A 112,708-nucleotide genomic window follows, 5' to 3' on the forward strand; every position below is an offset into this window, starting at 1 on the left:
CAAGAGTACTTCCCGAACGCCAAGAAAGAAGACTGGCGCCTGTGGCAGGCCGGTCAGCGTGTGCAGATCATCAAGCGTGACGAAGAGCAGGGCGGCGTCCTGAAACTCGGTACCGAAGTGGTCAGCTCCGCCGACAACACCATCGCCGGCCTGTTGGGTGCATCGCCAGGCGCGTCCACCGCGGCTCCGATCATGCTGACCGTGCTGCAGAAAGTGTTCAAGGAACAGGTTGCTTCCCCGGCCTGGCAGGAAAAGCTGCACCAGATCGTGCCTAGCTACGGCACCAAGCTGAACGACAGCCCTGAAGCTGTGGCTAAAGAATGGGCCTACACCGCCAACATTCTGCAGCTGACGCCTCCACCTGCGATTCCGCAGCTGACTGCTCCGAAAGCCACCGAGGCTGCAAAGCCTGCGGCTGAGCCGAGCAAGCCAGCTTCTGACCTCGCGCTGTAAGACGTCGGTGAGGTCCTGATTCAGGGCCTGCGCAACGTAAAAAGCCCGCTGAACCGGTGACGGTCAGCGGGCTTTTTTGCAGGTGTCACCAATGAGCGGGTACTTCGACCTGCCGCTCTGCAGCTGCCAACGCTGCCTTCAGTCCCTCTTTATCCAGAGGTATGCAGTACGCCGGCTTGGCGCGTTCAAACCGCCAGCTCTCATCCAGCCCACCGGCATCCACTGCGTCGAAGCCGATCTCGTCCAGCAGGGCGATGACTTGCGCCTTGGCTGCCGGGTCATCCGCCGCGACCGGGAGCGCGCGCCGGTCGGGTGCGCCGCGGCTGCGAGCATCCTGGGTCAGGTCCGGCGCCAGGATAGCGTTGAACACTTTCACCACAGTTGATTGCGATAGGTGCTCGGCCACCAACCGGCTGGTGGTGGTTTCAAAGCGGTCGAGCACGGGAATATGGCCGTCGCGGTTCGGGTAGTAGTTGTTGGCATCCATCACGGTTTTGCCTTCCAGCCACTGCGCCGGCACGCTGCGGTAATGTTCGAACGGAATCGCCAGCAGGACCAGTTCGCCAAATTGCGCGGCGTCTTGCGCAGTACCCACTTGAACCCCACGAATGCCACTCAGCACGCTGCTCATCGACTGCGGGCCGCGGGAGTTGCTCAACATCACTTCATGGCCGGCCGCCAACGCCAACTGCGCAACGGCGCGTCCGATAAAGCCTGCTCCGATAATGCCAATTTTCATGTCGGTGCTCCTGAGTTGAGAGAGACGTTATGATGATTGGCTACTGGATGAGGATAAATGGCCGTTCTGGTCTTGGTGTTGTTACTCGGAGTTGTGAATGATGGACCGCCTTTCAAGCATGAGTGCCTTTGTGATGGCTGCCGAACTGGGGTCCTACGCCCGTGCTGCCGAACGCCTGGGAATGTCGCCGCAGATGGTAGCCAAGCATGTGGCGGCGCTGGAGCGGCGGCTGGGCGCACGCCTGCTCAACCGCACCACACGCCGGCAAAGCCTGACGGAGTTGGGAAGCGCGTACTACGAGCGCTGCAAACATATCCTGACAGAGGCAGAGGCCGCAGACTCCCTCGCCCAGATCATGAATGACACACCACGGGGCAAGCTCAAGATCAGCGCCCCAGTGACTTTTGGCTCCTACAGCCTGATGCCACTGGTGACCGAATTTTTACGCGACAACCCCGAGGTGGAAATCGACCTGCACCTGACCGACCGGTTTGTCGACCTGGTGGAGGAGGGCTACGAAGTGGCGTTCCGTATCGGCCCGCTGGCGAACAGCAGCCTCACCGCCCGGCCGCTGCAGCCCTACCGTCTGGTGGTCTGTGCGGCACCCAAATACCTGGCCGAGCGCGGCACGCCGCTGACGCCCGCTGACCTTGAACACCACGAGTGCCTGGGATACGCCTACTGGTCACGCCCGGCGGATCGCGAATGGTCGTTCTACCAAGGCGCCGTCCTGCACAAGGCGCAGGTTGCCAGCCGCCTGCACGTGAATGAAAGCCGGGCCTTGATGTCGGCCGCGCGGGATGGTTTCGGGATTGTGCTGGGGCCTGAGGATTTCTTACGCTCGGCCCTCAAGAGCGGTGAGTTGGTGCGAGTGCTGCCGGACTATGAGGCGCCAAGTCGGCAGATGCATTTGCTCTACACCGCGAATCGCCAGCGCACCGCCAAGCTGCGGCGATTTGTCGATGCGGTGCTGTTGCGTTTCGGACCACCCTAGACGCTGAAGCCGGCCTTGACCTGCTCATACAGATGCAGTGCCAACAGGTTGCTGCTGTCGCCAAGCAGGTACAGGTGATGCAGCGGCAGCGGCGGCAGTTCAGCTCCAGCAATCTGGCGCGTCAATCCCTTACCCATGCGGCTTTCTTCCACCAACCCCACCGCCATGCCACTGCGGATACACGCTTCAACAGCGGGCGAACTCGCGCTTTCCAGCAGCACCCGATAGTAAGTGCCGTGCTCCTTCAGCGCTCGAATCGCTGCAGCGCGATAAGGGCAACCTGTCAGTTGCACGGCAATCGGCAGTGGCGCCTGCGGTGGGCAGCTGAAGTGTTCGGCGGCCACCCACAGCGGCTGGATTTCTCCCAGGCGCTCGCCTTGTTCCAACGGCTGGGCGCTGACAATCAGGGCCAGGTCCAACTGCCTGCTGGCGAACAGCGTGAGCAGTTCGCCACTGGAGCGCGCCTCTACCTCCAGTTCCAGCAGTGGGTTGTCGGCGACCAGGCGGGGCAGGAACTCCTGCATGAAGTCTGGCGCGTAAGAATCAGGCAATCCCAGGCGAATCTTGCCCTGCATGCGTTGCGGCGTGAGGGAGGCCAGCAAGCGGTCGTGGCTCTTGAGGAATTCGGTGGTTTCGCCCAGGAGTTTCTTGCCGTACATCGTCAGTTCAACCCCCTGGTTGCTGCGGCTGAACAGGCGTTGGCCGACCTGGTCTTCGAGCTTCTGGATCTGCGTGGTCACCGTCGAGGCACTGCGGTGCACATGATTGGCCGCTTCGTTGAATCGCTGGAAGCGCGCCACCGCGTGGAAAGTGCGCAACAGGTCAATATTCAGTTGTTTGCTCATGATTCCACTTTTAAGGATTAGTGGTACAGATTATTCAAATATACAGAATCATGCGCGGCACTTAGCCTTTTGGTCAATCAAGCGAACCGGAGGCTCAATGAAGCGATCAACCGTGGGGCGGTTGCTGTTACAGGCGGTGTTCGTGCTGTCGTGGAGTTCGGGGTTTATCGGCGCGAAACTGGCGACCCGGAGTGATGGCGTGTTCAACGTGCTGTTCTGGCGTTTCTTGCTGGTGTCGTTGTGCCTGGCGCTGTTTTTGAACGTGCGGCTGCTGAAGGTTTCCTGGGCACAGATCCGCCATCACGCGGTGGTGGGTTTCCTCTCGCAGTTTCTCTATTTGACCTGTGTCTACGTGGCGATCCAGAACGGTTTGCCGCCGGGGATTGCGGCGATCATCGCGGCCCTGCAGCCATTGATGACGGCGGCGCTGTCATCGGGTAGCCACGCCGAACGCAGCGGCGGCTGGCAGTGGCTGGGGTTGATGATCGGTTTTGCTGGCGTGTCGATCGTCATCTTCGGGCAATACCACAACAGCGGGGCCGAAGTCGGGTGGGTCATGTATGCATTGCCCCTGGTGTCGGCACTCGGTCTGACCGTGGCCACGCTGTACGAACGGCGGGCGGCCCGCACTGACTCCGGCGGCCTGAGCCTGGCGTTGTTTATCCAGTCGTTGCTGACCTTGATCGGCTTTGCTGCAGCGGTGCTGTACACCGATACGCTGAGCATTCCGCGGACCCCCGACGTATTGATCTCCATCGTTTGGCTGACGGTGTTCTCTACCTTCGTGGCTTACCTGAGCCTGTGGATGTTGTTGCGCGTAATGACGGCTACCCATGTGGCGACATTGGTGTACCTGGAGCCTCCCGTGACACTGGTGTGGGCGGCACTGATGTTTGGCGATGAGATTCATGCGTCGACATATGCAGGGATCGCCGTGGTGGTGGCCGGGCTGATTCTGGTGCGACTGAAACAGCCGGTCGCAGTCTGTGCCTCTTGAAAAGGTCAGTTTTTCTTTACCTGCTGTCTGCCCGTGGGTTCAGCAAGCTGACAGTTGGCACCTGTTAAAAAGTCTTATGGCCAAGCAGGAGCGCGGCTGGAACAAGGGGGCACTTTTTTTACCGGTATAAACGCTGGGCGGTCACGCCCGAGGATTCTGTATGTTGTTACGTTATGCGGCATTGGCGGCTTTGGTCGTCGCGGCTTCCGGGTGTGTAGAGGAGCGGGTCGTGCATGATCGACGACCGGTGCAGCGTGAATATGTAGAAGTCGTCGCGCCGCAACCGCCGCCGGTGCAGGTCATCGAGGTCGAGCCCGAAGGGCGGCCAGGTTACCTGTGGTCGCGTGGCTACTGGCGTTGGGAAGGTGGGCGCTATGTGGCGGTTCACGGCCACTGGGAGCCGGTACGGCCAGGTTACCGTTATGTTCACCCGCATTGGGAGCAGCGTAACGACGGCTATCACTGGCAGGGCGGCGGTTGGGTTCGCTGACCGTTTTCCGATGGCTTAAATCGGCTTCTTCGTACCCAGAAGCCGAACTTCCCTGAGCAGCGCCGCGCCCAACTGGCCGGTGCCAAGCTCCTTGTAACCTACAGCTTTAACATCGCCATTCTCTTCCGCCTGGATGAGGATCACCGGTGTTTCCTTGCCGGTGCCTTCGTCGACATGCATGGCGTACTGCGGGATATCCAGCTTGATCGGCGTGCCTGCCGCCTTGCCCTTCACATTGATCAGAAACGCCGCACAACCGGTGTCCACATCCTGACTGGTAGCGGAGCGACCGCTGACGAAGCAGGTGTCGGGCAGGTCGGGCCAGGCGATGGCTTCGGCGAGGGTCAATGGGGACGTTAATGCCAGGCCGGCGAGAAAAAGCGTGCGCACGTTGGTCTTGTCTCTGGATAAAGTCAGTAAGGGCATTTTCTACCAAAGCCTTGACGCTTCTGCAACGCGACGCCTCAGGTCAGCCGCCGCATACCTGTAGCCTTGGCCGCGCTGACATCAAATGTCGCCGTATATTCACAGCCTGCTGCGTGGGCGCAGCGTTCAATCAGGCAGTCGGCGAAATCGGCCCTGGTGCTTGTAAATCGCCGGAGTGCCTGCCAGATAACGTCGGCGTGCTCTACGGTCAGTTCGCGGGTACGCAGCAGCGTCTCCAGGACCGCAACCACTTCACTCTTGGCTGACTGGTAACTGGACTGCAGGACCCACACCAGTTCCACCACTGAAACCAGGCTGACAAAACCCGGCGAGGCAGTGGTGAGCGACTCGATCAGTCTGGATGCCTTTGGCGATTGGACGGGATCATCCTGGGTGACGTAACGCACCAGCACATTGGTATCCAGTCCAATCATCGTGCTTTGGCTCCCTGTGCAGCGATGGCCAGGTTCATTTCTTCGATGCTGACGGGATTGGCGGGTTTGCGGATCAGCCCTTTGAGGTCCGACACAGTCTTGCTGGCCGCGATGATCGCAAACTTGCCCTCTTCCATTTCGACGAATTCGACCCGGTCGCCAGTGTTCAGCCCAAGTGCGGCCCTGACTTGAACGGGAATGGTTATTTGGCCTTTTGAAGTGAGTGTGGCGGTAGCCATGTTGAAAGCCTCTCTCGTGATACTCCTTACCTTAGGGTAAGGAATAGTGGAGGGCAAGATCCATTGGTCCATAGGTTACTCATCTGGCGTGGGTGGGTCGGAACAGGTAAAACGATAGTCCGAACGTTTCCCGTCGACACGCCTGAAACCAGCCTTAAGAGATACAACATATGACCGACCGCCACCTCATCATCCCCACCTCCATGCACCCCATCGTCGAGCGCGCCGGCTACGTCCCGGCCGTAAAAGTCGGCAAGACCCTGTACTGCGCAGGGCAGGTCGGCCGCACGGAACACCTGGAAGTCATCACCGATCCCGAGGCACAGTTCGTCGCCGCCTGGGAGAGCCTGCGCCTGGTATTGGAGGAGGGGGGCTGTACGTTTGAAGACGTGGTCGACATGACCACCTACCACGTGAACATGAGCGAGCACATGGCGGTTTTCCGTGAAGTGAAAAACCGCCTGTTCCCTCGCGGGTTGTGCGCCTGGACGGTCATTGGCGTATCAGAACTGGCCAACCCAGGCTTGCTGCTGGAGATCAAGTGCGTAGCGGTTCAGCGCTGACTCACTGCACCACGCGGTAGCACGGCACGTAGGCGGCGCCGCCTGGCAGTTTCATCCGGTGCTGCTCTACGAACGCCTTCAGCAACTCATCCAGCGGTTTCATGATCGCCGGGTCGCCATGAATCTCATACGGCCCGTTCTGCTCGATCAGGCGGATGCCCTTGTCCTTGACGTTGCCCGCCACAATCCCCGAGAACGCCCGGCGCAGGTTGGCCGCCAGTTCATGGGGCGGCAGCGCGTGGCTCAGTTGCAGGCTGGCCATGTTGGCGTGGGTCGGGTCGAACGGGCGCTGGAAGCCCTCGTCGATCTTCAGCAGCCAGTTGAAGTGGAACGCGTCGTTGCGCTCGCGGCGGAACTGTTTGACCGCTTTCAAGCCGACGGTCATCTGCCGTGCCACCTCAGCCGGGTCGTCAATGATGATCTGGTAATGAGCCTGGGCCGCTTCGCCCAGAGTCGCGCCGACGAACGCGTGCAACTGTTGCAGGTACGGCGCGGCGTGTTTCGGCCCGGTGAGGATCACCGGGAACGGCACGTCGCGGTTGTCCGGGTGCATCAGGATGCCCAGCAGGTACAGGAACTCTTCGGCGGTGCCGGCGCCGCCCGGGAAGATGATGATGCCGTGGCCGACGCGCACGAAGGCTTCCAGGCGCTTTTCGATGTCCGGCAAAATCACCAGCTCATTGACGATCGGGTTCGGCGCCTCGGCGGCGATGATCCCCGGCTCGGTCAGGCCCAGGTAGCGCCCGCCGGTAATGCGTTGCTTGGCGTGGGAAATGGTTGCGCCCTTCATCGGGCCTTTCATCACGCCGGGGCCGCAGCCGGTGCACACGTCGAGGCTGCGCAGGCCGAGTTCGTGGCCGACTTTCTTGGTGTATTTGTATTCTTCGGTATTGATCGAGTGCCCGCCCCAGCACACCACGATCTTCGGCTCGACGCCCGGGCGCAGGGTGCGGGCGTTGCGCAGCAGGTGGAACACGTAGTCGGTGATGCCCTGGGAGCTGCTCAGGTCGATGCGCTGGCTGTCCAGTTCGTTTTCGGTGTAGACGATGTCACGCAGGGCGCTGAACAGCATCTCCCGGGTACTGGCGATCATTTCACCATCGACGAACGCGTCAGCCGGTGCATTCAACAGTTCCAGGCGCACGCCACGGTCCTGCTGGTGGATGCGCACTTCGAAATCTTTATAGGCGTCGAGGATGGTCTTGGCGTTGTCGATGTGCGCGCCGGTGTTGAGGATGGCCAGGGCGCATTGACGGAAGAGGGTGTAGATGCTGCCGGTACCGGCTTCGCTCAGTTGCTGGACTTCACGTTGCGACAGCGTTTCAAGGCTGCCTTTAGGGCTTACGGAGGCATTGATGACTTGTCTTTGGGGCATTCTGATTCCCTGAAAGCACAGCCACCGGACCATGCATGGCCAGTGGCTTGAGGATAGTGCGCGCCGTTTTCGGTCGCATTGGACTGGCATTTTCCCCGGCACTGGAGCCGAGCGCAAACACCGTCGCGCACCATCATGCCGCAGAAGTTACTGAATCAGCTTCCAGTTTTTGTAGAAAAACCGACGCAGGGTAAAGACTGCTCCGGCAAAGGCCGCGATCAGGCCGTTGAGCACCGACGGCACCAGGGTTGGCCGCACGATGTCGATGAACAGGCAGTAGCGCTTGGCGTCGTTCTTGTTGAAGGAGGCATGCATCAGCGTGTCATCGAAGATAAACAGCGGATCATCGTGCCAGTAGTGTTTGTGCTTGCCGACCTGGATGTAGACGCCATCGTGATGGGGCGCCGGTGCCATGTTGTAGAGCACGCGGAACATCATGCGCAGCGGGCCGAAGTGAAACGAGGTGGAACGGTTTTCGTTGAATACCGACACGCCGATGGTTTTCACGTAGGGCAGTTTTTCCCGCAGTTGCGGGATATCCAGGGTGGTCTCGATCGGGCGGCCGTACCATTGGAAAAACAGCATGCCGCGTTTTTTCTCGGCCATGCGCTCATCCAGGTACTGGATGATCTCGTCTTTGTTGGCCATGGCGTCGTCGATCACCTTTTGCAGGTCTTCGCGCCAGGCCGGCGGCAGGTCGTTCATTTTATAAACGTGGCGATTGCGCTGGCTCATCAGGTCAAACAGCGTGTTGAACGGCGCCAGCAACCAGGTATTGCGGCCGTTGCCGATGAAATACTTCTTGATGGTCGCGCCGTCGTACAGGCCATTGCGCAGGAAATCGTACAGGCCGCAGAACACCACCAGCATCAGAAACACCAGGGTGGTCTTGGGGAAGCAATAAATGAACAGCAAGACGCCAAGGACCCATGCGGCGGACGCCAGGCGTTTGCGGATGACACTCTTACTCATGAAACTGGGCTCCATCAGACGGTTTTCGATTGCTTCAAAACCGTCCGCGGTTGACTGGCAGGCCAGGCAAAGGAGTCAGTCAACCCGTGGGCATCATGCCCGAGCCGAAACATATCGAAATAATATGGTCATGATAGGGTGTTATCGCCCTCACGTGGCGTTTTAAATGCTGGAAATTTGTGAAGTCACTGCACAGATTTTTACCGCTGTCCCCCTAAAATGCCTCGGCGGATGGCCAGGCTGGCGGTGTTGCGGATAGCATTTTGTGAACAGAAGATTTGCGACTATCGTGACGCTTCGGTTTTCCGGGCGTCATAGACCCGTACGATTGACGCTGTAATGGCCACCATTGGCCTTCGGCACCTTGGAAGAGGCAGAAATTTTATGATCATCAAACCGCGGGTTCGTGGCTTTATCTGTGTGACCGCTCACCCGGTTGGCTGTGAAGCGAATGTCAAAGAGCAGATCGACTACGTGACCGAACACGGTGCCATTGAAGGCGGCCCGAAAAAGGTGCTGGTCCTCGGGGCTTCCACCGGCTACGGCCTGGCCGCGCGCATCAGCGCTGCCTTTGGCTGCGGCGCCGACACCCTGGGCGTGTTTTTTGAGAAAGAAGGCGAAGAAGGCAAGCTCAGCTCTGCCGGCTGGTACAACAGCGCCGCCTTCGAGAAGTTTGCGCTGGAAAAAGGCCTGTACGCCAAGAGCATCAACGGCGATGCGTTCTCTGACGAGATCAAGCGCCTGACCATCGAAACCATCAAGAAAGACCTCGGCAAGATCGACCTGGTGGTCTACAGCCTGGCCGCGCCACGCCGTACCGACCCGCAAGGCGTGGTGCACAACTCCACCCTGAAGCCGATCGGCAAGGCTGTGACCCTGCGCGGCATCAACACCGACAAGGGCGTCGTGGTCGACACCACCCTCGAACCGGCCACCCAGGAAGAAATCGACGGCACCGTGAAAGTCATGGGCGGCGAAGACTGGCAGCTGTGGATCGACGCCCTGCGTGACGCCGACGTGTTGGCCGAAGGCGCCAAGACCACTGCGTTCACCTACCTCGGCGAGAAGCTGACCCAGGATATCTACTGGAACGGCTCCATCGGCGAAGCCAAGAAGGACCTGGACAAGAAAGTCCTGACCCTGCGCGAAAACCTCGCGGCGCTGAAAGGCGACGCCCGTGTGTCGGTACTCAAGGCAGTAGTGACCCAGGCCAGCTCGGCGATCCCGATCATGCCGCTGTACCTGTCGTTGCTGTTTAAAGTGATGAAAGAGCAGGGCACCCACGAAGGTTGCATCGAGCAGGTCTACGGCCTGTTCAAGGACAGCCTGTATGGCAAAGAGCCCAAGCTCGACGCCGACGGCCGCCTGCGCGCCGACCTCGCGGAACTTGAGCCTAAGGTTCAGGACGCGGTAGCGGCCCTGTGGAATCAGGTCTCCGATGACAACGTCAACGAGATCAGCGATTTTGCCGGCTACAAGGCGGAATTCCTGCGCCTGTTCGGTTTCGAGATCGACGGCGTGGACTACGACGCTGACGTGAATCCGACCGTGAAGATCAAGGGCCTGATTCAGGCTTAAGCGCTTGCGGTAACGAAGAAGCGGCCTCCAGGGGCCGCTTTTTTGTGCGCGTCATGCCAGACTGCGGCCGTTATCACACCCACGCTAACGGAGGATCTACATGACGATTCGTGCAGTCGTTTTTGATTTCGGCGGTGTCCTGTTCGACTGGAACCCGCACCATCTCTACCGCCAGCTGATTACCGACGACCGGGAGCGCCAACGGTTCCTGGACACCGTCTGCACCCAGGCCTGGAACACCGAGCAGGACGCCGGGCGCAGTCTGGCTGAGGGCACCCGCGCGCTGATCGCCGAACATCCGCAGCATGCACCACTGATCCAGGCGTACTACGACCGCTGGCACGAGATGCTGCGTGGTTCATTGCCGGAGGGCGTGGCGATCCTCGAAGCGTTGCATGAGGCGAAGATGCCGCTGTTCGGCCTGACCAACTGGTCCGCCGAGACCTTTCCCTATGCCCGCGCCCACTATCCCTTCCTGCAGTATTTTCGCGACATCGTGGTGTCCGGCGAAATCAAGCTGATCAAGCCCGATCCTGCGATTTACCACGCCAGCCTGGCGCAGGTGCGCGCCCATTTGCCGGATATCCAGCCGGGTGAAGTGGTGTTTATTGACGATGTAGCCGGCAATATCGAGGCGGCCACTGCGCTGGGTTGGCAGGGGATTCACCACGTGTCTGCCGCGCAGACCCGTGAGCGCTTGATCGAGCTGGGGGTGAGCCTCTAGCGCGCCCATTTCTCCATGACGAAGTCCACGAACGCCCGCAGCTTGGGCAGGCGATAGCGGTCCTGGGCGTACAGCAAATGCATGGGCCGGCTGGGCAGTTGGTAGTCCGTCAGTAATGCCACCAGTTTACCGGCCCGCAGGTCTGGCTCGACCAGGGCGTCAGGCAGCATCACGATGCCCATGCCTTCCAGGGCAGCCTGGCGCAAGGCCTGCGAACTGTTGATGGTCAATGAGCCGGAAACCGGAATTTCCACGTCGCCCTCTGCGCCGCGCATTCGCCACAACTTGTCGGCGTTGCGCCAATCGTCGGTCGCCGGGTAAGCGAACGCCAGGCAGTCATGTTGCTGCAGATCATCGGGGCGTTGAGGTGTGCCACGGCGCGCCAGGTACTCCGCAGAGGCGCAGAGGGTGATGGTGTAATCCTGCATGGGGCGGGCAATCAGGCTTGGCGCGTCCAGGTCGCCCAAGCGGATGGCCACGTCGAACCCGCTGTCGACCATGTCCATCCGCTGGTTGCTCAGCACCACGTACAGCTTGATCTGTGGGTAGCGCTGGGAAAATTCGCTGAGCGCCGGTGCCAGGCGTTCGGTGCCAAAGGCCGGTGGTGCGGTGATCCGCAGCAGGCCCTTGGGTACGTCACTGTTGGCTTGTTCGGCCATCTGCTCGGAGTCGGCCACCAGGCCCAGCACCTCCAGGCAACGCTGGTAGTAAATCCCGCCAAACTCGGTCAGGCTTTGCTTGCGCGTGGTGCGCTTGAGCAGGCTGACCCCCAGCCTTTGTTCCAGCGCGCGCAGGTGATTGCCGACCATGGTGGTGGACATGCCGCACGCCTGCGCCGCCGCCGTCATGCTGCCGGCTTCCACTACTTTTACGTACACCGTCATCGCCTGGAACAGATCCATTATCAAGCCTTGGTTTAAAGTGATCGCAGTGTTGTGCAGTTTATCCAGCTCGGGTGGCTAACGATACTGGTGCCATCACTACGATGCACTGGAGCCTGATGCCATGACCGCCGCCTGCCTGATGACCACTTATCAACCGTCGCCCCTGAGCTTTACCCGTGGCCTTGGCACGCGCCTGTGGGACCAGCAGGGCCGTGAATACCTGGATGCGGTGGCAGGTGTGGCGGTGACCAACGTCGGTCATTCCCACCCGCGGCTGGTAGCGGCCATCAGTGAGCAGGCCGGTTTGCTGCTGCACACCTCCAACCTCTACAGCATCGACTGGCAGCAGCGCCTGGCCCAGCGCCTCACCCGGCTTTCCGGGCTGGACCAGGCGTTCTTCAACAACTCCGGTGCCGAAGCCAACGAAACGGCGCTGAAGCTGGCCCGGCTGCATGGCTGGAAAAAGGGTATCGAACAGCCGCTGGTGGTGGTGATGGAGAATGCCTTTCACGGGCGCACCCTGGGCACCCTGTCCGCCAGCGACGGGCCTTCCGTGCGGTTGGGATTTCAAAAACTGCCGGGGGATTTTATCAAGGTCGGCTTCGGTGACTTGAAGGCACTGGAGGCCGTGACCCGGGAGTTTGGCCCGCGCATTGTTGCGGTGCTGCTTGAGCCGATCCAGGGCGAAAGCGGCGTGCAAGTCGCGCCGCCGGGATATCTGAAAGCCTTGCGCGAGCACTGCACCCGGCAAGGCTGGTTGTTGATGCTCGATGAGATCCAGACCGGGATCGGCCGTACAGGTCGCTGGTTTGCCTTCCAGCATGAAAGCATCGTGCCGGACGTGATGACTTTGGCCAAAGGCCTCGGCAACGGTGTGCCGATTGGCGCGTGCCTGGCCCGGGCCGCTGTTGCGCAACTGTTTACCCCCGGCAGCCACGGCAGCACCTTCGGCGGCAACCCGCTGGCCTGCCGTGTCGGTTGTACGGTGCTGGAGATCATCGAAGAACAAGGCCTGCTGGACAACGCGGCGCAACAGGGTGAGCGGCTGCTGGCGCGCCTGCGGGTGGAATTGAACGAGCATCCCCAGGTGCTGGCGATTCGCGGGCAGGGGCTGATGATCGGCATCGAACTGGCAACACCTCAGCGCGACCTGGCCCAGCGCGCGGCGCAAGAGCATGGCCTGCTGATCAACGTCACCCGGGGCAAGATCATCCGCCTGCTGCCGCCGCTGACCATCGATGCCAAGGAAGTGGAGATGATCGTGCGCGCACTTTCCCGGCTTCTGGACTAAACACGGATGAGGCTGACGCGGAGCGTCACTGGCTACATTCCCACGCAGAGCGTGGGAACGATCAGTCAAACGGGGTAGCCGGAGCCCACCTGCACCCCGTTCAGCCATTCCTGGTTCAGGGTCTCGGTATCCCCCAGGTAATCCAGCAACCAGGCCATGGCCGGCGACAGTTTGTTCTGTGCCCAGGCCACGCACGACGGGCTGGCAGGGAAGGGCCGGGAAAGTTGCAGGGCGCTCAGCTCGCCGCGCTCGATCCACGGCTGCACCAGGTGCGCCGGTGCCATGCCGACGCACAGGCCATCCCGCAGGCAATCAATCGCCGAAGCCCAGTGCGGCACCACCAAACGACGCTGGTTATCCAGGGTCCAGGTGTCGCGCTTGGGCAGGTTGCGCGAGGTGTCGGTCATGCACAGGGAGGCGAAGGGCCGCAGTTGGTCATCGCTGAGCAGGCCTTCGACCGCTGCCAGCGGATGCCGGCTGCTGACCACGCACAGCCAGTTCAGCAGGCCCATGTCACGAAATGTGAATTGACTGGCCACCGGCACCGCGCTGGTGGCGCCGATCACGATATCGGTGCGGTCATCGGCCAGGGCATCCCACACCCCGTTGTACACCTCGTAATCCAACAGCAATTCCACCTCCGGGAACTGCCGATAGAAATCCAGTACCAACTGCCGGCAGCGCTGCTGTTTAACGATGGAATCCACCGCGACTTTCAACTGGCCACTCCAGCCATTTGCCACTTGCTGGCACAGCCGGCGGGTGCCGAGCATTTTTTTCATGACGCCGCGGGCTTCGTCGATGAACAATTTACCCGCGGGTGTCAGCTCCACATCCCGATGCCGTCGGACGAACAGCGGCACCGCCAGCCATTCTTCGAGTTGCCGCACGGTGTAGCTGATGGCTGACGGCACGCGGTGCAGTTCCTGGGCGGCGGCGCTGAAGCTGCCGTGGCGGGCCACTGCATCCACCACATCCAGGGAATATTCAGACCACATGGGGTTTGCCTTCAAAATTATTGATAAGAGTGTCCAATTATTATCGCTTCACAGGGATTTGCTCAGCTTCATAATAGGCGCCAGTCAGCAAATAGTTTGATGGCAGGTTATACAAGGCTTCAATGAAAAATTCTTTTGGATTCACCTGGTACCTGGCGGGGCTGAGCATGCTCGGCTATCTGGCCATGGATATGTACTTGCCGGCGTTTGGCGCCATGGGCGAGCAACTGCAGATTTCCCCCGGCGCGGTGGGCGCGAGCCTGAGCATTTTCCTCGCCGGCTTTGCCGTCGGGCAGTTGCTGTGGGGGCCGCTGTCCGACCGGTTGGGACGCAAGCCGGTGCTGCTTACGGGCCTTTCCCTGTTTGTGCTCGGCTGCCTGGGGATGTTCTGGGTCGAGACCGCACCGCAGCTGTTGGCCTTGCGTTTTGTCCAGGCGATTGGCGTGTGTTCCGCCGCCGTCAGTTGGCAGGCGCTGGTGATCGACCGCTACCCGGCGGACAAGGCCCATCGGGTGTTCGCCGGCATTATGCCGCTGATGTCACTGTCTCCGGCCCTGGCGCCATTGCTGGGAGCGCTGATGCTGAATCACTGGGGCTGGCAGGCGATTTTCGGTGTGTTGTTGGTGGTTTCGCTGCTCCTGCTGCTGCCTACGTTGTTTCTCAGGCCGCTGCCGAAACGCCTGACAACCGACGGCGAACCGTCCCGAATCGGCTATGGGCAATTGCTCAAGTCGCGGGTGTTCACCGGCAACGTGATGATCTTTGCCGCATGCTCGGCCAGTTTCTTCGCCTGGCTTACCGCCTCGCCGTTCATCCTTGGCGGGATGGGCTACAGCCCGAATGACATCGGCTTGAGCTACGTATTGCCAACGCTGTCGTTCCTGATCGGTGGCTACAGTTGCCGCAGTGCGTTGCAGCGGCTCCAGGGCAAGACTTTGTTGCCGTGGCTGCTGCTGGCGTACTGCATCAGCATGGTCGCGCTGTACCTCGTCGCGACCTTGACCGTGCCGACGCTCGCCACCTTGCTGATTCCGTTCTGCCTGATGGCCCTGGTCAATGGCGCCAGCTACCCGATCGTGGTGGCGAATGCACTGATGCCGTTTGCGGAAAATTCCGGCAAGGCGGCGGCATTGCAGAACACCTTGCAGTTGGGGTTGTGCTTCCTGGCGAGCCTGATCGTGTCGTCGATGATCGACCAGCCGCTGTTGATCACCGCGATCGTGATGCTGGCGACCGCGCCATTGGCCGTGTTGGGCTACTGGCTGGCGCGACCGAAGGTCGACGATGGCGATGCCGACCTGGTGCGCGCCCGCTAGAACGTCACTTCCATGTTCACCGTCGGCGTTGACGTGCGGCTACCCCGGCCGCCGTCCACGCCGAACTTGTTATGCCAATACTCATACCCGACGCCCAGGTAGAGATTGGGCTTGACGCTTTTGCCCGGGCGCACCGCCACCATCAGCGCGGTGCGCATCAGGGTTTCCGGCGCGGTGTCGCGGCCATGGAAGTCTTCGCCCTTTTCCCCGACGTGATTGATAAACCCCTGAAACTTCGCCCCGTGGTTGCCGATCTCGAAAGGCCGCATCCAGGTCAGGTTGAGCATGTAGGTATCGTCGAAGGTATGATCGGGTTCTTTCGCGCCAGGGATGCCGGAATGGTTTCTTTCCTTGTAGTACATCAGGCTCAGGTCCAGCACGCCGACGGTGTTGAACTTCAAGGTCGGGCCAATCACCAGCGCACGTTTTTTCGCCGACGCCAGGTTGTTGTTGCGGTTGGCATCAAAGCCGAAGGTCAGTGCGTAATCCTTGATCACCCCGGTGCCGAGCGGTACATCGAATACCCGTGAGGCATACAGCTGGTGCCGGTACACCGCATACACTTCGCTGCCGCCGTGGTCGGTGCCCTTGCGTGGGTCGCGGCTGTCGGACAGGAACACATCGAGGTTCAGGTAGTTGCTGCCGTACTGGTAGCCGCTGGCGTGGGTGAAGCTGTAGATGCGCTTGCTGAACTCATCCGGGTTGTTCGGGTTGGTGAACTGTTGCCCGTAGCGAAATCCTACGCTGTTGTTCATCCATTCCAGCGCGACAGCCTCCCCGCCGCCGAACAATGTGAGTAATACGGTTGCGCCGTGCAGTGCCTTTTTCATTGTTTTAATTCCTTTGGCGTTTTGGCTCATGGCGACCGCGCAAGGGTCGCCGGGCGCAGTATCGGCACATCCGTTGTGGGTTCCAAAGAACAGAATCTCGCCTGGGCCGATGCCGAAACGGCAGCACTGAAATTGGCCTGAGAGTCAGGAAATACGTGGCGCCCAGGGTGTTTCCTGATGTTCGCGCAAACTGATTTCTTCACTGAGCAGATGGGCCATGGCTTGCACCGCCATCGGCAAGTCTCGGTCTTTGCGGGCGTACAAGCCCAGGTCGCTGAAGATCCCGCCCTGGTCGCTGAGCGGAATGTGCAGCAGTTCGCCGCGGGCTAAATCCACCTCCACGCCAATGCGCGTCTGGAACGCGATGCCCAGTTGCTGGCGCGCCAGTTGCCGGGCCAGCTCCATCGAGTTGCTGTGCAGCAGTGGCTTGTTCGTCGCCGCCGAACGCTTGTGCAGCGGTGCGATCAGGTGGTGAACCGAGAGCTCGCTCTTGGCCTGGATCACCCCGTGTTCACAGCAGCGCGCGTAACTCACGCTGGTTTCACCGGCCAACGGATGCCCCGGTGCCATCAACGCCCCCAGGCGGAAATGGCCGACACACACCTGGATGGTTTCGCTGCTGCGCGGTAAAGCAAAGGCCAGCCCCAGGTCAGCCTGGCCGTTGACCACCGCACCGGGAATCGATTGCGAACCTTGTACCGTGACGCCAATGGTCACTTTCGGATAACGCTCACGCATGCGCTTGAGGGCGGCGGGCAGCAGCTCCACAGTGGCGCCTTCCACCGTGGCGATTTCCACGTGGCCGGTCTGCACACCGTTCAAGCCATCCAGTTCACCGCGCACGCGCTCCACGTCCTGCAACAGGAAACTCACGTGGCGGGTCAGGATTTCCCCGGCCGCCGTCAGGCGCAGGCCGCCGGGCAGGCGCTCGAACAGCGCCGCGCCCACCTCGTCTTCCAGCTTGAGGATCTGCCGGTTCACCGCCGAAGACGCCACGTTCAGGCGGCGCGCGGCTTCGCGGATCGAGTGGCAGCGGCGAACCATGTCGAAGTAGTAAATCGCCGGGGCGTGGATGCGCAGCTTGCGGTTGAGCATTTTTTTCAAGTCCTTGTGCGCAGCGCTTCGAGCCACGGGGCAGGGCGGCTGAATGGATTTTTGTAACGGCGTTCAGGGTGTTCTTGTGAAAATGATTGTATACAACTCTATGGACATCCAATCTTTCTATTGCATACAGTGAGTGCACAACAAAAACAGAGAACCCCTCACCATGACTATCCCGAAGGCGTCACCGCAGCGGCCAGAAGATGAGAATCTCGGCGTCGCGGCCAACATGGCTTACGGCCTGCAGCATGTGCTCACCATGTACGGCGGCATCGTGGCTGTACCGTTGATCGTCGGCCAGGCGGCCGGGTTGTCGCCGGCCGATATTGGCCTGCTGATCGCTGCCTCGCTGTTTGCCGGAGGCCTGGCTACGCTGTTGCAAACCCTGGGCCTGCCGTTTTTCGGCTGCCAGTTGCCGCTGGTGCAAGGGGTGTCCTTTGCCGGGGTGGCGACCATGGTGGCGATTGTTGGCAGCGACGGTGCGGGTGGCATCCCGGCGATTCTCGGGGCGGTGATGGCCGCCTCCCTGATAGGCCTGCTGATCACCCCGGTGTTCTCGCGAATCACCAAATTCTTCCCGCCGCTGGTCACCGGGATTGTGATCACTACCATCGGCCTGACGTTGATGCCCGTCGCCGCCCGCTGGGCCATGGGCGGCAACAGCCGCGCTGCAGATTTCGGCAGCATGCCGAACATCGGCCTGGCGGCGCTGACCCTGGTGCTGGTATTGCTGCTGAGCAAGATCGGCAGCGCGACCATCTCGCGACTGTCGATCCTGCTGGCGATGGTGATCGGCACCGTCATCGCGGTATTCCTCGGCATGGCTGACTTCTCCAGCGTGACCCAGGGCCCGATGTTCGGCTTTCCCACACCCTTCCATTTCGGCATGCCAACCTTCCATCTCGCGGCGATCATTTCCATGTGCATCGTGGTGATGGTGACGCTGGTGGAAACCTCGGCGGACATTCTGGCAGTGGGTGAAATCATCGACACCAAGGTCGACTCCAAGCGCCTTGGCAATGGCCTGCGTGCGGATATGCTGTCGAGCATGTTTGCGCCGATCTTCGGCTCGTTCACCCAGAGCGCGTTTGCACAAAACGTCGGACTGGTGGCGGTTACCGGGGTCAAGAGCCGTTATGTGGTCGCCACCGGTGGGATATTCCTGGTGATCCTCGGCCTGCTGCCGTTCATGGGGCGGGTGATTGCGGCAGTGCCGACTTCGGTGCTGGGCGGGGCCGGGATCGTGCTGTTCGGCACCGTGGCTGCCAGTGGTATTCGGACCTTGTCCAAGGTCGATTACCGCAACAACATGAACCTGATCATTGTCGCCACTTCCATCGGTTTTGGCATGATCCCGATTGCGGCCCCGAGTTTCTACGATCACTTCCCGAGCTGGTTCGCGACCATTTTCCACTCGGGGATCAGTTCGTCGGCGATCATGGCGATCCTGTTGAACCTGGCGTTCAACCACTTCACCACGGGCAACTCGGACCAGCAGTCGGTATTCGTTGCCGGGACGGAACGCAGCCTGTGCTTCCAGGACGTGGCGGCGTTGCGGGACGGGGATTACTTCAGCGGCGGCAAGCTGTTTGATGCCGAGGGCAAGGAAATTCCGTTGCTGGAGGAAGTGCCGAAGAAAGCGGCCGTGCACGGCAGGGCACAGACCAGCGAGGTGTAACAGCCACAAAGAGTCCAATGTGGGAGCGGGCTTGCTCGCGAAGGCGGTGTGTCAGTCGCTAAATATGCTGACTGATCCACCGCCTTCGCGAGCAAGCCCGCTCCCACATTTTGATCTCAGCCAGTCTTGAGCGTTCTGTGGGGCACGGAACAAGCCTCATCCAGAAACTGCACCACTGTCCCCATGCACGCCTGTCGCTCTTCAACATGCGGCATGTGGCTGGAGTCTTCGAACAGCGCCCAGCGCACATCGGCGATCTCATCCAGGAACGGCTTGACCACCAGCGGCGTGGCCTCGTCATGGCGACCGGAAATCACCAGGGTCGGCACATTGACCTTCGACAGCCGGCCGATCACGTTCCAGTCTTTCAAGCTGCCAATCACATGGAATTCCGTCGGGCCGCTCATGGCGTGATACACCGTCGGGTCCGAATCCACCTGGGCGAATGTGCGGGCGACTTCTTCCGGCCACGGATTGACCCGACACACGTGCTGGTCATAGAAAATCCGCGAGGCGGCCAGGTATTCAGGGTCCTGGTAGGTGCCGGCCTGTTCATGCTTGAGCAAGGTCTCGTGCACGCCTTCAGGCAGTAGCTTGCGCAGGCGGTTGGCCTCGGCAACCCAGGTACGCATGCAGGTCGGCGAGTTGGCCGGAATAAATGCACGCAGGCCCTTGGGTTGCAGGATGGCGTGTTCGCTGCCGAGCATGCCGCCCCAGGATTGACCCAGGATCGCGTAGTTGTTGCTGATCTGCAGGTGGTCCAGCAGGTTGTCCAGTTCTTCGAGGAACAAGCCGACGGTCCAGAATGAAGGGTCTTTGTCAGGCAGGTGGGTGGAGCGGCCGTTGCCCAGTTGGTCGTAGTGAATGACCGCGTGGCCACTGGCGGCTACGTCCTTGTAGGCATCGACATAATCATGGGTACAACCCGGGCCACCATGGAGGATGACCAGCGGTGTGAGGCCGCTGTCCAGATCGCCGGTTACCCGATACCAGGTCTGGTAGTCGCGAAAGGCCGCATAGCCTTCGCGGATTGTTTCGATGAATTCCATTTCGTGCCCTGCCCTGAGAAAAAGTGATCAGGTACACGATAGTCGGCACAGAAAGTTTAAGTAACTAGCAAAACAGCTAGGTTTTTCCTTCGGATCAGTCTTCCAGCAGCCGGTAATGAGTGGCCCGTACCACCGCTTGCACCCGGTTCTTGGCCCCCAGTTTGTGCATGGCCGACGCCAGGTGCAGGGTAACCACTGCCAGGGAGCGGCTCAATTGGGTGGCGATTTCGGCGGCGGTCAGGCCGTCGGCGGCCCATTTCAGGCATTCGCGCTCACGCTTGGTCAGGCGGATATGCGGGTAGGAGCGCAGTTCCTTGCTGAAAAGCGGGTAGGCCGCTTCCTGCAAGGCGTGGGTAATCAGGCTGAATTCCGACAGCGTCTGGCGGGCGTCCTGCAACACGGCGCTGGCCTTGCCGGTGCGCAGGCCGGTCAGCGAGGCGAAGCCGCCACGGGGCAAATGGATCGGCACGCTGACGCCGCAGGTCATCTGGCGGTCGTGCAGGTAGCTGGAAACCGGGGCGTGGCAAGGGTCGATGATTTTTTGCAGCGCGGTATCGGCCTTGGCCTCGTAGGACCACACAAACGGTGAAACCGTCGACAGCGCGAGGTGTTGCACCGGATCGATCTGATAAAAACCGGAGCTGCACCACAGGTTGTACCAGTCGGGCGGGGTATTGCGCAGTTGCAGCACAGAAGGGGTGATCAGTGCACCATTATGGTCAATGGGCACGGGGGTGTAGTCGTAGACCAACGCATCAAAACCCAGGTCCTGGGCCAATACGAGGGTGTTGTCCATCTGTTCATCCAGGCTCCTGCCGGGGATGAGACGGTCATTAAACGCAGTTAGCCTGGCCAGCATCCGTTCTGCTCCCGATTTCATTTGAATCTCGTCTTGCTGCAAGTAGAATGCCACGCCCCGGCGAAGGACTGCCAGACCAAACCTATAAGAATTACCAGGTTATGGACACGCGGCATCCTCGGTAGTGTTGGCCTCTAAACGGCCACTCTCCACAGGGCCGACACACAACAAGGAATGTATGCATGTGGCGTGAAATTGCCCCCGACCAGCGGTACAACGTGCAGGTCGATGGCCACAACCTCGTGGCCTATAGCTTTGGCGAAGGCGATGAGGTGTTGCTGTGCCTCAATGGCGGCCCCGGGCTGCCTTGCGACTACTTGCGCGACGCCCATGGCTGGCTCAAGGACAGTGGCCTGCGAGTGGTTGCATTCGACCAGCTTGGCACGGGCGCTTCAGCCAGACCGACCGATGTTTCGCTGTGGGAAATCAGCCGTTATGTCGAAGAAGTCGAAACCGTGCGCCAGGCCCTTGGCCTTGGCCGCGTGCACTTGCTGGGGCATTCCTGGGGCGGATGGTTGGGCATCGAGTACGCCATTCACTACCCCGATGCGCTGAAAAGCCTGATCCTGGAAAACACCGTCGGCGACATTCCGCACCTGTCCCTCGAGCTGGAACGCCTGCGCGGCGCCCTCGGTAGCGAAACCGTGGCGATGATGCAACGCCATGAAGCCATGGGCACCCTCGATCACCCGCAGTACCAGGCCGCGATTACCTTGCTCAACTACCGCCACGTCTGCCGCCTGGACGAATGGCCGGCGCCGGTCCAGCGTTCCCTCGGCGACTGGAACATGGGCCCCTACGAAACCATGCAGGGCCCCAACGAATTTCTCTACATCGGCAACCTCAAGGACTGGAACCGCATCCCCGAGATGGCCGAGTTCAAGATGCCGATACTGATCACCACCGGCCAGCACGACGAACTGACCCCGGCCTGCGCCATGCGCATGAAAAGCGCGGCCCGGCACGCCGAGCTGCACGTGTTCCCCAACAGCAGCCATATGCCGTTTTACGAAGAGCCCCAGGCATACTTCCCGGTGCTGCTGGACTTCCTCGCTCGTCATCGAGGCTGACGGATGAACCTGGCGCGTTACCGTTTTGTGCTGTCCCGGCCGCTGCAATTGCTGCCGGTGCTGTTTGGCATCAGCCTGATCACCTTTGTGCTGGTGCGCTCGATTCCCGGCGACCCGGCGCGGGCCCTGCTGGGTTCGCGCAGCACCCCGGACGCCTTGCTGAAGATCCGCGCCCAGTACGGCCTCGACCAGCCGCTGTGGCTGCAATATTTCTACTTCCTGAAAAACCTGCTCAAGGGCGACCTCGGCCAGTCACTGCTGTACAAGGTCGACGCGCTGAAACTGATCGTCACCCGCATCGAGCCGACCCTGTTCCTGGTGCTCGGCAGTGTGCTGCTGGCGCTGTTGATCGCCGTGCCGCTGGCCACCGTGGCCGCGCGTAATAAAGGTGGCTGGGCGGATAACCTGATCCGGCTGTTCACTACGGTGGGCCTGGGCATGCCGGCGTTCTGGCTGGGCTTGATGCTGATCCTGTTGCTCAGCGTGCAATGGGGCCTGTTCCCGGTCTCCGGGTATGGGCGCACCTGGCTGGACAAGGCGCACCACATGGTTCTGCCGTGCCTGACCATCGCCCTGGCGCTGTCGGCGGTGCTGGTGCGCAACCTGCGGGCGAGCATGTTGATGGAATTGCAGGCTGACCACGTTACCGCCGCCCGGGCGCGCGGGTTGTCGGAGGCGGCGGTGTTTCGTCGTCATGTGCTGCCCAATTCCCTGGTGCCGGCGGTGAACCTGCTGGCGGTGAACATTGGCTGGCTGATCAGCGGCACGGTGGTGATCGAAAGCCTGTTTGCGATTCCCGGCATCGGCCAATTGCTGGTGCGCGGCATCTTCACCCGCGACTACATGGTGGTGCAGGGCGTGGCGATGGTGCTGGCCTGTGCCACCGTGCTGGTCAACTTTGTTGCCGATGTGGTGACGGTCACGCTGGACCCGCGAGTGAAGATGCAATGAGCAGCCGCCCATTGATCGCCCCATGGCGCCTGCGCCTGCGCTTTGGTTTTCGCAATGGCCGGCTGACGGCGGCCTGGGGCCTGTTGATTCTGCTGACATGGCTGGCGCTGGCCGTGTTCGCCCCCTGGATCGCACCCTTTGACCCGATTGCGCAAAACACCGACATCAGTTTGCTGGGTCCCAGCCAGGCCCATCCATTTGGCACGGACAACTACGGGCGAGACATCCTTTCGAGGGTGATCTGGGGCGCACGCATCGACCTGCAACTGGCGGTGGTCGGGGTGATCTTTCCGTTCCTGATCGGCACCTTTGTCGGTGCGGTGTCTGGCTACATCGGCGGGCGTTTCGACAGCTTCTGCATGCGGGTGATCGACGTGATCCTCGCGTTCCCTTTCCTGGTGCTGATGCTGGCGATCATGGCCATTCTCGGCCCGGGTTTGAAAAGCTTTTACATCGCCATGGCGCTGGTGGGCTGGGTGTCCTACGCGCGGCTGATCCGCTCGCAGATCCTGGTGCTCAAGGAAAGCGACTTCGCCCTGGCCGCCAAAAGCCTGGGCTTTGGCCATGGGCGCATTCTGTTCCGGCATTTGTTGCCCAACGCGATGTTCGGTTCGATTGTGTTCTCGATGTCTGACGCAGTGCTGGTGCTGCTCAACGGCGCAGCGGTCAGCTACCTCGGCCTGGGCGTACAACCGCCGACCGCCGAGTGGGGCACCATGGTTGCCGAAGGCCAGGCGTTCATCACCACCGCCTGGTGGATTTGCACTTTCCCGGGCCTGGCCATCGTGACCCTGGCCATGGGCTTCAGCCTGCTGGCCGATGGTGTGGCGCAAGTGCTGGGGGATCGCTCATGAGCCTGTTGCAGGTGCAGGACCTGAGCGTCATCGCCAATAACACCGGGCGCGACGTAACGTTGGTGGACCGGGTGTCGTTCGACCTGGCCGAAGGTGAAATCCTCGGCCTGGTGGGCGAAAGCGGTTCGGGCAAGACCATGGCCTGTCGCGGGCTGATGCGCTTGCTGCCGTCCCCGAGCCTGCGGGTGCAGGGCGGTTCGGTGCGCCTGGCGGGCCAGGACCTTCTGCAGCTGGATGACGCCGGCATGCGCGCGGTACGCGGTGGGCAACTTGGGATGATTTTCCAGAACCCCAGCAGCCACCTCGACCCGTTGATGCGCATCGGCGAGCAGATCGCCGAAGGCATCCGACTGCACCAGGGCGCGTCGAAAAAGGAGGCGCGCTTGCAGGCTATCGAAGTGCTGCGCCAGGTCGGCATTCCCGATCCCCAGGCGCGGATCGACAATTACCCCCACGAGTTTTCCGGCGGCATGCGCCAGCGGGCAATGATCGCGGTGGCCCTTGGCTGCAATCCCAAGGTGCTGATTGCCGACGAACCGACCACCGCCCTCGACGTGACCGTGCAAGCCCAGATTCTGCGGCTGTTGCTGGACCTGCGGGACCAGCGTGGCCTGTCGATCATCATGATCACTCACGACCTGGGCGTGGTGGCGCAAACCTGCGACTCCATCGCCGTGATGTACGCCGGGCGCCTGTGCGAACACGGCAGCAAATACGAGCTGCTGGCACACCCGCAACACCCTTACACCGCCGGCCTGATCGAGTGCCAGCCCGCCACCAGCAGCGGCCACGCCCTGTTGCGCACCATCGCCGGCCAACCGCCATTGCTCGACGCATTGCCCAAGGGCTGCCGGTTCAACCCGCGCTGCCCGCAAGTCGGCAGCTTGTGCACCGAGCTGCTGCCGGAAGGCGCGCGGGTGGCCTGTCACTATCCCCTGGGAGTTCGCCCATGACGTTGTTGCAGGTGAATGACCTTGAGGTGCGTTTTGCCGCCGCCGGCAGCGGCCTGTTCGGCCTGAATAAACAGTGGGTGAGGGCGGTCAACGGGGTGTCGTTGACCCTGGCCGCCGGTGAAACACTGGGTTTGGTGGGCGAGTCCGGCAGCGGCAAAAGCACATTGGGGAGGGCGATCCTGCACCTCAACCCCATCAGCGCCGGGCAGGTGGTGTTTGACGGCATCGACATGGCCCACGCCGGGCCGGTCGATATCGCCCGTTTGCGGCACGAGACGGCGATGATCTTCCAGGATCCCTACGCGGCCCTGAACCCGCGGCTGACCATCGGCGAAACCATTGCCGAAGTCCTGCGGGTGCAGCGCAAGGTGGCGCCAGAAAACATCCCACGCCGGGTCGACGAATTACTCGATCTGGTAGGCCTGCGCCCCGAGCTTGCCAGCCGCAAGCCTGGCTCCCTGAGCGGCGGCCAGTGCCAGCGCGTCGGCATTGCCCGGGCGCTGGCGGTGGAGCCGCGGCTGATCATCGCCGACGAATGCGTGGCTGCCCTGGATGTGTCGATCCAGGGCCAGATCATCAACCTGCTGCTGGAACTGCAACAGCGCATGAACCTGGCGATCCTGTTTATCGCCCACGACCTGGCCATCGTCCGCCGCCTGTGTGATCGGGTGGCGGTGATGTACCTGGGGAAAATCGTCGAGGAAGGCCCGGTGGAGGCAGTGTTCACCACGCCCCGTCACCCCTACACGGCGGCGTTGATCCAGGCGATCCCGGAGATTGATCCGTACCGCCCGCTGCCCAGCGAGCCCTTGCCGGGCGAGCCACCCAGCCCGTTGAGACTGCCCAGCGGTTGCGCCTTTCACCCGCGTTGCCGACATGCACGCGCCGTGTGTGCCGAGGTATTGCCGCCGACTCACGTTGTGCAAACGCATCGGTACAGTTGCGTGCTTGAAGAACCTTTGCTTTGAACCCTTCCTGCCGATCATGAACAACCGCCGTTATAGACAAGGAGTTATGACATGCAATCCCGTCACTTGAAGTTGCTCGCCGCCGCCACACTCACCGCCTGGTCGCTGACCGCCGGTATTGCCCACGCCGCAGGTGTGCTGACCATCGGCTGCCGCGAAGACAGCACCACGTTTGACCCGATCAAAAGCGCGCAGAACCGCGATACCTGGGTGTTCGCCAACGTCTACGACACCCTGGTGCGCGTGGACAACCTGGGCACCAAGATGGAACCGGGGCTGGCCGAAAGCTGGGACATTTCCAAGGACGGCCTGACGTACACCTTCAAGCTGCGTGCCGCGAAGTTCTCGGATGGCTCGCCGATCACCGCCGACGACGCTGCCTTCAGCCTGTTGCGCATCCGCGACAACAAGGCGTCGCTGTGGAGCGACCCGTTCAGCCTGATCAACACCGCCAAGGCCAGCGACCCGCAAACCCTGGTAGTGACCTTGAAAACCCCGGCGGTGGCCTTCCTCTCGCAACTGGCTTCGCCGACGGTGTCGATCCTGTCGGAAAAAGCCATGACCCAGATGGGCGAAGACGCCTACTCGGAAAACCCGGTGACCTCCGGCGCGTTTACCGTGGACGAGTGGCGCAAGGGCGATCGGGTGATCCTGAAGAAGAACCCGAACTTCTGGCAGGCCAGCAACGTCAGCCTGGATGGCGTGGAGTGGGTCTCCGTCACCGACGACAACACCCGCATGCGCATGGTGCAGAACAACGAGCTGGACACGGCGATCTTCGTCCCGTTTTCCCGGGTTGAAGAGCTGAAAAAAGACAAGAACGTGGTGGTGCACTCCGACCCGTCCACCCGTGAAGATCACCTGTTGATCAACCACGCCCACGGCCTGCTGGCCAAGCCGGAAGTGCGCCAGGCGCTGGACATGGCCATCGATAAACAATCGCTGGTGAAAACCGCCACCTTCGGCCAGGGCACCGTGGCCTATTCCTACATTCCAAAAGGCTCGCTGTACCACTACGCCAACAACCTGCAACGCCCGTATGACCCGACCGAAGCCAAGAAACTGCTGGCGGCTGCCGGCGCCCAGGATTTGAAGCTCAACTACGTGGTCAACGCCGGCAACGAAGCCGACGAGCAGATTGCGGTGATGATCAAGGATCAACTGGCCAAGGTCGGTGTGACGGCCAACCTGCAAAAGGTCGACCCGACCCAAAGCTGGCAGATGCTGGTGGACGGTGATTACGATATTTCGGTGATGTACTGGACCAACGACATCCTCGACCCGGACCAGAAGACCACCTTCGTGCTGGGCCACGACACCAACCAGAACTACATGACCCGCTACAAGAACGACAAGGTCAAGGACCTGGTGGCCGCGGCGCGGATCGAGGCGGATCCGGTCAAGCGTGAGCAGATGTACGTCGACCTGCAGAAAATGGCGAAACAGGATGTGAACTGGATCGACTTGTACTACAGCCCGTACATCAACATCTCACGCAAGAACGTGAGCAACTTCCTGCAAAACCCGTTGGGGCGCTTCACGCTTGAGGAAGTGGTGAAGAACTAAGTTCTAGAGATCACCGCAATACAAATGTGGGAGCGGGCTTGCTCGCGAAGGCGGTGGATCAGTCGATATCTCTGTTGACTGACACTCCGCCTTCGCGAGCAAGCCCGCTCCCACATTAGGTTGTACTGTGTTCCAGATAGTTATTGCGCGTCAAACGCCTGCCCATTGATGCCGGTACTGTCCGGCCCCATCAGGTACAGGTACACCGGCATGATTTCCTCCGGTGTCGGGTTATCGGTCGGGTTCTCCCCTGGATACGCCTGGGCCCGCATGCTGGTGCGGGTGGCGCCTGGGTTGATGCTGTTGGCGCGCACCGGTGCGACGTTGTCCAGCTCGTCCGCCAGGGTTTGCATCAGCCCTTCGGTGGCAAACTTCGACACCCCGTAAGCCCCCCAATAAGCCCGGCCCTTGCGGCCCACGCTGCTGGAAGTGAACACCACCGACGCATCCTGGGACAGCTTGAGCAGCGGCAACAGCGTGCTGGTCAGCATGAACATCGCGTTGACGTTCACATGCATCACCCGCATGAAGTTCTCGCCGGACAACTGCTCGATCGGTGTGCGCGGGCCGATGATCGAGGCGTTGTGCAGCAGGCCGTCAAGGTGGCCGAACTCCTTTTCGATCATCGCTGCCAGCTCATCGTATTGATGGGGCAGGGCGGTCTCCAGGTTGAACGGGATCACCACTGGCTGCGGTTGGCCGGCGGCTTCGATTTCGTCGTAGACCTGGGCCAGGTTGGCTTCGGTCTTGCCCAGCAGCAGCACGGTTGCGCCGTGGGCCGCATAGGTTTTGGCCGCCGCTGCGCCAATCCCGCGACCGGCGCCGGTGACCAGGATAACCCGGCCCTTGAGCAGTTCTGGACGTGCGGAGTAATCAAACATAAACAACCTCGACAAAGTTCACAGAAAATCCATGTGATTGATTGCGGCTAAGGCTGGCCAAGGCTTCTGTGGCGAGGGAGCTTGCTCCCGTTGGGTTGCGAGGCAGCCCCAGCTTTCGCGACTGCTGCGCAGTCGAACGGGAGCAAGCTCCCTCTCCACAAAATTGCAGCAACCTCAGGCAGTCCCGATCAGCAGCTGCACAGCGCGCTGTCCAGCACTTTGCGCAATTCCAGCGGGTGATCCACCACCACATCGGCACCCCAGTTGCGCGGGTTGTCGTCCGGGTGGATATAGCCGTAGGTGACCGCCGCAGTACGAGTGCCGGCGTCGCGGCCCGACTCGATGTCCCGCAGGTCATCCCCCACGAACAGCACGCTGGCCGGGTCCAGGTCGAGCATCTTGCACGCCAGGATCAACGGTTCCGGGTCCGGCTTGCTGTTCTTCACGTGGTCCGGGCAGATCAGCAGCGCCGAGCGCTCGGCCAGGCCCAGCTGCTGCATGATCGGTTCGGCAAAGCGCAGTGGCTTGTTGGTGACCACGCCCCAGATCAGCCTGGATTTCTCGATATCCACCAGCAGCTCCTCCATGCCCTCGAACAGCTTGCTGTGGATCGCGCAGCCCTTGAGGTAACGCTCGAGGAATTCCTGGCGCAGCTCTTCAAAGCCCGGGGACTCGGGGTCCATGGAAAAGGTCACGGCGACCATCGCCCGGGCGCCGCCGGAGATTTCATCGCGGATGTGCTGGTCGTTGATCGGTGCCAGGCCGCGGTCAGCGCGCATGGCCTGGCAGATGGCGATAAAGTCTGGCGCGGTGTCCAGCAGGGTACCGTCCATGTCGAAAAGAACCGCTCGCAACTTCACAGGCTTACTCCTCGCGCAGGGTCTGGATCATGTAGTTGACGTCAACGTCGCTGGCCAGCTTGTAGTGCTTGGTCAGCGGGTTGTAGGTCAAGCCGATGATGTCCTTGACGGTCAGCCCGGCCTGACGGCTCCAGGCGCCCAGCTCGGAAGGGCGGATGAATTTCTTGAAGTCATGGGTGCCGCGGGGCAGCAGCTTCATGATGTATTCGGCACCGATGATCGCGAACAAGTACGCCTTCGGATTGCGGTTGATGGTGGAGAAGAACACCTGGCCACCGGGCTTGACCATGCGGAAGCAGGCGCGGATCACCGAGGACGGGTCCGGCACGTGCTCGAGCATTTCCAGGCAAGTGACCACGTCGAACTGCCCGGGCATCTCTTCGGCCAGCTCTTCGGCGGTGATCTGCCGGTATTCGACGTTCACGCCGGACTCCAGTTGGTGCAACTGGGCCACGGCCAATGGCGCTTCGCCCATGTCGATACCCATCACGGTGGCGCCGCGCTGGGCCATGGATTCACTGAGGATCCCGCCGCCGCAACCCACATCCAGTACCTTCTTGCCGGCCAGGTTGACGCGCTCGTCAATCCAGTTGACCCGCAGCGGGTTGATGTCGTGCAGGGGTTTGAACTCGCTTTCGCGGTCCCACCAGCGATGGGCGAGGGCTTCGAATTTGGCGATTTCAGCGTGGTCGACGTTGCTCATGGGGAATCCTCTAAATCTGATAAAACGTTTTGCCGGCCCTGGCATGCGTTGCCAGGGCGGGTGTTATTCGCTGTGTCCGCTGATGCGCTGGCCCCAGGCGATGGCCGTGGCGCACAACTGTTGTTCATCCAGGCGGGTCAGTTGCCGGTCGTCGAGCAATTGCTTGCCGCCGACCCAAAGGTGTTTCACACAATCGCGTCCGGTGGCATATATAAGCTGTGAGACCGGATCGTAGATCGGTTGTTGCGCCAGGCCCGACAGGTCGAAGGCCACGATGTCAGCGGCCTTGCCGACCTCCAGCGAGCCGATTTGACTTTCCAGGCCCATGGCCCGGGCGCCGTTGAGGGTGGCCATGCGCAGTGCGCGGTGGGCATCCAGGGCGGTGGCCGAGCCGGCGACGGCCTTGGCCAGCAGCGCGGCGGTGCGGGTTTCGCCCAGCAGGTCGAGGTCATTGTTACTGGCCGCGCCGTCGGTGCCTACTGCCACATTGACGCCGGCTTGCCACAGGCGTTCCACCGGGCAGAAGCCGCTGGCCAGTTTCAGGTTGGATTCCGGGCAATGGATCACGCTGGTGTTGCTTTCTACCAGCAAAGTCAGGTCGTCATCGCTGATTTGGGTCATGTGAACGGCCTGGAAGCGCGGCCCCAGCAAACCCAGGCGGCCAAGCCGTGCCAGCGGGCGTTCACCACGCTGTTCAACGGACTGCTGCACTTCGAAGGCGGTTTCATGCACGTGCATGTGGATCGAGGCGTCCAGTTCCTCGGCGATCACCCGGATTTTTTCCAGGTTTTCATCGCAGACGGTGTACGGCGCGTGCGGGCCGAAGGTGATTTTGATCCGTGGGTGATGCTTGAGGTCGCCGAACAGCTCAACGCCCTGGCGAATCGCCTCGTCGGCGTCAGCAGCGCCGGGAATCGGGAAATCCAGGATCGGGATGGCGATTTGCGCACGCATGCCGCTGTTGTGCACCCGTTCGCTGGCGACTTTCGGGAAGAAGTACATGTCCGAGAAACACGTGATGCCGCCCTTGATCTGCTCGGCGATGGCCAGGTCAGTGCCGTCGCGGACGAAGGCTTCGTCGACCCACTTGGCCTCGGCGGGCCAGATGTGGTTTTCCAGCCAGGTCATCAGCGGCAGGTCGTCGGCCAGGCCGCGAAACAGCGTCATGGCCGCGTGGCCGTGGGCGTTGATCAGGCCGGGGCTGAGCAGCATGCCCGGCAGTTCACGCACTTCGCTCGCTGCGAGCTTCAAGGCCGCGGCGCGTGGGCCGATAAACGCAATGCACCCGTCACGAATGCCCAGGGCGTGCTCCTTGAGCACTACGCCGGCAGGCTCGACAGGTACCAGCCAGGTGGGCAGCAGCAATAAGTCGAGCGGGGCGGCAGTCGGTGTCATCGAGGGCAGTTTCCCAGGCATCTATAAAGAACGGCGAAGTATACCCGAGCGTCCTGGCTGGCGGATCGCTATAATCGGCGGCTTTTGTTCATGAGTGCGGGGTGAGGGATGCGCGATCGACTGTTGGCTGCGGAGAAAGTGAAGGCCATCGACTGGCGTGATGGCGCACTGTACCTGCTCGATCAGCGTATTTTGCCGTCTGCAGAAACCTGGGTCGCCTGCACCAGTGCTGCCGAGGTGGCCGAGGCCATTCGCACAATGGTGGTGCGCGGTGCGCCGGCCATTGGCATCAGTGCGGCGTATGGCCTGGTGCTGGCCGCTCGTGCCCACATCGCCGAGGGCGATGACTGGCAGGCCGCCTTGGAAGAGGACTACGCGCTGCTGGCGGATACCCGCCCGACCGCGTCGAATCTTTTCTGGGCCATGAAGCGCATGCGCGATTGCCTCGATCGCCTCAAGAAACACGCCGATCCGTTGAAGGTGCTGGAGGCCGAGGCGGTGGCGATTCACCAAAGTGATCGTGAAGCCAACCTGACCATGGCGCAGCTGGGTGTAGAGCTGATCCGCAAGCACCAGGGCAATGTCCAGGCGATCCTGACCCATGGCAATGCGGGTGCGCTGGCTACCGGCGGCGTCGGTACCGCGCTCGGGGTGATTCGCGGTGCGTTCCTGGAAGGCATGGTGGAACGGGTCTACGCCAACGAAACCCGGCCCTGGCTGCAAGGCTCGCGGCTGACGGCCTGGGAATTGGCCAATGAAGGCATTCCGGTCACCGTGAATGCCGATTCGGCTGGCGCGCATATTCTCAAGACCAAGGGCGTGACCTGGGTGATCGTCGGTGCCGACTGCATTGCGGCCAACGGTGACGTGGTCAGCAAGATCGGTACCTATCAGTTGGCGGTGTGCGCCATGCATCACGGCGTGCGTTTCATGGTGGTAGCGCCCAGCTCCACCATCGACCTGATGGCGACCAGCGGTGATGACGTGCCGCTTGAAGAGCGCGACGCCCGTGAGTTGCTGGAAGTCGGCGGCACCCGCGTAGCCGCTGATGTAGACGCCTTCAACCCGGTGTTTGACGTGACGCCGGCGGACCTGATTGATGTGATCGTCACTGAAAAAGGCATCGTCGAACGCCCCGACACGGCGAAGTTGGCGCAACTGATGTGTCGTAAACGCCTGCATTGAGGCAATTTGCCCGCAAAAATCCCCTTGGATCCAGCTCTAAGGCCCTCTCGTCGCCGTCAAGCCTGTCATCCGTCAACTTACTATGCTCCATGCGCATCAGGGGGATAGGTGCGTGGCGGCGATTGTGATAACATCCGGCGGTTTCCAGGGTCACCCCAAGGGGTAACCTTTAATGCGCAGATCCGTGTCATAACTCGTTGATTTGTCGTAAGTCGTTGCCAGGCATCATGCCGGCAGCGGCGAGCTTCGTTCGTCCCATAGGATGTGACGAGGTTTCACCCGAAAAAGGAATCAGGCTTCTCATGGGCGAACTGGCCAAAGAAATCCTCCCGGTCAATATCGAAGACGAGCTGAAACAGTCCTACCTCGACTACGCGATGAGCGTAATTGTCGGTCGGGCACTGCCTGATGCGCGCGATGGCTTGAAGCCCGTGCACAGGCGTGTGCTGTTCGCGATGAGCGAGCTGGGTAACGACTGGAACAAGCCGTACAAGAAATCTGCCCGTGTTGTCGGTGACGTGATCGGTAAGTATCACCCTCACGGCGACACTGCGGTGTACGACACCATCGTTCGGATGGCCCAGCCGTTTTCCCTGCGCTACCTGCTGGTAGATGGCCAGGGCAACTTCGGTTCGGTCGACGGCGACAACGCTGCGGCCATGCGATACACCGAAGTGCGCATGACCAAGCTGGCGCACGAGCTGCTGGCTGACCTGCACAAGGAAACCGTGGACTGGGTGCCGAACTACGACGGCACCGAAATGATCCCGGCGGTCATGCCGACCCGTATTCCCAACCTGTTGGTCAACGGCTCCAGCGGTATCGCCGTGGGCATGGCCACCAACATCCCGCCACACAACCTCGGTGAAGTCATCGACGGTTGCCTGGCCCTCATCGACAACCCCGAGCTGACCGTCGATGAGCTGATGCAGTACATCCCGGGTCCGGACTTCCCGACCGCCGCGATCATCAACGGTCGTGCCGGCATCATCGAAGCCTACCGTACCGGTCGCGGCCGCATTTACATGCGTGCCCGCTCGATCATCGAAGACATCGACAAGGTCGGTGGCCGTCAGCAGATCGTCATCACCGAACTCCCTTACCAGTTGAACAAGGCGCGTCTGATCGAGAAGATCGCCGAGCTGGTTAAAGAGAAGAAGCTGGAAGGCATCACCGAGCTGCGCGACGAGTCTGACAAGGACGGTATGCGCGTGGTGATCGAGCTGCGTCGTGGCGAAGTGCCTGAGGTGATCCTCAACAACCTCTACGCCCAGACCCAGCTGCAAAGCGTATTCGGTATCAACGTGGTAGCGCTGATCGACGGCCGCCCGCGCATCCTGAACCTCAAGGATCTGCTGGAAGCCTTCGTGCGTCACCGCCGCGAAGTGGTAACCCGCCGTACCGTATTCGAACTGCGCAAGGCCCGTGAACGCGGCCACATCCTGGAAGGCCAGGCTGTTGCGCTGTCGAACATCGACCCGGTCATCGCCCTGATCAAGGCCTCGCCGACGCCGTCGGAAGCCAAGGAAGCGCTGATCAAGATGCCGTGGGAATCCAGCGCCGTAGTAGCGATGGTGGAACGTGCCGGTGCCGATTCGTGCCGTCCGGAGACTCTGGACCCACAATACGGCCTGCGCGACGGCAAGTATTTCCTGTCCCCGGAACAGGCCCAGGCCATTCTGGAACTGCGTCTGCACCGTCTGACCGGCCTGGAACACGAGAAACTGCTGGCCGAGTACCAGGAGATCCTCAACCAGATCGGCGAGCTGATCCGCATCCTCAACAGCGCCGTGCGCCTGATGGAAGTGATCCGCGAAGAACTGGAAGTGATCCGCGCCGAATACGGCGATGTGCGCCGCACCGAGATTCTCGACGCCCGTCTCGACCTGACCCTGGGTGACATGATCCCGGAAGAGGATCGCGTCGTGACCATTTCCCACGGTGGCTATGCCAAGACCCAGCCTCTGGCGGCGTACCAGGCCCAGCGTCGTGGCGGTAAAGGCAAATCGGCTACCGGCGTCAAGGATGAGGACTACATCGCTCACCTGCTGGTTGCCAACAGCCACACCACGCTGCTGCTGTTCTCCAGCAAGGGCAAGGTGTACTGGCTGAAAACCTACGAAATCCCGGAAGCGTCCCGCGCTGCCCGTGGTCGTCCGCTGGTCAACCTGCTGCCGCTGGACAGTGATGAATACATCACCACCATGCTGCCGGTAGACGAGTACACCGAAGGTCACTTCATCTTCATGGCCACTGCGAAAGGCACCGTGAAGAAGACCCCGCTGGAATCCTTCAGCCGTCAACGCAGCGTGGGCCTGATCGCCCTCGAACTGGACGAAGGCGACGTATTGATCAGCGCGGCCATCACTGACGGCGAGCGTGAAGTCATGCTGTTCTCCGACGGCGGCAAGGTCACGCGCTTCAAGGAGTCCGACGTTCGTGCCATGGGCCGTACCGCCCGCGGTGTGCGCGGCATGCGCCTGCCGGAAGGGCAGAAGCTGATTTCGATGCTGATCCCGGAAGAAGGCAGCGAGATCCTCACGGCATCGGCCCGCGGCTACGGCAAGCGTACGGCCATCAGCGAGTTCCCCGAGTACAAGCGTGGCGGCCAGGGCGTTATCGCCATGGTCAGCAACGATCGCAACGGCCGCCTGGTCGGCGCGGTCCAGGTGCTGGATGGTGAGGAAATCATGCTGATTTCCGACCAGGGCACTCTGGTACGTACCCGGGTTGATGAAGTGTCGAGCCTGGGGCGTAACACCCAGGGCGTGACCTTGATCAAGCTGGCCAGCGACGAAACGTTGGTAGGCCTGGAGCGTGTCCAGGAGCCATCGGAAGTCGAAGGCGAGGAGCTGGAAGGTGAAGAGGGGATTGCACTCGAGGGGCAAGTGATCGGCGATGCCGATGACGGCGTCGACGAGCCAACACTCGACGCTGCCGCAGACGAAGAAGAACCGCAGGAATAAGCGGACACACAGGGGGCGGATGAAGATTCGCCCCCTTGTTGTTTGTCCCGTTTGAAATACGACGCCGCGCCGCTCTTGTAGGAGCCGGCTTGCCGGCGATGGCATCAACTCGATTCAAGTGAAGCGCCGAGTCGTTTGCATCGCTGGCAAGCCAGCTCCTACAGGGTTCCGCGTTGCGGGATGTTGATTGCAGTCCCACCAGATCAGAGAGATTGGATGTGAGCAAGAGAGCCTATAACTTCTGTGCCGGTCCCGCGGCGCTTCCTGAAGCAGTCCTGCAGCGCGCGCAGGGTGAACTCCTCGACTGGCATGGAAAAGGCCTCTCCGTGATGGAAATGAGCCATCGCAGCGATGAGTTCGTGTCCATTGCCACCAAGGCCGAGCAGGATATGCGCGACTTGCTGGACATCCCGTCCGATTACAAAGTGCTGTTCCTGCAGGGTGGTGCGAGCCAGCAGTTCGCCCAGATCCCGCTGAACCTGCTGCCGGAAGACGGCACTGCGGACTATATCGACACCGGTATCTGGGGGCAGAAGGCCATTGAAGAGGCGTCCCGTTACGGTCACGTCAATGTGGCAGGCACGGCCAAGCCCTACGACTACTTCGCCATCCCCGGTCAGAACGAGTGGAAGCTGTCGAAAGACGCGGCCTATGTTCACTACGTGGCGAACGAAACCATCGGCGGCCTGGAGTTCGATTGGGTGCCGGAAGTGGGTGATGTCCCGCTGGTCTGCGACATGTCCTCGGACATCCTCTCGCGCCCGATCGATGTGTCCAAGTACGGCATGATCTACGCCGGTGCACAGAAGAACATCGGCCCGAGCGGCATCCTGGTCAACATTGTCCGTGAAGACCTGTTGGGTCGTGCGCGTTCGCTGTGCCCGACCATGCTCAACTACAAGGTCGCGGCCGATAACGGCTCGATGTACAACACCCCGCCGGCCTTCGCCTGGTACTTGTCGGGCCTGGTGTTCGAATGGCTGAAAGAGCAGGGCGGCGTGGCTGCCATGGGCAAGCTCAACGAAGAGAAGAAACGTACCCTGTACGACTTCATCGACGCCAGCGGCCTGTACAGCAACCCGATCAACCTGACCGACCGTTCGTGGATGAACGTGCCGTTCCGCCTGGCGGATGATCGCCTGGACAAGCCTTTCCTCGCCGGCGCCGACGAGCGCGGCCTGTTGAACCTCAAGGGCCACCGTTCGGTAGGTGGCATGCGCGCCTCCATCTATAACGCTGTCGATATCCACGCCGTCAAAGCGCTGGTGGCTTACATGGCAGAGTTCGAAAAGGAACACGGCTAATGTCTGAGCAAGAACTCAAGGCCCTGCGCGTACGCATTGACAGCCTGGACGAGAAAGTCCTGGAACTGATCAGTGAGCGCGCGCGGTGCGCCCAGGAAGTTGCACGGGTGAAGATGGCTTCCCTGGCTGAAGGCGAAGTGCCGGTGTTCTACCGTCCGGAGCGTGAAGCCCAGGTGCTCAAGCGCGTGATGGAACGCAACAAGGGCCCGTTGGGCAACGAAGAGATGGCGCGGTTGTTCCGTGAAATCATGTCTTCGTGCCTGGCACTGGAGCAGCCGCTGAAAGTGGCTTACCTGGGCCCGGAAGGCACCTTCACTCAAGCCGCGGCCATGAAGCACTTCGGTCACGCGGTGATCAGCAAGCCGATGGCTGCGATCGACGAAGTGTTCCGTGAAGTGGCAGCCGGGGCGGTGAATTTTGGCGTGGTGCCGGTGGAAAACTCCACCGAAGGTGCCGTCAACCACACCCTCGACAGTTTTCTTGAGCACGACATGGTGATCTGCGGCGAAGTCGAGCTGCGTATTCACCACCACTTGCTGGTGGGCGAAAACACCAAGACCGACAGCATCAGCCGCATCTACTCCCACGCCCAGTCCCTGGCCCAGTGCCGCAAGTGGCTGGACGCGCACTACCCGAATGTGGAGCGCGTGGCGGTGTCCAGCAACGCCGAAGCGGCGAAGCGGGTCAAGGGTGAGTGGAACTCGGCGGCGATTGCCGGCGACATGGCTGCCGGCCTGTATGGGCTGACGCGCCTGGCCGAGAAAATCGAGGATCGCCCGGATAACTCCACGCGCTTCCTGATGATCGGCAGCCAGGAAGTGCCGCCGACCGGCGACGACAAGACGTCGATCATCGTCTCCATGAGCAACAAGCCCGGCGCGCTGCATGAGCTGCTGGTGCCGTTCCACGATAACGGGATTGACCTGACGCGAATCGAGACTCGTCCTTCGCGCAGCGGTAAATGGACTTATGTGTTCTTTATCGACTTCGTCGGCCATCACCGCGACCCTCTGGTCAAGGGTGTGCTCGAGAAAATCAGTCAGGAAGCCGTGGCACTCAAGGTGCTGGGCTCCTACCCGAAAGCGGTTTTGTGAGGCTTTAACATGAGTGGCAACTTCCTCGCCCTGGCGCAGCCGGGCGTGCAACAACTGTCGCCTTACGTTCCGGGCAAGCCTGTGGACGAGCTGGCGCGTGAGTTGAATCTGGATCCGTCGAAGATCGTAAAGCTGGCCAGTAACGAAAACCCGATGGGCCCAAGCCCCAAGGTACTGGCCGCGATTCGTGAGGCGCTGGCCGAACTGACCCGTTATCCTGATGGTAACGGCTTTGAACTCAAGTCCCTGCTGGCGAAAAACTGCCGCGTTGATATCAACCAGGTGACCCTGGGTAACGGCTCCAACGATATTCTGGAGCTGGTCGGCCGCGCCTATCTGGCGCCGGGCCTGAACGCGGTATTCAGCGAGCACGCGTTTGCGGTCTATCCGATCGTCACTCAGGCCGTTGGCGCCGAGGCGCGTGTGATTCCTGCGAAAGACTGGGGTCATGACCTGCCAGCCATGCTGGCGGCCATCGATGGCAATACTCGTGTTGTGTTTATCGCCAACCCGAACAACCCGACCGGCACCTGGTTCAGCGCCGAGGTGCTGGATAACTTCCTGCAGGACGTGCCGGAGCATGTACTGGTGGTGCTGGACGAGGCGTACATCGAGTACGCCGAAGGCAGCGACTTGCCGGACGGCCTGGACTTCCTCGCGGCTTATCCGAACCTGCTGGTCTCGCGCACCTTCTCCAAGGCTTATGGCCTGGCGTCGCTGCGGGTCGGTTACGGCTTGTCCACTGCGGTGGTAGCCGATGTGTTGAACCGTGTGCGCCAGCCATTCAACGTCAACAGCCTCGCACTGGCGGCGGCTTGCGCTGCGGTGCAGGACGCCGAGTACCTGGAAGAAGGCCGTCGCCTCAACGAAAGCGGCATGCTGCAATTGCAGGAAGGCTTCCGTGAGCTGGGCCTGGGCTGGATTCCGTCCAAGGGCAACTTCATCTGCGTCGACCTCGGCCAAGTGGCGGCTCCTGTGTTCCAGGGCTTGCTGCGCGAGGGTGTGATCGTGCGTCCGGTGGCCAACTACGGCATGCCGAACCACCTGCGCATCACCATCGGTCTGCCTGCTGAAAACAGCCGCTTCCTCGAAGCGCTGGCCAAGGTTCTGGCTCGTGGTTGATGTCACTGCATTGCAACCTGCTGTACCTATGATCGGTCGCCTGGTGGTGGTCGGTCTGGGATTGATCGGCGGCTCCTTTGCGAAGGGCCTGCGGGAAAGCGGCCTGTGTGGCGAAGTGGTCGGTGTGGACCTGGACCCGCAATCGCGCAAGTTGGCGGTGGAGTTGGGTGTGGTGGACCGTTGCGAGGCTGAGCTCGCTGTAGCCTGCCAGGGCGCGGATGTCATTCAGCTGGCGGTGCCGATCCTGGCCATGGAGAAGTTGCTGGCGCTGTTGGCCGGCATGGATCTGGGCCAGGCAATCCTGACCGATGTCGGCAGTGCCAAGGGCAATGTGGTGCGTGCGGCGCGGCTGGCCTTTGGTGGTATGCCTGCGCGGTTTGTGCCCGGGCATCCGATTGCCGGGTCCGAGCAGAGCGGGGTGGAGGCGTCCAATGCGCAGCTGTTCCGTCGCCATAAAGTGATTCTGACACCACTGGATGAAACCGATCCTGCGGCACTGGCCGTGGTGGATCGGCTCTGGCGCGAGCTGGGGGCGGATGTCGAGCATATGCAGGTCGAGCGCCACGATGAAGTGCTGGCAGCGACCAGCCATCTGCCGCATTTGCTCGCATTTGGCCTGGTGGATTCGTTGGCCAAGCGCAACGAGAACCTCGAGATTTTCCGCTACGCCGCCGGTGGTTTCCGCGACTTTACCCGGATCGCCGGTAGTGATCCGGTGATGTGGCACGACATCTTCCTTGCCAACCGCGATGCGGTGTTGCGCACCCTGGACACGTTCCGCAGCGACCTCGACGCCTTGCGCGACGCGGTCGATGCTGGCGACGGGCACCAGTTGTTGGGCGTGTTCACCCGTGCGCGGGTGGCACGGGAGCATTTCAGCAAGATTCTGGCGCGTCGGGCCTATATGGATGCTGCAGTAAACGCGGATGACCTGGTGTTTCTCGCCAGTCCCGGTGGCCGCTTGAGCGGGCAGATCCGCGTGCCTGGGGATAAGTCGATCTCCCATCGCTCGATCATGCTCGGTTCTCTGGCGGACGGTGTCACTGAAGTCGAAGGTTTTCTGGAGGGTGAGGACGCCCTGGCGACCTTGCAGGCGTTCCGCGACATGGGCGTGGTGATTGAAGGCCCGCACCATGGGCGCGTCACCATCCACGGGGTTGGCCTGCATGGCTTGAAGCCGGCGCCAGGTCCGATCTATCTGGGTAACTCCGGCACCTCCATGCGGTTGTTGTCCGGTTTGCTGGCGGCCCAGCGCTTCGACAGTGTGTTGACGGGGGACGCCTCGCTGTCCAAGCGCCCGATGAATCGCGTGGCCAAGCCATTGCGCGCAATGGGCGCGGTGATCGAGACCGGGCCGGAAGGGCGCCCGCCGCTGACCATTCGTGGCGGCCAGGCACTCAAGGGGCTGACCTACGCATTGCCGATGGCCAGCGCTCAGGTCAAGTCCTGCCTGTTGTTGGCCGGGTTGTATGCCGAGGGTAAAACCTCGATTACCGAACCGGCGCCGACCCGCGACCATACCGAGCGGATGTTGCGCGGTTTTGGGTATCCGGTGGACGTGGCGGGCGCTACGGCTGCGGTCGAGTCGGGCCATGCGTTGACCGCGACCCATATTGAGGTGCCTGGGGATATTTCCTCCTCGGCGTTCTTTCTGGTGGCGGCTTCAATCGCCGAAGGCTCCGAGCTGTTGCTTGAACATGTGGGTATCAATCCGACCCGTACCGGCGTGATCGATATCCTGCGACTGATGGGCGCGGACATCACCCTGGAAAACCAACGGGAAGTGGGTGGTGAGCCGGTCGCTGATTTGCGTGTTCGTGCGGCGCCGTTGAAGGGGATCGAGATTCCTGAAGCCCTGGTCCCGCTGGCTATCGATGAGTTCCCGGTGTTGTTCGTGGCTGCGGCGTGCGCCGAAGGCCGGACGGTATTGCGTGGGGCAGAGGAGCTGCGGGTCAAGGAGTCCGACCGGATCCAGGTCATGGCCGACGGTCTGCTTGCGCTGGGCGTGAAGTGTGAACCGACACCTGATGGGATTATTATCGATGGTGGCGTGATCGGCGGTGGTGAAGTCCGCGCCCATGGCGATCACCGGATTGCCATGGCCTTCAGCGTGGCTTCCCTGCGAGCGGCTGCGCCGATTCGTATCCATGACTGTGCCAACGTGGCTACGTCTTTTCCGAATTTTCTTACACTGTGTGCCCAAGTCGGCATCCGTGTTGCCCAAGAGGCTCAATTGTGAATATCAAAGCACCGGTGATTACCATCGACGGGCCAAGTGGCTCGGGCAAGGGCACGATCGCCGGCATCCTGGCCAAGCGCCTGGGCTGGTGCCTGCTGGATTCCGGGGCGCTATACCGCTTGCTGGCCTTTGCCGCCCGCAACCATGGTGTCGACCTGACCAACGAAGAATCGCTGAAGCTGCTGGCTGCGCATCTTGACGTGCAGTTCGTCGGGGCGACCGAAGGTCATCCCCAGCGCATCATCCTGGAAGGGGACGATGTGACCGACGACCTGCGCAACGAGCAGGTCGGCTCCTGGGCTTCCCAGGTCGCCGCATTGCCGGCGGTGCGCGATGCTTTGCTGCAGCGCCAGCGGGCTTTCCAGGAACCGCCGGGTCTGGTGGCCGATGGCCGCGACATGGGCACGGTGGTCTTCCCCGAGGCGCCGCTGAAGATTTTCCTCACGGCCAGCGCCGAGGAGCGGGCCCGTCGCCGTTACTTGCAGTTGAAGGGCAAAGTCGATGGTGTTAGTCTGTCGAGTCTGCTAGATGAGATCCGTGCACGCGATGAGCGTGATACCCAGCGTGCGGTAGCCCCGCTCAAGCCGGCGGCTGACGCCATACAGCTGGATTCCACGGAGTTGTCCATCGAGCAGGTGCTGGAACGCATCTTGAGTGAGATCGCCATTCGCGATATCGCCGGGTGACCAAGAAGGCCGCAGGGGACCAGTCATAGTCCTGTGGTGCTTCTTTTAATTGAAACTGACCCACACCGTCTGGGGTGTGGAGATGGGCGTATTCTTCGCCCTTATCAACAGGAATTAAAATGAGCGAAAGCTTTGCGGAACTCTTTGAAGAAAGCCTAAAAACCCTGAACCTTCAGGCAGGCTCCATCATCACCGGTGTTATCGTTGATATCGATTACCAAGCTCGCTGGGTAACCGTTCACGCTGGTCTGAAGTCTGAAGCTCTGATCCCGCTGGAACAGTTCTACAACGATGCTGGTGACCTGACTATCAATGTCGGTGACGAAGTTCACGTTGCTCTGGACTCGGTTGAAGACGGTTTCGGTGAAACCAAGCTGTCCCGTGAAAAAGCCAAGCGCGCTGAATGCTGGATTGTTCTCGAAGCAGCCTTCGCAGCTGAAGAAGTGGTCAAGGGCGTTATCAACGGTAAGGTTAAAGGCGGCTTCACTGTCGACGTTAACGGCATCCGTGCGTTCCTGCCAGGTTCTTTGGTCGACGTTCGTCCTGTGCGCGACACCACGCACCTGGAAGGCAAGGAACTCGAATTCAAGGTCATCAAGCTCGACCAGAAGCGCAACAACGTTGTCGTTTCCCGTCGCAGCGTCCTGGAAGCAGAGAACTCCGCCGAGCGTGAAGCTCTGCTGGAATCCCTGCAGGAAGGCCAACAAGTCAAAGGTATCGTCAAAAACCTCACCGATTACGGCGCATTCGTCGATCTGGGTGGCGTCGATGGCCTGCTGCACATTACCGACATGGCTTGGAAGCGTATCAAGCATCCATCGGAAATCGTCAACGTTGGCGACGAGATCGATGTCAAGGTTCTGAAGTACGATCGTGAGCGCAACCGTGTTTCCCTGGGCTTGAAGCAGCTGGGCGAAGATCCATGGGTCGCTATCAAGGCTCGTTACCCAGAAAGCACTCGCGTCACCGCGCGTGTTACCAACCTGACCGACTACGGCTGCTTTGCAGAGCTGGAAGAAGGCGTGGAAGGCCTGGTACACGTTTCCGAAATGGACTGGACCAACAAGAACATCCATCCTTCGAAAGTCGTACAAGTCGGCGACGAAGTGGAAGTTATGGTTCTGGACATCGACGAAGAGCGTCGTCGTATCTCCCTCGGCATCAAGCAGTGCAAATCTAACCCATGGGAAGATTTCTCTGGCCAGTTCAACAAGGGCGATAAAATCTCCGGCACCATCAAGTCGATCACCGATTTCGGTATCTTCATTGGTCTGGACGGCGGCATCGACGGTCTGGTTCACCTGTCCGACATCTCCTGGAACGAAGTTGGCGAAGAAGCTGTTCGTCGTTTCAAGAAGGGCGACGAGCTGGACACCGTTATCCTGTCGGTTGACCCAGAGCGCGAGCGCATCTCCCTGGGTATCAAGCAACTGGAAAGCGATCCGTTCTCCGAGTACGTTCAAGAGAACGACAAAGGCGCAATCGTTAAAGGCATCGTGAAGGAAGTTGACGCTAAAGGCGCCATCATCACTCTGGCCGACGATATCGAAGCGACTCTGAAAGCCTCCGAAATCAGCCGTGACCGCGTTGAAGACGCGCGCAACGTTCTGAAAGAAGGCGAAGAAGTAGAAGCCAAGATCATCAGCGTTGACCGCAAGAGCCGCGTAATCCAGCTCTCCATCAAGTCGAAAGACGATGCTGAAGAGAAAGAAGCCATCCAGAGCCTGCGCGACAAGCCAGCTACCTCTGAGCCTTCTGCTGGTCCTACCACTCTGGGCGACCTGCTGCGTGCACAAATGGAAAAGCAGAACTAAGTTCTGTCAGACCATAGAAAAAGGGCGACTTCGGTCGCCCTTTTTTGTGCCTGGGATTTGGTGTTGTGTGCAGCGTCGCCTTGGCGTTCTGTGGCTGGAGCGCCGTCGTCGCGCTGGCAGCGCGTTCGCGCTTACAGGCTCTATCTGGCAGCGATCGCGCTGGAGTGCCTCCAGTGAGACTGAGCGAGAGCTGGCTGTCGTGGTGCGCAATGCCAACTCTCTTCGAGTTGCACCCCAAGTCTTTGAATATAAGTCAATACATGGGCTGTTCAAATTCCTCCGGTCATGCTAAAACCTTCGAAGCGCTTTTCCTAGCTGCTTGAAAAAGAAGGGAAAAATATGACGAAGTCGGAGTTGATCGAACGAATTGTCACCCATCAAGGGCTGCTCTCATCCAAGGATGTGGAGCTGGCCATCAAGACCATGCTTGAGCAGATGTCCCAATGTCTGGCTACCGGCGATCGGATTGAAATTCGTGGGTTTGGTAGCTTCTCGCTGCACTATCGTGCGCCTCGTGTGGGGCGCAACCCAAAAACCGGGCAGTCCGTCAGCCTTGACGGCAAGTTCGTGCCTCATTTCAAGCCGGGCAAGGAATTGCGCGATCGGGTGAACGAAGACGAAGAAGAAGGCGTCTGAGGGTTTTTGGGTAGGAGAAGTTTATGCGTGGGGTCAAGCGCGTTGTGTCGGTGCTGATTACTTTGCTCGTCATGGTTGGGGTGCTGGCGTTTGTGCTGGAGAATCAACAGAGCGCCGCTTTGTCATTCCTGGGGTGGACCACTCCCCAGGCACCGATTTCCATCTTAATGACATTGGCTTTGCTTGTAGGAATGACCGTTAGTCCATTGGTGGGTTTGGCGTTTAGGTTGAATCGCTCTCCTCGGTCGAAGAGGCTGGCGCCCTGATTGATAGCTCGGTGCGCATGGGGTGCCGCGCAAGCTTTTGTAGCATTTTTCAAGGAGTTTGGCTTTTTCGGAACAGTCCTACAGATTGTCAAGACTTGTAATATGGCAATTAGATGGCAAAATGCTTGCTGTTCTCGAGAATAGGCAATTTTTGTGGCTCATCCCAGCAGCGACGCCGGGGGCGAGCCAGATGTTTATAATTCTAAAAAACCATGAATTGTCTGCATAACGAGCCCGCAGTTTCTCTTTGAAGGCAGGTTTTTGTTGTGAGTAGTAGTTTTAATGCCCCTCCGGTACCACCATCCGATGAAATTGATCTTGTCGCGCTTTTTCAGGCGGTATGGCAGCAAAAGGTCCTCATAGTCATAGTCACCGCGCTTGTTGGCGCGATGGCTGCCGCTTATGCCTTTTTTGCGACTCCTGAATATCAAGTTAGTAGCGTTTTGCGCCCTGCGGCGATCAACGAATTGGATGCGTTGAATCGATCTGAAATTTACGGTCTTCCTCCTGGAGAGGCGCTGATCAGGGTCGGAGCGTCTCTTGAGTCGTATGACACCCGCCTGAGTTTTTTTCGGACTCATCAAAATCTATTTAAGGCATTTGAGCGTCCAGGAAGAACTCTCGAGCAGAGTTTTGAGGAGTTCAATCGTAACTCGATCAATCTGGTTCTGCCTGATCCTAAAAAAGCCGACTCCCTGAGTGCCTATATCAAACTTGAGATGAACTATCCCAAGGGAATTGATGGTGTCTCGATTTTGAACGGGTTTATTCAGTTCGCGATTGATGCCGAGCGTCAGCAGATCGGCGCTGATTTGAACGTAATCGTGAAAAACCGACTGAACGAGATTGAAGGTAAGCTGAAAGCTGCTCGCTCAAGCTATGAGATCGATAAAGAGGCAAAAATTGCCACTCTGACTGAAGCTGATGTGCTTCGGCGTGCCCAGTTGCAGGATGAGCTCAAAGCGCTCAGGGCCCAATTGAAAATCATCCGTGGTGATCGGCTTGTACTGCTGAACGAGGCAATTGGCATCGCCAAGTCGCTGGGTATTAAAAAGCCAGCTACTCCCTCGTCGCTCGGCGATGAAAACCGCGCTGGGACGCCAGGCATGATGCGTACCGAAATCAATAACCAGCAGATCCCCCTATATTTTATGGGCGTAGATGCACTGGAGGCAGAGCGAAATGCCCTGCAACGGCGCACGTCTGATGACTTTACTGAAGGTCGTATCGCGCAAATTGCCAAAGAGCTTCAACTGCTGCGGGCCAATCGTCAGATTGAGGTCTTGAATCGTCGTGAGAATGAAGACCTGTTTCTAATCAATGTGGAGCCCCTGCGTGCAGAGGAGGCTCGGCTACGTAAACTGAATATCGATATGAGTCGGTTGAAACTGGTGACTATTGACAAGCAGGCGCTCGAGCCGCTGAGTCCAATTAAGCCGAAGAAAGCTCTCGTGCTCGCAATGGGGCTGGTTCTGGGTGGGATTCTTGGCGTTCTGATTGCTCTGGCTCGAACACTGCTGGCAAGCAGGAAAAGAATGGCGACACGTCAAGTGCCCGTTCTCGGCTCTGAACTGCTTGGAGAGGGAAAAGCTCAGGCTCAGACGCGAGTGTATTAACTGCGTCCAGTAGGGTTGTGTCGCTCGATTGTGTGCAAACAACCCGATCTCCAATTCTTCTCTCGGTATAGGGACTGCTCCTATAGCGAACCAAATCACCTTCGGGTGTTCAAAAAATGACTCTCCGGCATGCCATGAGCCTTCAGGCTCTTGGCGTTGCATGTCTGACGTCGGGATCCGGATGCCGCGAGTTCTGATTTATATTGGTATCGCGTAGTATGATTATCTAGCTGTCATGGAACTCTTCTAATTGAGAATCATCGAAGCATGATGGCATTGCGCTATGCTTCGCGGTCTTCTGATTATCCGATTCCGAGTGTAACTGAGGGCGATATTCTTCATGGTGTTCAGCGGGTTGTGGTGTTTAAACTATCCGGCGCTGATGGGCCAGGAGCGATACGTACCCTATTCGACAGGGGAGGCTGCGGCAGTGCCAGAAACAGACCTGAATTGTTCGCTGATGGAATATGCTGCTGACGAATAATATAGGTGGTGGAATGCCTCAAAAAGCATCACTGAGGGATTAGTTGGATGTGCGAGCCATGACTGTACCAGGAGAGAGTACTGAATCGGCGTCGCGCTTGAAGCACTTCATACTGAAATTAATTCAGTAAATATTATGGATTCTCTGATTATTTAGGCTTTGATTATGCAAAAACTGGAAGATATTAAGCTCGCCATTATCGGCCTTGGATATGTGGGCCTGCCCCTCGCAGTGGAGTTTGGTAAGCATCGGACGGTGGTCGGGTTTGACATTAACCAGCCGCGTATCCAAGCCTTGAAAGAAGGACATGATTCAACTCTTGAAGTCAGTGACGAGGAGCTGAAGCAGGCGGGCTATTTGAGTTATAGCTGTGAGCTGAATGAGCTGGCTGCCTGCAACACTTTTGTCGTTACCGTTCCGACCCCTATCGACGAATACAACCAGCCAGACCTGACGCCTCTGATCAAGGCTTCTGAAAGCATCGGGAAGGTGTTGAAGAAGGGCGATCTGGTTATTTACGAGTCAACTGTATACCCAGGCGCTACAGAAGAAGACTGCGTCCCGGTTCTTGAGCGGGTCTCTGGTCTCAAGTTCAACGTCGATTTCTTTGCTGGCTACAGTCCTGAGCGGATCAACCCGGGCGACAAAGAGCACCGGGTTACTACGATCAAAAAAGTCACTTCCGGCTCCACGCCTGAAATCGCTGACCTGGTCGACGCACTTTACAATCAGATCATTGTCGCGGGCACTCACAAGGCTAGCAGCATCAAGGTTGCCGAGGCTGCCAAGGTTATCGAGAACACTCAGCGCGACTTGAATATTGCGCTTATCAACGAGCTGGCGATTATTTTCAACAAGATGGGCATTGATACGGAAGCGGTGCTTGAGGCCGCGGGTACGAAGTGGAACTTCCTTCCGTTCCGTCCAGGGTTGGTCGGCGGGCATTGCATCGGTGTTGACCCCTACTACCTTACCCATAAAGCCCAGTCAATCGGCTACCATCCGGAAATCATCCTGGCCGGCCGTCGTTTGAATGATGGCATGGGCGCTTACGTTGTTTCACAGTTGGTAAAAGCGATGTTGAAAGAGCGCATCCATGTAGATGGTGCTCGCGTATTGATCATGGGTCTGACTTTCAAGGAAAACTGCCCGGACCTGCGTAATACTCGTATCGTCGATATCGTGAGTGAACTGGCAGAATACAACATTGCTGTGGATGTTTATGATCCATGGGTGAGTGTTGCCGAAGCGGAGCATGAGTATGGGATCACTCCTGTTTCCGAGCCGGGAGTAAATGCATACGACGGTATCGTTCTGGCGGTCGCTCACAATGAGTTCCGTGCCCTGGGTGCAGAAAATATCCGCCGGTTCGGTAAGGCGGAGCACGTTCTTTATGATCTTAAATATCTTCTGAGTCGTGAAGAATCGGACATTCGCCTGTAAGCCCCAGGTTTCTGAAGTCGTTAACCTAAATCAAATTACGAGCTAATATCGATGACCCGCTACGAAACTCTGATAGAAACACTTCCAGCTTCGCCGAAAACCTGGTTAGTCACCGGAGTTGCGGGTTTTATTGGCTCTAATTTGTTGGAAACACTGCTTGGTTTGAATCAGACGGTTGTCGGGTTGGATAATTTCGCTACCGGTCACCAAAGAAACCTCGACGAAGTAAAAAATACAGTTCTCCCTGAGCAGTGGGCACGTTTTCGATTTGTCGAAGGTGACATTCGAGAGCTCAAGGATTGTCATCAGGCCTGCGAAGGTGTGGATTATGTACTGCATCAGGCCGCTTTGGGGTCTGTTCCTCGTTCCCTTAACGACCCGATCACAACAAACGGTACCAACATTGATGGCTTCCTCAACATGTTGGTCGCGGCACGGGATGCCAAGGTAAAGAGTTTTACTTACGCGGCAAGCAGTTCGACTTATGGCGATCATCCCGGTCTGCCAAAAGTTGAAGATGTGATCGGTAAGCCGCTGTCCCCCTACGCGGTCACCAAGTACGTCAATGAACTGTATGCCGACGTTTTCGCCAGATGCTATGGTTTTGAAACAATCGGTTTGCGTTACTTCAATGTTTTTGGCAAGCGGCAGGATCCTGATGGTGCTTACGCGGCTGTTATCCCAAAATGGGCGGCTGCGATGATAAAAAACGAGGAAGTTTTCATCAATGGTGATGGTGAAACCAGTCGGGATTTCTGCTTCATCGAGAATACAGTTCAAGCCAATATTTTAGCCGCGACTGCAAGCGATTCTTCCGCGCGCAATCAGGTTTATAATGTGGCGGTCAGTGGGCGCACTGATCTCAATATGTTGTTTTCGGCGTTGCGCGAATCCCTGGCGGAAAACGGCATCACTTATGATAAAGAGCCTGTGTATCGAGACTTTCGCGCGGGTGATGTGCGCCATTCACAAGCAGATATTGGCAAGATACAAACGCTTTTGGGATATGCACCCAAGTTTAATATTGGGCAAGGCATCGCAAAGGCCATGCCTTGGTATGCGGAATTCTTGAAGTAAGAATAGCGCGAGATATGGGTTCTCTCTATCTCGCTATATGACTTACTAATAAGTACTCAGCTACGAGGCGCGGTTGAGTGATTAAGATTAGCGCAAGGAAGTTTTATGAGCGATAAGCCTGTTTATGTAACTCAGCCCTACCTTCCGCCACTAGAAGAGTTTGTTCCCTATCTTGAAAAAATATGGGAGAGCAAGACACTGACCAATGGCGGCCCAATGCACCAGCAGCTTGAAAAGGAGCTCTGTGAGTACCTGGGGGTGGAGCACATTGCGCTTTTTAATAACGGTACAATCGCGTTATTGACTGCGCTGCAGGCGCTCAGAGTTACAGGCGAAGTCATTACGACACCTTACTCATTCGTTGCGACTGCCCACTCTTTGTTGTGGAATGGGCTGCAGCCTGTTTTCGTGGATATCGATCCTGTTACTTTTAATTTGGATCCGAAAAAAGTCGAGGCGGCAATTACGTCGAAAACCACAGCTATCATGCCAGTGCATTGCTATGGTTATTCCTGCGATACCGACGCTATTCAGAATATCGCTGATAATTACAATCTGAAAATTATCTATGATGCCGCTCATGCGTTCGGCGTTAACGATGCAGGGGGAAGTATTCTTCGCCATGGCGACTTGAGCATTTTGAGCTTCCATGCCACTAAGGTATTCAATACCTTTGAGGGCGGCGCCATCGTCTGCCCCGACGCGAAGACAAAAAAACGCATAGAACAATTGAAGAACTTTGGCTTTGTAGATGAAGTCACCGTGGTCGCACCAGGGATAAATGGGAAATTAAGCGAGATTAACGCGGCGTTTGGGTTGCTTCAGCTGAAGCATATCGACAGTGCGATGAGTCTGCGTAAAGAAATTGGTCAACGCTACAGTTCCGGATTAAAAAGTGTTGAAGGTATCAGCCTGAGCCACATCAGTGCAGGCCTTGAGTCGAATTATTCGTACTACCCCATTCTGGTTGAAGATGATTACCCGCTCTCGCGAGACGAGCTTTACGAAGTGTTAAAGGAGCAAAACGTATTCGGTAGACGGTACTTTTTTCCTTTAATCAGCGAGTTTTCCATGTATAGAAGCATGCCTTCAGCGGACAGTCGGAACCTGCCTGTGGCTCATGATATTTCATCGAAAGTTCTTTGCCTTCCTATCTATCCGGCGCTGGAGATGTCTGCCGTTGATAAGGTTGTCGAAATAATTCGTAATGTGAGAAAAGCGTCGTAATGAAGCTCGCAATAATGCAGCCTTACTTTTTTCCGTATGTCGGATATTTTAAGCTGATAGGGTCCGTGGATAAGTTCGTTTTCTATGATGATGTCGATTTCATTAAAAATGGATGGATAAATAGAAATCGGATATTTGTATCCGGCAAAGTCGGTTATATGACTATTCCGCTCCTTGGGGCGAGCTCTAATCAAAAAATTTGTGACGTGCAAACCCAGAAAAAATCACTCTGGGTCCGTAAGCTGACCGAGGCGGTCAAACAGAACTATTCGAAAGCACCAAACTTCAAAGCGTGTTTCGAGTTGTTCAACGCCGTTCTCGAGCAAGAACAAGACTCAATTTCTGATTATGCAAAATCCAGTGTTTTGTTAACGGTCGAGGCATTGGGTATCGATGCTGAGATGGTAATGAGCTCGAAGGTTTACGCAAACGAGCAATTGAAAAGCGAAGACCGAATTCTGGATATTTGCAATAAAGAGCAGGCCGACGAGTACTGGAATTTACCAGGTGGTGCGCTTCTCTATGAGAAAGAGAGTTTTGCTTCGCGAGGCATTGACCTGAAGTTTGTCAAGCCGGCGCTAGTTGAGTATCCACAGGCGGGACGAGATTTCGAGCCCGGCCTCTCTATTTTGGATGTGATGATGTTTAACTCTTTTGATGAAGCTCGCCAGCTTGTCACTAATAAATAAACGATGGGTTATTTATGCTGCCCCCAGAGCTGAAAGATTTAATACACATTGAGCAGCGTCTTCAAAAAGGAGAGTTTATTCGCGGTATCTCTGCAGAAGACTACATTCTGAAAATTGAAGACCAGGCAGAGATTCTCATCCATCACTCTGGTGGGTCGTATAACGGGTTTGTGGCATTTTACTGCAATAATGATGTATCCAGGGAGGGATACATAGCGTTGCTTTTGATCGCTGCAAGTGGCCGAGGCAAAGGGCTTGGGGGCGAGCTCCTGAGCAGCGCACTCATGGTGATGAAGAGTCGCGGTTTCACTGCATGCAGCCTGGAGGTACGCGCAGGGAACAGTTCAGCGATAAAGCTTTACACGCGGTATGGATTCAAGATAGTAGCAGACGGCGACACGAACATAAAAATGCAGGTTCGGCTATAAATATTCGGGATATAAACAATTGTCGCTTCAGAAGAACATAGCCGCTAACTACGTAAGCCAAATATATGTGACGTTGATTGGCATCGTGATGCTGCCTGTCTATATAAAATACATGGGCGCGGAAGCCTATGGCCTGGTTGGATTTTTCTCCATGCTGCAGGCTTGGTTCAGCTTGCTTGATCTTGGCTTGACACCTACGATCGGCAGGGAAACTGCACGTTTCAAGGCTGGTGCGGTATCGGCATTGGACTTTCGGCGGTTGTTCCGGGCGCTCCATGTTTTATTTCTGGGCATTGGCATTCTCGGCTTTATTACGTTGTATCTGTTTGCCCCGCTTGTTGTAAAACATTGGCTGAAACTTGATGCGTTGAGTGTCGAACAGGCGAGTTTTGCTATACAGATAATGGCCGCATGTATCGCAATCCGCTGGATATGTGGCTTGTATCGAGGCGTCATCACCGGTGGCGAACATCTGGTTTGGTTGAGTGGCTATACGTCAATCATTGCGACACTCAGATTTATATTTGTTTTGCCCGTGATGTGGTTTTATGGATATACGCCGATTGTATTCTTCTTTTATCAATTAATTATTGCGGTTGTGGAAATTCTCGGGTTGTACATTAAGTCGTATGGCGTACTCCCAAAGGTAGTCAGCGCGTCGATGGGGTGGTCGCTCAAACCCATTAGAAGTGTCTTGGCTTTTTCCCTCACGGTGGCGTTTACTGCCTCAATTTGGGTAATGGTCACGCAGACAGATAAGTTGATACTTTCGAGCATATTGCCGCTAAGCCAGTACGGATACTTCACTCTGGCGGTGCTGATTGCTGGCGGGGTAATGGTTATAACCGGACCGATCAGCAGCGCGATTATGCCGCGAATGGCCCGCTTACATGCCGAAAACAAGGAAGCTGATGTGATTACGATTTATCGTAACTCTACTCAACTTGTTTCCATTATTGCCGGTGCTGCATCGATTACCCTTGCAATTTGTGCGCGTCCTTTGCTGTGGGCATGGACAGGTGACGCGACCGTTGTCGAAAACGTTGCCCCGACAATGGTGTTGTATGCGATTGGAAACGGGTGCTTGGCGGTTTCAGCATTCCCTTACTATCTTCAGTATGCTCGCGGAAACCTGAGGCTTCATTTTCTGGGTAACCTGATTTTGTTATGCGTCATGGTCCCCGCTATCTATTTTTCGTCGACCTATTACGGAAGCATCGGTGCTGGCTACAGTTGGATGATGGTCAACCTGACATTCTTGATCTTTTGGGTTTGGTTCGTTCATTCGAGGCTTGAGCCTGGGCTCCACAAGAAGTGGCTGACTCATGATATAGGTTTGATTGTTTTACCCGCAGCCGCAGCCGGACTGCTTGTTAATTGGGTAGATGTGCGAAGTGAAAGCAGGATTTTAAGCGTGCTCATAGTGTTTGTTTCAGGTGGGTTAATTATGTTGACCGCGGTGGCTTTTTCAAGCGCTGCCCGGGCAATGGTAGCTAACAAGATTGTTGGGCGGAGAGGCGTGTGAGTATTGTTTCCGAGGGAGAAAATATAAAGGTTTCAGTATGTGTGCTGACTTATAATCAGGTTGGTTATATCAGCGAGTGCTTGTTGAGCTTGATTAATCAGGTCACGGATTTCAAGTTTGAGGTGATCGTCGGTGATGACTGTTCGACAGATGGCACCAGCGACGTAGTACGTAGTTTGGCGGAGCAATACCCCGATATTGTCAAGCCGCTTATACATGAAAAGAATGTTGGTATCACGGCAAATTACCTTGAAGTGCACGCTTTGGCATGCGGCAAGTACATTGCTCATCTAGATGGTGATGATTACGCTCTTCCAGGGAAACTACAGGCTCAAAGTGACTTTCTGGACGAGCACCCGAACTATAATATCGTCTGGCACAGGATGCTCGTCGAGAATCCTGGCACCAAGGTTGTTGTAGAAGACCTCATTGACTTATCTCGCGTGAGTAACTCGTTCACCAGAAAGGACATTTTTCAATATATAACGATTGGAATGAACAGTTCTAAAATGTATCGGGCCACGGCAAGGGACATTGAACTGCCAGATTTTCCTTTGCTGGATTACTTTGCAAACGTCGAGCAGGTTGGACAAGGCTATGCAGGGTTCGTCAGCGCCAAGCCTTTGGGTGTTTATCGTACAGGTATCGGTATTGCCTCCTCGGGAAACAAGACAAAAGTTTTGCTGGTGAAGTCGTTTGATTACTTTTTGGAAAAGTACAAAGGTAGTGCCGCAGATATATCGGTGTCTATCAGCTTCTTGTTTATTGCCGCACTGAAAAACAGGCGTTTTGAAGACTGTAAACTGTTTTTCCCAATATTCGTTCGCGCTTTTAGACTGACGACTATACCCAAAGTATGGCGTGCCAGTAAGATGCTTTCAATGCTCAGAATCCCCGATGCGGTCAAGAGTAAATGAGGTTTTTATGTCGTTAACCTATTTGATCCAGGACCTACGCTCAATCGCAGGTAGTGAGCGGGCGTCCAGAGTGCTCAAGAGCGTAGTGTTTGATCACACCGCTCATTTGACCATCATGTTGCGACTGGGCCAAAGCCTGTTAAAAATTCCCGTTATCGGGCGTGTATTGAGCTTTCTGGTTGAGTATTTTATTCGCATTGTCTTTGGTAGCGATATCTCTTGCAGGGCACAAATTGGCCCAGGTCTCTGCATCATGCACGGTCATGACATAGTGATAGGTGCCGATGTAGTAATGGGGTCGAACTGCAAGATTTTTAATGGTGTGACTTTTGGGAACCAGGACCTATCGAAAACCAGCAAGGGCAATCAACCGACACTGGCAAATAATGTGGTTATTTGTACGGGTGCAAAAGTCCTCGGGCCGATTTTTCTGGGTGACAATGTGGTTGTGGGTGCGAACAGCGTTGTTGTTAAAAGCTTTCCACAGGATACGGTTGTTGTAGGTGTTCCTGGCAAGGCGCTCGTGAGAACGTAACTTCAACTTCGGTGGCAGGGTGAGCAAGGTGCGGTCGTTTTTTTTGGTGTTGGTTGTTTTTTTCTACGTGTTCAATTTTACGCTCAGCTTTCTGGGCGTGCCCTCTGTCGCGCTTCTCATTCCTGGGGCTTTGCTTCTGATTCTTGCTGATCCGTTGCTCCGCGGTTTTGTTGGTTATGCATTTGTCACCTGCCGCTTTGCCATCGTGGCGCTGTTGCTCGCGGGTTCCTTGGGCGTGATGCTGAGTGTTCTCTGGGGTAACGCTGAGACAATATTTCTGGAGATTTTCATAAAGTTTATTGTCGTTCTGCTGTTGGCGCTGGTTATAACTTATTATGCGGTTGGCCGGCGTGCGAATTCAGATGATGCACTCTATGGCTTTCATCGATGCTTCGAGTTGATCTATTGGGCGACTGTTCTTCAGGCGTTTTTCATTATGCTGTCGTTCGTGGAGCCCTCTTTTAGGGATTTGTTATCCGCGTCGTTGGCTAACCGTGGAAATATTGAAGTTGATAGTGTTCTGCGCTTTCGCGGTATTCACGATAGCGGCGGTTTTAACCTCAGCGCTATTCTTGCGCTGGCCGCTGTATACGGTGTTTACTCAGTATATTCCCGGGCCAATAATGCGACCATTTGGCGATTTCTAAGCATCTCCGTGATTGCTCTTTCAATTACACTGGTTGCACGTACCGGTGTGGTCGTGTTCCTTCTTGGCGTGGGGCTTCTCGCGATTCGATGGCCTCTGAAGTCCCTCATCGTAGGGGTGGCTTTTAGCGCCTTTGCTGCGCTGGCAATTTTGTTATTCCAGTATTTTTTTCCGGAAAGGTTCGAATTTTTTTCAACCTACGTTTTTGATTATGCGTTCGAGATTTTCATCAACTATTCGAAAGGTCAGGGCCTCACCTCTGCCTCTACGGATGATCTGAAAAGTATGCTTTTCGTCCCGGATCTGTTGAATATTATTGCAGGTAGTGGCTCGTTTGATGATCAAAGTGGTGGCGTCGCGCGGTCTGACTCCGGTTATCTGAAAACGCTGCTTGCCAGTGGCATCGTGGGATTTGTGCTGGTTTACGCGTCTTATGGTTGGATGTTCTTGAAAATCTGGACAGGGATGCGGCGATTTGCCGATGCGGGCTATTTTGTTTTGGTACTGTTGTGCCTGATTTTAGTTTTGGAAGTAAAGGCTCCTGTGTTTTATCAGAATGACGTGTCTCGCTTGTTTATATTGATATTTTCAAGCGCGCTATTGCACCGGTTTTATAATCGCTATGCGAGCGTGAACCCGAGTGCTCATCTGGCTTGACTCAGGCGGGCGAGAACGGCCCGACCAGTAAATTAATTGCGAGCTTTCCTGATGTGTGGTTTTTCCGGATATTTTACGAACAAGAAGTTTTCTACCGATGAGTCTTCGCTGCTTGAGGCAATGGGCCGCTCAATCATCAACCGTGGCCCGGACGGCGGCGGTTATTGGTTTGATTCAGCCGCTGGTATAGGCCTGTCCCACAGGAGGCTGGCGATTGTCGACCTGACTGCTGCCGGCCACCAGCCAATGCATTCATCAAGTGGGCGCTTCGTAATTGCGTTCAATGGCGAGATCTACAACCATGGCGAACTGCGTGCTCTTCTTGAGGAGAGTGGGCTTTCGCCTACCTGGAACGGGCACTCAGACACAGAAACGCTGCTTGAGTGCTTTGAGCACTGGGGAATCGAAAAGACCCTGCAGGCAACGGTTGGGATGTTCGCCATCGCGCTGTGGGATACGCGGCAAAATGAACTGGTATTGGCTCGGGATCGTCTTGGGGAGAAGCCGCTTTATTGGGGGTGGCAGAATGACGTGCTGTTGTTCGGTTCTGAACTCAAGGCGCTCAAGATCCATCCCGCGTTTTGCGCTGATATCGACCGTGACGCCTTGGCCCTTTATCTGCGCCACAACTACATTCCCGCGCCCTACAGCATCTATCAAGGGATAGAGAAGCTGAAGCCGGGGCATTATGTAAGGATCGCGATAGACCAGCGCCGATCGGATGTAAAAGCGCTTCCTTTTTGGTCTTTCAATCGGGCGGTTGAGGCGGGGCTTGCGTCTCCGCTGCAATCTGATGCCAACGCCGTAGTTGATACGCTTGAAGCACAGCTTAGCGAAAGCATCGGCATGCAAATGCTCGCGGACGTGCCCCTGGGCGCGTTTCTAAGTGGTGGCGTGGACAGCAGTCTTGTGGTTGGCCTGATGCAGAAACAAAGCCCGCGACCGGTCAAGACGTTCACCATTGGCTTCAGTGAGGCAGGGTTCAATGAGGCTGAACATGCTCTGGCCGTATCCCGCCATTTAGGTACTGAACATACTGAGATCTATGTTCAATCCAAAGACGCGTTGGACGTTATCCCGGATCTACCGAACATCTACTGCGAACCCTTTGCCGATAGTTCACAGATCCCGACTTTCCTGGTCAGTCGCCTTGCGCGACAACAAGTCACCGTCACGTTAAGCGGTGATGCGGGAGATGAGCTGTTTGGCGGCTATAACCCTTACCAATTTGCCCCACGTATCTGGGGGAAGATCAGCCAGGTGCCGTTACCCCTGCGACGTTTTGCATCCGCAACGCTCAGGGCATTGCCGATAAAAGGCAAGGTCGAGAAGTTGGTGGATATTCTTGATACTCCGAGTCGGGAGGACTTTTATCGGCAACTTGTCAGTCACTGGAAAACACCTTCCAGTGTCGTTATCGGCGCGAAAGAGCCGATTACGGTGCTTGACACCGCTTCAGCGTGGCCCGCTACGCAGCGGTATGAAGAGTGGATGATGGCGATGGATGCACAGACCTATATGGCTGACGACATCCTGGTAAAGGTCGACCGTGCGGCGATGGCCAGCAGCCTGGAAACTCGCGTGCCAATGCTCGATCACCGGGTTGTTGAATTGGCCTGGCGCATACCGTTGGATATGAAGATTCGAGGTGGTGTTGGCAAGTGGGTATTGAGGGAAGTGCTTTATCGTCATGTTCCTCGCGAGTTAATCGAGCGACCGAAAAAGGGCTTTTCCATACCTATCGCGACGTGGTTGCGCGGGCCCCTGCGCGATTGGTCGGAAAGCTTGCTGGATGAAGGCCGGTTGCGCCGGGAGGGTTTCTTCCATCCTGCACCGATCCGCCGTGCCTGGGAACAACACCTCAGTGGTCGGGCTGATCATTCAAGCAAGTTATGGGGTGTCCTGATGTTCCAGGCGTGGTTGGAGGAGCAAGGCCGTTGAAAGTTACCCATATTATTGTCGGTCTGCATATCGGCGGCGCGGAGTTGATGCTGCTTCGGCTCTGTGAGTCATTCAACTCAAGCGGCGATGATGAACACAGTGTTATCTCATTGACGGATTTGGGTGAAGTGGGCGCTCGGCTGCGTGCCTGCGGGGTGACTGTTGACACGTTGGGTATGCGGGGGGCCTGGGATGTCATGCCAACGTTTGCAAAGTTGGTTCGCCATCTTCGGCTGAACAAGCCTGATATCGTTCAGACCTGGATGTATCACTCTGACTTGTTGGGTGGCTTGGCAGCGCGTTGGGTGGGGATCAGGGGCGTGATCTGGGGGGTCAGGACCACTGACGTCAGCCGAGGTGGCGCAAAGGCCACAATTATTGTTCGCAAACTGTGTGCCTGGCTGTCGGCGACTGTCCCCAGCGTTATCGTGTGCGCTGCCCAGGCGTCACGAAAGACGCATGTGGCTGCGGGTTATTCCCCGAGCAGAATGGCTGTCATTCCCAACGGGTTTGATCTTGAGCGTCTGGTTGCATCGCCGCAAGAGCGTGAGGCCATAAGGTCGGCGCAAGGAATAAGCGCAGATGACTTCGTTGTAGGAAGCTTGGGGCGTTTTAACGAAGTCAAGGATCACGCCAGTTTTGTCGAGGCTGCCGGGCTCGTCGCTCCCAGGTTCCCGCACGTCAAGTTCCTGATGGTGGGACGTGATGTCGATGAGGCGAATAGCGTATTGATGGCGCAGATTGCATCAACCGGATTCGCTGATCGATTTGTGTTGCTGGGTGAACGAAAAGATGTGCCCGCCTGCTTTAAGGCGATGGACATGTTTTGCCTGCATTCATTTACCGAAGGTTTTCCTAATGTGCTGGGCGAGGCGATGAGCCTGGCGTTGCCTTGTGTGACGACCGATGCAGGAGACGCGGCATTCCTGCTGGGTGAAAATGGGTTTGTCGTACCCGTACAGGATCCACTCGCGTTGGCTGAAGCGCTGGCGAAGATGATTGCAGCGTCTCCTGCCGAGCGATCAATGATGGGGCAGGGTGCCTATACACGTATCGTCGAAAATTTCACGATGAAATGTACCGAGCATAAATTCAAAGAAATCTATGACCGGCTTTACTTAAATCAGGACGTTCATTGATGTGTGGTTTCAGCGGAATTTTCCAGGCCCGTAATAGTGATCTGGCATCGATCATTACCCGGATGAACGATGCCCTCGTGCACCGTGGCCCCGATGATCGTGGTGTATGGGTTGACGAAAATGCAGGCCTCGCGCTCGGGCATCGACGGTTGGCAATTGTCGATCTGTCGGAGGCCGGTCATCAGCCGATGCATTCCAGTTGTGGGCGATTTTTAATCGTCTTCAACGGTGAGATCTATAACCATACCGAACTCAGGCAGAAGCTGGACAATGAAGGATTGTCGCCACCCGCATGGCGAGGCCATTCTGATACCGAAGTCCTGCTCGCAGGTCTTGCAGGCTGGGGTGTCGAAAAGACCTTGCAGGCATCGGTTGGTATGTTTGCCTTCGCGCTGTGGGACAGGCAAGAGCAGGTATTGACGCTTGCACGCGATCGGATGGGCGAGAAGCCTTTGTATTACGGTTGGCAGGAAGACACGCTGCTGCTGGGGTCTGAGCTCAAGGCTATCAAGGCTTTCCCGCAGTTCACTGGCGAAGTGGATCGCAACGCGTTGACGCTATTGCTTCGGCACAACTGCATTCCTGCGCCTTACAGCATTTATAAAGGCATCGCCAAGCTCGAGCCCGGCCACTACGTAACGCTTGCGCTGAAGAATCTGCCCGCTGCAAAGGCCGCAGTCCCACAGGCTTACTGGCGTCTCAACGACGCAGTAGCAAAAGGCATTGCCGACCCCTTCAAGGGCACTCCCGCCCAAGCGACGGATTTGCTGGAGACGCAACTGAGCTCAAGCATTGGTCAGCAAATGCTCGCAGATGTGCCTTTGGGTGCATTCCTGAGCGGCGGCGTGGATAGCAGCACTATCGTGGCCTTGATGCAGGCCCAGAGCGCCCAGCCAATCCGCACATTCACCATCGGCTTCGACGAAGGCGGCTATGACGAGGCTGTTCATGCCAAGGCGGTTTCCAAGCATCTTGGCACGCAACACACCGAGTTGTACGTGCGCCCGGACGATGCCCTGGCTGTTATCCCGCGTCTACCGTCGATGTATTGTGAGCCGTTCAGCGACAGCTCGCAGATTCCCACATTCCTTGTCAGCCAATTGGCCAGCCAACAGCTCAAGGTTGTGTTGAGTGGTGACGGCGGCGACGAGCTCTTCGGCGGTTATAACCGCTACCTCAGCGCCAAGAAAGTCTGGTCAAAAATGCAGCAACTGCCGCCGTTTGCCCGACAGGCGAGCGCCGGGCTTTTACGCTCACTTTCACCGTCCACCTGGGACAGCCTGTTCCGTCTCTCCAAACCTTTGCTGCCCAAGCGGCTTCATCTCAGCACGCCTGGGGAAAAGGCTCATAAATTGGCTAGCGTCCTGGCGCTTGCGGATGGGCATGAGTTCTACCTGCAGCTCAACAGTCATTGGACTGACCCTGCCAGTGTCGTGATCGGTGGCAAGGAACCCGAAACCATTTTCACTGACCCTTCGCGCTGGCCCCAGACCGATAGTTTCGAACACTGGATGATGGCGATGGACGCCCAGACCTATATGTCAGATGACATCATGGTGAAACTGGATCGCGCTGCGATGGCCGCAAGCATTGAGGGTCGGGTCCCTATGCTTGACCACAGGATTGTCGAACTGGCCTGGCGCATGCCTCTGGACCTGAAGATTCGTAACGGCCAGGGCAAATGGCTGTTGCGAGAAGTGCTTTATCGTCATGTTCCCAAGGAGTTGATCGAAAGGCCCAAGCAAGGTTTTGGTATCCCGCTTGGGGCGTGGCTACGCGGTCCTTTACGGGAGTGGGCAGAGTCTTTGTTGGATGAAGCGCGCTTGCGCCAGGAGGGATACTTCCACCCTGAACGCATCAGGCACATGTGGCAGGAACATCTTGAGGGCCGCGGAAACTGGCAGCCTCACTTGTGGACCATCCTCATGTTCCAGGCATGGTTGGAAGAGCAGGCATGAGTAAAGTACTTTTGTTTATCGTCAACGACCCGGGTTTTTTTCTTTCGCACCGGCTGGCAGTTGCCAAGGGCGCGCAGGCAGAGGGCTATAGGGTTCATGTGGCGTGCATGCCTGGTCCGGCTGTTGCGGCTATTGCCGCTGAAGGTTTCGAGTTTCACCCGTTGCCGCTTTCACGTAGCGGCCGTAACCCCTTGGCCGAACTGGGACTGATGTTCGCGATCTGGCGGCTGCTCTGGCAATTGAAGCCGGACGTCTTGCACCTGGTGACCATCAAGCCGGTTTTGTATGGTGGCGTTGCCGCTCGGCTGGCACCGGTCAAAGGTGTGGTTACCGCTATTTCCGGACTGGGCTTTGTATTTCTCTCCAAGGGACTCAAGGCCACTATCACGAGAAAGGTTGTCAGCACCTTTTATCGGTTGGCATTGGGCAAGCGTAATCTGCGCTCGATTTTTCAGAACCCCGATGATCGTGACCTGCTCTTGAGCATGGGTGGACTTACCCAATCCAAGGTCGTGATGATTCGTGGTTCAGGCGTCGACCTGTCTCGTTACACCGCGTTGCCAGAACCGGAAGGGACCCCAGTGGTGTGCCTGGCGGCTCGACTGCTGCTGGACAAGGGCGTTGTCGAGTTCGTTGAGGCGGCAAAAATATTGACCGCGCGCGGTGTTAACGCGCGCTTTCAGTTAATTGGTGACATTGATCCCGGTAACCCGGCGACAGTTACCACCTCACAGTTGCAGCAGTGGCGAGAGGAAGGGGTGATTGAGCTGCTCGGTTACCGCGACGACATCGCAAATGTGTTCGCTGCGGCGAATATTGTGACCCTTCCTTCCTATCGTGAAGGCTTGCCCAAGGTACTGGTCGAAGCCGCAGCGTGCGGCCGCGCAGTGGTCACCACCGATGTGCCAGGTTGCCGGGATGCGATTGATGCCGATGTAACAGGGTTTCTGGTACCTGTTCGTGATGCACAGGCCCTGGCGAATCAATTGCAGGTGTTGATTGAGGCTCCTGCCTTGCGTGCCCGGATGGGGGCGGCTGGCCGTGAACTGGCTTTACGCGCATTTGCGATCGAGAAGATCGTGCAGCAGCATTTGGATGTGTACAGAGAGTTGGAGCGCGCGCTTTGAATCAGCACAAAACTATCTTCGTCACTGGAGCCAGTGGCTTTGTGGGGGGAGCACTGGTCAACCGGTTGGCGTCTGCAGGGGACTGTCGGGTGTTGGCGCTGGTACGTCGCGAGGGTGTGACACTGCCTGCGTCTGCTTTACCTGTGCGGGTCGGTGCCGATTATCTTGCGGGTGAGTCGCTTGTTCTTGAAGGGGTTGATGTTCTGGTTCACTGCGCCGCGCGCGTTCATGTGATGTCAGACGCCTCCAGTGATCCGTTAACCGAGTATCGCAAGGTCAACGTCGAAGGCACGTTGAAGCTGGCGGAGCAGGCAGCTCAGGCGGGCGTCAGGCGTTTCATCTTTATCAGCTCGATCAAGGTCAACGGTGAGGGAACCCAAATGGGCGCCCCTTACACGGCAGATGACGTGCCGGCGCCGTGCGACCCCTATGGTGTTTCCAAAATGGAGGCCGAGCAGCAACTCTTGTCGCTGGCGCAAAGAAGCGGGATGGAAGTTGTTATTATTCGTCCCGTCCTGGTGTACGGCCCTGGGGTCAAGGCAAACTTTCGCAGCATGATGAATTGGCTCAACAAAGGAGCTGTACTGCCGTTGGGCGCTATTCGTAACCAGCGCAGCCTGGTCGCGCTGGACAACCTCGTTGACTTGATTGTGACGTGCCTGGATCACCCGGCGGCGGCCAATCAGACGTTTCTGGCCAGCGATGGTGATGACATGTCGACCACTGATTTGTTGAGACGCATGGGGATTGCCTTGGGTAAACCGGCCCGGTTGATCCCCGTACCGGCAGCCCTACTGCAATTGGGCGCGACCGTGCTAGGCCGCAAGGCTATTGGCCAGCGCCTGTGTGGTTCGTTGCAGGTTGATATTGGCAAGACTCGCCAATTGCTGGGCTGGAATCCTCCATTGACGGTGGCCAGCGCATTACGCAAGACGGCTGAAAGTTTTCAGGGAAGCTTGAAGTAAATAGTGGTGCCCTATGAGGGACCTTAATTGGAGCTGTAGATGAATCGTTTACTGTGGCTGGCGCCTGCTGTTGCAGCCCTTGCTCTTCTTCTGACCTGGTGCCTGCGCCGTTATGCGCTGGCCCGAAGTCTGATTGATGTTCCCAATGCGCGCAGTTCTCATACTGTTCCGACGCCTCGTGGAGGCGGAGTGGCGATAGTCTTGAGCTTCTTGATTGCGTTGCCAGTATTGTTTATCGGTGATGAGATAACACGCTCGGTTACATGGGCGTTGCTGGGGGCTGGTGCGGCTGTGGCGGTGCTTGGGTTTCTCGACGACCATGGCCATATCGCCGCGCGCTGGCGTTTGCTGGGGCACTTCAGTGCCGCGGCCTGGGCTCTTTTCTGGTTGGGCGGCTTGCCCGCAATAACGCTGCCCTGGGTGGTCCTCGACCTGAGCTGGGCGGGGCACATCCTTGCCGCGTTTTATCTGGTGTGGATGCTCAATCTGTACAACTTCATGGATGGTATCGATGGCTTGGCCAGCGTCGAAGCGCTCTGTGCATGCCTTGGCGCCTGTCTGATTTATTGGTTGGTTGGTTATCAGGCGCTTATCTGGGCACCACTGTTATTAAGCATGGCGGTGCTGGGGTTTCTCTATTGGAACTTTCCACCGGCACGAATCTTCATGGGGGATGCCGGTAGCGGTTTTCTCGGTATCGTCCTGGGCGTGCTATCCCTGCAGGCCGCCTGGCAGAACGCCGACTTGCTGTGGGTATGGTTGATCCTGCTCGGTGTCTTTATCGTCGATGCGACGTTTACTCTGGTCCGCCGCCTGATGAGGGGCGACAAGGTTTACGAAGCCCATCGCAGTCATGGCTATCAGTTTGCATCGCGTAAAGTTGGAGGCCACTTGCCAGTAACGCTTGGGGTGCTTGCGATCAACGTGATCTGGCTGCTGCCGATCGCACTTTGCGTTGCATTACTGGGTCTAAACGGCGTGCTGGGCGTTGTAATAGCGTACATCCCGCTGGTGATGCTGGCAGTCAAGTACAAGGCGGGTGAGCTGGAAAGGGCCGCGTGATTGTGTTTTTAGAGTCATTTCAGCGGTGATTGACTGGCCTAAAGTGTTTAAATTCGCAGAGCAGCAGCCGTATCAGGAGCAACAGAGGTGTTTAAAGGGTTTATGAGCATAATTCGATCATATTTGTTGGGTCTCCCTCGCCGACAGAAGCGCATCCTGCAGGTTATTGCGGACATTCTTCTTGTTTGGCTCGCCCTGTGGATGGCGTTTGTCGTTCGATTGGGGGTGGACGATATGATCAACCCTGCGTCTGCGCATCGCTGGCTGTTTCTGAGTGCTCCGGTCGTCGCTATTCCGCTGTTCATCCGTTTTGGCATGTACCGTGCTGTCATGCGCTATTTTGGCAATGACGCGCTTATCGCGATTATCAAGGCCGTCAGCCTTTCATCGTTGATTCTGGGCGTGGTGGTCTATTGGTACAGCGATCATCAAAACGTGGTACCTCGTTCCATCATTTTCAACTATTGGTGGTTAAGCCTCATCATGGTTGGCGGCCTACGCCTTGCCATGCGTCAATATTTCCTTGGCGACTGGTTTGCCGCCGCCCAGCACGTACCGTTCACCAATCGCGAAGATGGCTTGCCGCGCGTCGCCATCTACGGCGCGGGCGCTGCAGGCAATCAGTTGGTCGCTGCCCTGCGTATGGGCCGGGTCATGCGGCCTGTAGCCTTCATTGATGATGATGACAGTATTTCTGACCGGGTAATTTCCGGACTTCAGGTGTACAAGCCACGGCACATTCAGCGCATGATCGATGCCACCGGAGCCCAGGAAATCCTGCTGGCGATACCGTCTTCCAACCGTGCCCGGCGTCGTGAAATCCTGGGCTACCTTGAAGGGTTTCCTCTGCATGTGCGCAGTGTTCCAGGATTTATGGACCTGGCCAGTGGCCGGGTCAAGGTCGACGATATTCAGGAAGTGGATATCGCGGACTTGCTGGGACGTGACGCGGTGCCTGCCCAGGGCGAACTGCTGGAGCATTGCATCAAGGGGCGCAGCGTTCTGGTAACGGGGGCCGGTGGTTCCATTGGTTCAGAGCTGTGTCGTCAGATCCTTGCTTTGCGACCGACCATACTGCTGTTGTTTGAACACAGCGAATTCAACCTCTACAGCATTTTGTCGGAGCTTGAACAACGGATTACCCGAGAGTCGCTGCCAGTAAGGCTGCTGCCCATCCTCGGCTCAGTGCGCAATCAGAGCAAATTGCTGGGTGTCATGAAAACCTGGGGCGTCGACACGGTTTATCACGCCGCCGCTTATAAGCATGTGCCCATGGTTGAGCACAATATTGCGGAAGGCGTGCTGAATAACGTTATTGGTACGCTTAACACGGCCCAAGCGGCATTGCAGTCGGGGGTAGCCAACTTCGTGTTGATCTCTACCGATAAGGCTGTACGGCCCACCAATGTGATGGGAAGCACCAAGCGTCTCGCCGAGTTGACCCTCCAGGCGCTCAGTCGTGAGTTGGCACCTGTGCTGTTCGGTGACAAATCGAATATCTCGCGGGTCAATAAAACCCGCTTCACGATGGTTCGCTTTGGCAATGTATTAGGCTCCTCCGGCTCGGTGATTCCGCTTTTTCACAAGCAGATCAAATCCGGTGGACCTCTCACGGTTACCCACCCGAAAATCACCCGGTACTTCATGACGATTCCCGAGGCCGCCCAATTGGTGATTCAGGCGGGCTCCATGGGCCTTGGCGGTGACGTGTTCGTGCTGGACATGGGTGAGCCGGTGAAGATTGTCGAGTTGGCCGAGAAGATGATTCACCTGTCTGGTCTGAGTGTCAGGTCGGATAAAAATCCTCATGGCGATATTGCAATCGAATTCTCTGGCCTGCGCCCGGGTGAGAAGCTTTACGAAGAGTTGCTGATTGGTGACAACGTAGTCGCCACGCAGCACCCGATGATCATGAGTGCCAATGAAGATTACCTGTCTTGGGATGTGTTGAAGGACAAGCTGGCAGAGTTGCTGGCAGCAGTAGAACAGGACGATTACACGCGTGTTCGCCAGCTTTTGCGCGAAACCGTCAGTGGCTACACGCCTGATGGCGAGATCGTCGACTGGATCTACCAACAGCGTCGTCTCGAGCCCTGACTCATACCCTGTAACTCACCTGTTTTTGACACCCTCCAAACATCACCTAAGTTTGAAAAGCAGCTTCGGAAAAGCTGCTTTTCTCTTACAGATGTCATGGAGCGTCACCTATGAATAAAACATGTTTCTCGTCCCTCATTTTCGCCTTCCTCTCCAGCATTTCACTGGCTACCACCGCAGCGCCGTCTACCAAGCCTGAAACGCCCACGCCGATAGCTGTGCAAATGACCAAGGCCGAGCAATCCAGCAAGGTCAGCCTCAACTCCGCCGACGCTGAAACCTTGCGCCGCGATCTGTTCGGAATCGGAGCAGCCAAAGCCAAGGCGATCATTGCCTATCGAGAAAGCAACGGGCCATTTACCGCAGTCGATGAGTTGTTGGAGGTGAAAGGGATCGGTAAAGCGCTGTTGGAGAAAAACCGCGATCGGCTGGAGCTCAATTAAGGAATAACGAAGTAAGCCAGGAGGCCGGTCATTGACCGGCCTCTTCAATTTTGTGCGATCTGTTTTTTCAGATTGCCACGTACTACCTCCAGGATCTGCGCTGCCAGCTCGGCGCTCTCCACGCTGCGCGCCAGCACCAGTGCTCCCACCAGAGTCGACATCATCAGCAGGCCTTGCTCATTGGCATCCGGCCGCCCCAGTGCGGATTGCACCTGCTTCAACCGTGCGCCAAGTACTGCATCAGTGGTCGGGCTTTGCTGACCCCGCAGTCCTAGCTCAGGGCACATGGTTGTCAACGGGCACCCTTCATGCGGTGAGGTCTGGTGCCACTGCGAAAGATAGTTGTCGATGAACGCTTCAAGGGGGCGTTCCTGGCTGAACAGCTGTTCGCAGTGTTCATCCAGTTGAGCGGCCGCAGCTTGCAGGGCCTTTTCCACCAGCTCATCTTTGGATTTGAAATGCGCATAGAATCCGCCATGCGTCAGACTCAAGGCTTTCATCAGCGGTTGCAGGCCGGTAGCCCCGATACCATCGCGGCGAAAACGTACGGAAGCCTCCTTGATGATGCGCTGATGGGTTTGAGCTTTGTGATTTGCCGAGTAGCGCATAGAACAGCCTCCGAAACATTGCGCCATATTAGCCAAGCTCATGCAGGCAAAGGGGCATCTCGTTACAAAATTGCTGACTGGCTGATCGAATGTCTTGGAGTCGTGCGCCGATATCGTCGGCAGTTATCTGCACCCTGGCATGTCGTTGATCGAAAAGTTCGACGCGCTGATTCGTACCGTGCATGCCTGGAAGGTCCAGGCTGGCCTGTTCGGTGTGGGATTTAGTGATCGCCACAGGCGTTGCTCGAATGCTGGAGCCAGCTTGAGCGTGCTGTCTATAGGGGAAAATACTGCTGCATATCGCCAAGGCGGGTTGGAAATAAAAAAGCCCTTCAGTGAAGGGCTTTCCTTGATCAGATCACGCTGAAAACTGCGCCACTCGCCAGTTTGTAGAGGTCTCCCGCCACCAAACCTGCGGCTTTTGCAGCCGTATTATCGTTGAATGTACGCAATGTCATGTTGACTTGGCCAGGCATCGCTACCGGCGTAGCGAACTCGACACGAGCGCCTGATTCGTTACCCAACAGTTGCAGCTTTTTCTGAGACGGCAGCCATTGGATGAAGAAGGAACCGGAACGATTACCGGATGCCGAGTGGAATGCCACTACAGAGCCCGTCGTATCGGCACTGATAAGCGCCATGATTGCAGTGCTGGCCTCTACCACTGCGGTGCAGTCGGACAAGCTCGAATAGTCGGTCCGCAACTTGCGCCCGCGTGCCCAGACCTTGACTTGACTGATGGTATTGGTCGGCTCGACACCGAACGTCGCATTGGTCGCGCGGAACGAACCGCCCAGTACGGTATTCCCGACAGCGACGTTACCGCCTACCGAGGAAGTTTCCGAGTCAAAAAGCTTGTTCAGTTGAGCACTGTTGTCGTTGCAGTCCACCAGAACGTTGTTACTGATCACGACACCTTCGAGCGGCGGAAACAGTCCCCAGAACAGTGCCTTGAAGCTCGTGGCAATGTTATCGCTGAAAATGATCCACTTATCCGGCATTGCTTCGCCGGAGGAAGGGCCAAAGCCCCCCAGCACGCTCTCATTGCCGTTCCTGAATTCGTTACCGGTGACAATCAGGCGCCCGGCGCCCCATGAAAACGTTACTGCACCCTCGGAGTGACCATTTGCCTGGTTACCCGCCAGGCACACGCTCTCAACATAGTTGTTGATGAACCAGGAGGCACTTCCAACTGCGTCTGTATCGTCGTGGCGGCTTGTATGAAAGGCCGAGCCCGAGAGGTTGCGAAACTCGCAACTTTCTACCCGCAGGCCATGACCGACGATGCATTCGCCTGTGGTGTTGGCAAACCGTACGCCACGGATCCCCGAAGAGCGGCCGTTGATATAGATCTCCATGGCGAAGCGCCAGGAGTTGTTGAGTTGATTGGCGCTGTTGCCATCGACGGAGCCGTTGATGATCTGCACGTTGTAGTTGATGCCCGGGCGCAGCTTGCCGCCTTCTTCGGTAGACGGACGGCCGAGGAAGCATTGGAAGCTTTTACCAACCCACGATCCAGCAGGGATGGTTTGGGTCGTGTTACCGAAGGGACCAAAGCCGGCAGCCAGGGTCACTGTATTCGTATTCGGGTCGATTGCAGTGATACGCATGGGGCTTCGGCTGGTGTCTTGATCCCCTGAGCCGACAAACGCTGTCACGGTATCGTTGACGTACCAACTGTCGGGCACGGCATCCAGCACGATTGTATTGCTGCTTACGCTGGTGTCTGTGGCTAGTCTGGCGGTGGTGACCGATGCATCTGCGCGCATGAGAGTCGCGCCGTTCAGATCGATAACCAGATTGTTGATGTAGTCAATTTCAGCCGTGCGGTCGTAAATATAGGTACGGCCGGTTTCGAAATACAAACGCGAACCCTGGCCGTCCGGCACGTTGGCGCTGATCCATGCGAGTGCAGCGCGGATAGTGCTCGAATCAGTACCGGTGTCATCGTCCTGGCGGAAGTCCTCCACAGCAACGTCGAAGCCTGAGTCGCTCGAATAGATGAGATTGGTTGCGGTTGCAGCTAGGTCGTTCATGTCAGTCATCGTGTCCCTCGATAGAAAAAAAACCGCGGAGTGCGGATTGTTTTGGGCAGCTATCCCCAAGCATTTGGTATGCCAATGGATTTCTGCATGCTCCATGCAGGTCATTCGCCGCAGAAAGTGCTTGGTTTCAAGCAAGAGGAAACGATAACAATGCACTGTATGAATAACCAGTACTTTTTTTGAGAAATTAAACTCTTTGTTGATTGTTTTGCTTCGCGCGCGGTTTTTCCAGACGTGATTGCCAGTCATGAAACGGGGTTTTCCAGTGCGCGCGGAGGTGCCGCGACGCCGTCTATTCAGCTTGAAAAGACGGGCGGCGTGAAGGGAGGGGGAAAGCGAAACAGAGGGTTTTTAAGCAGGCTGAGCGAATATTTACACGAAAGTGATCAGCGATCCTGCGCATCCTTGGCGTCCGCCTGGGCATTGCGTTCTGCCACGCGCTTACGTTGTTCATCAGTCAATTCAACCTTGTTGGCGCTGTCTCGCAGCATCAACAAACCACCGACGATCGAACCGATCGCGACCACTAAAATCAACCAGGCATACCACGGCATAGGGCTCTCCTTGAGGCAGCAAACCGTGGGGAAATTTCCCACGGTAATGACTGCTTTGAGTAACGGGCTTTCTTAGTAGTTCATTGTAGGCCCGTTCTGCCCCGGTAGCCTTACAGCCCGGTCAACATAGCGTCCGCCGGTGCATCGGCGCGGTCTTGCGCGGTCAGTTGGAAGTACACAAAACCCACCACCATGAAGCCCAGGAAGATCAGCCCGATCAGCGCGTTGAACCACGCCATGGCCACCAGGCAGACCACGGCCAGTACCAGCGCAATCCCCGGCACGATTGGATAGCCCGGGGCGCGGAAGGTCCGCTCCAGCAGTGGCTCGGTCTTGCGCAGTTTGAACAGGCTGAGCATGCTCATGATGTACATGACGATGGCACCGAACACCGCCATGGTGATCATCGCGGCGGTCAGGGTCATGCCGCCCAGGTTGATCAGCCCGTCGCTGTAGATGGCGGCGATGCCGACGATGCCGCCGGCGATGATTGCCCGGTGCGGCGTCTGGAAGCGCGACAGTTTGGCGAGGAAGGAGGGCAGGTAGCCCGCGCGCGCCAGGGCGAAGAATTGGCGGGAGTAACCCAGGATGATCCCGTGGAAGCTGGCCACCAGGCCGAACAGGCCGATCCACACCAGCATGTGCAGCCAGCCCGAGCTGTCGCCGACCACGGTTTTCATCGCCTGGGGCAGCGGGTCGTTGATGTTCGACAGGGTGCGCCAGTCACCCACGCCACCGGCAAAGAACATCACGCCCATGGCCAGAATCACCAGGGTGAGGATGCCGCTGATGTAGGCCTTTGGAATAGTGCGCTTGGGATCTTTCGCCTCTTCGGCCGCCATGGCGGCGCCTTCGATGGCGAGGAAGAACCAGATGGCAAAGGGTATGGCCGCAAACATTCCGGCGATCGCCGGTGCGCCGAAGGTGTCGGAGCCGGCCCAGCCGTTGAGGGCGAAGTTGCTGAAGCTGAAGGCGGGAGCGACCACGCCCATGAACACCAGCAACTCGGCCACGGCAAGCACGCAGACCACCAATTCAAAGGTGGCGGCGAGCTTCACCCCGAGGATGTTCAGGCCCATGAACACAATGTAGGCGCCGACGGCCGCATGTTTCGGATCGAGGGCCGGAAACTGCACGTTCAGGTATGCGCCGATGGCCAGGGCGATCGCGGGTGGGGCGAAGACGAACTCGATCAGCGTCGCCAGCCCGGCAATCAAGCCACCTTTCTCGCCGAACGCCCGGCGGCTGTAGGCAAACGGGCCGCCAGCATGAGGAATCGCGGTGGTCAGCTCGGTGAAACTGAATATAAAGCAGGTGTACATGGCGGCGACCATCAACGAGGTCACCAGGAAGCCCAATGTTCCCGCCACGCCCCAGCCATAGCTCCAGCCGAAATACTCTCCGGAAATCACCAGCCCGACTGCGATGCCCCACAAATGCAGAGTGCCCAAGGTGGGTTTGAGTTGTGTGTTCATCGTGTAGCTCTCCCTGAACGGTTTGGAATGTTTCAGGGCATTGCAGCGGACATGCCATTAACCAAAGCCGTGTCGTAAAGGCGCCGAACTGTCGCCGAGGGAACGGTTTGGCGTTTGAATCATTTCAAGCGCTGCACCAGATAAGGGCGTTGGTGTCTGGTCTGACGCTATCGCGGGCAAGCCCGGCTCCCACATTTGAAGTGCATACCCCCCGTAAACCCCGCATAAACCCACTCTTTACGCCGTCTTTACGCCCCACCCATACCGTCGCTCTCGTTCCTTTACGCCACTCCTGCGGACAATCCTCCTACACGCGGCAGTCGCCGCACGACGGAGAAACTTCCATGAGCGTTCTGGACGGGGTGTCACTGCTGTTGGCTGTGGCGCTGTTCATTTATCTGCTGGTTGCGCTGTTACGCGCGGATCGGAACTAGGAGCAGGCTATGCACAGTTATGACTATTGGCTGATCATCGCCTTCTTTGCCTTGGTGCTGATTCCGGCACCGGCCCTGGGGCGGTTCTACTACAAGGTAATGGAAGGGCAGCGAACCTGGCTCACGCCGGTGTTCGGCCCGGTCGAGCGCGTGTGCTATCGCCTTTCGGGTGTCGATGCAGACCAGGAACAGAGCTGGCAGAAATACGCGCTGGCGTTGCTGGCGTTCAACCTTGCCGGTTTCGTGCTGCTGTTCGCGATCCTGCTGTTCCAGGAATACCTGCCGCTGAACCCGCAGAAATTGCCGGGTCAGGAATGGACCCTGGCGTTCAACACCGCCATCAGTTTCATGACCAACACCAACTGGCAGAACTACAGCGGTGAAGCGTCCCTGAGCTACCTCAGTCAGATGGTCGGCCTCACCGTGCAGAACTTCGTCAGTGCCGCCACCGGCCTCGCCGTACTGGTCGCGTTGTGCCGTGGGATCGGTCGCAAATCCACCAAGACTTTGGGCAACTTCTGGGTCGACATGACCCGCGCCACGCTCTACGGCCTGTTGCCGTTGTGCCTGGTGTTTGCGTTGTTCCTGGTGTGGCAGGGCGTGCCGCAAACTTTCGCTCACTATGTGAACGCGGTCACCATGCAGGGCGTTGACCAGGTCATCCCACTGGGCCCGGCTGCCAGCCAGATTGCGATCAAGCAACTGGGCACCAACGGTGGTGGTTTCTTCGGTGTCAACTCGGCGCATCCGTTCGAAGACCCGACTGCCTGGGCCAACCTGTTTGAGCTGGGCGCGATCATCCTGATTCCGGTGGCGCTGGTGTTCACCTTTGGCCACTACGTGAAAGACCTGCGTCAGAGCCGGGCGATCCTCGGTTGCATGCTGGCCCTGTTCATCATCGGCGGTGCTACCGCGATGTGGGCCGAGTACCAACCCAACCCGGCGCTGAACAACCCGGCGGTTGAGCAGGCGGCACCGCAGGAAGGTAAAGAAGCGCGCTTCGGCACCACTGGCACCGTGTTGTGGTCGGTGGCGACCACCGCCGCGTCCAACGGTTCGGTCAACGGTATGCAAGACAGCCTCAACCCCCTGAGCGGGATGGTGTCGCTGGTCAACATGATGGTCGGCGAAGTGATCTTCGGCGGCGTCGGCGCCGGCATGTACGGCATGTTGCTCAACGTGTTGATTGCGGTGTTCCTCGCCGGTTTGATGATTGGCCGTACACCGGAATACCTCGGCAAGAAACTCCAGGCCAAGGAAGTGCAGTTGCTGGTCGTGACCTTGCTGGTGATGCCGGTCGGCACCCTGGTACTCGGTGCCATCGCCGCCAGCCTGCCTGGCCCGGCCGGTGCCATCAGTAACCCTGGCCCCCACGGTTTCAGCCAGTTGCTGTACGCCTACACCTCGGCCAGTGCCAACAACGGTTCGGCGTTCGGCGGCTTCAGTGCCAACACCGCGTTCCACAACCTGATGTTGAGCCTGTCGATGTTGCTCGGTCGCTTCGGCTACATCCTCCCTGTACTGGCCCTGGCCGGCAGCCTGGCGATGAAGAAGACCGCACCGATTGGCCAGAACAGCTTCCCGACCCACGGCCCGCTGTTCGTGACCCTGTTGACCGTGACCATTTTGCTGGTGGGCGGCCTGACCTTCCTGCCGACGCTGGCACTTGGGCCTATCGCTGAACATCTGAGCATGGGCTTCTAAGGGGATATGAAAATGAATATGCCTGCAAAAAACGCGGCTCCGGTGAAAACCCAGGAGCCGGCCAAAACCGCAATGTCGGCCCTGTGGCGCCCGGCGCTGGTCCAGGCGTTCGTCAAGCTGGACCCGCGCCAGCTGCAACGCTCGCCGGTGATGCTGGTGGTCGAGCTGACCGCGATCCTCACCACCATCCTGTGCTTTGTGCCGGAGGTGGCCGTACCGACCTACGTCTCCGTGCAAATCGCCGTGTGGCTGTGGTTCACCGTGCTGTTTGCCAACTTCGCCGAAGCCTTGGCTGAAGGCCGCGGCAAGGCCCGCGCCGACAGCCTCAAGGCCGGCAGCGAGGGCCTCAGCGCCCGCCGCAAGGAAGCCGACGGCAGCTTCAAGGTCGTGCCGGCCACCAGCCTGCGCAAAGGTGATGTGGTACGCGTGGTCGCCGGGGAAATGATCCCGGGTGACGGCGAAGTCATCGAAGGGATTGCCGCGGTCAACGAAGCGGCCATCACCGGTGAATCGGCCCCGGTTATCCGTGAATCCGGCGGCGACCGCTCGGCCGTCACCGGCAATACCCGCCTGGTCTCGGACTGGTTGATGATTCGCATCACCGCCAACCCGGGCGAGTCGACCCTGGACCGCATGATCGCCCTGGTGGAAGGCGCCAAGCGCCAGAAAACCCCCAACGAAATCGCGCTGGACATCCTGCTGATCGGCCTGACGCTGATCTTCCTGCTGGTGGTGGTGACCCTGCAGCCGTTCGCCCACTTCGCCAATGGCAACCTGCCGCTGGTGTTCCTGGTGGCGCTGCTGGTCACGCTGATTCCGACCACCATCGGCGGCCTGTTGTCGGCCATTGGTATTGCCGGCATGGACCGCCTGGTGCGCCTCAACGTGATCGCCAAGTCCGGTCGCGCGGTGGAAGCGGCGGGGGACGTGCACGTGCTGTTGCTGGACAAGACCGGCACCATCACCTTCGGTAACCGTCGTTGCACCAACGTGATCGCCGCGCCGGGTGTCAGCGGCAAGGAACTGGCCGAGGGCGCGCTGCTGGCATCCCTGGCGGACGACACGGCCGAAGGTAAGTCAATCGTCGAATACCTGCGCGGCCAGCACCCGCAAGCCGAGCCGTCGACGGATGAGCTGACCTCGGTACCGTTCAGCGCGGAAACCCGCTTGTCCGGCGTCGACTACCAGGGCCGTGTGTTCCGTAAGGGTGCCGTGGATTCGCTGCTGGCGTTCATTGGCCTGCAACGCCGCGACCTGCAACCGGCGCTGTCGCGGGAAATCGACAAGATCGCCCAGAGCGGCGGCACACCATTGCTGGTGTGTGCCGACGGCAAATTGCTCGGCGCGATTCACCTCAAGGACGTGGTCAAGCCCGGCATCCGCGAACGGTTTGCCGAGCTGCGCAAGCTGGGGATCCGCACCGTGATGGTGACTGGCGACAACCCGCTGACCGCCGCCGCGATTGCTGCTGAAGCCGGTGTGGATGACGTGCTCGCCGAAGCCACCCCAGAGAAAAAACTCGCGCGCATTCGTCACGAACAGAACGATGGTCGCCTGGTTGCGATGTGCGGCGACGGCGCCAACGACGCCCCGGCGCTGGCCCAGGCTGACGTCGGCATGGCAATGAACGACGGCACTCAGGCCGCCCGTGAAGCGGCCAACATGGTCGACCTCGACAGCGACCCGACCAAGCTGCTGGACGTGGTGCAGATCGGCAAGGAATTGCTGGTGACCCGTGGTGCGCTGACCACCTTTTCCATCGCCAACGACGTGGCCAAGTACTTCGCGATCCTGCCGGCGCTGTTCGCCTCGATCTACCCGCAACTGGGTGTGCTCAACGTGATGCACCTGCAAAGCCCGCAGAGCGCGATCCTCTCGGCCATCGTGTTCAACGCGCTGATCATCGTGGTGCTGATCCCCCTGGCGCTGCGCGGGGTACGTGTGCAGGCGGCGAGTGCGGCGGCGTTGCTGCGTCGCAACCTGCTGATCTACGGCCTGGGCGGGATCGTGGTGCCGTTCGTGGGCATCAAGGCGATCGACATGCTGTTGACCGCGCTGCACCTGGTTTGACTCGATGCCCGCAGGTACCGGCAAACCGGTGCCTGCAGGTTGCAATGACCGAATTGAGGAATTTGAAATGTCCAACATTATCCGCCCGGCCCTGAGCCTGCTGGTGTTGATGAGCCTGATCACCGGCGTGGCCTATCCCCTGGTTGTCACCGGTGTGGCGCAAGTCGCGTTCCCTGACCAGGCCAACGGCAGCCTGGTGCACGATGCCAGCGGCAAGGTTCGCGGTTCGAGCCTGATTGCCCAGGATTTCACCGGTGACGGCTGGTTCCACCCACGGCCATCTGCCGGTGCGTTTGCTACGGTTTCCAGCAGCGCCAGCAACCTCGGCCCAAGCAACCCCGCACTGGCCACTCGTGTATTTGACGATGCCAGGAAAATGCTGGTGCCAGACCAGGGACCGGTGCCGATGGCGTTGCTGACTACCTCCGGCAGCGGTCTTGATCCACACTTGCCACCGCAGGCAATTGCCTATCAACTGGCCCGGGTAGCTGCCGCGCGTAATCTGCCGGTGGCGACCCTGCAGCGCTTGATGGATGAGCACATCGAAAGCCCGCTGGTGGGGCCGCCGGTGGTGAACGTGCTGGCGTTGAACATGGCCTTGGAAAAACTGTAAGCCGTGGCGCCGCTTTTGCGAGCAAGCCCGCTCCCACATTCGACTGAGTTTCACCTTTGGAATGCGGTCAAATGTGGGAGCGGGCTTGCTCGCGAAGGCGGACTCAAGAAACCCACATCAACACCTGAAGGAAGACCGCCCGCATGAGCGACTCCGGCCGCGCCGATGCCCTGTTAGCCGATCTACCCCGGGACGGCCGTGGCCGGCTCAAAGTCTTCCTCGGCGCCGCGCCCGGCGTGGGCAAGACCTACGCCATGCTCCAGGCTGCCCACACCCAGCTGCGCCAGGGCGTGCGGCTGATCGCCGGCGTGGTGGAAACCCACGGCCGCGCCGAGACCGAAGCCTTGCTCAGCGGCTTGCCACAACAGCCGCTGCTGCGTTCCGAATACCGCGGCGTGATGCTGGAGGAAATGGACCTCGACGGTCTGCTCGCCGCCAAGCCCAAACTGGTGCTGGTGGACGAACTGGCCCACAGCAACGCCCCCGGCAGCCGCCACGAAAAACGCTGGCAAGACATCCAGGAATTGCTCTCGGCGGGCATCAACGTCTTCACCACGGTCAACGTCCAGCACCTGGAAAGCCTCAACGACCAGGTGCGCGGCATTACCGGCGTGCAAGTGCGCGAGACCTTGCCCGACTGGGTCTTGCAGGAAGCCGATGAACTGCTGCTGATCGACCTGCCATCCCGGGAACTGCTGGAGCGCCTGCGGGACGGCAAGGTCTACGTGCCGGAACAGGCCCGTGCTGCCATCGATGCCTTCTTCACCCAGACCAACCTCATGGCCCTGCGCGAGCTGGCGATGCAAACCGCCGCGGCCCATGTCGACGATGACCTGGCCCAGGGTTATCGCCAATTGGGCCAGGCCGCACCGGCTGTGCGTGGCCGCTTGCTGGTGGGCGTGGACGGCGATGCCCAGGCCGAACGCCTGGTTCGTCACGCCAGCCGGGTGGCCCAGCGTCGGCATTTGCCGTGGAGCCTGGTGCATGTGGATAACGGCCGGGTGCGCGATGAACAATCGCGCCTGCGCCTGCAAAACGCCCAGCAACTGGCCGAGCGTCTTGGCGGTGAAGTGGTGTTGCTGCGAGCGGGGGAGGTGGCCAAGACCCTGATCCAGCACGCCGCCGAGCGTCGCGCCAGCTTGATTCTGGTGGGGCAGTCCCGGCCGCGCTGGCATCGCACCGTGTTTGGTGGTGGCCTGGCGTCGCGTTTGTTGCGCAATGCCAGGGGCCTGGAAATCAACGTCCTCGACAGTGACGAAGTGCCGGCTCCGCCACGCCTGCCGGATGTACGCGGGCTGGTGTGGTTTGACTATGCCCTGGCGGTGGTGGCGACCGTGATCGCGGCCGCAGTCGCATGGGGTGTCGCCAGTGCCTTGCCGTTGCCGAATATCTCGCTGGTGTTCCTCGCCGCCGTATTACTGGTGGCGGTGCGCAGTAGCCTGGGGCCGGCGCTGGCGTGTGCGGCGCTGTCATTCCTGAGCTACGACTTCCTGTTCATCCCGCCGAATTTCTCCTTCGCGATCCAGCGTGAAGAAGACGTGCTGACGCTGTTGTTCTTCCTGCTGATGGCGGCGCTCACCGGTAATCTCGCTGCACGCCAGCGCCGGCAGTTGCAGGCGCTGCGCGATACCCAGGAAGAAACCACCGAGCTGCTCGACCTGTCCCGCAAACTCACCGCCGCCACCGATCGCCAGGCAGTGATCAGTGCCGCCGCGCATCATCTGGAAGGCTGGAGCGACCTGCAATTGTGCCTGCTCAACCGCGACGGGCAGGGCGACTGGAAGGTCGAGACCGGTGGCCCGATCACCTTTACCGAAGCCGAACGCGCCGCCGCCGACTGGGCCTGGCAGCACGATCAGCCGGCCGGCATGGGCACCGGCACCTTGCCGTTCGGGCGCTGGTGGTGGTGGCCGTTGTCCAGCGAAGAAGGTCCGTTGGGTCTGCTGGGGGTCAGCCCGAAGGCCGGGCTTGAACTGAGCGGCCAGCGCCGTCGCCTGCTCACGGCCTTGAGCCAGCCATTGGCCCAGGCCCTGGCCCGTGCGCAGCTCGGCCAGGAACTGGAAGCGGCACGCCTGCACGGTGAAACCGAGCAATTGCGCAGCGCCTTGCTGGCTTCGGTGTCTCACGATTTGCGCACACCGCTGACCTCCATGCGTGGCAGCATCGACAGCCTGCTGGCCCTCGGCGAGGCGATTCCCCTGGAAGATCGCCGGGAGCTGCTGGAAGGCACTCGCGATGAGGCTGAGCGCCTGGATCGCTACATCCAGAACCTGCTGGACATGACTCGTCTGGGCCACGGCGCGCTGAAGCTGGCGCGGGACTGGGTGTCACCCGGCGATATCGTCGGCAGCTCCCTGGGCCGCTTGCGTGCGGTATTGGCGCCGCTGCAGGTGATCACCGACGTGCCGCCCGAGCTGCCGCTGCTCTACGTGCATGCCGCGTTGATCGAGCAAGCACTGGTCAACGTACTGGAAAATGCCGCACGCTTCTCGCCGCCACAAGGCCGGCTGAAACTCAGCGCGGGCGTGCAGGATAACCAGTTGTTTTTTGCTGTTGCCGATGAGGGACCGGGGATTCCCGAGGAGGAGCGGGCGAAGATTTTCGATATGTTCTACACCGCCGCCAGGGGGGATCGCGGCGGGCAGGGCACCGGGCTCGGCCTGGCGATCTGCCAGGGCATGGTCGGCGCCCACGGCGGGCATATCAGCGTGGCCGACGGCATTGAGGGCCGGGGCACCTGCATCACTTTATTCCTGCCATTGCAGGCTCAGCCTGGCCTGGAAAGCGAACCTTGAGCTACCCTCTTTTCTTCACGGATTTTGATTGGACACCATGAGCCAGACTGCGACGATTTTGGTCATTGACGACGAACCGCAGATCCGCAAGTTCTTGCGTATCAGCCTGGCCTCCCAGGGCTACAAAGTGATCGAGGCCGGCACCGGCAACGAAGGCCTGGCGCAGGCCGCCTTGAGTAAACCGGACCTGCTGGTGCTGGACCTCGGCCTGCCGGACATGGACGGCCAGCAGGTGCTGCGCGAGTTTCGTGAGTGGTCCACGGTACCGGTACTGGTGTTGTCGGTGCGAGCCAGTGAAGTGCAAAAAGTCGAGGCGCTGGACAACGGCGCCAATGACTATGTGACCAAGCCATTTGGCATCCAGGAGTTTCTTGCACGGGTGCGGGCGTTGTTGCGCCAGGCGCCGGCGGGGGAAGCCCAGGAAGCGGCACTACGTTTTGGCCCGCTGACGGTAGACCTGGCTTATCGGCGGGTGCTGCTGGACGGTGTCGAAGTGGCGCTGACCCGCAAGGAATACGCGGTGCTGGCGCAACTGGCGCGGCATCCCGGGCGGGTGATCACCCAGCAGCAACTGCTCAAGGATATCTGGGGCCCGACCCATACCGAAGACAGCCATTACCTGCGGATTGTGGTGGGGCATCTGCGCCAGAAACTGGCGGATGATCCGACCCAGCCACGGTTTATCGTGACTGAGGCCGGTGTTGGGTATCGGCTATTGAACACCGAAGCCTGAAGCGTTAGCTCACCTGTGGCGAGGGAGCTTGCTCCCGCTGGGCTGCGCAGCAGCCCCAGAATCCTGGGAGCGCTTCGCACTCCAGCGGGAGCAAGCTCCCTCGCCACACAAGCCCTGCTTATCAAACCTCAGTGTTGCTCGCTCTCGTAACGATCCAGCGTATCGCTCGCGATCTCCCGCCCCAGCGCGATCAACTCCGGCGCTTTGTAAAACTCGAAAAACCGGCACACGCGCTTCGGCACGTTGATCAGAATATCCGGCGGATACCCGGCGATCTTGTACTGCGCCAATGACGTCTGCATCACCTCAAAGCTCTGGTTGATCAAATCCAGCAGCGATGCAGGCCCCACGTTATCGATGATGAACGAGCCGGTCGCCGACTTTGGCGCCCCGGCCTTTTCCGGTGCCGCCGCCGGTTGTTGCGCCTCGGGTTCGGCAGAGTCCAGCCACGGGTTGATGTCGGCAGCCTGGGCCAGCAGCGCTTCCTGTTCCAGCATCAATAACTGCTCGGCCTGCTTGCGCCGAAACGGCAAGTGCGAACCCAGTGAACGCACCAGGTTGTCGAAGCGGCTCCTGAACGCCGGCGGACGCTGGATCACCGGAAGCTTGTAGTGCTTCTGGTTGGTGGAGTTGAGGTTGACCGCAATGATCAGGTCGCAGTGGCTCGACACCACCGGCACGATCGGCAGAGGGTTCAGCAAGCCGCCGTCCACCAGCATGCGATTGCCCTGCATCACCGGGGTGAACAGGCTGGGAATCGCCGCCGAGGCCCGCATGGCCTGGTGCAGGCAGCCTTCCTGGAACCAGATTTCCTGCTGGTTGGTCAGGTCCGTGGCCACGGCGGTGTAGGGAATGCGCAGGTCTTCGATATTGATCTCGCCGACGATCTTGCGGATCTGCCCGAACACCTTCTCGCCACGGATCGCCCCGAGGCGAAAGCTCACGTCTACCAGGCGCAGTACGTCCAGGTAGTCGAGGCTTTCGATCCAGTTTCGGTACTCTTCCAGCTTGCCCGCGGCATAGATCCCACCCACCACGGCGCCCATGGAGCAACCGGCAATGCAGGCGATGTCGTAGCCGCGTTTTTCGATTTCCTCGATCACGCCGATATGGGCGTAGCCCCGGGCGCCGCCGGAGCCCAGCACCAATGCAACACGTTTCTTCATGACCTGATCCTTCGCAAAACAGGTGACCACAATGCACCCATCGAGGGGCGCGCTTCAATCATCACTGTCACAACCGATTATTTTCGCGAGCGGGCCACCACGCTCGGGTATGCTCTGGCAATCGGGACTGCGGATTCAGGCAGTCGGATAAGGCACTTTTCGGTGTAGGCAACGTCTACACCTGTGACTGTTTTTTCTTTTCTTGAGGTGTCATTTGATGAAAGCCTGGATGTGTGTGCCTGTGATCGTGTTGGCCCTGGCCGGTTGTGCCGGGAAAACCGCTTATCGCGACAGCTGCGGCACGCAACTGGATGCTGCGTGGCACGAGCTGGACCTGGCCAAGGCCGAAGGTTTCGCCGGCACCGTGAGTTACTCCAAGGCTCTGTCGTTGTTGACTGGCGCCAAGACCCAGCAGCAGTTCGAAGCCTTCGAAGGCTGCTCGACCAAGGCCGAGAAAGCCCGCTTCTATATTCGTGAGTCGCGCGCCGGGCGCTAACCCCGCGTAGCAGTTGTCGAGTGCAACGAGGTTGCGTCGGCGGCCTCAAGCCCGAAGGTTTAATCATTGAGGAGGAAAGGATGTCAGCCTTGGTCGATCAGCTAGTCGCTCAGGTCATCGGCCTGGAAGTTGGGTTACTGAGCTGCCAGGCGCGCCTCGCCGCCGTCACGGACGACGAGGCCCTGCATGATCTGCGTACCACGGTGCGGCGCTTGCGCAGCCTGTTGCGGCCATTGCGCGGGTTGCCCGGTGTCGAGCAGCTCGAGGCGGCCGCCAGTGCCGTCGGCCAACTGACCACGCCATTTCGCGACCGCGAAGTGCTGGCGGCGTACCTCCACCAACACGGCCATCATGAGGCGGCCGAGCGGCGTATCCGGCAGCAGCCGGCCACCTACCGCTCGGTTGCACAAGGGCCTGAGCTGGCGCAACTGCTGTTGATCCTCGAAGCATTCCCCCGCTTTATCCGCGCTTCCCAACGGCAGAAGTTGCTCAAGGGCCTGCGCACGCGCATTGAAAAACGCCTGGCCAAGCAATGGAAGAAGCTCGGCGAAGCGCTGCACGACCCCAACCACGACCGTCATCGCCTGCGCCTGTTGATCAAGCGCGTGCGTTATGCGGCCGAGGCTTATCCCGAGCTGAACAAGCTACCGCCCAAAGCCATATCGCGTCTCAAGGCGGCCCAGGGCGCCCTGGGTGATTGGCACGATTGCTGGCAATGGCTGGCGCAAGCCGGGCACGAGCCCGATTTGCAGCCGTGCGTGCCTGGTTGGCACCGCACCATGGCCGAGGCGGAAGGGCAGGCGGATCGGGTTTTGGATAAGTTGAACGCCGACTGCTTCGCTTGACCCTGCGACCTATCTGTCCGGGATTTTGGCCGGAATAGGCGCTGCATGGTGTAGGCCGGCTGGTTAAGATCCCTCAACTCCTTTTTCAAGTTGAGACCGCCATGCGCTTTAGTGATTTGCTCGACGCTGCCCGCAGCCACCCGTTGGACGTTTCGATCCCGGCCGAATGGGCCCAAGGCCGCGCCAGCTTTGGCGGGCTGGTTGCGGCGTTGGAGTACGAGGCCTTGCGGGCGAAAGTCCCGGCGGATCGCCCGTTGCGCTCACTGGCGATCACCTTTGTGGGCCCGGTGGCGCCGGATGTGCCGGCCCGCTACGAGGTCGAAGTGTTGCGCGAAGGCAAGGCCGTCAGCCAAGTGCTGGGACGTGTGGTGCAGAACGGTGAAACGATGACCCTGGTGCAGGCCAGTTTCGGCGCATCACGGCCTTCGCAGATTGACGTCGCCGCCGAACCGGCGCCCACCTTCAAACATTGGGATGAATGCCAGGAGTTGCCCTACATCAAAGGCGTGACGCCGGAGTTCATGCGCCACCTGGCGATGCGCTGGAGCGTCGGTGGCCTGCCGTTCACCGGCAATACATCCCGGGAGATGGGCGGCTGGGTGCGCTTGCGTGGCGATGTAAAAGAAGAGCCGCTGACCGAAGCGCACATCCTCGCGCTGGTGGATGCGTGGCCACCGTCGGTGTTGCCGCACCTGAAACAACCGGCGGCCGGCAGCACCCTGACCTGGACCATCGAATTTGTCCAACCGCTGCAAAACCTGAGCACCCTGGACTGGTGCCAATACCTGGTCCACATCGAGCACGCCCGCGATGGCTATGGTCATGCGGCTGCGCAGTTGTGGAGCCCCGACGGCCAGTTGATCGCTATCAGCCGCCAGTCGGTGGTGGTGTTCGCCTGAGTCCTCAGACCAGCAAGTGTTGATCGCTGGAGGCGTCGCTGCCGCGTGCCTCCAGGCGGCGACCGTGATGCTGCAATCCAAGGGCTGCCAGAATGCCGACGATACCGATGGCGGCACTCGCCAGGTTCTCGCTGAACACGCCCGATGCCATCAACAGAAAACCGATGACCAGGAGTGGCAGCGCAATCAGCTGCAACACTTGATTGGTCCCGTGCTGGTGATTTTGCGGGTGGGTGCGCCATTGCCAGGCGGGGATATTTGGATGACGTTTGCCCATGATCGTGATTCCTCTGTCCGTTGAAACATCTTGAGCAGAGTTTAGGTCGGGCAGGGTGGGGCTGCGAATCAAGGATGGCTATGGGGGCCATAGCCATCCCTTTAGGGGTTAGAGCCGCAACTGGCCGATGGCCTTGCTCAGTTCCCCGGCCAGGGTTGCCAGCTCATTGCTGGTGGTCGCCGAGTCTACTGTCTGCTGCACGGTATTTTCGGTGACGTCCCGAATGCTCACCACCGCTCGGTTCATTTCCTCGGCCACATGGCTTTGCTGCTCGGCAGCCACGGCAATCTGCGTGTTGCTCTCGCGCATCTGCGCCACCGCGCCGGTGATCTCGGCGAGGGCAATCCCGGCTTCTTGAGCCTGTTGCACACAGTCGTCGGCCTTGAACGAGCTTTCCTGCATGAAGTCCACCGCGTCCCGGGTGCCGGCTTGCAGGGCGGACACCATGCGGGTGATTTCATCGGTGGAGCTTTGCACCCGCTTGGCCAGGTTGCGCACTTCGTCGGCGACCACGGCAAAACCCCGGCCCATTTCGCCGGCGCGGGCGGCTTCGATGGCGGCGTTGAGGGCCAGCAGGTTGGTCTGTTCGGCGATGCTGTGAATCACCCCGACCACGCCATTGATTTTCTGGCTGTCCTCGGCCAGCTTCTGGATCATTTCGGCGGTCTGCTGCACGCCGGTGGACAGCCCGGCAATCGAGCGCTGTACCCGGCTGACCACTTCCTGGCCGCTGCCGGCGAGAGTGTCGGCCGTCTGGGACAGGTCGCGGGTGGCGCCGGCGTGCTGGGCGATGTGGTAGACGGTGGCGGTCATCTCGTTGATCGCCGTGGCGGCCTGGTCGGTTTCGCTTTGCTGGCCGAGCATGCCGTGCTGCACCTCGTTCATGCTGCTGGCCAGGCGTGCGGCGCCGTCGTCCAGTTGCCTGGCGGTGCGCGCAACCGTGTTGACCACCCGTTGATAACCCGCCTGCATCGCGTTGAACGCGCTGGCCATCTGCCCGACTTCATCCTTGCAGGCCAGGGGGACGCGGGCCGAGAGGTCGCCGGTTTTCTCGACGTGCAGCATCACGTCTTTCAAGGTGTTGAGCTGGCTGAGGAGAAAGCGGATCAGCAGCTGTGAGGCGCCGAGCATGGCCAGCATCAGAATCATCACCGCTACGGCGTAGTTGGCGAAGCGTTCTTCGAACACTTGGCTCAAGCTGGGCCCGTAGGCCAGCACGGCGACCTGTTGACCGTCGGCACGGCTGATTACTTCGGCGCCCATCAGCGGGTTTTCGCCGAGCAGTGGCATGTGATTGAAATCCACCCAGCCACTGGCGTTGGCCAGGGCTGACAGATCTTCGTCGCCCAGTTGTGGGACTTTGCCCCTGGCAAACGTCAGCCAGTGCTCGCCCTTGGGCAGTGGCTGGCCGGCGGGCCAGGCACCGAGCAAGCGCCCCTGGGCTTGCGCCGACGCCTGTGAGGCCTGGCTGCGGGCCTGTTGTTCGAGCTGCACGGCGTACAACACCAGCAGCAGGGTGGTGATGAAGGCGACCGCGTTCACGGCCCAGAATTTGTACTTCAGCGAGATGTTGCTAAGCCAGGCACCCATGGAAGGTTTTCTCTGATAGCGGAAACAGCATTGGCAAGGTGCCATTATTTTGCCGCTATCGGGATGCCGGGTTTTGATATGGGTCAATGCGCCGCGTCAATCCGGCACAGGCAATCCAAAAAAGGCGCGGGCACAGGCGGTGCTGTGTTGCGCCAGGTCTTCCACGGTTTCTTCGCGGTGCAACGCGACCTCCCGTAGGACTTCCGGTAAATAGGCGGGTTCGTTGCGACCGTTTTTCGGCTTGGGCCGCAGGGTGCGAGGCAGCAGGTAGGGCGCGTCGCTTTCCAGCATCAGGCGGCCCCGGGGGATTTCCCTGACCAGCGGATGCAGGTGCGTCCCACGGCGCTCGTCACAGATCCAGCCGGTGATACCGATATGCAGGTCCAGGTCGAGGTAGCTGAACAGCGCCCGCTGCTCGCCGGTGAAGCAGTGCACCACGGCGGCCGACAGGTGATCGCGGTAGTCCCGCAGGATTTCCAGCAGGCGCTGGTTGGCGTCACGTTCGTGGAGGAATACCGGGAGCTTCAACTCCACGGCCAGGGCCAGGTGTTCTTCGAGGACTTTTTCCTGCTGGGGGCGCGGTGAGAAATCCCGGTTGAAATCCAGCCCGCATTCACCCACCGCACGCACGCGACTTTCCTTGAGCAGGCCGCGCAGGCGCCTGGCGCTTTCGGCGTTCCAGTCACTGGCAGAGTGGGGGTGAATGCCGGCGGTGGCGAACAGGCGTTGGCCACTTTCGTCCAGTTGCTGGCACAGCTCCAGGGCCTGTTCGCTGCCGTCGACACTGGTACCGGTGAGCACCAATTGGCTCACCCCGGCGGCGTAGGCACGGTCGAGAACGGCCTGGTGCTTTTCGTCGAAACTTGGGTTGGTCAGGTTGACGCCGATATCAATGAGTTGCATGGTGCTACCTCCGCCTGCGGTCGGAAAGCATATCAGAGCTGTAGATTTATAAGAAAAGCCAAGAACTACAACGAGTTAAAGCTGTCTTTGAAAGTCGCAAGTAACACCGTGTTTGGTTTGTCGCCATCTGCCGTGCCACCCTTGCGCCCAAAGCCTGCGCTCATGGCGCTCTGTTTCTGTCCCCCAACGCCTCGTTTTTCGCGAAGCAATGGGCAGTATTCTTTCTTCCGGAGAGCGGATGATCCGACCCTCGGCGTTGCTTGTGTTGTGCCTGACGTTACTGCTGCCCATGGCGGCGGTTGCGCGTCTGGACGGGCCGCTGGAAGTGACCCGGCCCGGCAAGGTCCGCGACCTTGCGGAAATCCGCAGCAGCCGCACCTTGCGGGTATTGGTCAACCAGAGCCGCAACAGTTCCGGCGAAGTCCAGGGCCAGGCCATCGGTGTTGAATACCATCGCCTGCGCGCTTTCGAGCAATACCTCAACGGTCACGCCCGTGACGGCGAGGAAATCAACCTCAAGATTATTCCCAAGGCCAAGGATCAGCTGATTGGCGCATTGGCCCGTGGCGAGGGCGACCTGGTGGCACCCGGCGAATTGCTGGATGTGAAGGCCGCCCACAAGATTGCCACCAGCGACCCGATCGCCAGCGACGTGCCGTTATGGCTGGTGGGGCTGAAGGGCGAGCGGCGGTTTACCCGGCTGGAGCAACTGTCCGGGCGCACGCTGGCCTTGACCACGGGCAGTGCCGCGTCGGACGCGATCAGCCAGGTCAACCAGAAGCTGGCGCTGCACAAATTGCCGCCGGTGAAGGTGGAATGGGTGGATCCGAGCCTCGCGGTAGAGGACGTGCTGGAGATGGTACAGGCCGGGATTTTCCACCTGACCATTGTCGAGCGGCCGATTGCCGAACGCTGGGCGAAGATCCTGCCCAAGCTGCGTTTCGACCGGCAAGTGACCATCAGCGAGCCGGGCGAAGAGTATTGGTTTGTGCGCCAGGATGCCTCGATGCTGCGGGCCAGTATTGATCGCTTCCTCAAGACCTACCGCACGCCGTCCGATCAGGATGTGGCGTTCCAGCGCATCTACCGCCGCCTCTACCAGGTACGTTATCCACTGGCTCGCGTCGACCGCCAGCGCCTGGAAAAGCTGCGCCCGGTGCTGCAAAAGCATGCCCGCGAGCAGGGCATGGACTGGCTGAACCTGGCCGCGCTGGCGTTCAAGGAGTCTGCCCTGGATCCTGGCGCTCGCAGCAGCGGCGGCCCCACCGGGCTGATGCAGATCACGCCATCGGCGGCGCAGCGGGTCGGGGTGAACAACATCGAAAGCCTGGACAACAATGTGCAGGCGGGCGCGCGGTACCTGGCGATGATCCGGCGCAAGTTCTTCTCAAGCCCCAAGCTCAACGAGCGCGAGCGCATGGCGTTTGTGCTGGCGGCCTACAACATGGGGCCCGAGCGGGTCCAGGGAATGCGTGCCGAGGCGCGGCGGCGGGGGCTTAACCCAAACCAATGGTTTTTCCAGGTCGAGCGCATTGCCATGGAGCAGGTGGGAATGAGCGGCGTCAGCTATGTTAATAGCGTGAACAAGTATTACCTGGCGTTTGATCGTGAGCGGGAGTCGTTGGAGCCGGCAGCGCCACGGGTTGCCTCACGGAAATAATCTATTAATTCGATAATTATGAGCCGCTTTATCGGCTTTTATCATTGTTTAAACTGATTAATATAGCGGCCAACCCAACCCCTACCTTGAAAAGGATTATCAGCATGAGCCCATTGATCACCCGCGTCCTCTCCACCCGCGCCGGCTACGGCCTGACTGTCCTGCGGATTTTTGTCGGGATCATCTTCGCCGCCCACGGTTCGCAAAAACTCTTTGGCTGGTTTGGCGGCGGCGGCCTGGCGGGCACTGCCCAGTGGATGGAAAGTATCGGCCTGGCCCCAGGTACCCTGATGGCGGTGCTGTCCGGTGGTACCGAGTTCTTCGCCGGGCTGGCGCTGATCATTGGCTTGCTGGCACGGCCGGCGGCACTCGGCCTGTCGATCATTTCCCTGGTGGCGATTTTCTCGGTGCATATCCATAACGGTTTGTTCATGGCCAACAACGGCTACGAGTTCGCCCTGGCGCTGCTGGGCGGTACGCTGGCCGTGTTGTTGGAAGGTGCGGGCAAATTGTCCGCAGACCGCGCCATCACTCACTGATACCGCGACCCCCCCCTTAAAAGGCCCGCCCAGTGCGGGCCTTTTCGTTGCTCGGGATTCTTGACACCGCCCTACAGGCTTCTCTAGGATGTTGCCCATGCGCCGATTTAAACAGCTAATTGCGGGGCGCCACGGGTGACTGATCACAGTCCCGACAGAAGCCAGAGCCATGGGCCAGCTTCGAAATTCCGCTAAAGCGCTGGTTCGGTGTTGCCTCTCACCTGCCCGCAGACTTTTGAGGCAGAGACACGACACAATGAATGCACTACGCCCCCTCATACGCCTGGCCCCGATCACCGCGGACCTGACCCAACGCAATCCTAAAATCCTCTTGGGCGGCAAGCATCAGCCGACGTTGCTGCGCTATCTTGATGGCTGGCCGCGCCGCACGGGGCGGCCTTCGGCCTTTCTGATCCAGTTTGTCGAAGACGGCGACTCCCTTGCGCGCTTTGCGTCCAACAGCTTCGACCTGGCCGTCATTCAGGCACCCAGTGCCAGCGACGCGGGCGAAGTGATACGCCAACTGACCCGCATTGCCCGGCAAGGGCTGATCGCCCGGCGTTGAGCCCTCAGTAGAATGCTGCTGAAGGCAGGTGCCGGTGACGGCGACGCAACAGGAAAATACCCCACGCAATCAGGCACAGTATCAGCGGTACAGGCACGATATTGAGCAGCTTCACTTTGCGTTCCAGGGCGTGAACCTCGGCGTATGACTGGACCTTCAACGCGTGAATTTCCATGGGGATTCGCAACCGCTCCTTGTTGAGCGCTTGCAGCAGTGTGTTGGAGGTTGCAGCCTGAGGGCCCGGGGAAATTGTCGGGGGGTTGAGCAGTTGCCATTCCTTTTCCGTTTGTTCCAGGCGTTGCGCCAGTTCGGCGGATTTCTCACCGTAGGCCAGTGCCGCGTCTTCGCGCATTGCCTGCAGCACCTGCAGTGATCGAGCACCGCCTGCGCGGGGGCGAATGTTCATCAGTGCATCGGGCGCCGCCAGGTTGTCCAGGGTGTTCAATACAAACATCGCGTTATCTGACAACGGGGTACCCGCCGCGCGATGCTTCTGGAGCATTCCAGACACACGATCGCTGAGCAGGTCAGTGTCGGCGACCACGACCACATGGATGTTCGCAGCCTTTTGCAAGCCGGTGTTACGCCCACTGATGCCGTCAGGAAAGGCGGAATAGGCGGGCCCTTCGACGCGGGCGGCGATCACCTGTTGTTGAGCGCGAGTGGCTGTTTCATTGATCAGTGAATTGAGCTGCGCTGGCAGGGCGAAGCGCTCTGCCTCAAACAGCGCGGCGTGCGCGGAGCTTTGCAGCAACGGGGTGAAGGTCATGCGGCTTCTCTTGGCAGGGACCAGGGCGCCGCTGCTCAAGACGTTGACGTTGTGAAGTTTCCAGGCGCTGATGTCATCCTGTGCCATCGCCTGGCGGGGCAAGGTCAGTGCCGCGGGATGGCGCACAGGCGGCTGGCCTGTGGTCAGGATCACCGAAGTGGCATAGTCGCGATCGGCAATCACCTTGTTCGCGGGCATCTGGATGCCCCAGGCGGACAGCAATGCCTCCAGCCTGGGGTTTTCCGGGGCCGTGACGCTGGTGTCCAGCCCGACAAGCGGGTCGTTAAACATCATCAACTTGCCTGCGCCCAATACAAACTGGTCTATTGCGTAGAGGGTTTGGTCAGGCAGGTTGCCGGGATGAATCACCATCAGGGTTTTGACGTGTTCAGGAATTTGCGCGATACCCGGCTCCAGGCTCACCACGTTGAACTGGCGACGGATCTCCTGCAACACCTGCCAGGGAGGCGTATTAACGCCGTTGCGTTCATCTCGCTCACCGTTTATTGGCAGCCGGGAGATCAAGCCCACAATGGGTTGCTCGGGGTGGATCACCTTATGAATCAAATGGCTGATTTCATACTCCAGCAGTGACTCCCGGTCCGGGCTGAATGACGGGATGCTATTGGGCGCATGGCCCGCGCTGGTACCCACCAGGCCGAAGAATCCGTGTTGTTCGTCAAGTCCCAGTAACCTGGCTTTGTATTCATCTTCAGAAAAAGGGGTGGGGTCGATGAGGTGCAGGTTGATTTTGCCCTTTGCCGCTTTTTCATATTCCTTGAGCAACAGCTCTACCCGTTTAGCGTAGCTTTCAACGGCGTTGGCTTTGTGTGCACGGTTGCTTGAATTGAAGAAGTACAGATCCACCGGTCTTTCCAGTGAACCGAGCATAGTCTGTACAGGATCGGAAAGTGTATGGATGTTCTGTTCCGAAAAATCCAGCCGTGGATTTGGAAGTTTCAGTGCCCAGACCAGGTTAAAAGCGAGAAACAGTAACAGGAGCGTGATAATTGTGAGGCTGGCACTTAGTCGCGTTTTCATCGTGATGTGTCCCTCTCAACCGTTTCTTACATTCAGGACAATGACCGTCGCGCCAAGAAAGGCGATGATCATACTGATGAAGTACAAACTGTCTTGAAGAGCCAGTACCCCTTGGTCAATGGCGTCAAAACGCGCAGACGGGCTCAGGGAAAGAAGGCGGTCAATCAGCCATACCGGAACTTGATGTTCAATCGCATCAAGAATGGATGACAGGCCACTGGCGGTCAGCAGCAAGCACAGGGTTACGGTGAATATAATCGCGCGATGGTGTGTCAGTGCGCAGATAAAACAACCCACGGATAGATAACATCCGGCCAATACCCAACTTCCCAGGTATTGTGACGCAATGACTGTATTGTCCGGATTGCCAAAATAGTTGACGGTGATGACTATCGGGAAGGTCAACAGCAGGGCCACGCCGGAAACAATCCAGGCCGCCAGAAACTTTCCGACCACTATCTCGAAACGTGTGACGGGCAGGGTTTTCAGGAACTCCATGGAACCGGTGGTGGGCTCGTCGGCCCAAAGCCGAGTGCATAGGGCAGGTGTCAACAGTAAGTAGAGCCAGGGGTGCAACTGGAAGAAGCCCTGCAAGTCGGCACTGCCGACTTCCAGTAACCGGGTTGCATGGAAGCCAAATACAGCAGCGGCGGTCAGGAAAACCGCAGTGCTCAGGTAAGTGAGGGGAGCCGAAAGATAACTGACCAGTTGACGCTTGAATATGACCGGGAGAAGTTTCAAATCGATGCCTCCTGGCTCATATGGTGCACAACGTCATCCAGGCGCCCGGCTTCCAGGTTCAGGGCATTGAGCTTCCAGCGGCGCTGGGTGACCAGTGCATTGATGTGGGGGTAGATGATTTGCCCCGGCAGGGCGAGTACGGTCACTGTGCCGGGAGTCTCGCGGTCTTCCTCGATGCCGGCGACCCCGGGCAATACCGCCAGGGCCAACAGGTCCAGCGGTGTGTCGGCTGCAAGGGTGACCGCCTGGTGATGACGGGAGCTGCGCTGCAGTTCGGGCACCGAAGTGTCTGCCACCAATCGGCCGTCGGCTATCACCAGTGCGCGGTTACAAATACCGGTCAGTTCTTCCGGCGCACGGGACGCGACAATGATCGTCATCTCGTCGCTGAGCGACTTGATGAGCATTCTGACTTTGTGTTTCTGGTCGGCACTCAGACCTTCTGTTGGCTCGTCGAGCAACAGCAGGCCGGGGTCATGCAGGATTGCCTGGGCGATGGCTACCTTGCGTTTCAACCCGTCCGTGAGGGTTTCCACCGGGCTTTTGAGTATCCGCCACAACTCAAGCCGTGCAACTGCCCGGTCAATCATCTTGCGTTTTTCCGCGCCGCGGAATCCACGTATTTCGGCAATGAAACCGAGAAAGGCCTTTACACTCATTGCACCATGGCTCAAGAGTCGCTCTGGCTGGTAGCCGGTGACTTTCTTTGCCTGGAATGCGTTCAGGGCGATATCGTTACCGAATATTTTTATATGGCCTGAAGAGGGTGTAGTCGAGCCTGAGATCATTTTGATAATAGTTGTTTTTCCCGCACCATCATTTCCAAACAGCCCGATGCATTCCTGGGGTTGAGCGTTGAATGAGAAGTCATGAATAATGTTTTTTCCGCCCATGGTTTTTGTCAGGCTCGTTATCTCTATCATTATGCTTTTCTACTGAATGGATATGGCAAGGCTGGATTAACCTGGGTGAACAGCAGGTTGTGAATGTTCGAAATTCAATGCTTGAAATCTTTTTATGTTGAAGCTTTTCCGACGTCGCACTGTTAAAAAATGGTACGTTCAATAAACGCTCTTGGAAATGCTGAGGGGGCTGAATAAGATAAGTCCTACATGCCAGACTATGACTCGCTGAAACAATTGTTTTGCTTTTGATGATTTAATTACAGTCGTTGTTTATTTGGTGTTTATTTAAAGTTTATGCCAATTTGAAATGGAGCCTGATGTCATGCTGCTTCTACGTACCCTTGTTCTTGAACAGTCCGGGCATGATGCACCGGTCAATGGTGCACTGCTTTGTGGTTTTGCGGTGGCGCAGATCTCTTCAAACTTTCTTGCCTACAGTCTGGATGAAGAAACAGAGCCCGGTAGTTCACGGGTGTACATCGCAGCGTTGCGCAAAAAGTCCGAACGTTACTTTCTGGGGGCGATAGACTCCAAGGAAGACCTGCAAATAGCGACCCATGTCTTTAAGCAAATCCTGACGCTCGCGGCTGCTCCCGGGGCAAAATCTGCAAGCAGCGGCGAAACTCAGATTCCCTTTCATTTTGTTGATTTGAAAGGCTGCAAATTGCCCCCGGCCAGGCCTGAAGATCATCACTCGTTGACGATCAAGAAATCCCTGGTGATGAAGGTGATTACCCTGGGAACGTCGGCGCCCGGTTTGCCCGCCATTGAAAGCAATACGTTGATCGTGCCGTCGATTCGTTTCTCCTCAAGAATGGTGTCTGCTCCCAGGTCCCCCGATCCTTCAGAGCCTGCGCGGTCATTGCCCGAGCCGGTGACGCAGGCGCCCGAGGCTGAGCTCGAGATATCCGAGCCGCTCGTTGAGGCGCCACTACAGGCACCGATCGAGGCGCCTGCTGTCGCTGCGCCACTGCCGGCGCCCATAGTCCAACAACCTGAACCTGTCCCCCAGGCGCCGCCGCCCATGCCTGCCCGGAATGAGTCAGCCTCGTTGTTTGAAGTGGACGATACGCTGGCCAATCTTTCCCGATTGTCACAGGAGCTGACGCAGCAAAAGCTCAGCGTGCTCAAGCAGGAAGAAGCGCTTGATCAGTTGCGTCTCGAACTGCGCCAGGAAAAGGCTGACCTTGAGCAGGAGAGTCAGCGGAGTGCCGACAGGATTGCCGAAAAGGAAACGTCCCTGGAACAGTTGGCCCGCACGCTGGCCCTCCGGGAGGAGCATCTGGCTGGCAGCTCGGCGCTGAACCAGACAGAGCAGCGTCGAATGGACGAGCGTGCGCGCTACCTGGAGAGCCAGGAAGCCCAGTTGCATGACCGTGACCTTGCGGTGCGCCTCAAGGAGCAACAGCTGACGGCTGCGCTGTTCCAGTTGCCTGTCCTGCGGGACAACCTGAGGGTTACGCTTCAATCCCTGGATGAGTCACTTGCATGGCTTGGCGAGAACGGGCGCGGCCAGCCTGAATGCGGCCCGACCCAGACGGAGGCTGACTGATACGCGTCGTTGCCGGAATCCGCCGGTGGGTCTGGCTACTTTCCCGAGTTCATTTATCATCGACCCCCACAGCCGACATCGGGCGTTAAATGCGTTGTGCCTGATGCGGCAGCGGGTCTGAAAAATGCAAACTTCCAGGGGATGTAGAGCTTTTGAGCACCAAGCTGATTACCAAAGAAGGTCATGAAGCCCTGAAAAAGGAGCTTGATTACCTGTGGCGAGAAAAGCGCCCTGATACCACCCGCAAAGTGACGTGGGCGGCCTCCCTGGGGGACAGGAGCGAAAACGCCGACTACCAGTACAACAAGAAGCTGCTGCGGGAAATTGATCGCCGGGTGCGTTATTTGCGCAAGCGCCTGGAAGACATGCGCGTGGTCGAGTACATGCCCGAGCAGGAAGGGAAGGTGTTTTTCGGCGCCTGGGTGGAGATTGAAAACGAACAGGGCGAGACCAAGCGGTTTCGCATCGTGGGGTACGACGAGATCTATGAGCGTATGGACTACATCTCCATCGACTCACCCATGGCCCGGGCACTGTTGCGCAAGGAAGTGGATGACGAGGCGCTCGTGCAGACCCCCAGTGGCGAAGTGTGCTGGTGGATCACCGCTATCGAATATGTGAAGTGACAACGGATGGCCCGTACGCATGAACGCGTGCGGGCCATTTGCGTTTTCAGCCCTCGCGCAGCACCGTCAACGGGCTGGCATTCAGTGCGCGGCGGGTGCCGAACACGCCGGCACCGCCGATCAGCACGGCGCCGATCACCGGCAGCAGCAATAGCCACGGATGCGGGTGCCAGGTCAGGTCGAACGCGTAGCGGTACAGCACCAGTGTCACCAGTTCAGTGCCCAGCGCTGCCAACAGCCCGCTGACTGCGCCCAACAACCCGAACTCGATACGCCGGGCCTTGACCAGCAACTTGCGCTCAGCCCCCAGCGCCCGCAGCAGGGCGCCCTGGCGAATCCGCTCATCGAGGGTTGCCTGGAGCCCGGAGAACAACACGGCCATCCCCGCTGCCAGGACAAACAACAGTACGTACTCCACCGCCAGGGTGACCTGGGCCAGGATGCTGCGCAGTTGTTCCAGCAGTGCCTCCACCTGCAGGATGGTCACCGCCGGGAAGGCCCGGGACAGGTCGACGATCTGTTGGTCATGGCCGGGTGCGAGGTAGAAGCTGGTCAGGTAGGTGGCCGGCAGGTCCTTCAGGGTGCCGGGCTGGAAGATCATGAAGAAGTTGGGCTGGAAGTTGTCCCAGTTGATTTCCCGCAGGCTGGTGACCCGCGCTTCGCGGTTTTCCCCGCCGACGGTAAACACCAGGTGATCGTTGAGCTTGAGTTTCAGGCTGTCGGCGACCTTGGCTTCCACCGAGACGCCTGGAATCTCGTCGGTCGGTTGCGCCGTCCACCAGGAGCCCGCCGTCAGCTTGTTGCCCGGTGGCAGGTCGGCGGCCCAGGTCAGGCTCAAGTCTCGCTGTACTGCACGATCGCCGCTGGAGTCCTTGCTGACAATCTCCTGCACTGGCGCGCCATTGATGCTGATCAGTCGTCCCGGTACCACCGGATACAACGGAGCCGATTGCGCCTGTAATTCCAGCAGGCGTGCGCCGAAGGTGTCTTTGTCGGCGGGCAGGATGTTCAGGGCGAAATAGTTGGGGGCGTCCTTGGGCAACTGGTTCTGCCAGGTATCCAGCAATTCGCCGCGCAACAACGCGATCAAGCCCATGGACAACAGGATCAGCCCGAACGCCAGTGACTGCCCCGCGGCGGCCAGGGGATGACGCAGCAACTGGCCCAGCCCCAGGCGCCAGGGCAGGGAGGCCTGGGCCAGCAGGCGCCGCAGGCTTTGCAACAGCAGCAGGAGCAGGCCGCCGAGAACCAGTGCAGCAATCACGCCGCCACCCAGCAGGGCGAAGGTCAGCACCAGATCGAGGCTCAAGCGCCACATGATCAGGCCCAGGGCAAACAGCGCGGCACCGTAGACCATCCACGTACTGGAAGGGATCGGCAGCAGGTCGCGTCGCAATACCCGCAGCGGTGGCACGCGCCCCAGTGCGGCCAATGGCGGCAGGGCAAAACCGGCGAGGGCTACCAGCCCGGTGCCAATCCCGGCAACGGCCGGCAGCAGCCCGCCGGGTGGAACGTCCGCCGGCAGCAGGTCATGCAACAGCGCAAACAGGCCCAATTGCGCCAGCCAGCCGAGCAGGGCGCCGGTCAGGCTGGCCAGCAACCCCAGCACGGCCAATTGCAGGCTGAACAGCAACATGGTTTCGCGTCGCGACAACCCGAGGCAGCGCAGCAAGGCGCTGGCATCAAAGCGTCGGCTGGCGAAGCGATTGGCCGAGAGCGCCACGGCCACGCCGGAGAGCAGCACCGCCACCAGGCTGGCCATGTTCAAGTAACGTTCGGCCTTGCCCAGCGCGCCGCCGATCTGCTGGTTGCCGTCGCGCGCATCCTGCAGCCGCTGGTTGGCAGCCAGGCCGGGCTTGACCAGGTCGCGATAGGTTTGCAGCACGGTGCCGCCTTGTGGCGCGCGCCACAGGTCGCGATAACTCACGCGACTGCCGGGCTGCACCACGCCGGTGGCGTCAAGGTCGGCCAGGTTGATCATCACCCTGGGCGTCAGGCTATAGAAGTTGCCGGCGCGATCCGGCTCATAGGTCAGCACGCGCGAAAGGCGCAGGGTCTTCATGCCGACGTCGATGCTGTCGCCGATTTTCAGGTTCAGTGCCGTCAACAGCCGTGCTTCCACCCAGGCTTCACCGGGTTTGGGGCCACCTCCGGCAGTTTCTTCGGCGAAGGGTTCGGCGGCGCTCTTCAGCTCGCCGCGCAACGGATACGCCTCGTTGACCGCCTTGATGCTGGACAGCTGGATGCCAGCGTCAGTGGCAATCACGCTGGAGAATTCCACCACCCTGGCGTGCTGCAGGCCCAGCTCGGTGCCACTCTGGATTTGCTCGGTGCGGGCGGGTGAACTGCCTTCCAGCACGAGGTCGGCCGCCAGGAACTCGGTGGCGCGCAACATCATCGCGCCGTTCAGGCGGGCACCGAAGTAACCGATGGCGGTGCTGGCGGCCACGGCCACCAGCAGGGCGAAGAACAGCACACGCAGTTCGCCGGCGCGGGCATCGCGCAGCAACTGGCGAAGGGCAAGGCTGAACAGGCGCAACAAGGGCAAGCGTGCCATCAAGGCTCCAGGGGCGCGACCATCAGGCCGGCTTCAAGACGGATCAGGCGACGGCAACGGTGGGCCAGGCGCTCGTCATGGGTCACCAGCACCAGGGTCGTGCCGCTCTCTTTGTTGAGTTCGAACAGCAGGTCGCTGATGCGCTCGCCGGTATGGCTGTCGAGGTTGCCGGTGGGTTCATCGGCAAACAGCACGTCCGGTTCGGCAGCAAACGCCCGGGCAATCGCTACCCGTTGCTGCTCACCCCCCGAGAGTTGGCGCGGCGAGTGGGTGAGACGCTGGCCCAGGCCGACACGCTCCAGCAGGTGTTTGGCGCGCTCGCGGGCGTCCTTGCGACCGTCCAGCTCCAGGGGCAGCATCACGTTTTCCAGCGCGTTGAGGCTGTCGAGCAACTGGAAGGACTGGAACACAAACCCCACGTGCTCGGCGCGGATGCGTGCACGCTGGTCTTCGTCGAGGGTACTCAGGGCCTGGCCGGCGAGGGTGACTTCGCCACTGCTGGGCAGGTCGAGGCCGGCCAGCAGGCCGAGGAGGGTGGATTTGCCGGAACCGGAGGCGCCGACGATAGCCAGGCTATCGCCCTTGTTCAGTTCCAGGCTCAGTTCGTGCAGGATAGTCAGTTCACCTTCCGCGCTGGGAACCACTTTGCTAAGGTTTCGCGCGGTGAGAATGCTTGCGCCCATGGAGAATCCAATGCGAATGTGGTTTTTGAGTGCTGGCCTGGCCTTGATGTGCATGGCCCAGAACGCAGCGGCGGGTACAGTCCTGATCGTTGGCGATAGTATCAGTGCCGGTTTCGGGCTGGATACCAGCAAAGGGTGGGTAGCGTTGTTGGGACAACGGCTCAAGAGCGAAGGTTTCGACGATAAAGTGGTCAACGCCTCTATCAGCGGCGACACCAGTGCCGGAGGCCGGGCGCGGCTGCCGGCGGCGCTTGCAGAGCATAAGCCGGACCTGGTGATCATTGAGCTGGGCGGCAATGACGGCCTGCGTGGGCAGCCACCCGAGCAATTGAAACAAAATCTTGCATCGATGATTGAACAGTCCAAGGCCAGCGGTGCCAAGGTGCTGCTGCTGGGCATGCAGTTACCGCCCAATTACGGCCCGAAATACACCACCGCGTTTGCCGAGGTCTACGGGGCGTTGGCCAAGGAGAAAAGCGTCCCGCTGGTACCGTTTTTCCTGGAAGGAATCGGCGGCCATCCAGAGCTGATGCAGGCTGACCAATTGCACCCGGCGGTTGGCGCGCAGAGCAAGTTGCTGGAAAATGTCTGGCCAACGCTAAAACCACTGCTATGACGCTTTTCTAGCAGCGGTCTTTCGGCTAAGGTGGCGCCCCCCCGATTTGGAGCCCCCGATGTCGCGTCCTGCCTGGTCACTGTTTGCCTACCAACTGATCGAGCCTGACGAACAGCTGGATCTGTTCGCCTGCCAGGAAGTCCGGGTGCATCTGGTGACGCGTCAATTGGAGTTGGGCGGGTCCATCGACCGCACCCTCTGCGGCACGTTGTTGCCTGCCCAGCCGCGCTGGTCATCGGTGGATCGCTCGATCTTCCAGGACCAGCGTTTGTGCCCCCTGTGCCGGGCGATCCTCGAGTCGCAAAAACGCGGCACACCGCCGATCTGGCCAGAGCTGCGCTTCGAGCTTTGAATATGGGTGCCCGCCGGGCAGCCGTGTACAATCCATTTTCTACTACCCGTCGATCTGCGAAGGAATTCCCGGATGTTGTCGCGCCTTTCCGCCGTCACCTGCTGCCTGTCTCTCGCTGCGCTCTGCGCGGCCGGTCCTGCTGCAGCCTTGCAGTTGCCTTTGCCGCCACCGGGTGAAGATATCGTTGGCCAGGTCCAGGTGATCAAGGCCAAGTACGAAGATACCTTCGCGGACCTCGGCACCACCTACGACCTGGGTTATTCGGAGATGGTCGCGGCCAACCCGGGCGTGGATGCCTGGCTGCCGGGAGCGGGTACCGAGATCGTGTTGCCGACGCGCTTCATCCTGCCGCCCGGCCCGCGTGAAGGCATCGTGATCAACCTGGCGGAGTACCGGCTCTACTACTACCCCAAGGGCCAGAACGTGGTGTACACGTTCCCGTTGGGGATTGGCCGTGAAGGCTGGGGCTCGCCAGTGGCCCACACCACCATCACGGGCAAGATCCCGAACCCGACCTGGACCCCGCCAGCCTCGATCAAGGCAGAACACGCCGCCAATGGCGACCCGTTGCCCAACGTCGTGCCGGCGGGCCCGGACAACCCGCTGGGGCCGTTCAAGTTCACCCTCGGCACGCCGGGCTACCTGATCCACGGTTCCAACATGAAGTTCGGCATCGGTACCCGTACCAGCCACGGTTGCTTCCGCATGTTCAACAACAACGTGCTGGAAATGGCCGACATGGTGCCGGTGGGCACGTCGGTGCGGATTATCAACGACGCCTACAAGTTCGGCGCGGCCGGGGGCAAGGTCTACCTGGAAGCCCATACGCCGCTGAACGACGATGGCACCCCATCGGTCGTCGACAAGCACACCGCCGTCATCAACGCCTTGCTCAAGCGTGAAGACCTGTCCAGCAACCTGCGGGTCAACTGGGACCAGGTGCGTGACGTGGTTGCGGCTGAAGACGGTTTGCCGACGGAAATCGGTGTACCCGGCGGGGCGCCGATGGTATCGAGTACGCCGGTCGATCTGCAGCAGTAAGCCTGCACGATCCATAACCCGTTATCGCCTCGCGCGGTGACGGGTTTTTTATTGTCTGGAATCCAGCCAAATCACAGGCAAAAAAAAGCCGATCCAAGAATGGATCGGCTTGATAACAACCCCGGAGGATTATTACTTGCGGCTTGCTTTTTCAAGCATGCGCAGAGCGCGCTCGTTAGCTTCGTCAGCAGTCTGTTGTGCTTTTTGAGCAGCAGCCAGAGCTTCATCAGCTTTACGGTAGGCTTCGTCTGCACGAGCCTGGGAGCGTGCTGCTGCGTCTTCAGTTGCAGTCAGACGAGCTTCGGTTTCTTTGGAGACGCTGCTGCAACCGGTAGCCAGAACTGCGGCCAGAGCCAGAGCAGAGAATTTCAGAACGTTGTTCATCGTGTTCCCCTTCAAGGACTTTCTATTAAATGGCTACTTTCTCAGAGTGAGCTAATAGCCGGCGTACATACTACCCATTACTTGTAGTAAGTAAACTGACGTAGCGCAAGAAGCAAAAAAAATTCTCGCGTCCAATCTATTTTGGCTAATCTTTCGAGAGTCTGTATAAAAAATATGCAGATTTTTGCACTCGGCCGAGGATTGGATCCAGCCTGAAAGGGCCGGCTGGCATGTGTTAAGCCATGTAAACATAAGTCATTTTATATATCGTCCCTGACACTATTGTTCAGATTGTCTTTTCGCCATTCGGTATCTTTTGTGCATGTTGAGGTGACTTTAAGAGCGCGTGTTCGTCTCAAGCTTCAACTGCCGGCAATGTTCAGGCCATCGACGTAAGGAATCTCGATTGGCCCTTTCTATGTCCGCCAGCGCAACGGAAGACGAGCGCGTCTTGAGCAATTGTGCGATTGGCGCCTACTATTTCCCTGTGCGGGTTGTGAGCGCTAGTGCAAGACACTGGCCGCTTTTCTCGTTGTCGAAACCGGCACCGGGTGGCGTAGATGTTCCTTCGCCGGAAAAACATCGGTAAGGTAGGGGTCAGAAACCAAGACCCGCGAGGAGTAGTGATGAGCGAGGCGTTGTCCATCCACCATGACCAGGCTGGTCATCAGTTCGAGACCAATGTGGACGGTCATCGTGCCTATCTGACCTATATGGATCTCGGGAAGCAGACCCTGGATATCTATCGCACCTTCGTGCCCAACGCATTGCGCGGCCGTGGCATTGCTGCCGCGCTGACCGAGGAAGCGTTGAAGTTCGCCGAAGAGGCAGGTTATACGGTGATCCCGTCCTGCTCCTACGTTGAGCGCTACATGGAGCGCCACCAGCGCCATGCCGCGAAGCTTTGAGCATTGAGTAGGGCGGTACGCAGAGCATCCCAGGATGCATTCCCACGCAGGGCGGGGGAACGATCAAAAAAAACGCCGGGTTTAGCCCGGCGTTTTTGTGTCCGCAGTCTGTGCTCAGCCGCGCTGGCGCTTGGGCAACACGTCCTTGAGCTTGGCGTGCATGCTGCGCAAGGTGGTCTCGGTGGCAGACCAGTCGATGCACGCATCGGTGATCGACACGCCGTATTGCAGGTCGGCCAGGTCCTTTGGAATCGCCTGGCAGCCCCAGTTCAGGTGGCTTTCGACCATCAGGCCGATGATCGACTGGTTGCCTTCCAGAATCTGGTTGGCCACGTTCTCCATCACCAGCGGTTGCAGGGCCGGGTCCTTGTTGGAGTTGGCGTGGCTGCAATCGACCATGATGTTCGGCTTGATCTTCGCCTTGTTCAGCGCCTGTTCGCACAAGGCCACGCTGACCGAATCATAGTTGGGCTTGCCATTGCCGCCACGCAGTACCACGTGACCGTAGGCGTTGCCCTTGGTGGTGACGATGGACACGCCACCTTCCTGGTTGATGCCCAGGAAGCGGTGCGGGCTGGAGACCGACTGCAGGGCGTTGATCGCCACGGTCAGGCCGCCATCGGTACCGTTCTTGAAACCCACGGCCGAGGACAGGCCGGAAGCCATTTCGCGGTGAGTCTGGGATTCGGTGGTGCGTGCACCAATTGCCGACCAGCTGATCAGGTCTTGCAGGTACTGCGGGGAAATCGGGTCCAGGGCTTCGGTTGCCGTCGGCAGGCCCATTTCCGCCAGGTCCAGCAGCAATTGACGACCGATGTGCAGGCCGTCCTGGATCTTGAACGAGTCGTCCAGGTACGGGTCGTTGATCAAGCCTTTCCAGCCGACGGTGGTACGCGGCTTCTCGAAATAGACACGCATCACCAGGTACAAGGTGTCGGACACTTCCGCCGCCAGCACCTTCAGGCGCTCGGCGTATTCGTGGGCAGCCTTGAGGTCATGGATCGAGCACGGCCCGATGACCACGAACAGGCGGTGGTCGGTGCCGTCGAGAATCTCACGGATGACTTCGCGGCCCTTGGTGACGGTCTGCAGGGCAGCGTCGCTCAGGGGGATTTCGCGCTTGAGCTGATCGGGCGTGATCAGGGTCTCGTTGGATTCGACGTTAAGGTCGTTGATCGGTAAATCAGCCATCGTGTTACTCGTCAGGGTCACGGGTGCCGGCCGCCAGCGATCCCCGTGCGGCGGAGCACAGCATGATTTAAGTGCAGCGGGGAGCGGAACCTTAGCGCGTTACAAGGCTGCGAGACAATGGGCAACGTCCGCTTTAATCCAGCGCTGGCAGCACAAAAGCCTCATGGGAGAACTCGCCGGCATGGCGCGTGACCCATTCCCGGGCCAGCGCTTCGCTCTGCCCGAGTGTGGGCTCGGCGCCTTCGTGGAGGCGGCAGTACCGTTCGATCTGGCACACTTGCTCACCCATTCGCGCACCGAACAAGGCCTGCTCATCGGTAAAGGCAATGTCGACGCGGTAGCCGTTTTCGGCCTTGCGGCACCATGCCACATAGCCCGGATAGCGGGCCGTCTGGCCCAGTGAGGGGATGTGCAACTCGATGGCCGCGCCCTGGCGCCAGGCGCGCGGGCAATTGCATGCGACGCCGCCCAGGCCGATAGTGTGCAGCCGTTGGCGGGAAATGCCGGAAATGGGGCGTTGGGTTATTTCGACAGCGACATCATCAGGGTGAGGAAAGAAACGACCCATGCACACGGACTCCGAGCACCGTCAAGTTGACGGCGGTGGCAGCAGTATAGTGAAAGAACTGCAACTTACCGACCTGGATATCGACCAGCAATTACTGGGGCTTCCCGGCACGTCCCTGGTGGTGTTTACCGGTGACGGCTGCTCGCGTTGCCGCTTCCTGCACCAGCAACTGCCGGGTTGGGACTTGCCGGTGGACCGGGTGTGCTGGGTGGATGCGGGTCACAATGGCGGGGCAGTGGAGCGCTACGAGATCTTTCACCTGCCGGCGTTGTTTGTGGTGTGTGACGGGAAATTCCATGGAATATTAGCGTCACTGACGCGTCTGACCGCCAGCGACCTGACTCAAGGTGTGCAGCAGGCGCTCAAACGAATACCAGAGGAGTTGCCATGACCGAAGTAACAAAACAGTCGCCACGGATCGGGATCATCGGCACCGGGGCCATTGGTGGCTACTACGGTGTGATGCTCGCGCGCGCCGGCTTCGATGTGCATTTCCTGCTGCGCAGCGAGTACGCGGCGGTCAGCGAGCGCGGCCTGCAACTCAACAGCACGATCCACGGAACCGTGCACCTTCACCCGGTACAGGCTTATGCCCGCGCCGCCGACATGCCGCCGTGCGACTGGCTGCTGGTGGGCACCAAATCGACCGGGAATGTCGAACTGGCCCCGACCATCGCTCAAGTTGCCGCCCCGGACGCCAGGATAATCCTGTTGCAAAATGGCCTCGACGTAGAGGACAGCCTGCGTGAACACCTGCCGCCGTCGCTGCACCTGCTGGGTGGCTTGTGCTACATCGGCGTGCACCGTTCCGGTCCCGGGATCGTCGAGCATCAGGCGCTGGGCCGGGTCAACCTGGGTTACCACAGTGGCCCCGCGGCCAACGATGACAACGGTCGGCAAGCCATCGTCGAAGAAGGCGCCGCGCTGTTTCACCAGGCCGGTATCGATTCCCAGGCCATGGCCAATGTGCACCAGGCGCGCTGGCATAAACTGGTGTGGAACGTGCCTTACAACGGTCTCTCGGTAGTGTTCGGCACGGGCACCACGGCGATGATGGCGGATGAGTCCAGCCGCGAACTGATCCAGGCGCTGATGGCCGAAGTGGTGCAGGGCGCCCACGCCTGCGGGCATGAGATTCCCGCCAGTTACGCCGGGCAGATGTTCACCATGACCGAGAGCATGGATGACTACTTGCCCAGCATGTATCACGATTACGTGCACAAGCGCCCGCTGGAACTGGCGGCGATCTACGCGCGCCCCTTGGCCGCGGCCAACGCGGCGGGTTGTGAATTGCCACGCATGCAGGCGCTGTATCAGGCCTTGAGTTTTATGGATCGGCATAACCGCTGATTGGGGGGAACACCATGGCGAAGGGATTGGGCGACAAACTGGTGCTGGCGATTTCCTCGCGAGCTCTGTTCGACCTGAGCGAGAGCCACAAGGTCTACCTGGCCCAAGGCGTCGAGGCGTACCGCAAGTACCAGATCGACCACGAGGAAGAAACCCTCGAGCCCGGTGACGCCTTCCCGCTGGTGGAGAAACTCCTGAGCCTCAACGCCAGCCTCGGCCGCGCCCGGGTCGAGGTGGTGCTGGTGTCGCGCAACAGTGCCGACACCGGCTTGCGTGTATTCAATTCGATCCAGCATTACGGGCTCGACATCTCCCGCGCGGCGTTTGTCGGCGGGCGCAGCCCTTATCCTTATCTGGCGGCGTTTGGCTGCCACCTGTTTCTGTCCACCCATGCCGAGGATGTGCGCAGCGCCCTGGATGCCGGGTTTGCCGCAGCGACGATTCTGTCGGGCGGCGCAGGTCGGGCCTCCAGTGCTGAATTGCGGATCGCCTTCGATGGCGACGCGGTGCTGTTTTCCGACGAGTCCGAGCGCGTTTATCAGTCGGGCGGCCTTGAAGCCTTCCAGGCCAGCGAGCGCGAATCCGCCCGCGAGCCGTTGCGCGGCGGCCCATTCAAGGGCTTCCTGGCGGCACTCAACCTGTTGCAGCGCGAGTTCCCCGACGAGTCCTGCCCCATCCGCACTGCGCTGGTGACGGCCCGTTCGGCGCCTTCCCACGAGCGGGTGATTCGCACGCTGCGCGAGTGGGATATCCGTCTCGACGAGTCGCTGTTTCTTGGTGGCCTGGAGAAGTCGGCGTTCCTCGAAGCCTTCGCCGCCGATGTGTTTTTCGATGACCAGGAAGGGCATTGCGAGAAGGCCCGGGAGTTCGTGGCCACCGGCCACGTACCCCATGGCATCAGTAACGAGTTGAAAATTCAGACCGAGGGCTGAGCACTGCCAAAGGCGCTGCTAAGCTGAATCAATCCCCGCCATCCTGGCTGCCCAGGAGGTTCTATGATTCGTTCGATGCTGTACGCCACTGACCTCGGTCTGTATGCCCCCTATGTGATGCAACATGCCCTGGCGCTGGCGCGAACGTTCAAGGCTGATCTGTATGTGATTCACGTGGTCGAGCCCATCGGGCTGTTCGCCGAATCGGTGTTGCAGAGCTACCTTGATGAGAAGGCCTTGAGTGAATGGCAAAGCCAGGGCCTGACGACGGTGATGGCGACCATCGAGCAACGGGTGCTCGACAGTTTTCGCGAGGAGCTGGGGGACGGGGAGCAGGACCTCAAGTTGATCCGTTCGGTGCGGGTGATCCAGGGTGATCCTTGTGAAGTGATTCTCGACCAGTCGCAGAAACTCTCTGTGGATTTGTTGATCGTAGGTAGTCACAGCCAGGCGGTCGGGGTGGCAACACCTCTGGGGAGAACCGCCGCACGGGTGCTGCAGCTGTCCCAGGTGCCGGTGTACCTGGTGCCGCTGTTGCAGCGTCGACGCAGTGACGACGTGTGATTGGTAGAAAACGATAAAAAGTTCTAGATTTATCCATCTAACCTTTAATATAGTTATATACCGTCGCTGATACCCGTGGCGTCTATCCGCTTTGAGGGACACATATGAAGCTTCAACAACTGCGCTACATCTGGGAAGTGGCGCACCACGACCTCAACGTTTCCGCTACTGCTCAAAGCCTTTACACCTCGCAACCCGGTATCAGCAAGCAGATCCGCCTGCTCGAAGATGAGTTGGGCGTTGAAGTGTTCGCACGCAGCGGCAAGCACCTGACCCGTGTCACCCCGGCCGGTGAGCGCATCATCACCACCGCCGGCGAGATCCTGCGCAAGGTCGAAAGCATCAAGCAGATCGCCCAGGAATTCTCCAACGAGAAAAAGGGCACCCTGTCGATCGCCACCACCCACACCCAGGCGCGTTATGCGCTGCCGCCGGTGATCAGCAGCTTTATCAAGCAGTACCCGGACGTGGCCTTGCACATGCACCAGGGCTCGCCGATGCAGATCGCCGAGATGGCCGCCGACGGCACCGTCGATTTCGCGATTGCCACCGAAGCGCTGGAATTGTTCGGCGACCTGGTGATGATGCCGTGCTACCGCTGGAACCGCTGTGTGGTAGTGCCTCAAGGTCACCCATTGGCCAAGCTGCCGAAGCTGACCCTGGAAGCCCTGGCTGAATACCCGATCGTGACTTACGTGTTCGGTTTCACCGGCCGTTCGAAACTCGACGAAGCCTTCAGCCATCGTGGCCTGACGCCGAAAGTGGTGTTCACCGCGGCTGACGCCGACGTCATCAAGACTTATGTGCGCCTGGGCCTGGGTGTCGGTATCGTCGCCAAGATGGCGGTCGACACCAAGCTCGACAACGACCTGGTGGTGCTCGATGCCAGCGAGCTGTTCGAGTCCAGCGTGACCAAGATCGGCTTCCGTCGTGGCACCTTCCTGCGTGGTTTCATGTGCGACTTCATCGAAAAGTTCGCGCCGCACCTGACGCGCGAAGTGATGGCCAAGGCCATCCAGTGCCACAACAAGCAGGAACTGGAAGAGCTGTTCGACGGCGTTGAACTACCGGTTCACTGATCGGCTTACTTCACCTCGGTAACAGCAAACTGTTGCCGAGCGCCCCCCACCAGAATCTCCACCTCATCCCCTTCGAACTTGCCCAACAGGCTTTTGCCCAAGGGCGAGCGTGGGGTGATGACGGTCACCGGTTGCCCCACCACATCGACCTTCAAGCCTGCGCCGTCCGGCGCCAGGAATAGCCACTGCTGGCGATCGTTTTCATCTGCCAACCCCAGTAATGCGCCCACTTCGATGCCGCGCTGGTCATCGTAGGCCCGCAGCTGCATGTTCTGGCACAGCGTCAGCGCCTGCCGGATCTCCTCGACGCGTCGGGCCTGGCCGGCTGCCAGGTAAGAAGCCTCCAGGCCCAGGGTGTCGTACTTGTTCTCGGCGATGTTTTCTTCGTGGGTCGCGGTTTCGTACGCGGTTTGCGCGGCGCGCTGGGCGATATCGAGATCGACCGCGAGTTTGTCCAAAACCAACTGGTGAACGGCGTGTTTATTCATGGGCGGCTTTCGTGATCAATCGCAAAATTGCAGGACGTTGGCCCGGCTCTTGTCGTTGGGGGCGTTCTGGTCCTGTTGCAGCCAGAACTGGCATTTGGGGTTGGACAGGTTACGCGGGTTGTTGCGGGCCTGGTCCAGGGTTTGCTGTTGCTCCTGCTTGCGCAGGTTCTCCTGGTACTGCTCGAACATCCGGTTCGGCGGCTCCGGTGCAACCACCTCTGGCTTGCCCAGTTGCTGCACCACTCGGGCCACCGGCGCCACGGTTTGCTCGGGCAGGTAGCGGGAAGCCAGCCACACGCTCAGCACAATGGCGATAAACCCCAGCCACAGGCCGAAGGCCACAGCGATACTGAGCTTGAACAGCGAGAACGAACGATCAGACATGGTGGCCTCCTGGCAGGCACGTGCGGCATGGCGCCGATTGTCCCACAGCCGCGCGCAGAATAATCGCGATCAACCCTTCTGTATCGAGGCATTTATACGGACAATCGAGCCTTTGAGCGTTGGAGCCCGGAATGAAAGCCCGCTGGGATATTTTTTGCAGCGTCGTCGATAACTACGGCGACATCGGCGTGACCTGGCGCCTGGCCCGGCAATTGGTGGCGGAACAAGGGTGTGCGGTGCGCTTGTGGGTCGATGACCTGCGGGCGTTCGAACGCATGTGCCCCGAGATTGATGTGCAGGTGCACCAGCAATGGCAAGAGGGCGTCGACGTGCGCTACTGGCCCTCCGACTGGCCGGCGACCGACGCGGCAGACGTGGTGATCGCTGCGTTCGCCTGTCAATTGCCGTCTGACTACATGGAGGCGATGGCCGCACGCGACCGCACGCCGCTGTGGATGAACCTGGATTACCTGAGCGCCGAAGACTGGGTGGTCGGCTGCCACGGTTTGCCCTCGGTGAAATTCAAGGGCGTGCAAAAGTACTTCTTCTTTCCCGGATTCCGTCCCGGCACCGGCGGCTTATTGCGTGAGGCGGGGCTGCTGGAACAGCGCGATGCCTTCCAGCAAGACGCCGCCGCCCGGCAGCAGTTTCTGCAGGCGCTTGGGGTTTTCCCGGTGGACGGTGCGCGGATGATGTCGTTGTTCGCCTATGAAAACGCCGGGCTGGCCAGTTGGCTCGACGTGCTGGCGGCCGATGGGCGCGCCACTCATCTGCTGGTGCCGGAAGGGCGGATCCTCGGAGATGTGCAGGGCTGGCTGGGGGTCGAGTCATTGGAAGTAGGTGATGTGCACCGGCGCGACGGGTTGACCGTGCAAGTGCTGCCGTTTGTGCGCCAGGAGCAATACGACCGGCTGTTGTGGTGCTGCGACTTCAACGCCGTGCGCGGCGAAGACTCGTTCGTGCGGGCGCAATGGGCCGGGCGGCCACTGTTGTGGCATATCTATCGCCAGGACGAAGACATTCACCTGGACAAGCTCGATGCGTTCCTTGAGCTGTATACCGAAGGTCTGTCTCCGGCTGCGAAAGTCGCGTTGGTCGGCCTTTGGCAGGCCTGGAACGCTGATGGCGATATGGCACTTTGCTGGAAAATGCTGCTGGAACACTGGCCGGAAGTGACCGCGAACGCCGAGAAATGGGCTCTGGAACAAGGCTCGCGGACCGATCTTGCGACGGCGCTGGTACAGTTTTATGTAAATTGGATATGATACGCGACCTTGATTTTTGTAAATCCCATCCAAATTTCGGATATTCGCAATGAAAACTGGTAAAGAACTGAAACCCGGTACAGTGATCCGTCTCGAAAACGACCCTTGGCTGGTTCAGAAAGCTGAGTTCACCAAGTCTGGTCGTAACAGCGCAATCATGAAGACCAAGCTGAAGAACCTGCTGACCGGTTACAAGACCGAGATCGTCTACAGCGCCGATGACAAACTGGACGACGTGATCCTCGACCGCAAAGAAGCGACCCTGTCCTTCATCAGCGGCGACACCTACACGTTCATGGACACCACCGACTACACCATGTACGAGCTGAACGCTGAAGACATCGAAGCCGTTCTGCCGTTCGTGGAAGAAGGCATGGAAGACGTCTGCGAAGCTATCTTCTTCGAAGACCGTCTGGTTTCCGTAGAGCTGCCGACCACTATCGTGCGTAAGGTTGCCTACACCGAAGGTTCCGCTCGCGGCGACACTTCGGGCAAGGTGATGAAGCCTGCCAAGCTGGCTAACGGTACCGAACTGCAAGTAGCCGATTTCATCGAAATCGACGACCTGATCGAGATCGACACCCGTGAAGGTGGTTCGTACAAAGGTCGCGCCAAGAAGTAATTCTTGCGCCACCGGTACGATAAAAAAAGCCCGACCATGCGTCGGGCTTTTTTGTGGGTGCCGGTTTTTACTTCAGGTGTTGCTTCAGTTCCTCGGACGCCTGCAGCAGCGCCGAACGAACCTCCGGTACCTGGCTGACGACATTCAGCAAACCGTAGTCATGGATCATGCCGTTGTAGCGCACGGCGGTCACCGGTACACCGGCCTCATCCAGCTTGCGGGCATAGGCTTCGCCTTCGTCACGCAGCACGTCCGAGCCTGCGGTCTGAATCAACGCAGGTGGCAAACCCTTGAGCTGCGCGGTGCTTGCCCGCAGGGGCGACGCATAGATCTCGGCGCGCTGGTTGGTGTCGGTGGTGTAGTTGTCCCAGAACCACTTCATCATGTTGCGGGTCAGGAAGTGGCCTTCGGCAAACTGGTTGTAGGACCCGGTGTCGAAGTTGGCGTCGGTCACCGGCCACAACAGCAGTTGGAACTTGATTGACGGAGTGCCCTTGTCCTTGGCCATCAGGCTGACCACCGCTGCCATGTTGCCGCCGACGCTGTTGCCGGCGACGGCCAGGCGTTTGCCATCAACGTTGATCTCGCTGCCGTGTTCGGCCACCCACTTGGTTGCCCCGTACGCCTGGTTGATCGCCACCGGGTAGTGCGCTTCAGGTGATGGCGTGTAGTTGACGAACACCGCCGCCGCTCCCGACCCCACCACCAGGTCACGTACCAGACGCTCGTGGGTCGGGAAATCCCCGAGTACCCAGCCACCGCCGTGGAAGAACATGAACACTGGCAATGTGCCCTTGACCCCGGCCGGACGCACGATGGTCAGGCTCAGCGGCTGGCCATCGACCTGAATGGTCTTCTGGCTCACGTCGGCCTTGGGCAGCGTCAGTTTCACGCCTGACTGTGCACCTGTCAGCACCGCACGGGCTTCCCTGGGCGTCAGTTGCTCCATCGGTTTGCCGGTGCCGGCGTTCAGTACATCGAGAAACGCCTGGGTGTTGTGCTCCACGTCACCGCCGGCCGCAAAGGCATTGGTGATCGAGAAGGCGAGCAGGGTGCCGGTGAGTACTTTGCCAAATGTGTTCATGTTCTTCTCCAAAAAACCGCGTGGGTCAGACGGTTACGTGCAGGCGTACATCGACGTTGCCACGGGTGGCGTTGGAGTAAGGGCAGACCTGGTGCGCAGCGTCGACCAGGCTTTGCGCGTCGTCCTGGGCCAGGCCGGGCAAGCTGACGTGCAGGTCGATGTCCAGGCCGAAACCGCCGGGGATTTGACCGATGCCGACGTGGGCAGTGATCGAAGCGTCATCCGGGATTTTGCGTTTGGTCTGGCTGGCGACGAATTTCAGGGCACCGATGAAGCAGGCGGAGTAACCGGCGGCGAACAGTTGTTCCGGGTTGGTGGCCTGGCCACCCGCGCCGCCCAGTTCTTTTGGCGTGGAGAGTTTTACATCGAGGATGTTGTCGCTGGAAACAGCACGACCATCACGGCCGCCGGTGGCGGTGGCTACTGCGGTGTAGAGAGCTTGCATGATGATTTCCTCGTCAGTGTTTGCGCTAAATGTTTGCGCGCTAAGTAAGTGGCGAGGTGAATGTATCGCGCTAATAGTTAGTGCGCAAGATATATTTGGAAAATATTTTGTGTGCTTTGATAGCCAGGCATTGCACAAACAAATGTGGGAGCGGGCTTGCTCGCGAATGCGGTGTGACAGTCACTAGATGCATTGACTGATCCACCGCATTCGCGAGCAAGCCCGCTCCCACATTTTTGATGCGTGGTGCCTTTAGAGGGAGACTTGCAGGTTTTTTCGCAGTGCCAGTAAATCGCCCTGCAGCTTGCGCAACTGCTCGATGTCCAGCCCGCTGGCGCCCAGGATGCACTGTGGAATATCTATGGCTTTGTCCCGCAGGGCGCGCCCGGCCTCGGTCAATTCAACCACCACCACGCGCTCGTCTTCGCGGCTGCGGGTGCGGCTGAGCAGGCCTTCGGCTTCCAGGCGCTTGAGCAGCGGCGTCAGGGAGCCGGGATCCGTCAGCAGGCGATTGCTGATTTCGCCTACGGTCAAGCCATCCTCTTCCCACAGCACCATCATGGCCAGGTACTGCGGATAGGTCAGGCCGAGGGCTTGCAGCAGCGGTTTGTAGACCTTGGTCATCAACAACGAGGTGGAATGCAGGGCAAAACACAGCTGGTTGTCGAGCAACAAGGATTCGCAGGTATCGAGGGGCTTGGTCATGGCAGTGCCTTAAAACGTGTCTGGTTTCGAATCTAGCGGGCAAATCTTTAACGCGCCAGACAATTCTGTCCGGCCGGTCAACCCAGGCCGCTTTGCAGTGCCAGGTCCCAGGGCGGCACAGGGCTGAAGCGCGCCTTGAGGTATTCCAGCAACAAGCGGCTGCGGGCGTTGGCGTGTTGCTCCAGGCGTAGCGCATAGATGCCCGCGGTTTCAGGCGTCGGCAGGCCGTTCTCGCAGAACAGCGGGACCAGTTCACCGCGCACCAGGTATTCACTGGCGAGCCAGGTGGGCAGATGCGCAACACCCAGTCCGGCCAGCGCGCCTGAAAGCAGGGCTTCGGCGTTATTGGCGCTCATGCGAATGCGCTGCGGGCGGTAGGTGGATTTGCGCCCATCGAGCTCAAAACGCCAGGCGAACATCGGTGCCAGGCCTTCCCAATCCAGGCCGTCATGCTCGCTTAACTGGCTGGGATGGGTCGGCGTGCCACGGCTTTTCAGGTAGGCCGGGCTTGCGCAAGCGATGCGCACAATGCTGGCCAGTGGCGTGGCAATCAGCCGGGTGTCGACGATATGCCCGGCCCGCAGCACCAGGTCGACCTTGCCCAGATGCTCGCCCTGCATGTCGACAAAGCTGTCGATCAAGTGCAGGTGCACGTCCAGTCCCGGATAGACATTGAGAAAGTCAGCGATGGCAGGCGCCAAATGCCGCCTGCCGAAAGCCGCCGGTGCGTCCACGCGGATCAAGCCTTCAGGCGCATGACTCAGCGACACCGCTTCGGCCCGCGCCAGTTGCAGCTCGCTGACAATCCGCCGGGCGCGCTCGGCAAACGCCAGGCCGGCGGGCGTCGGCACCACCGCATGGGTGCTGCGTTGAAACAGCCGGCTACCCACCGAGCTTTCCAGGCTGTCGATGCGCCGCGCCACGGCCGAGGGCGTGAGCGGGTGACGGCGCGCGGCTGCGGAAAAGCTGCCGGCTTCCAGTACGTCGAGAAACAGGCTCAGTTGATCGGTCAATGTATTGGGGTTCATCAGCGTCTGCTTGTGCGAGATTGGCACAGCCATTGTGCGTTGCTGTGCGTTTCCGCACCAGAGCGGACTGCGTAGCATGCAAGGCCTGGGAACAGCAGGAGCGAGCGGGTGGCAGATTTAGCGTTGTATTTAATGCTGGGCGTAGCGTTGGGCACGGTCGGTGGCTTGTTCGGCATCGGCGGCGGGCTGATTGCCATTCCCGTGCTGGGGGTATTTTTCGGCCTCGACCAGCAGATCGCCCAAGGCACGGCCCTGGTGATGGTGGTGCCGAATGTGATGCTGGCGTTGTGGCGTTATCACCAGCGCAACCGGATTGAATTGCGTCATGCACTGCCGTTGGGCGTGATGGGTTTTTCCTTCGCCTGGCTGGGCTCGATCTGGGCGGTGGGGATCGATGCTGACGTGATGCGGGTGGGTTTTATCGCGTTTCTGCTGGTATTGGCGTCCTACAACCTGCTGCGAATGTTTACCCACAATGCACCGCCGTCAGCGCAGATGCGTTATTCCTGGCCGTGGCTTGGGGTGTTGGGCGC

General features: G+C 59.0%; 109 protein-coding genes and 1 pseudogene (2 of these 110 cut by a window edge). 71 read left to right on the forward strand and 39 right to left on the reverse strand.

The features are described from left to right. A protein-coding gene (gene mqo, locus V6607_RS08920) for a malate dehydrogenase (quinone) (protein WP_003218888.1) crosses the window boundary here: on the forward strand, nt 1-453 show its final stretch. Its footprint begins 1,194 nt before the window's first position; only the last 453 of its 1,647 coding nucleotides appear in the window; its start codon lies off the left edge, out of view; it ends in the stop codon at nt 451-453. An 85-nt stretch (nt 454-538) separates the two neighbouring features. On the opposite strand, the gene V6607_RS08925 is transcribed toward mqo, so the two are convergent. Further along, on the reverse strand, nt 539-1,192 hold the full coding sequence (locus tag V6607_RS08925) for an NAD(P)-binding domain-containing protein (RefSeq protein WP_134325971.1): 654 nt from the start codon (nt 1,190-1,192) through the stop codon (nt 539-541). A gap of 97 nt (nt 1,193-1,289) precedes the next feature. Here V6607_RS08925 and V6607_RS08930 point away from each other — a divergent pair, with 97 nt between their 5' ends. Then, nucleotides 1,290-2,186, forward strand: coding sequence for a LysR family transcriptional regulator (locus tag V6607_RS08930; RefSeq protein WP_173883044.1), 897 nt, complete (start codon nt 1,290-1,292; stop codon nt 2,184-2,186). Here V6607_RS08930 and V6607_RS08935 read toward each other — a convergent pair. Continuing rightward, nucleotides 2,183-3,031: a LysR substrate-binding domain-containing protein gene (locus V6607_RS08935; protein ID WP_134325972.1), complete on the reverse strand. Its 849-nt coding sequence runs from the start codon at nt 3,029-3,031 to the stop codon at nt 2,183-2,185. The two genes, V6607_RS08930 and V6607_RS08935, sit on opposite strands and share 4 nt — an antisense overlap. A 97-nt stretch (nt 3,032-3,128) precedes the next feature. Here V6607_RS08935 and V6607_RS08940 point away from each other — a divergent pair, with 97 nt between their 5' ends. Then, nucleotides 3,129-4,028: a DMT family transporter gene (locus V6607_RS08940; protein ID WP_102368410.1), complete on the forward strand. Its 900-nt coding sequence runs from the start codon at nt 3,129-3,131 to the stop codon at nt 4,026-4,028. Between the two features lie 160 nt (nt 4,029-4,188). Continuing rightward, nucleotides 4,189-4,518, forward strand: a complete 330-nt coding sequence (locus V6607_RS08945) for a YXWGXW repeat-containing protein (RefSeq protein ID WP_023659079.1) — start codon at nt 4,189-4,191, stop codon at nt 4,516-4,518. Nucleotides 4,519-4,533: 15 nt separating this feature from the next. Here the strand turns inward: V6607_RS08945 and V6607_RS08950 are convergent, their stop codons facing one another. The 3 genes from V6607_RS08950 to V6607_RS08960 all read right to left on the reverse strand — a co-directional run bounded on the left by V6607_RS08950 (nt 4,534) and on the right by V6607_RS08960 (nt 5,689). Further along, the gene (locus V6607_RS08950) at nt 4,534-4,908 is read right to left on the reverse strand and encodes a hypothetical protein (RefSeq protein ID WP_032899669.1); all 375 of its coding nucleotides are present in this window, start codon (nt 4,906-4,908) and stop codon (nt 4,534-4,536) included. A 74-nt stretch (nt 4,909-4,982) separates the two neighbouring features. Continuing rightward, a complete protein-coding gene (locus tag V6607_RS08955) occupies nt 4,983-5,378 on the reverse strand; it encodes a type II toxin-antitoxin system VapC family toxin (RefSeq protein ID WP_003218874.1) in 396 nt (131 codons plus the stop codon). After that, on the reverse strand, nt 5,375-5,689 hold the full coding sequence (locus tag V6607_RS08960) for an AbrB/MazE/SpoVT family DNA-binding domain-containing protein (protein WP_174717775.1): 315 nt from the start codon (nt 5,687-5,689) through the stop codon (nt 5,375-5,377). The genes V6607_RS08955 and V6607_RS08960 overlap by 4 nt, the downstream gene beginning before the upstream one ends. A 98-nt stretch (nt 5,690-5,787) precedes the next feature. On the opposite strand from V6607_RS08960, the gene V6607_RS08965 reads away from it, so the two are divergent. Beyond that, the gene (locus V6607_RS08965; protein ID WP_003218870.1) at nt 5,788-6,180 is read left to right on the forward strand and encodes a RidA family protein; all 393 of its coding nucleotides are present in this window, start codon (nt 5,788-5,790) and stop codon (nt 6,178-6,180) included. 1 nt (nt 6,181) lies between these two features. Here V6607_RS08965 and ppnN read toward each other — a convergent pair whose 3' ends face one another. Both ppnN and V6607_RS08975 read right to left on the reverse strand, forming a co-directional pair. Beyond that, a complete protein-coding gene (ppnN, locus tag V6607_RS08970; RefSeq protein ID WP_003218868.1) occupies nt 6,182-7,555 on the reverse strand; it encodes a nucleotide 5'-monophosphate nucleosidase PpnN in 1,374 nt (457 codons plus the stop codon). Between the two features lie 147 nt (nt 7,556-7,702). Next, complete coding sequence (locus V6607_RS08975; RefSeq protein ID WP_134325974.1) at nt 7,703-8,527, reverse strand: aspartyl/asparaginyl beta-hydroxylase domain-containing protein; 825 nt, start codon at nt 8,525-8,527, stop codon at nt 7,703-7,705. A 384-nt stretch (nt 8,528-8,911) separates the two neighbouring features. Between V6607_RS08975 and fabV the strand changes: the two genes are divergently transcribed. Further along, on the forward strand, nt 8,912-10,105 hold the full coding sequence (gene fabV, locus V6607_RS08980; RefSeq protein ID WP_003218863.1) for an enoyl-ACP reductase FabV: 1,194 nt from the start codon (nt 8,912-8,914) through the stop codon (nt 10,103-10,105). Between the two features lie 100 nt (nt 10,106-10,205). Then, nucleotides 10,206-10,829 (forward strand): HAD family phosphatase, encoded by a 624-nt coding sequence (locus tag V6607_RS08985; protein WP_134325975.1) that lies wholly within the window; start codon nt 10,206-10,208, stop codon nt 10,827-10,829. On the opposite strand, the gene V6607_RS08990 is transcribed toward V6607_RS08985, so the two are convergent. Beyond that, the gene (locus V6607_RS08990; protein WP_003218860.1) at nt 10,826-11,731 is read right to left on the reverse strand and encodes a LysR family transcriptional regulator; all 906 of its coding nucleotides are present in this window, start codon (nt 11,729-11,731) and stop codon (nt 10,826-10,828) included. The genes V6607_RS08985 and V6607_RS08990 overlap by 4 nt on opposite strands. 103 nt (nt 11,732-11,834) lie before the next feature. Between V6607_RS08990 and V6607_RS08995 the strand changes: the two genes are divergently transcribed. Beyond that, the gene (locus tag V6607_RS08995; RefSeq protein WP_134325976.1) at nt 11,835-13,004 is read left to right on the forward strand and encodes an aspartate aminotransferase family protein; all 1,170 of its coding nucleotides are present in this window, start codon (nt 11,835-11,837) and stop codon (nt 13,002-13,004) included. 65 nt (nt 13,005-13,069) lie between these two features. Here the strand turns inward: V6607_RS08995 and punR are convergent, their stop codons facing one another. Then, on the reverse strand, nt 13,070-14,002 hold the full coding sequence (gene punR / locus V6607_RS09000; protein WP_003218855.1) for a DNA-binding transcriptional activator PunR: 933 nt from the start codon (nt 14,000-14,002) through the stop codon (nt 13,070-13,072). Between the two features lie 122 nt (nt 14,003-14,124). Here punR and punC point away from each other — a divergent pair, with 122 nt between their 5' ends. Continuing rightward, nucleotides 14,125-15,318 carry a purine nucleoside transporter PunC gene (gene punC, locus V6607_RS09005; RefSeq protein WP_102605619.1) on the forward strand — a complete coding sequence of 398 codons (1,194 nt, stop codon included), beginning with the start codon at nt 14,125-14,127 and terminating at the stop codon, nt 15,316-15,318. On the opposite strand, the gene V6607_RS09010 is transcribed toward punC, so the two are convergent. Next, nucleotides 15,315-16,148 carry a hypothetical protein gene (locus tag V6607_RS09010; RefSeq protein WP_023659076.1) on the reverse strand — a complete coding sequence of 278 codons (834 nt, stop codon included), beginning with the start codon at nt 16,146-16,148 and terminating at the stop codon, nt 15,315-15,317. The two genes, punC and V6607_RS09010, sit on opposite strands and share 4 nt — an antisense overlap. A gap of 144 nt (nt 16,149-16,292) precedes the next feature. Then, on the reverse strand, nt 16,293-17,243 hold the full coding sequence (locus tag V6607_RS09015) for a LysR family transcriptional regulator (protein ID WP_102605617.1): 951 nt from the start codon (nt 17,241-17,243) through the stop codon (nt 16,293-16,295). A 172-nt stretch (nt 17,244-17,415) separates the two neighbouring features. On the opposite strand from V6607_RS09015, the gene V6607_RS09020 reads away from it, so the two are divergent. Next, complete coding sequence (locus V6607_RS09020; RefSeq protein WP_003218845.1) at nt 17,416-18,927, forward strand: nucleobase:cation symporter-2 family protein; 1,512 nt, start codon at nt 17,416-17,418, stop codon at nt 18,925-18,927. Between the two features lie 116 nt (nt 18,928-19,043). Here the strand turns inward: V6607_RS09020 and V6607_RS09025 are convergent, their stop codons facing one another. Continuing rightward, nucleotides 19,044-19,976 (reverse strand): proline iminopeptidase-family hydrolase, encoded by a 933-nt coding sequence (locus V6607_RS09025; RefSeq protein ID WP_003218843.1) that lies wholly within the window; start codon nt 19,974-19,976, stop codon nt 19,044-19,046. 94 nt (nt 19,977-20,070) lie between these two features. Beyond that, nucleotides 20,071-20,835, reverse strand: coding sequence for a LuxR family transcriptional regulator (locus V6607_RS09030; RefSeq protein WP_008437673.1), 765 nt, complete (start codon nt 20,833-20,835; stop codon nt 20,071-20,073). A 182-nt stretch (nt 20,836-21,017) separates the two neighbouring features. On the opposite strand from V6607_RS09030, the gene V6607_RS09035 reads away from it, so the two are divergent. From V6607_RS09035 to V6607_RS09060, 6 genes are read left to right on the forward strand one after another with little or no spacing between them, the layout of a single operon-like run. Next, nucleotides 21,018-21,905 carry a proline iminopeptidase-family hydrolase gene (locus V6607_RS09035; protein WP_134325977.1) on the forward strand — a complete coding sequence of 296 codons (888 nt, stop codon included), beginning with the start codon at nt 21,018-21,020 and terminating at the stop codon, nt 21,903-21,905. A 3-nt stretch (nt 21,906-21,908) separates the two neighbouring features. After that, nucleotides 21,909-22,856: an ABC transporter permease gene (locus V6607_RS09040; protein ID WP_003218838.1), complete on the forward strand. Its 948-nt coding sequence runs from the start codon at nt 21,909-21,911 to the stop codon at nt 22,854-22,856. After that, entirely contained in the window at nt 22,853-23,710 is an 858-nt protein-coding gene (locus tag V6607_RS09045; RefSeq protein ID WP_003218837.1) for an ABC transporter permease, read from the forward strand. The genes V6607_RS09040 and V6607_RS09045 overlap by 4 nt, the downstream gene beginning before the upstream one ends. After that, entirely contained in the window at nt 23,707-24,663 is a 957-nt protein-coding gene (locus V6607_RS09050) for an ABC transporter ATP-binding protein (protein WP_102368420.1), read from the forward strand. Before V6607_RS09045 ends, V6607_RS09050 begins: the two co-directional genes overlap by 4 nt. Beyond that, the gene (locus tag V6607_RS09055; protein ID WP_087693677.1) at nt 24,660-25,631 is read left to right on the forward strand and encodes an ABC transporter ATP-binding protein; all 972 of its coding nucleotides are present in this window, start codon (nt 24,660-24,662) and stop codon (nt 25,629-25,631) included. Before V6607_RS09050 ends, V6607_RS09055 begins: the two co-directional genes overlap by 4 nt. Nucleotides 25,632-25,682: 51 nt before the next feature. Further along, nucleotides 25,683-27,197 (forward strand): ABC transporter substrate-binding protein, encoded by a 1,515-nt coding sequence (locus V6607_RS09060; RefSeq protein ID WP_134325978.1) that lies wholly within the window; start codon nt 25,683-25,685, stop codon nt 27,195-27,197. A 140-nt stretch (nt 27,198-27,337) separates the two neighbouring features. Here the strand turns inward: V6607_RS09060 and V6607_RS09065 are convergent, their stop codons facing one another. The 4 genes from V6607_RS09065 to V6607_RS09080 form a co-directional block, all read right to left on the reverse strand. Then, nucleotides 27,338-28,078, reverse strand: a complete 741-nt coding sequence (locus V6607_RS09065; protein WP_003218829.1) for a YciK family oxidoreductase — start codon at nt 28,076-28,078, stop codon at nt 27,338-27,340. A 188-nt stretch (nt 28,079-28,266) separates the two neighbouring features. Then, nucleotides 28,267-28,938, reverse strand: coding sequence for an N-acetylmuramic acid 6-phosphate phosphatase MupP (gene mupP / locus V6607_RS09070; protein ID WP_003218827.1), 672 nt, complete (start codon nt 28,936-28,938; stop codon nt 28,267-28,269). 4 nt (nt 28,939-28,942) lie between these two features. Continuing rightward, nucleotides 28,943-29,641 (reverse strand): bifunctional 2-polyprenyl-6-hydroxyphenol methylase/3-demethylubiquinol 3-O-methyltransferase UbiG, encoded by a 699-nt coding sequence (ubiG, locus tag V6607_RS09075; RefSeq protein ID WP_003218825.1) that lies wholly within the window; start codon nt 29,639-29,641, stop codon nt 28,943-28,945. A gap of 63 nt (nt 29,642-29,704) precedes the next feature. After that, entirely contained in the window at nt 29,705-31,036 is a 1,332-nt protein-coding gene (locus V6607_RS09080) for a TRZ/ATZ family hydrolase (RefSeq protein ID WP_003218823.1), read from the reverse strand. A gap of 108 nt (nt 31,037-31,144) precedes the next feature. On the opposite strand from V6607_RS09080, the gene mtnA reads away from it, so the two are divergent. From mtnA to V6607_RS09220, 28 genes are all read left to right on the forward strand, one after another. Beyond that, a complete protein-coding gene (gene mtnA / locus V6607_RS09085) occupies nt 31,145-32,221 on the forward strand; it encodes an S-methyl-5-thioribose-1-phosphate isomerase (RefSeq protein ID WP_134325979.1) in 1,077 nt (358 codons plus the stop codon). A 302-nt stretch (nt 32,222-32,523) separates the two neighbouring features. Further along, nucleotides 32,524-35,187 carry a DNA gyrase subunit A gene (gyrA, locus tag V6607_RS09090; RefSeq protein ID WP_003218817.1) on the forward strand — a complete coding sequence of 888 codons (2,664 nt, stop codon included), beginning with the start codon at nt 32,524-32,526 and terminating at the stop codon, nt 35,185-35,187. 218 nt (nt 35,188-35,405) lie between these two features. Beyond that, a complete protein-coding gene (gene serC / locus V6607_RS09095; protein WP_003218814.1) occupies nt 35,406-36,491 on the forward strand; it encodes a 3-phosphoserine/phosphohydroxythreonine transaminase in 1,086 nt (361 codons plus the stop codon). Next, nucleotides 36,491-37,585, forward strand: coding sequence for a prephenate dehydratase (gene pheA, locus V6607_RS09100; protein ID WP_003218812.1), 1,095 nt, complete (start codon nt 36,491-36,493; stop codon nt 37,583-37,585). Before serC ends, pheA begins: the two co-directional genes overlap by 1 nt. A gap of 9 nt (nt 37,586-37,594) precedes the next feature. Continuing rightward, nucleotides 37,595-38,707: a histidinol-phosphate transaminase gene (hisC, locus tag V6607_RS09105; protein ID WP_003218810.1), complete on the forward strand. Its 1,113-nt coding sequence runs from the start codon at nt 37,595-37,597 to the stop codon at nt 38,705-38,707. 28 nt (nt 38,708-38,735) lie between these two features. Then, the gene (locus V6607_RS09110) at nt 38,736-40,946 is read left to right on the forward strand and encodes a bifunctional prephenate dehydrogenase/3-phosphoshikimate 1-carboxyvinyltransferase (protein WP_256662429.1); all 2,211 of its coding nucleotides are present in this window, start codon (nt 38,736-38,738) and stop codon (nt 40,944-40,946) included. Continuing rightward, entirely contained in the window at nt 40,943-41,632 is a 690-nt protein-coding gene (gene cmk / locus V6607_RS09115; RefSeq protein WP_003172653.1) for a (d)CMP kinase, read from the forward strand. Before V6607_RS09110 ends, cmk begins: the two co-directional genes overlap by 4 nt. Nucleotides 41,633-41,751: 119 nt before the next feature. Then, entirely contained in the window at nt 41,752-43,446 is a 1,695-nt protein-coding gene (rpsA, locus tag V6607_RS09120; RefSeq protein WP_003218806.1) for a 30S ribosomal protein S1, read from the forward strand. A gap of 339 nt (nt 43,447-43,785) precedes the next feature. Beyond that, entirely contained in the window at nt 43,786-44,082 is a 297-nt protein-coding gene (ihfB, locus tag V6607_RS09125) for an integration host factor subunit beta (RefSeq protein ID WP_003218804.1), read from the forward strand. Between the two features lie 23 nt (nt 44,083-44,105). Then, a complete protein-coding gene (locus V6607_RS09130; protein ID WP_102606087.1) occupies nt 44,106-44,348 on the forward strand; it encodes a lipopolysaccharide assembly protein LapA domain-containing protein in 243 nt (80 codons plus the stop codon). A 266-nt stretch (nt 44,349-44,614) separates the two neighbouring features. Beyond that, nucleotides 44,615-45,964: a Wzz/FepE/Etk N-terminal domain-containing protein gene (locus V6607_RS09135; protein WP_003218800.1), complete on the forward strand. Its 1,350-nt coding sequence runs from the start codon at nt 44,615-44,617 to the stop codon at nt 45,962-45,964. A 649-nt stretch (nt 45,965-46,613) separates the two neighbouring features. Continuing rightward, a complete protein-coding gene (gene tviB, locus V6607_RS09140) occupies nt 46,614-47,891 on the forward strand; it encodes a Vi polysaccharide biosynthesis UDP-N-acetylglucosamine C-6 dehydrogenase TviB (protein ID WP_102606086.1) in 1,278 nt (425 codons plus the stop codon). Between the two features lie 51 nt (nt 47,892-47,942). Further along, nucleotides 47,943-48,968, forward strand: a complete 1,026-nt coding sequence (locus V6607_RS09145; protein ID WP_023659073.1) for an NAD-dependent epimerase/dehydratase family protein — start codon at nt 47,943-47,945, stop codon at nt 48,966-48,968. A gap of 105 nt (nt 48,969-49,073) precedes the next feature. Continuing rightward, on the forward strand, nt 49,074-50,195 hold the full coding sequence (locus V6607_RS09150; RefSeq protein ID WP_003218792.1) for a DegT/DnrJ/EryC1/StrS family aminotransferase: 1,122 nt from the start codon (nt 49,074-49,076) through the stop codon (nt 50,193-50,195). Nucleotides 50,196-50,209: 14 nt separating this feature from the next. After that, on the forward strand, nt 50,210-50,884 hold the full coding sequence (locus V6607_RS09155) for a WbqC family protein (protein ID WP_207241541.1): 675 nt from the start codon (nt 50,210-50,212) through the stop codon (nt 50,882-50,884). A gap of 14 nt (nt 50,885-50,898) precedes the next feature. Continuing rightward, nucleotides 50,899-51,312, forward strand: a complete 414-nt coding sequence (locus V6607_RS09160) for a GNAT family N-acetyltransferase (RefSeq protein ID WP_076017300.1) — start codon at nt 50,899-50,901, stop codon at nt 51,310-51,312. 19 nt (nt 51,313-51,331) lie between these two features. Beyond that, nucleotides 51,332-52,837, forward strand: a complete 1,506-nt coding sequence (locus V6607_RS09165; protein ID WP_003218787.1) for an oligosaccharide flippase family protein — start codon at nt 51,332-51,334, stop codon at nt 52,835-52,837. Beyond that, on the forward strand, nt 52,834-53,754 hold the full coding sequence (locus tag V6607_RS09170; RefSeq protein WP_003218785.1) for a glycosyltransferase family A protein: 921 nt from the start codon (nt 52,834-52,836) through the stop codon (nt 53,752-53,754). Before V6607_RS09165 ends, V6607_RS09170 begins: the two co-directional genes overlap by 4 nt. Before the next feature lie 7 nt (nt 53,755-53,761). After that, nucleotides 53,762-54,289, forward strand: coding sequence for an acetyltransferase (locus V6607_RS09175; protein ID WP_003218783.1), 528 nt, complete (start codon nt 53,762-53,764; stop codon nt 54,287-54,289). Between the two features lie 19 nt (nt 54,290-54,308). Then, the gene (locus tag V6607_RS09180; protein WP_173406090.1) at nt 54,309-55,592 is read left to right on the forward strand and encodes a hypothetical protein; all 1,284 of its coding nucleotides are present in this window, start codon (nt 54,309-54,311) and stop codon (nt 55,590-55,592) included. Nucleotides 55,593-55,643: 51 nt separating this feature from the next. Further along, nucleotides 55,644-57,533, forward strand: coding sequence for an asparagine synthase (glutamine-hydrolyzing) (asnB, locus tag V6607_RS09185; RefSeq protein ID WP_102605093.1), 1,890 nt, complete (start codon nt 55,644-55,646; stop codon nt 57,531-57,533). Beyond that, entirely contained in the window at nt 57,530-58,672 is a 1,143-nt protein-coding gene (locus tag V6607_RS09190) for a glycosyltransferase (protein WP_102605092.1), read from the forward strand. Before asnB (V6607_RS09185) ends, V6607_RS09190 begins: the two co-directional genes overlap by 4 nt. Then, the gene (asnB, locus tag V6607_RS09195) at nt 58,672-60,630 is read left to right on the forward strand and encodes an asparagine synthase (glutamine-hydrolyzing) (protein WP_003218773.1); all 1,959 of its coding nucleotides are present in this window, start codon (nt 58,672-58,674) and stop codon (nt 60,628-60,630) included. Before V6607_RS09190 ends, asnB (V6607_RS09195) begins: the two co-directional genes overlap by 1 nt. Then, entirely contained in the window at nt 60,627-61,757 is a 1,131-nt protein-coding gene (locus tag V6607_RS09200) for a glycosyltransferase family 4 protein (RefSeq protein WP_102605091.1), read from the forward strand. Before asnB (V6607_RS09195) ends, V6607_RS09200 begins: the two co-directional genes overlap by 4 nt. Continuing rightward, nucleotides 61,754-62,722 (forward strand): SDR family oxidoreductase, encoded by a 969-nt coding sequence (locus V6607_RS09205; RefSeq protein WP_102605090.1) that lies wholly within the window; start codon nt 61,754-61,756, stop codon nt 62,720-62,722. Before V6607_RS09200 ends, V6607_RS09205 begins: the two co-directional genes overlap by 4 nt. Nucleotides 62,723-62,761: 39 nt before the next feature. Beyond that, nucleotides 62,762-63,784 carry a glycosyltransferase family 4 protein gene (locus V6607_RS09210; protein ID WP_134325981.1) on the forward strand — a complete coding sequence of 341 codons (1,023 nt, stop codon included), beginning with the start codon at nt 62,762-62,764 and terminating at the stop codon, nt 63,782-63,784. Nucleotides 63,785-63,886: 102 nt separating this feature from the next. Further along, a complete protein-coding gene (locus V6607_RS09215) occupies nt 63,887-65,881 on the forward strand; it encodes a nucleoside-diphosphate sugar epimerase/dehydratase (protein ID WP_003218766.1) in 1,995 nt (664 codons plus the stop codon). A 110-nt stretch (nt 65,882-65,991) separates the two neighbouring features. Then, nucleotides 65,992-66,324 (forward strand): helix-hairpin-helix domain-containing protein, encoded by a 333-nt coding sequence (locus tag V6607_RS09220; protein ID WP_003218764.1) that lies wholly within the window; start codon nt 65,992-65,994, stop codon nt 66,322-66,324. A 44-nt stretch (nt 66,325-66,368) separates the two neighbouring features. Here V6607_RS09220 and V6607_RS09225 read toward each other — a convergent pair whose 3' ends face one another. Continuing rightward, nucleotides 66,369-66,932, reverse strand: coding sequence for a TetR/AcrR family transcriptional regulator (locus V6607_RS09225; RefSeq protein ID WP_134325982.1), 564 nt, complete (start codon nt 66,930-66,932; stop codon nt 66,369-66,371). Nucleotides 66,933-67,071: 139 nt separating this feature from the next. On the opposite strand from V6607_RS09225, the gene V6607_RS09230 reads away from it, so the two are divergent. Further along, on the forward strand, nt 67,072-67,299 hold the full coding sequence (locus V6607_RS09230) for a hypothetical protein (RefSeq protein WP_134325983.1): 228 nt from the start codon (nt 67,072-67,074) through the stop codon (nt 67,297-67,299). Here the strand turns inward: V6607_RS09230 and V6607_RS09235 are convergent. From V6607_RS09235 to eat, 3 genes are all read right to left on the reverse strand, one after another. Next, the gene (locus tag V6607_RS09235) at nt 67,286-69,226 is read right to left on the reverse strand and encodes a hypothetical protein (RefSeq protein WP_256579799.1); all 1,941 of its coding nucleotides are present in this window, start codon (nt 69,224-69,226) and stop codon (nt 67,286-67,288) included. The genes V6607_RS09230 and V6607_RS09235 overlap by 14 nt on opposite strands. Before the next feature lie 137 nt (nt 69,227-69,363). Next, nucleotides 69,364-69,531, reverse strand: coding sequence for a DUF2897 family protein (locus V6607_RS09240; RefSeq protein ID WP_008437727.1), 168 nt, complete (start codon nt 69,529-69,531; stop codon nt 69,364-69,366). 110 nt (nt 69,532-69,641) lie between these two features. Next, complete coding sequence (gene eat, locus V6607_RS09245) at nt 69,642-71,006, reverse strand: ethanolamine permease (RefSeq protein ID WP_003218757.1); 1,365 nt, start codon at nt 71,004-71,006, stop codon at nt 69,642-69,644. 344 nt (nt 71,007-71,350) lie between these two features. On the opposite strand from eat, the gene kdpF reads away from it, so the two are divergent. The 6 genes from kdpF to V6607_RS09275 all read left to right on the forward strand — a co-directional run bounded on the left by kdpF (nt 71,351) and on the right by V6607_RS09275 (nt 79,355). Next, nucleotides 71,351-71,440 carry a K(+)-transporting ATPase subunit F gene (gene kdpF, locus V6607_RS09250; protein ID WP_003218754.1) on the forward strand — a complete coding sequence of 30 codons (90 nt, stop codon included), beginning with the start codon at nt 71,351-71,353 and terminating at the stop codon, nt 71,438-71,440. A 9-nt stretch (nt 71,441-71,449) separates the two neighbouring features. Continuing rightward, nucleotides 71,450-73,144 carry a potassium-transporting ATPase subunit KdpA gene (gene kdpA / locus V6607_RS09255; protein ID WP_003218753.1) on the forward strand — a complete coding sequence of 565 codons (1,695 nt, stop codon included), beginning with the start codon at nt 71,450-71,452 and terminating at the stop codon, nt 73,142-73,144. 12 nt (nt 73,145-73,156) lie between these two features. Then, a complete protein-coding gene (gene kdpB, locus V6607_RS09260) occupies nt 73,157-75,214 on the forward strand; it encodes a potassium-transporting ATPase subunit KdpB (RefSeq protein WP_003218752.1) in 2,058 nt (685 codons plus the stop codon). 67 nt (nt 75,215-75,281) lie between these two features. Next, nucleotides 75,282-75,827, forward strand: a complete 546-nt coding sequence (gene kdpC / locus V6607_RS09265; protein ID WP_087693688.1) for a potassium-transporting ATPase subunit KdpC — start codon at nt 75,282-75,284, stop codon at nt 75,825-75,827. Between the two features lie 143 nt (nt 75,828-75,970). Beyond that, nucleotides 75,971-78,622: a sensor histidine kinase KdpD gene (locus V6607_RS09270; protein ID WP_134325985.1), complete on the forward strand. Its 2,652-nt coding sequence runs from the start codon at nt 75,971-75,973 to the stop codon at nt 78,620-78,622. 37 nt (nt 78,623-78,659) lie between these two features. Then, entirely contained in the window at nt 78,660-79,355 is a 696-nt protein-coding gene (locus tag V6607_RS09275; protein WP_003218747.1) for a response regulator, read from the forward strand. Between the two features lie 128 nt (nt 79,356-79,483). On the opposite strand, the gene V6607_RS09280 is transcribed toward V6607_RS09275, so the two are convergent. Then, nucleotides 79,484-80,521 (reverse strand): patatin-like phospholipase family protein, encoded by a 1,038-nt coding sequence (locus V6607_RS09280; protein ID WP_087693690.1) that lies wholly within the window; start codon nt 80,519-80,521, stop codon nt 79,484-79,486. Between the two features lie 217 nt (nt 80,522-80,738). Between V6607_RS09280 and V6607_RS09285 the strand changes: the two genes are divergently transcribed. From V6607_RS09285 to V6607_RS09295, 3 genes are all read left to right on the forward strand, one after another. Further along, the gene (locus tag V6607_RS09285) at nt 80,739-81,017 is read left to right on the forward strand and encodes a hypothetical protein (RefSeq protein WP_003218744.1); all 279 of its coding nucleotides are present in this window, start codon (nt 80,739-80,741) and stop codon (nt 81,015-81,017) included. 80 nt (nt 81,018-81,097) lie between these two features. Beyond that, nucleotides 81,098-81,862: a CHAD domain-containing protein gene (locus V6607_RS09290; protein WP_134325986.1), complete on the forward strand. Its 765-nt coding sequence runs from the start codon at nt 81,098-81,100 to the stop codon at nt 81,860-81,862. 101 nt (nt 81,863-81,963) lie between these two features. Next, complete coding sequence (locus V6607_RS09295; RefSeq protein ID WP_008437738.1) at nt 81,964-82,761, forward strand: thioesterase family protein; 798 nt, start codon at nt 81,964-81,966, stop codon at nt 82,759-82,761. A 22-nt stretch (nt 82,762-82,783) separates the two neighbouring features. On the opposite strand, the pseudogene V6607_RS09300 reads toward V6607_RS09295, so the two are convergent. From V6607_RS09300 to V6607_RS09310, 3 genes and pseudogenes are all read right to left on the reverse strand, one after another. Further along, nucleotides 82,784-83,038, reverse strand: a pseudogene (locus V6607_RS09300) (terminase); the annotation flags it as partial. 108 nt (nt 83,039-83,146) lie between these two features. After that, nucleotides 83,147-84,628: a methyl-accepting chemotaxis protein gene (locus tag V6607_RS09305; RefSeq protein ID WP_102605081.1), complete on the reverse strand. Its 1,482-nt coding sequence runs from the start codon at nt 84,626-84,628 to the stop codon at nt 83,147-83,149. A 96-nt stretch (nt 84,629-84,724) separates the two neighbouring features. Then, nucleotides 84,725-85,531 carry a TatD family hydrolase gene (locus tag V6607_RS09310; protein WP_003218739.1) on the reverse strand — a complete coding sequence of 269 codons (807 nt, stop codon included), beginning with the start codon at nt 85,529-85,531 and terminating at the stop codon, nt 84,725-84,727. A gap of 238 nt (nt 85,532-85,769) precedes the next feature. Between V6607_RS09310 and V6607_RS09315 the strand changes: the two genes are divergently transcribed. The 3 genes from V6607_RS09315 to V6607_RS09325 all read left to right on the forward strand — a co-directional run bounded on the left by V6607_RS09315 (nt 85,770) and on the right by V6607_RS09325 (nt 88,295). Continuing rightward, entirely contained in the window at nt 85,770-87,191 is a 1,422-nt protein-coding gene (locus tag V6607_RS09315; RefSeq protein WP_102368437.1) for a transglycosylase SLT domain-containing protein, read from the forward strand. A gap of 104 nt (nt 87,192-87,295) precedes the next feature. Next, nucleotides 87,296-87,730, forward strand: coding sequence for a DoxX family protein (locus V6607_RS09320; protein WP_134325988.1), 435 nt, complete (start codon nt 87,296-87,298; stop codon nt 87,728-87,730). 256 nt (nt 87,731-87,986) lie between these two features. Further along, entirely contained in the window at nt 87,987-88,295 is a 309-nt protein-coding gene (locus tag V6607_RS09325; RefSeq protein WP_003218736.1) for a hypothetical protein, read from the forward strand. A 4-nt stretch (nt 88,296-88,299) separates the two neighbouring features. Here the strand turns inward: V6607_RS09325 and V6607_RS09330 are convergent, their stop codons facing one another. Genes V6607_RS09330 through V6607_RS09340 form a run of 3 tightly spaced genes read right to left on the reverse strand, consistent with a single transcriptional unit; the run spans nt 88,300 to nt 91,769 of the window. Then, a complete protein-coding gene (locus V6607_RS09330; RefSeq protein ID WP_134325989.1) occupies nt 88,300-90,105 on the reverse strand; it encodes a Gldg family protein in 1,806 nt (601 codons plus the stop codon). 15 nt (nt 90,106-90,120) lie between these two features. Beyond that, complete coding sequence (locus tag V6607_RS09335; protein ID WP_134325990.1) at nt 90,121-90,846, reverse strand: ABC transporter permease; 726 nt, start codon at nt 90,844-90,846, stop codon at nt 90,121-90,123. After that, the gene (locus V6607_RS09340; protein ID WP_134325991.1) at nt 90,843-91,769 is read right to left on the reverse strand and encodes an ABC transporter ATP-binding protein; all 927 of its coding nucleotides are present in this window, start codon (nt 91,767-91,769) and stop codon (nt 90,843-90,845) included. The genes V6607_RS09335 and V6607_RS09340 overlap by 4 nt, the downstream gene beginning before the upstream one ends. Nucleotides 91,770-92,073: 304 nt before the next feature. Between V6607_RS09340 and V6607_RS09345 the strand changes: the two genes are divergently transcribed. Next, nucleotides 92,074-93,303, forward strand: a complete 1,230-nt coding sequence (locus V6607_RS09345; protein ID WP_134325992.1) for a hypothetical protein — start codon at nt 92,074-92,076, stop codon at nt 93,301-93,303. A 152-nt stretch (nt 93,304-93,455) separates the two neighbouring features. Further along, nucleotides 93,456-93,929 (forward strand): transcription elongation factor GreB, encoded by a 474-nt coding sequence (gene greB / locus V6607_RS09350; RefSeq protein WP_008437752.1) that lies wholly within the window; start codon nt 93,456-93,458, stop codon nt 93,927-93,929. 46 nt (nt 93,930-93,975) lie between these two features. Here greB and V6607_RS09355 read toward each other — a convergent pair whose 3' ends face one another. Both V6607_RS09355 and V6607_RS09360 read right to left on the reverse strand, forming a co-directional pair. Further along, entirely contained in the window at nt 93,976-96,486 is a 2,511-nt protein-coding gene (locus V6607_RS09355) for an ABC transporter permease (RefSeq protein WP_134325993.1), read from the reverse strand. Further along, nucleotides 96,486-97,169 (reverse strand): ABC transporter ATP-binding protein, encoded by a 684-nt coding sequence (locus V6607_RS09360; RefSeq protein WP_003218726.1) that lies wholly within the window; start codon nt 97,167-97,169, stop codon nt 96,486-96,488. The genes V6607_RS09355 and V6607_RS09360 overlap by 1 nt, the downstream gene beginning before the upstream one ends. 10 nt (nt 97,170-97,179) lie before the next feature. On the opposite strand from V6607_RS09360, the gene V6607_RS09365 reads away from it, so the two are divergent. The 3 genes from V6607_RS09365 to V6607_RS09375 all read left to right on the forward strand — a co-directional run bounded on the left by V6607_RS09365 (nt 97,180) and on the right by V6607_RS09375 (nt 99,178). Further along, nucleotides 97,180-97,785 carry an arylesterase gene (locus tag V6607_RS09365; protein WP_134325994.1) on the forward strand — a complete coding sequence of 202 codons (606 nt, stop codon included), beginning with the start codon at nt 97,180-97,182 and terminating at the stop codon, nt 97,783-97,785. A 58-nt stretch (nt 97,786-97,843) separates the two neighbouring features. Then, nucleotides 97,844-98,137 carry a hypothetical protein gene (locus tag V6607_RS09370; RefSeq protein ID WP_003218723.1) on the forward strand — a complete coding sequence of 98 codons (294 nt, stop codon included), beginning with the start codon at nt 97,844-97,846 and terminating at the stop codon, nt 98,135-98,137. A gap of 72 nt (nt 98,138-98,209) precedes the next feature. After that, nucleotides 98,210-99,178, forward strand: coding sequence for a L,D-transpeptidase family protein (locus V6607_RS09375; protein ID WP_008437756.1), 969 nt, complete (start codon nt 98,210-98,212; stop codon nt 99,176-99,178). A gap of 132 nt (nt 99,179-99,310) precedes the next feature. On the opposite strand, the gene oprI is transcribed toward V6607_RS09375, so the two are convergent. Further along, entirely contained in the window at nt 99,311-99,562 is a 252-nt protein-coding gene (gene oprI / locus V6607_RS09380; protein ID WP_003172710.1) for an outer membrane lipoprotei OprI, read from the reverse strand. Between the two features lie 626 nt (nt 99,563-100,188). Here oprI and V6607_RS09385 point away from each other — a divergent pair. Further along, nucleotides 100,189-100,470: a GNAT family N-acetyltransferase gene (locus V6607_RS09385; protein ID WP_003189869.1), complete on the forward strand. Its 282-nt coding sequence runs from the start codon at nt 100,189-100,191 to the stop codon at nt 100,468-100,470. Nucleotides 100,471-100,584: 114 nt separating this feature from the next. Here V6607_RS09385 and V6607_RS09390 read toward each other — a convergent pair whose 3' ends face one another. Together V6607_RS09390 and V6607_RS09395 are read right to left on the reverse strand one after the other, a co-directional pair. Next, complete coding sequence (locus V6607_RS09390) at nt 100,585-101,661, reverse strand: 3-deoxy-7-phosphoheptulonate synthase (RefSeq protein ID WP_003218719.1); 1,077 nt, start codon at nt 101,659-101,661, stop codon at nt 100,585-100,587. A gap of 133 nt (nt 101,662-101,794) precedes the next feature. After that, on the reverse strand, nt 101,795-102,229 hold the full coding sequence (locus tag V6607_RS09395; RefSeq protein WP_008437761.1) for a PilZ domain-containing protein: 435 nt from the start codon (nt 102,227-102,229) through the stop codon (nt 101,795-101,797). Here V6607_RS09395 and V6607_RS09400 point away from each other — a divergent pair. From V6607_RS09400 to cysB, 5 genes are all read left to right on the forward strand, one after another. Next, nucleotides 102,228-102,620 (forward strand): thioredoxin, encoded by a 393-nt coding sequence (locus V6607_RS09400; protein ID WP_134325995.1) that lies wholly within the window; start codon nt 102,228-102,230, stop codon nt 102,618-102,620. The two genes, V6607_RS09395 and V6607_RS09400, sit on opposite strands and share 2 nt — an antisense overlap. Next, the gene (locus V6607_RS09405) at nt 102,617-103,579 is read left to right on the forward strand and encodes a putative 2-dehydropantoate 2-reductase (RefSeq protein ID WP_102368441.1); all 963 of its coding nucleotides are present in this window, start codon (nt 102,617-102,619) and stop codon (nt 103,577-103,579) included. Before V6607_RS09400 ends, V6607_RS09405 begins: the two co-directional genes overlap by 4 nt. 14 nt (nt 103,580-103,593) lie before the next feature. Beyond that, a complete protein-coding gene (locus V6607_RS09410) occupies nt 103,594-104,511 on the forward strand; it encodes a 5'-nucleotidase (protein ID WP_134325996.1) in 918 nt (305 codons plus the stop codon). Nucleotides 104,512-104,574: 63 nt separating this feature from the next. Continuing rightward, the gene (locus V6607_RS09415) at nt 104,575-105,075 is read left to right on the forward strand and encodes a universal stress protein (protein ID WP_003218709.1); all 501 of its coding nucleotides are present in this window, start codon (nt 104,575-104,577) and stop codon (nt 105,073-105,075) included. Between the two features lie 104 nt (nt 105,076-105,179). After that, the gene (cysB, locus tag V6607_RS09420; protein ID WP_003218707.1) at nt 105,180-106,154 is read left to right on the forward strand and encodes an HTH-type transcriptional regulator CysB; all 975 of its coding nucleotides are present in this window, start codon (nt 105,180-105,182) and stop codon (nt 106,152-106,154) included. Between the two features lie 5 nt (nt 106,155-106,159). Here the strand turns inward: cysB and V6607_RS09425 are convergent, their stop codons facing one another. Further along, entirely contained in the window at nt 106,160-106,642 is a 483-nt protein-coding gene (locus V6607_RS09425; protein ID WP_003218705.1) for a GreA/GreB family elongation factor, read from the reverse strand. Nucleotides 106,643-106,657: 15 nt separating this feature from the next. Then, nucleotides 106,658-107,026 (reverse strand): hypothetical protein, encoded by a 369-nt coding sequence (locus V6607_RS09430; RefSeq protein ID WP_003218702.1) that lies wholly within the window; start codon nt 107,024-107,026, stop codon nt 106,658-106,660. A 131-nt stretch (nt 107,027-107,157) separates the two neighbouring features. Here V6607_RS09430 and earP point away from each other — a divergent pair, with 131 nt between their 5' ends. Next, nucleotides 107,158-108,291, forward strand: a complete 1,134-nt coding sequence (gene earP, locus V6607_RS09435) for an elongation factor P maturation arginine rhamnosyltransferase EarP (RefSeq protein ID WP_134325997.1) — start codon at nt 107,158-107,160, stop codon at nt 108,289-108,291. Nucleotides 108,292-108,340: 49 nt separating this feature from the next. Further along, entirely contained in the window at nt 108,341-108,913 is a 573-nt protein-coding gene (locus V6607_RS09440) for an elongation factor P (RefSeq protein ID WP_003218698.1), read from the forward strand. 67 nt (nt 108,914-108,980) lie between these two features. Here the strand turns inward: V6607_RS09440 and V6607_RS09445 are convergent, their stop codons facing one another. The 4 genes from V6607_RS09445 to V6607_RS09460 form a co-directional block, all read right to left on the reverse strand. Beyond that, nucleotides 108,981-109,997 (reverse strand): alpha/beta hydrolase, encoded by a 1,017-nt coding sequence (locus V6607_RS09445; protein WP_134325998.1) that lies wholly within the window; start codon nt 109,995-109,997, stop codon nt 108,981-108,983. Nucleotides 109,998-110,022: 25 nt separating this feature from the next. After that, complete coding sequence (locus V6607_RS09450) at nt 110,023-110,442, reverse strand: organic hydroperoxide resistance protein (RefSeq protein WP_003218695.1); 420 nt, start codon at nt 110,440-110,442, stop codon at nt 110,023-110,025. Nucleotides 110,443-110,694: 252 nt separating this feature from the next. Beyond that, nucleotides 110,695-111,147 (reverse strand): MarR family transcriptional regulator, encoded by a 453-nt coding sequence (locus V6607_RS09455; RefSeq protein ID WP_134325999.1) that lies wholly within the window; start codon nt 111,145-111,147, stop codon nt 110,695-110,697. 77 nt (nt 111,148-111,224) lie between these two features. Then, entirely contained in the window at nt 111,225-112,175 is a 951-nt protein-coding gene (locus tag V6607_RS09460; protein ID WP_008437773.1) for a LysR family transcriptional regulator, read from the reverse strand. A 108-nt stretch (nt 112,176-112,283) separates the two neighbouring features. On the opposite strand from V6607_RS09460, the gene V6607_RS09465 reads away from it, so the two are divergent. Then, nucleotides 112,284-112,708 carry the 5' portion of a sulfite exporter TauE/SafE family protein gene (locus V6607_RS09465; protein WP_134326000.1) on the forward strand. Its footprint extends 325 nt past the window's final position, so only the first 425 of its 750 coding nucleotides appear in the window; the start codon lies at nt 112,284-112,286; its stop codon lies beyond the right edge, outside the window.

The organism is Pseudomonas sp. KK18, from assembly GCF_037094675.1.
Taxonomy (GTDB): domain Bacteria; phylum Pseudomonadota; class Gammaproteobacteria; order Pseudomonadales; family Pseudomonadaceae; genus Aquipseudomonas.

What these genes read in the sequence shown, in the direction of transcription:
- V6607_RS08925 (WP_134325971.1), bottom strand. Translation starts at nt 1,192, where the DNA reads ATGAAAATTGGCATTATCGGAGCAGGCTTTATCGGACGCGCCGTTGCG.
- V6607_RS08930 (WP_173883044.1), top strand. Translation starts at nt 1,290, where the DNA reads ATGATGGACCGCCTTTCAAGCATGAGTGCCTTTGTGATGGCTGCCGAA.
- V6607_RS08935 (WP_134325972.1), bottom strand. Translation starts at nt 3,031, where the DNA reads ATGAGCAAACAACTGAATATTGACCTGTTGCGCACTTTCCACGCGGTG.
- V6607_RS08940 (WP_102368410.1), top strand. Translation starts at nt 3,129, where the DNA reads ATGAAGCGATCAACCGTGGGGCGGTTGCTGTTACAGGCGGTGTTCGTG.
- V6607_RS08945 (WP_023659079.1), top strand. Translation starts at nt 4,189, where the DNA reads ATGTTGTTACGTTATGCGGCATTGGCGGCTTTGGTCGTCGCGGCTTCC.
- V6607_RS08955 (WP_003218874.1), bottom strand. Translation starts at nt 5,378, where the DNA reads ATGATTGGACTGGATACCAATGTGCTGGTGCGTTACGTCACCCAGGAT.
- V6607_RS08960 (WP_174717775.1), bottom strand. Translation starts at nt 5,689, where the DNA reads ATGGACCAATGGATCTTGCCCTCCACTATTCCTTACCCTAAGGTAAGG.
- V6607_RS08965 (WP_003218870.1), top strand. Translation starts at nt 5,788, where the DNA reads ATGACCGACCGCCACCTCATCATCCCCACCTCCATGCACCCCATCGTC.
- ppnN (WP_003218868.1), bottom strand. Translation starts at nt 7,555, where the DNA reads ATGCCCCAAAGACAAGTCATCAATGCCTCCGTAAGCCCTAAAGGCAGC.
- V6607_RS08975 (WP_134325974.1), bottom strand. Translation starts at nt 8,527, where the DNA reads ATGAGTAAGAGTGTCATCCGCAAACGCCTGGCGTCCGCCGCATGGGTC.
- fabV (WP_003218863.1), top strand. Translation starts at nt 8,912, where the DNA reads ATGATCATCAAACCGCGGGTTCGTGGCTTTATCTGTGTGACCGCTCAC.
- V6607_RS08985 (WP_134325975.1), top strand. Translation starts at nt 10,206, where the DNA reads ATGACGATTCGTGCAGTCGTTTTTGATTTCGGCGGTGTCCTGTTCGAC.
- V6607_RS08990 (WP_003218860.1), bottom strand. Translation starts at nt 11,731, where the DNA reads ATGGATCTGTTCCAGGCGATGACGGTGTACGTAAAAGTAGTGGAAGCC.
- V6607_RS08995 (WP_134325976.1), top strand. Translation starts at nt 11,835, where the DNA reads ATGACCGCCGCCTGCCTGATGACCACTTATCAACCGTCGCCCCTGAGC.
- punR (WP_003218855.1), bottom strand. Translation starts at nt 14,002, where the DNA reads ATGTGGTCTGAATATTCCCTGGATGTGGTGGATGCAGTGGCCCGCCAC.
- punC (WP_102605619.1), top strand. Translation starts at nt 14,125, where the DNA reads ATGAAAAATTCTTTTGGATTCACCTGGTACCTGGCGGGGCTGAGCATG.
- V6607_RS09010 (WP_023659076.1), bottom strand. Translation starts at nt 16,148, where the DNA reads ATGAAAAAGGCACTGCACGGCGCAACCGTATTACTCACATTGTTCGGC.
- V6607_RS09015 (WP_102605617.1), bottom strand. Translation starts at nt 17,243, where the DNA reads ATGCTCAACCGCAAGCTGCGCATCCACGCCCCGGCGATTTACTACTTC.
- V6607_RS09020 (WP_003218845.1), top strand. Translation starts at nt 17,416, where the DNA reads ATGACTATCCCGAAGGCGTCACCGCAGCGGCCAGAAGATGAGAATCTC.
- V6607_RS09025 (WP_003218843.1), bottom strand. Translation starts at nt 19,976, where the DNA reads ATGGAATTCATCGAAACAATCCGCGAAGGCTATGCGGCCTTTCGCGAC.
- V6607_RS09030 (WP_008437673.1), bottom strand. Translation starts at nt 20,835, where the DNA reads ATGCTGGCCAGGCTAACTGCGTTTAATGACCGTCTCATCCCCGGCAGG.
- V6607_RS09035 (WP_134325977.1), top strand. Translation starts at nt 21,018, where the DNA reads ATGTGGCGTGAAATTGCCCCCGACCAGCGGTACAACGTGCAGGTCGAT.
- V6607_RS09040 (WP_003218838.1), top strand. Translation starts at nt 21,909, where the DNA reads ATGAACCTGGCGCGTTACCGTTTTGTGCTGTCCCGGCCGCTGCAATTG.
- V6607_RS09045 (WP_003218837.1), top strand. Translation starts at nt 22,853, where the DNA reads ATGAGCAGCCGCCCATTGATCGCCCCATGGCGCCTGCGCCTGCGCTTT.
- V6607_RS09050 (WP_102368420.1), top strand. Translation starts at nt 23,707, where the DNA reads ATGAGCCTGTTGCAGGTGCAGGACCTGAGCGTCATCGCCAATAACACC.
- V6607_RS09055 (WP_087693677.1), top strand. Translation starts at nt 24,660, where the DNA reads ATGACGTTGTTGCAGGTGAATGACCTTGAGGTGCGTTTTGCCGCCGCC.
- V6607_RS09060 (WP_134325978.1), top strand. Translation starts at nt 25,683, where the DNA reads ATGCAATCCCGTCACTTGAAGTTGCTCGCCGCCGCCACACTCACCGCC.
- V6607_RS09065 (WP_003218829.1), bottom strand. Translation starts at nt 28,078, where the DNA reads ATGTTTGATTACTCCGCACGTCCAGAACTGCTCAAGGGCCGGGTTATC.
- ubiG (WP_003218825.1), bottom strand. Translation starts at nt 29,641, where the DNA reads ATGAGCAACGTCGACCACGCTGAAATCGCCAAATTCGAAGCCCTCGCC.
- V6607_RS09080 (WP_003218823.1), bottom strand. Translation starts at nt 31,036, where the DNA reads ATGACACCGACTGCCGCCCCGCTCGACTTATTGCTGCTGCCCACCTGG.
- mtnA (WP_134325979.1), top strand. Translation starts at nt 31,145, where the DNA reads ATGCGCGATCGACTGTTGGCTGCGGAGAAAGTGAAGGCCATCGACTGG.
- gyrA (WP_003218817.1), top strand. Translation starts at nt 32,524, where the DNA reads ATGGGCGAACTGGCCAAAGAAATCCTCCCGGTCAATATCGAAGACGAG.
- pheA (WP_003218812.1), top strand. Translation starts at nt 36,491, where the DNA reads ATGTCTGAGCAAGAACTCAAGGCCCTGCGCGTACGCATTGACAGCCTG.
- hisC (WP_003218810.1), top strand. Translation starts at nt 37,595, where the DNA reads ATGAGTGGCAACTTCCTCGCCCTGGCGCAGCCGGGCGTGCAACAACTG.
- V6607_RS09110 (WP_256662429.1), top strand. Translation starts at nt 38,736, where the DNA reads ATGATCGGTCGCCTGGTGGTGGTCGGTCTGGGATTGATCGGCGGCTCC.
- rpsA (WP_003218806.1), top strand. Translation starts at nt 41,752, where the DNA reads ATGAGCGAAAGCTTTGCGGAACTCTTTGAAGAAAGCCTAAAAACCCTG.
- ihfB (WP_003218804.1), top strand. Translation starts at nt 43,786, where the DNA reads ATGACGAAGTCGGAGTTGATCGAACGAATTGTCACCCATCAAGGGCTG.
- V6607_RS09130 (WP_102606087.1), top strand. Translation starts at nt 44,106, where the DNA reads ATGCGTGGGGTCAAGCGCGTTGTGTCGGTGCTGATTACTTTGCTCGTC.
- tviB (WP_102606086.1), top strand. Translation starts at nt 46,614, where the DNA reads ATGCAAAAACTGGAAGATATTAAGCTCGCCATTATCGGCCTTGGATAT.
- V6607_RS09145 (WP_023659073.1), top strand. Translation starts at nt 47,943, where the DNA reads ATGACCCGCTACGAAACTCTGATAGAAACACTTCCAGCTTCGCCGAAA.
- V6607_RS09150 (WP_003218792.1), top strand. Translation starts at nt 49,074, where the DNA reads ATGAGCGATAAGCCTGTTTATGTAACTCAGCCCTACCTTCCGCCACTA.
- V6607_RS09155 (WP_207241541.1), top strand. Translation starts at nt 50,210, where the DNA reads ATGCAGCCTTACTTTTTTCCGTATGTCGGATATTTTAAGCTGATAGGG.
- V6607_RS09160 (WP_076017300.1), top strand. Translation starts at nt 50,899, where the DNA reads ATGCTGCCCCCAGAGCTGAAAGATTTAATACACATTGAGCAGCGTCTT.
- V6607_RS09175 (WP_003218783.1), top strand. Translation starts at nt 53,762, where the DNA reads ATGTCGTTAACCTATTTGATCCAGGACCTACGCTCAATCGCAGGTAGT.
- asnB (WP_102605093.1), top strand. Translation starts at nt 55,644, where the DNA reads ATGTGTGGTTTTTCCGGATATTTTACGAACAAGAAGTTTTCTACCGAT.
- asnB (WP_003218773.1), top strand. Translation starts at nt 58,672, where the DNA reads ATGTGTGGTTTCAGCGGAATTTTCCAGGCCCGTAATAGTGATCTGGCA.
- V6607_RS09200 (WP_102605091.1), top strand. Translation starts at nt 60,627, where the DNA reads ATGAGTAAAGTACTTTTGTTTATCGTCAACGACCCGGGTTTTTTTCTT.
- V6607_RS09210 (WP_134325981.1), top strand. Translation starts at nt 62,762, where the DNA reads ATGAATCGTTTACTGTGGCTGGCGCCTGCTGTTGCAGCCCTTGCTCTT.
- V6607_RS09215 (WP_003218766.1), top strand. Translation starts at nt 63,887, where the DNA reads ATGAGCATAATTCGATCATATTTGTTGGGTCTCCCTCGCCGACAGAAG.
- V6607_RS09220 (WP_003218764.1), top strand. Translation starts at nt 65,992, where the DNA reads ATGAATAAAACATGTTTCTCGTCCCTCATTTTCGCCTTCCTCTCCAGC.
- V6607_RS09225 (WP_134325982.1), bottom strand. Translation starts at nt 66,932, where the DNA reads ATGCGCTACTCGGCAAATCACAAAGCTCAAACCCATCAGCGCATCATC.
- V6607_RS09230 (WP_134325983.1), top strand. Translation starts at nt 67,072, where the DNA reads ATGTCGTTGATCGAAAAGTTCGACGCGCTGATTCGTACCGTGCATGCC.
- V6607_RS09235 (WP_256579799.1), bottom strand. Translation starts at nt 69,226, where the DNA reads ATGACTGGCAATCACGTCTGGAAAAACCGCGCGCGAAGCAAAACAATC.
- V6607_RS09240 (WP_008437727.1), bottom strand. Translation starts at nt 69,531, where the DNA reads ATGCCGTGGTATGCCTGGTTGATTTTAGTGGTCGCGATCGGTTCGATC.
- eat (WP_003218757.1), bottom strand. Translation starts at nt 71,006, where the DNA reads ATGAACACACAACTCAAACCCACCTTGGGCACTCTGCATTTGTGGGGC.
- kdpF (WP_003218754.1), top strand. Translation starts at nt 71,351, where the DNA reads ATGAGCGTTCTGGACGGGGTGTCACTGCTGTTGGCTGTGGCGCTGTTC.
- kdpA (WP_003218753.1), top strand. Translation starts at nt 71,450, where the DNA reads ATGCACAGTTATGACTATTGGCTGATCATCGCCTTCTTTGCCTTGGTG.
- kdpB (WP_003218752.1), top strand. Translation starts at nt 73,157, where the DNA reads ATGAATATGCCTGCAAAAAACGCGGCTCCGGTGAAAACCCAGGAGCCG.
- kdpC (WP_087693688.1), top strand. Translation starts at nt 75,282, where the DNA reads ATGTCCAACATTATCCGCCCGGCCCTGAGCCTGCTGGTGTTGATGAGC.
- V6607_RS09270 (WP_134325985.1), top strand. Translation starts at nt 75,971, where the DNA reads ATGAGCGACTCCGGCCGCGCCGATGCCCTGTTAGCCGATCTACCCCGG.
- V6607_RS09275 (WP_003218747.1), top strand. Translation starts at nt 78,660, where the DNA reads ATGAGCCAGACTGCGACGATTTTGGTCATTGACGACGAACCGCAGATC.
- V6607_RS09280 (WP_087693690.1), bottom strand. Translation starts at nt 80,521, where the DNA reads ATGAAGAAACGTGTTGCATTGGTGCTGGGCTCCGGCGGCGCCCGGGGC.
- V6607_RS09285 (WP_003218744.1), top strand. Translation starts at nt 80,739, where the DNA reads ATGAAAGCCTGGATGTGTGTGCCTGTGATCGTGTTGGCCCTGGCCGGT.
- V6607_RS09290 (WP_134325986.1), top strand. Translation starts at nt 81,098, where the DNA reads ATGTCAGCCTTGGTCGATCAGCTAGTCGCTCAGGTCATCGGCCTGGAA.
- V6607_RS09295 (WP_008437738.1), top strand. Translation starts at nt 81,964, where the DNA reads ATGCGCTTTAGTGATTTGCTCGACGCTGCCCGCAGCCACCCGTTGGAC.
- V6607_RS09305 (WP_102605081.1), bottom strand. Translation starts at nt 84,628, where the DNA reads ATGGGTGCCTGGCTTAGCAACATCTCGCTGAAGTACAAATTCTGGGCC.
- V6607_RS09310 (WP_003218739.1), bottom strand. Translation starts at nt 85,531, where the DNA reads ATGCAACTCATTGATATCGGCGTCAACCTGACCAACCCAAGTTTCGAC.
- V6607_RS09315 (WP_102368437.1), top strand. Translation starts at nt 85,770, where the DNA reads ATGATCCGACCCTCGGCGTTGCTTGTGTTGTGCCTGACGTTACTGCTG.
- V6607_RS09320 (WP_134325988.1), top strand. Translation starts at nt 87,296, where the DNA reads ATGAGCCCATTGATCACCCGCGTCCTCTCCACCCGCGCCGGCTACGGC.
- V6607_RS09325 (WP_003218736.1), top strand. Translation starts at nt 87,987, where the DNA reads ATGAATGCACTACGCCCCCTCATACGCCTGGCCCCGATCACCGCGGAC.
- V6607_RS09330 (WP_134325989.1), bottom strand. Translation starts at nt 90,105, where the DNA reads ATGAAAACGCGACTAAGTGCCAGCCTCACAATTATCACGCTCCTGTTA.
- V6607_RS09340 (WP_134325991.1), bottom strand. Translation starts at nt 91,769, where the DNA reads ATGATAGAGATAACGAGCCTGACAAAAACCATGGGCGGAAAAAACATT.
- V6607_RS09345 (WP_134325992.1), top strand. Translation starts at nt 92,074, where the DNA reads ATGCTGCTTCTACGTACCCTTGTTCTTGAACAGTCCGGGCATGATGCA.
- V6607_RS09355 (WP_134325993.1), bottom strand. Translation starts at nt 96,486, where the DNA reads ATGGCACGCTTGCCCTTGTTGCGCCTGTTCAGCCTTGCCCTTCGCCAG.
- V6607_RS09360 (WP_003218726.1), bottom strand. Translation starts at nt 97,169, where the DNA reads ATGGGCGCAAGCATTCTCACCGCGCGAAACCTTAGCAAAGTGGTTCCC.
- V6607_RS09365 (WP_134325994.1), top strand. Translation starts at nt 97,180, where the DNA reads ATGCGAATGTGGTTTTTGAGTGCTGGCCTGGCCTTGATGTGCATGGCC.
- V6607_RS09370 (WP_003218723.1), top strand. Translation starts at nt 97,844, where the DNA reads ATGTCGCGTCCTGCCTGGTCACTGTTTGCCTACCAACTGATCGAGCCT.
- V6607_RS09375 (WP_008437756.1), top strand. Translation starts at nt 98,210, where the DNA reads ATGTTGTCGCGCCTTTCCGCCGTCACCTGCTGCCTGTCTCTCGCTGCG.
- oprI (WP_003172710.1), bottom strand. Translation starts at nt 99,562, where the DNA reads ATGAACAACGTTCTGAAATTCTCTGCTCTGGCTCTGGCCGCAGTTCTG.
- V6607_RS09385 (WP_003189869.1), top strand. Translation starts at nt 100,189, where the DNA reads ATGAGCGAGGCGTTGTCCATCCACCATGACCAGGCTGGTCATCAGTTC.
- V6607_RS09390 (WP_003218719.1), bottom strand. Translation starts at nt 101,661, where the DNA reads ATGGCTGATTTACCGATCAACGACCTTAACGTCGAATCCAACGAGACC.
- V6607_RS09400 (WP_134325995.1), top strand. Translation starts at nt 102,228, where the DNA reads ATGCACACGGACTCCGAGCACCGTCAAGTTGACGGCGGTGGCAGCAGT.
- V6607_RS09395 (WP_008437761.1), bottom strand. Translation starts at nt 102,229, where the DNA reads ATGGGTCGTTTCTTTCCTCACCCTGATGATGTCGCTGTCGAAATAACC.
- V6607_RS09405 (WP_102368441.1), top strand. Translation starts at nt 102,617, where the DNA reads ATGACCGAAGTAACAAAACAGTCGCCACGGATCGGGATCATCGGCACC.
- V6607_RS09410 (WP_134325996.1), top strand. Translation starts at nt 103,594, where the DNA reads ATGGCGAAGGGATTGGGCGACAAACTGGTGCTGGCGATTTCCTCGCGA.
- V6607_RS09415 (WP_003218709.1), top strand. Translation starts at nt 104,575, where the DNA reads ATGATTCGTTCGATGCTGTACGCCACTGACCTCGGTCTGTATGCCCCC.
- cysB (WP_003218707.1), top strand. Translation starts at nt 105,180, where the DNA reads ATGAAGCTTCAACAACTGCGCTACATCTGGGAAGTGGCGCACCACGAC.
- V6607_RS09425 (WP_003218705.1), bottom strand. Translation starts at nt 106,642, where the DNA reads ATGAATAAACACGCCGTTCACCAGTTGGTTTTGGACAAACTCGCGGTC.
- V6607_RS09430 (WP_003218702.1), bottom strand. Translation starts at nt 107,026, where the DNA reads ATGTCTGATCGTTCGTTCTCGCTGTTCAAGCTCAGTATCGCTGTGGCC.
- earP (WP_134325997.1), top strand. Translation starts at nt 107,158, where the DNA reads ATGAAAGCCCGCTGGGATATTTTTTGCAGCGTCGTCGATAACTACGGC.
- V6607_RS09440 (WP_003218698.1), top strand. Translation starts at nt 108,341, where the DNA reads ATGAAAACTGGTAAAGAACTGAAACCCGGTACAGTGATCCGTCTCGAA.
- V6607_RS09445 (WP_134325998.1), bottom strand. Translation starts at nt 109,997, where the DNA reads ATGAACACATTTGGCAAAGTACTCACCGGCACCCTGCTCGCCTTCTCG.
- V6607_RS09450 (WP_003218695.1), bottom strand. Translation starts at nt 110,442, where the DNA reads ATGCAAGCTCTCTACACCGCAGTAGCCACCGCCACCGGCGGCCGTGAT.
- V6607_RS09455 (WP_134325999.1), bottom strand. Translation starts at nt 111,147, where the DNA reads ATGACCAAGCCCCTCGATACCTGCGAATCCTTGTTGCTCGACAACCAG.
- V6607_RS09460 (WP_008437773.1), bottom strand. Translation starts at nt 112,175, where the DNA reads ATGAACCCCAATACATTGACCGATCAACTGAGCCTGTTTCTCGACGTA.